Here is a 115,343-nt window from a genome sequence, read left to right on the forward strand (position 1 = left end):
TAACTTATTCCATACGGAGAATACTGTTTTGCACAACCCAATACACTTGTGATACCCGCATCGGCATAAGCTTTTCCGGTAATAGAGTTACTAAATCTTAAATCTGTCATTTTTAAATTGCCATTTACAGAAGTAGGAAGGCTAGAAGAATGGTACAAAAAATGTCGGATTGTATATTACAATATAAATAAGAAAAAACAGCAACAGAAATCCAGGAGGCGGTGAGAAATGAATGAACTTGATGTGGAACACAGATTGACAGAAGTAGAACAGAGGGCACGATCAAACACGCATAGACTGGACAAGCTGGAGCCTATAGTGGATGAAATACATACAATGTCAAATACAATGGTGAAACTTGTAGAAGAAGTTAAGCATACGAATGAGGCTGTTGGGAGCATGAATCAAAAAGTAGATCGTATAGACAGCCGTGTAGATGACATGGAAAGTGCGCCGGGAAAAGAGTGGAGCAGCGCCAAAAAGACCATATTTAACACTATTCTCGGAGCCGTTGCTGGATTTTTGGTAGCTGGTTTGATGTGGGCAGCCGTTCAGGCATTTTAAGAAAGAGAGGATTAACATTATGGATTTATCATTTTTATTGCAACTCGTAGACCCAATTATTTTAGGAATCTGCCTGCTGACAGGCTATGTGCTGAAGGAAGCATTTGACAAATTTCCGAACAAGTTTATTCCGTTGGCATCATTGAGCATGGGAACCATCATTGCGATTATCATCCACCTGCAGGCGGGAATCAATGCAGAGGTTGTGCTTGGCGGTATGATCTCTGGGCTGGCGGCCACTGGTATGTACGAGCTGCTGAGGAATCTGCTGGACTTTGACGGAAAGAAGGAGGAGTAACATGAAACAGGCATTATCAAAAGGACCAGATATCTCCAAACATAACGGGAATGTAAACATTAAAAGAGTGAGAGATGCTGGCTACAAGCGTATCGGTATCCGCGCCGGTTACGGTAAGAATAATGTAGACGAAAAATTTGTGAGCAATGCGCTGGCATGCTTTAATTTGGGAGTGGCAGCTGTCATTTACTGGTTTTCGTATGCCTTATCTGTGATTATGGCAAAAAATGAAGCGGACTATTGCTGTGATCAGGTGGAAAAGTACTGGCAAAAATGTCCGGTCGCGTATGATCTCGAATATGATACCGTAAGATACGCTAGAACGAAGGGTGTGAACATCACAAAAGATTTGGCAACGAATATGGCCATTGCGTTCTTGACGAGAGTAAAAGAAAGAGGACATGTCCCGGTCATTTACACTAACAGGGATTATCTCAAAAATTATTTTGACATGGATAAGATCGTTGCAGCACTGGGAAAAGTATATGTCTGGTATGCAAAATACGGCACCAGTCTGACGGCAGCAGAGCTGAACCTCGCAGACATTTGGCAGTACACTTCTTCCGGATCTGTTCCTGGGATCAGCGGAAAGTGTGATATCAATATCTTTTATACCGACTTTGAAATGGTATCTTCTGTTCCTGCGCAGAGGGAAGAGACCTGTAATATCAACATTCAGAATTTTCAAAAGGCGGCCAACGCAGACGGATACCGGGATGCATACGGTCGTAAGCTCACAGTCGATGGTAAGGACGGAAAGAACACCCAGTATGTCCGCAAGCAGATCTGCTTGCAGGCAAAGCGTTTAGGGATTACATATAAGGTGGGATCTACCGGTGAGGTAGCCAGATGGTGGCAGACACGTTGTAACGAGATCCTTGGCAGTAATCAGGACACCGATGGCAGGTATGGCAAGACTGCCAGAGCGGAGACAATCAAGCTGCAGAAAAAGCTTAATCTCACAGCCGATGGTAAGGCGGGATATAACAGCCTGCAGGCGGCATTCTATAATTGACATAATAGTAAGTTACATGGTAAATTGAAGGGCGGAGAACAAGAAGGGGTGTTCTCCGTCTTTTATAGGGACACTAGCAATTTAACCCAAAAATAAATAAAGAAGTCATGTTGCATTTCGTGTTGCATCGTGTTGCAAAATGCACGTAAATACCGCATTTCTATTGTATATAGTGCATTTCGGATGTCACCGTAAACCTAGTGTTTATCAGCATTTCCCATATTATCAGCATTTCCATTAAAAATGCTTTACGGGTTCGATTCCCATCACCCGCTCTATTTTTTTAGCGGGAAGCCTGATAAATCAAGGCTTCCCGCTGTTTTTGTATTACCTGGTCTGATACCAGGTGATACCAGAATTTTGAGAGGACATATAGTGAATAAAACAGTGAATACCTCCGATATACATGATAGAACAGGTAGACCAGGAAACAGGAACGGAGGGGCTTATGCAGGTCGGTGGAGTAGGAAGCGGACATGACACATATTCTCATCAGGTGACAGGATGTATTCACGAACATGGGGAAAATAAGGACGTAGGCGACGCTGGAGCCAAATTAGGAAGCGTACAGACTATACAGACCGCCGAGGAAGTATTGCAGGAGAATTCTTCGGTGAATCTTATGTCCTGGGTGCAGAATATCAGCAGTAAAGGCAAACAGCTTTTGCAGAAAATCTGGGGAGAGAGCAAGGAAGCTAACGATGTGATCATTTCACAAAATGGCAGCGGAAATCATATTGCAGGGCAGGAGACGCTGGTCACCGGGAATTCTGTAGGAGTAAAGACTACAATGAACAGGGCGGCAGTGGAGACAGCAGCTACCCATACGTATTTCCGGCCTGTGGAAGCAAAGGATACCATGCCGGCAAATCCTTTTCAGAAGGTGCGTTATCAGGTACAGAAGGTAGCGAGAAAGTTGATGGACCGGCTGCCGGGTCGATTTCTGGGATCCCATACAGGCGATTTTTTGCAGACGAAGCAGGAGCAAACGAAAGAAGATCTGCGGAAGAGAAGTCAGTATAAACAGGATGATCAGGAGATCGAGTGCATTCTCACGGATGAAAGCTATCTGACAGATTCCTATAACCGCAAGGGTGAGTACAGCCATCTGACTACGGATAAATAATTATATTACGAATTTTACGAAAAATTTCAATAATTTGCTTGACAGTTTGGCATTCATCATGTAATATAGTCTTTGCTGTGAGACACAGCAGACATTCATAAGATTGCGGATGAATGTCGATACAATTAATTTCATACCTTCAAGATACAGGTTTTGACCTGTACAATATGCGCGAGTGGCTCAGCGGTGGAGCACCTCCTTGCCAAGGAGGGGGTCGCGGGTTCGATCCCCGTCTCGCGCTTATAAATAAAAAGGAGTGATGCATAAAGCATCGCTCCTTTTTATTTTCGAGCCCAATCCTGGGCTCGAAAGTTCGATGTCTACGCTCCGCTCCGGTCCGCGCAGACCGAGGTCCTCCGGACCTCGTGCGCCGTCTCGCGCTTGATCCTCAATGTTAAGATAGTACAAATCCGTCTGAAATGATTAGTAAGTAACAAGGTACCGTATGTGCTCGATGTCTACGCTCCGTATAGGAGTTTTATTTTGTATGCACATGACCGCGGGACCAGACTTTACTGGGCTGTGCCTTATAGGTGGGGCGGCGGAAGAGGAGGCTTTTCAGTGCGGGACCGTTAAAGGGGAAGAGGGGCCAGAAGTAACTGAAGCCTGCAAAGGTTGGTGTGGTAATCATGGAGAGTGACATAAGCGTCAGGCCGATAATAAAGCCGGGCAGACCCCATAATCCGGTGGTGACAACCAGGAGAATTCGATAGATGCGCAGTGCATCGGCGAATTCTATACTGGAGAGAGATAGATTCGCCAACATAGTGACGGCGGCATAGAAGAGGACTTCGGTAGAGGCCCAGTTAAGGCTGACAGCAATGTCACCGATTAATAGTCCGCCGACAATGGACAGAGCACCGGAGATGCGGCTGGAGCTGAGTGCCGCTGAATACTTGAAAAGATCCAGCAGGAACTCTACCGCCAGCACATAGAAGAAGAGTCGGAAAGGGGACAGGTCACTGACGGGGGTAAGCTGTAGCTGTACCGTGACTTCCGGGTAATAAGCAGCGAGAAGCAAAAAGACCGGAAGGAGTAGGAGACTCACCGGAATGCACAGGAAGCGTATCATGCGGAAGTAGGTTCCGGTCAGAGGATTGTTGTAATAGTCCTCCGGACTCTGGGTAAACTGGAAGATCGTACCGGGAAGCAATAAAACGGCGGGAGAATTGTCCACAATGAGCAGAATGTGCCCTTCGCACAGGTAGCTGCATGCCACATCGGGACGCTCTGTCAGCTGGATGCTGGGCAGGGGATTCCACCATCTTTTATGAATCAGAAGCTCTTCTAAGCTTTTGCTGCCCATAGTCAGCGAAGTGATCTGTAACCGGGAGAGCTTTTGCTTCAGAGCCTCTAATAACTCCTCGTTAACCTGGTCTGCCAGATAGGCGATCGCTACATCGGTGCGGCTCTCTGTTCCCAGGGTGCAGATGGAGAAGGTCAGTTTCGCAGAACGCACCCGGCGGCGGATAAGATTTGTATTGAATAAAAGTGTCTCCACGAAGCCGTCCCGGGCACCTCGGGTGCTCCGTTCGGTATCGGGCTCGGAGATACTGCGGACGGGATAGGTACGGACGTCAATGATCACCGCCTGATCGAAGCCATCCACCAGGAGGATGGAAGGCCCACTTAAGAGATTTTGCAGGATATCATCCACAGAGGAGGTCAACGATACCTGTGCATAGCCGAGCCTGCTCTGCACATAGCCGGGGAGATCGCGGATCTCGGAATCCAGTGTATAGTGAGGATCCTGCAGGTCGGAGAAGATCTGCTGGAGGATCTCGGTATTGCAGAAACCATTGATTCCCAGCCAGAATGCCGGAGTTTCCCCCAACCGGAGATCGCGTGTGATCAGGTCAAAGCTTTTACCCAGAGGAAGCAATCGGTGGAGAAGATCAATATTTTGGGAAAGTTCTGTGGATAACGAAATGTTTTGTGCCATAAAAAGGGAATCCTTTCTGAATAATGATATAATGATTGCATAGACTGCCCGGTGGGTATATTGTATTATTCAGATAGATTCCCCATTATTTTGGTAACTATTCAGTTTATCAGTGATATAATTGCCACAGACCTAACAGGATCAATAAGAGCCCGGAGATGGGATCGGCATATTCTCCGACCTGCTGCAGGAGGACGGAACGTCCCAGGCGGCTCCCCAGTGTCAGGAATCCGAAGGAACAGAAAAAGGTGGATATCGAGGCAGGCAGAAAAGGAAGTCCGGTAATGCTGGCGGAGAATCCGATACCGATATTATTCATGGAGAGGGCACAGCCCAGAGCCAGCGTCTGCGGGAGAGTCAGATTCCGATGTCCGGCAAATTTTTTCTTCTCCCGGCATAGACTGCTGTTATCTGAAGAACTGCAGCGCCATCTGGAGACCAGCCATTTTCCGGCATAGTAGAGCCCGAACAGGATCAGGATACTGCTTCCGGTCCGGGTTGCGATCTCACCGGGGATCAGAGGCAGTAAAAGGTTACCGAGGCTTATAGAGATCACAGTACCGATGAGAGTGACTGCGCTGATCAGCAGATTGTGTTTTGCAGGAAGAGGGACCTTCTGCAGTCCGAGTGCGCAGCCTACCAGAAGTGCATCCAGACTGGCGGAGATACCGAAGAGCAATGAGGGAAGAACAGACATAGCATGCTCCGTAGAAAATATTCTTAATTTTACTATATTCCTGTAAAAATTTTTTGTGAGATACGGCGCGGGGGATGCCTGAGGGACAAAACAATGAAAATAAAGAACAAAATCATAGAATTTGTAAAAAAAGAGACGGTGCTGACTGCGGCGATGGTGTTGGCAGTATTGTCGGCGGTAATGATCCCGCCGGACAAAGAATATATCGGATATATTGATTTTCGGACGCTGGCGATTTTATTCTGCCTGATGACTGTGATGGCGGGATTGCAGAAGCTGGGCATATTTCGCAGGGTTGCCAGGATATTATTGCAGCATACCCACAATGTGATTGCGCTGGCAGAAATTCTGGTATTGCTGTGCTTCTTTTTCAGCATGTTGATCACGAATGATGTGGCATTGATCACTTTTGTGCCTTTTACGTTTACGGTACTCTGTCTGTCCGGAGAGGAGGCTGTCCGGAAACTGGCAGTTCCGGTGGTGGTATTACAGACGATCGCAGCGAATTTAGGAAGTATGCTGACACCCATTGGTAATCCACAGAATCTGTATTTATATGGGAAAATACAGATGTCCCCGATTGCATTTATAAAGCTGATGCTGCCGTATTCTGCGGTGTCACTGTTCTTTTTGCTTATCTGTACGGCGGTTGCGGCGAAACACAGTGGCATTGCGGTCAGAGATGTGGCAGGGGCGTTGCAGGCAGAAGATGCCGGGCAGGAAACGGCAGGATGGCGGAGATATCTGCCTGTGTTTTATCTGATACTATTTTTGTTGTGTCTGTTAACGGTGGCGCATATGATTCCCTATCCGGTAACGCTTGGAATTGTGGTACTTGGTGTTGGAATCCTAGACCGCGCGACCATAGGAAAAGTGGATTATTCGCTGCTGCTGACCTTCGTGGGATTTTTTATTTTCATAGGAAATATAGGAAGAATGCCTGCTTTTTGCAGCTTTTTACAAAAAATTATTGAAGGAAGGGAAGTCATGACGGCAGTGGCTGCCAGCCAGGTGATCAGCAATGTACCGACAGCACTGTTGCTGTCCGGTTTTACAGAAAATGTGAAAGCATTGATCGTTGGAACGAATCTGGGCGGTCTGGGCACATTGATCGCTTCTATGGCAAGCCTGATCTCTTATAAGCAGGTGGCAAGTCAGATCCCCGGGGAAAAGAAACGGTATTTTGGATGGTTTACAGTGGCCAATGTGGGCTTTTTGCTTCCATTATTATTTATAAACGGTCTGTTATAGTGTGTTTATTGTTATAGAGTTATTTATTTTATTATGTAAGGAGGCAGCATCATGACAGAAGATATGACAATCATTGCAGAAGAGGCATATTCCGCAGCCAGGGAGATCCTGGAGAAAGCTAAGCCGGAGGTGGGAGAACTGTTTGTAGTAGGGTGTTCCACCAGCGAGGTGGGAGGCGCATCCATCGGTACTTATTCCAGCCCGGAGCTGGCAGAGGTGGTCTTCGGTGGAATCTATCAGGCAACGCAGGAAGCAGGCGTCTATCTGGCAGCCCAGTGCTGTGAACACCTGAACCGCGCACTGATCCTGGAAAAAGAGGCAGCTGTAAAATACGGTTATCCCATGGTCAATGTGGTTCCCCAGCCCAAGGCAGGAGGATCCTTCGCTACGGCAGCGTATAAAGCATTTGAACATCCGGTGGCAGTAGAACATATTCAGGCGGCAGCGGGAATGGATATCGGAGATACGTTGATCGGAATGCATCTGAGAGATGTGGCAGTACCGGTGCGTCTCCGGACCGGACAGATCGGAGACGCCCATGTGGTATGCGCCCGTACCAGACCGAAATTCATCGGTGGTGGCAGGGCAGTCTATGACGAAGAATTAATGTAGTGCAATCGTTCGAATTGTAAGCAGTAAGTTCTAAGGGCAGAATTGGGAACTAATTCCGGGGCATACTGCGGAAATACTCACGGATCCACCGTCCGGATTCATTGAAGTCCTCATCGGTCCAGTCGGAGAGAGTCGTGCTGGCAGCCTTGAAGACACTGCTGCTTTCGTCCTTGTTCGCCAGATTCCAGCAGCAGAAGCTGATCTGATATTTGTTCAGCAGATCCAGCCACTTGGTCGTGGAATCGAAGTCATTGGCACCATTGCCGGAAGCGTCGCACATACCGAATTCGCTGACGAAGACCGGAAGATTGTTCTGTGCGCAGGTCTCTAAGCGGTTACGCAGGTCATCTTTGTGGGTGCCTGCGTAAAAATGCAGGGTATACATTACATTATCAAAGGTAAGCGGGGAAGCTGCGGCTTTGTCGATCTCCTGGCTCCAGGTAGGGGTTCCTACGAGGATGACGGCATCCGGCTTCTGTTCCCGGATCACCGGGATGACTTCCTCGGCATAGGACTTGATGCTGTCCCAGGAGGTACCGCTGTTGGGCTCATTACAGATCTCATAGAGCACATTGTCGTTGTCGGCAAAAGCTTCCGACATTTCCCGGAAAAAGGCGATCGCCTCATCTTTGTTCTGATTCGGGTCGCAATCACTTAAAATATGCCAGTCTACGATCACGTACATTCCAAGCTCTGTGGCGTAGGATACACCGTCTCTTACCAGCTGCTTCAGCTGCTCCTTATCACCGTCGGCACAATAACCGCCGTACTCCGCTGTATACATGGCGAGGCGGATACAGTTGGTATTCCAGTCGTCCCGCAGGGTACGGAAGGAATCATAATTGATATACTGGGGGAACCAGGCAATACCGTGGGTGGACATACCGTAGAGCTGGACAGTGTTCCCGTCTGCATCGGTCAGCTTCCCGTTCTCCACATGGAGGGCACCGTGCTGTCCGAAGGGGGTGGAAGTCACATCCGCAGGCTGTGTGGATTGTGTTCCGGGAGTCGGTGTCTGTTCGGATGCAGCGGTGCTTTCGTTGACGGTTTCCGTGATGGCAGGAGACGCTTCGGGGGAAGCAGATGTTGTGGCTTCATTTGACGTATCCTGCCTGCCACAGCCGGCGAGAGCACAGGTGCCTAAGGCTGCCAGTACGGCACAGCTGAGTGTTTTTCTGAAAATAGACATAATAACCTCTTTTCTTATTCGAGTTCGAGAATCAACGAATGAAAATACAAACAATGGGTTACCTTTTAAAACTAAAAACAAGCACTTACAACAAATATTATAATTGTGTCTGTGAAGCTTGGCAAGAAATGATTGCCCACGGATAGGAGCTGTGATACAGTTAATGGGAACAGAGTTCGGAATAGAGGACAGAGATGGAGGAAATCTATGCTTCCGCAGTCATTTACAGAGAGAATGCAGGGACTTTTGGGATCGGAATATGAAGAGTTCCTGGCAAGCTTTGAGCATGAGAAATATCAGGCATTGCGTCTGAATCCGTTAAAAAGGGACGACATGTCTGTCATAACAGAAAAAGTAAAGCAGACTTTTCAGCTGCAGCCGGTTCCCTGGGCGGAGAACGGATATTACTATACCAAAGAGGATCAGCCGGGAAAGCATCCCTGGCATGAAGCGGGACTTTATTATATCCAGGAACCCAGTGCCATGGCACCTGTGACACTACTGTCACCACAGCCCGGGGAGCGGATCCTCGATCTATGTGCTGCTCCCGGAGGGAAAAGTACCCAGATCGCATCCGCGATGGAGGGAGAGGGACTGCTTGTCACGAATGAGATCCACCCGGCGAGGGCGAAAATACTGTCGGAGAACGTGGAGCGCATGGGCATCCGCAATACCTGTGTATTGAATGAGACGCCGGAGCACCTGGCGGATATTTTCGAGGAATATTTTGACCGGATCCTGGTGGATGCACCCTGCTCCGGAGAGGGAATGTTCCGGAAGAATGAAGTGGCCTGTGAGGAATGGAGCCCGGAAAATGTGCAGTTATGTGCAGACAGACAGGACGGGATCCTGGAGTGCGCGGCACGGATGTTAGTCCCGGGAGGCAGACTGGTATATTCTACCTGCACCTTTGCGCCTGCGGAAAATGAGGGAAGCATCAGCCGTTTCCTGGCAAAGCATGAGGAATTCGAGATTGTCCCCATAGATAAAGCGAAGCTGGGGATCCCGGAAGGCTGCGACGGTATTCCCGGTTGTGTAGAGAACCCGGCACCCGGCATTACGGGGACTTTACGTCTGTGGCCCCATAAGTTACGTGGCGAGGGGCATTATGCCGCAGTATTACAGAAAAAGGGAAAGCTTCCGGAAGGATATCAGCCGGTGAACGCCACCGGATCAGAGAAGGGAATTCCGGCGAAGAATCTGACAAAAGACTGGGCAGAGTATTTTAACTTCGCAAAAGAGACCTTTTCGGAGGAGCAGACGATCAAAGCAGGACTATGCACTGCCGGAGAAGGATTTCTGGCATTTGGCGATAACCTGTACCGCATGCCGGAGAGAATGCCCGGGGTGAAAGGACTGAAGGTATTGCGCCCGGGACTTCATCTGGGCACATTGAAAAAGAACCGTTTTGAACCGGCGCACGCGTTAGCACAGGCACTGCGCCCAGAGGATGTGAAGCATGTGTGGAAGCTGTCTGTGGAGGAAGCCGCGGCTTATCTGAAGGGACAGACTTTTTCCGCGGAAGGCGAGAAGGGCTGGTATCTGATCTGCGTGGATGACTGTAGCCTTGGCTGGGGGAAGCTGGCAGGCGGCATCATGAAAAACCATTATCCCAAGGGGCTTCGGAAGGGATAACGGATCACGACAATAAGGACATTTTATATGAGAACAGAAATATTATACGAAGACAAGAGTATCATGGTTGTCCGCAAACCGGCGGGACTGGCGGTACAGTCCGCCGGGATCGGACAACCGGATGTGGTCAGCGAGTTGAAATCCTATCTGGCAAAGCTTCCCGGCGCGGGGAGACCGGGAAAAGGAGAGCCGTATCTGGGCATAGTCCACAGACTGGATCAGCCGGTGGAAGGACTACTGGTATTTGCCAAAGACAAAAAGGCAGCAGCGGCATTGTCGAAGCAATTAACAGAAGGTGCGCTGAATAAACATTATTATGCAGTACTTTGTGGATATCCTGACTGCCCGGAGGGGGATCTTGTGGATTACCTTCGCAAGGAAGGTAATATGGCGGTGGCAGTGACCGGCAGGGAGCAGGAATTTGCAGATGCGAAGATTGCTGCGCTGCATTATCGTATTTTGGAAGAGATCAACGCTCCCTCTCCGCTTGCGCTTGCAGATGTAACGATCGGGACCGGACGGTTTCATCAGATCCGGGTGCAGTGCGCACATGCGGGATTTCCGCTGTTGGGAGATACGAAGTATGGAATGGCAGCGCTAAAAGAGGCGATGCCTGCGCAGAAATATCGCGGCGTGGCACTATGCGCGTACTCTCTGGAACTTGTCCATCCCATTTCCGGGAAAAAGATGGGATTCCGGGTAGTGCCGAAGAATCCGGCATTTGCAGGTTTTGCGATGGAGGAATTGAAAAAACTCACAGAAAATGAAACCGGAATCTCCAAAAGGGGATAAAAAAAGTCTCTCAGAGCACACTAATCCAAAAAGGGAGTGTGCGGAATGGACTGGGGAGAATTCGGTAAAAATATTATAGGAAAAAAGATGATAGTACTGCTTGCGGTGACGGGAGCAGTCTATTTTTTTCTGCAATATCTGACCCCCCTGCTGGCACCGGTGCTGTTGGCGATGCTGTTCGTCACGATATTCGGACCGATGATGAAACGGATGAACCGCAAACTGCATTTTCCAAGACCCTTAAGCGCCATAGTGCTTCTGATTCTGGCGACACTGCTGTTGGCTGTACTGTTATGGGTACTTAGTTCCTGGGTGCTGGGAAGTCTGCCGGTGTGGATCCGGAGTATGGATGCGAGGGAGCAGGAGTGGCTGGAGGTGGTCCGGAACCTATGCCGCAGCGTGGGAGAGATCATTGGTGTGGACGCTTCCTATCTGGAAAATACGGTCAGCGGCAGACTGCAGGAGGGACTGGATTCGCTGGAGGAAAATATTCTGCCGGGGATGCTGTCGCAATCCATGCAGTATGTGCGGTGGTTTGCGGAGCTGGGAGGATTCCTGGTGACGTTTCTCATTGCATCGGTACTGTTGGCGAAAGACTATGACGGGATCATGAACCATCTGCTGGATCAGGAGTCCTGCCATGTGCTGCTGGAGGTAATCTGCGGAATTGTCCGCTATATCGCTACCTTTGTAAAAGCACAGGGGATCATCATGTCGGCGATCGCACTGACGGCAGCGATTACGTTAGGGATCGCGGGGATAAAGCATGGAGTGCTGTGGGGGATCCTGGCGGGGATTCTGGATGCGCTGCCTTTTATCGGCACGGGGGTGGTGCTGGTGCCACTGGGAATCTGGCAGCTATTGGAGGGAAGCTTCGGTAGAGCACTTATCTGCGGTGTGCTGTATGTGGTATGTATTTTCCTGCGGGAGATACTGGAGCCCCGTCTCATCGGCAGGAAAATAGGAGTGTCTCCCATTGCTGTATTGGTGTCGTTGTATGCCGGGATCCGGCTGTTCGGCGTCTGGGGGATCATCAAGGGACCGCTGGGATTTGTGCTGATCTACGAGACGTATCATAGCCTGTCTAAGATGTCTGACAGGCAGAAAAACGGAGAGGATCGCTCCTGAGAAAAGATTGACGAAAGAAGTCCGGAAAGCTATCATGAAAGGGAATAAATTCCCGGTGGTCGGAGAAGGTTCGGAGAGATGAAGCCTATGGCAAAAAATACAAAACACAAGAAAGCGGAATCCGTAGCAGAGACACTTTGCAGCTTTAGCGGATTTTTATGTGATATCGTGATCAGCGTGTATATGATCGTGATTCTGATGGTACTCCCTCTTTACAATAAAGGATATGCTAGGATAGGAACAGAGAAGGAGACCTTTTTTCTCAAGACTATGACCTATGGTGCGAAAACTTTGCTGCCGGTATTTTTACTGTGGCTGCTTTTCCGGCTGGTTACAGCAGTTCAGAAAAAGGAGTTGCCGAAGTTCACGGAATGGCCGGCGGGATTATGGAAGAATCTGAGTGTGACGGATAGATTTGCCGTATTTTATGGAATTGCGGTTTTAGTATCCTATCTGTTTACGAATTACCGGGAAGAAGCACTGTGGGGGACAGCGTCCTGGCGGATGGGAATGTGGACGCAGCTGGGAGCGGTGATCGTGTATTTTATGATCTCCCGTATGTGGCAGTGGAAGAGCTGGATCCCGGCGCTGGTACTGTCGGTGTCTGCGATTGTTTTTTCTCTGGGATATGTGAATAAGTTTGGTCTGCTACCGGTGGATCCGGAGTACGTGACCCCTTCCTTTATCTCGACGATCGGGAATATCAACTGGTACTGCGGGTATCTGGTGACGATATTGTTCGGGGGAGTCTATCTGCTGTGGCGGATGGAGGAGATGACATGGAAAAAGCTGTTGCTGATGGCATATGTGACGATCGGCTTCGCCTCGTTGGCGACTCAGGGAAGCAGCAGCGGCATTGTAACCTTCGCAGTGGTCATGTTCGTATTATTCGGGATGTCCGTGAGAGACAGCGGGAGGATGGAAGTGTTCTGGCAGGAGATGACGATGTTTTCCGCAGCGTGTCTGATTACCTGTGTTCTCCGCCGATTGAATATATTTTCCCGGGAACTGATCCTGGAAGGAATTACAGATCTGCTGACGTTTTCGATTGCAGGCATATTTATGACGATTCTGTCGGGAATTATTTTGTATTGGATACACAGAACCCGGGTAAGACGAAGTTATCCGGAGAAAATGTTACATAGAATCTATTGTGGGATCGCTATTGCGGTACCGGTTATGATATTGCTTGTTTTGTTACTGACGCTGATCAATACCTTAGCCGGTGGTGCGTTGACTCCCAACATCACAGACCCGAATGTGACAAAATGGCTGACGTTTAATGTCAGTTGGGGGAGTGCCCGGGGCGGTACCTGGGCAGCAGGTGCCAGATGCTTCTGGGAGGCGGATTTTCTGCATAAAATATTCGGCGTGGGACCGGATTGCCTATATGCATTTTTATCCAACGAGGGAAGTGTGGGACTGCAGACGATGGTGAATGACCGTTTTGGCGGGAACCGGCTTACGAATGCACACAATGAATGGCTGACGGTTCTGGTAGATATAGGAGTATTGGGACTGATCAGTTATGCAGGGATGATGATCACGGCGATCAGAGATTTTCTTCGTGCCGGGGAGAGCAAGATGCTGGTCGGAGCCTGCGGGATCTGTGTGCTGGCATATACAGTGAATAATATGTTTAGTTTTCAACAGGTGATGAATATTTCGACGGTGTTTGTGATTATGGGGATTGGGGAGAATTTACGGTCTGCGCCCGAACGATGTGTTCGAGCCAGCTAGAGGACGTAAGTTTGGATATATCATGACAAACAAAAATAGGTTCTCACAAATGTGAGAACCTATTTTTAGTCGTCGCGACAAGATTCGAACTTGCGACCTCTGCGTCCCGAACGCAGCGCTCTACCAAACTGAGCCACGCGACGATTTTGTTAACGCGAATCGCGTCAACATTAAAATAATAAATAAAAACCCATTGATTGTCAAGCAAAAAACGAATATGATAGAAGAAAAAGTTGCAAAAACGATAAAATCACGAAATTAAGAGAGGAAATTCTATGTACAATACAACGGTAACACTGAAAAAAGGAGAAGGCAGAACGCTGAAAGCCGGGGGAATGTGGGTATTTGATAATGAGATCGCATCCATCCTGGGGACGTTTGAGAATGGCGACATTGTAAACATTCATGATTTTGACGGCTATTTCATGGGATACGGTTATATCAATACCAATTCCAAGATCACACTCCGTCTGCTGGCGCGCAGGAAGGATACGGTGATCGATGAGACATTTTTTGAACAGAGGGTACGGGATGCCTGGAATTACCGCAAGGAGACCATCGATACCTCCAGCTGTCGTCTGATCTTCGGAGAGGCGGATTTCCTGCCGGGTATTGTCATTGATAAATTCTCGGATGTACTGGTAGTGGAATCTCTGGCACTGGGAATCGACAAGTGGAAGCTTGTGATCATTGATGCTTTGAAGAAAGTACTGGCAGAGGATGGCATTGTCATCCGCGGTGTCTACGAGCGGAGTGATGCCAAGGTACGCTTACAGGAGGGTATGGAGCGTTACAAGGGCTTCATCGGCGAACCGTTTGACACGAAAGTAGAGATTGTAGAGAACGGCGTGCATTACATGGTGGATGTAGAGGACGGACAGAAGACCGGATTTTTCCTGGATCAGAAGAATAACCGTGCCACCATTCATCGTTTCTGTAAGGATAAAAAGGTGCTGGACTGCTTCACACACACCGGCTCCTTTGCATTGAACGCGGGAATTGCCGGAGCGAAGAGTGTTCTGGGTGTGGATGCTTCCCAGCTGGCTGTGGATCAGGCAACAGAAAATGCGAAGCTGAACGGACTGGAAAATACGGTAAGCTTCCGATGTGCGGATGTCTTCGAGTTATTGCCGGAGCTGGAAGAGCAGGGCGAGAAATATGATGTGGTGATCTTGGATCCGCCTGCTTTTACCAAGTCACGCAATTCCATCAAAAATGCTGTAAAAGGATATCGTGAGATCAATCTTAGGGGCTTAAAGCTGGTGAAAGACGGCGGATTCCTGGTAACTTGTTCCTGCTCCCATTTCATGGATCCGGAGCTTTTTGCCAAAACAATCCGGGAAGCTTCTCATGGTGCGCATAAGCGTCTCCGCCAGGTAGAATTCAAGACACAGGGTCCGGATCATCCCATTCTGTGGGCAGCGGACGAGAGTTATTACCTCAAGTTCTACATCTTCCAGGTCGTTGATGAAAAGTAATGACTGGAAAGTGGCGGGAATGCTTGATTTATAAGGGATTAAAGGCATTTGATGTTTACAGAGAAAACCTCGTAAAGTATCGCAAAATATCACAAAACCGTGATTCAAAGTGGTAAGTCTGAGTGGTAAGCACCTGAAATGTGACGAGTGGTAAGCTTATGGGGAAAACGGTATGTTCTATCCTTTTCTTTTTCAAATAAGAGTTGATATTATTATGGTGGACAGAAAAACAACTTACAAAAAGTTACAAATATATACGGAATGACTACGGTATTGAGACTTTTTTTGAAAAGGAAGTTATGATATTATTATCATGGAAGTAATGAACAGAGAGTGATCGAGATAATTCGGTTGCTCTTTTTTATTGTGAAGGGGGTTACATGTGCTATAATAAAACAAATTAACAAATCGTAATTTGTGGAGGGGAGCCCAATGAAAGAAAAAACTTATCATACTCGATGCGGAACGATTCACTATTGGGCAAGCGTGTCAAACCCGGATACAATTACGCTTGTTCTTCTACCGGGATTGACGGCAGACCATAGATTGTTTGATAAACAGATTCAGTATTTCGAGAACAGGTATAATGTTATCGTCTGGGATGCACCGGCACACGCTTCCTCATGGCCGTTTCGGTTTGATTTTGATTTGTTCGACAAGGCAAAATGGCTGGATGATATCTTAAACCAAGAAGGACTTACAAAGCCTGTTATTGTCGGGCAGTCTATGGGTGGATATGTGGGACAGGCTTATGCGCAGCTTTACCCAGACAAAATGACAGGCTTTGTCTCCATTGACTCTGCACCACTGCAACGAAGCTATGTGACGGCAGTTGAGATCTGGCTTTTGAAACGAATGGAGCCGGTATATGCTCATTATCCGTGGAAATGGCTTCTGAAATCGGGGTCGGAAGGCGTTGCCACGACTGACTATGGTAGAAGCCTCATGCGTGAAATGATGCTGGATTATGACGGAAACCAGAAACGCTATGCACAAATTGCTGGGCATGGTTTTCGTATTTTGGCAGAGGCAATGGAAAAGAATCTGCCATATGAACTGAAGTGCCCATCTCTGTTAATATGTGGAACTCAAGACCATGCCGGTTCATGTATAAGGTATAACAAAGCATGGCACCAAAAGAGCAAAATTCCTTTGAAATGGATTGAAGGAGCTGGACATAATTCTAATACAGATAAACCGGAATTGATAAACAGTTTAATAGAAGAATTTGCCGCAGGTATTTAATAACAGACAACTCCCAGATTATGTAATCGCAAATCGGAAGTTAACGAAGGAGAAAAGAGTGAAAAAGAAACATCAGTTTGTGTTAATTTTAGGCATTATTAATGTGATATTACCTGTAATTCCTGTTCTTTCGCATAGGGGATGGTTTGGGATGGTGGGAAATGGCTGGAAGTTTATTTGGGTTGCAGCTATAATGATTTTATTACCATTTGTTTCATCATTGGCGGGAATTATTATTGGAAGCATACAATTAAAGAAGGCATCTACAAAGCCTGTAAAGATGGGGCTGCTGCTTTCGTGCACGGGGTTAGTGATGCATTTACTCTTTCGATTTGTTTTTAAGCTTTAGAAAGATTTTCAGCATTTTTGAACAGAAAAAATTTATTTACCATAACTACAGAACTTTTTGAATGTAAGCACAAAACCGTTGCGATAAATATTGAAGAAATGCACATAATATGCAATATACAAATTGAAGAAACGTATATTATGTGATATAACATATTTATAATGGTGGAGGTAGTTATGTATTTTAAAAGAAAAGTATACGATAAATTATTGGAATGGAAAAAGCTATATTCAGAAAAATATGCGGTATTGTTGGAAGGCGCAAGGCGAGTTGGCAAGTCGACTATTGCGGAGACCTTTGCAAAAAATGAATATAGGTCTTATATTTTAATTGATTTTTCCAAAACAACAAGTAATATTCTGGAATGTTTCGATGATATAGGAAATTTGAATATCTTTTTTCTGAGGCTGCAGGCAGAAACCGGAATCACATTGTATGAACACGAGTCCCTCATTATTTTTGACGAAGTACAGTTATTTCCAAAAGCCAGACAGGCAATAAAGCATCTTATACATGACGGCAGATACAGTTATTTGGAAACAGGCTCTTTAATCTCGATAAAGAAAAATGTAAAGGACATCCTGATTCCATCCGAGGAAATGAAGATAGAAGTATATCCCATGGATTACGAAGAATTCTGTGATGCCACGGGCAGTAATTATGGGCTGCTGCAACAGATTTATGATAGCGGAGCAGCTATTGGACAGGCAACTAACCGTAAATTAATGAGAGATTTGAGAATTTACATGGCAGTAGGGGGGATGCCACAGGCAGTAGAAGCCTATGTTAATGGAAAAAACTTTTCAGAAATAGATATGGTAAAAAGGCAGATCATATCTCTGTATGAGGAAGACTTTAAGAAAATTGATGCGTCCGGAAGAATATCGGCATTATATCATGCGATTCCGGCACAGTTGGCAAAGGATGCAAGAAAATATCGGATTACCACAGCAATCGGAAAAAGAAATAACACGAAAGCAGAAGAATTATTATACGAGCTGATAGATTCAAAAACGGTTCTGCCATGCTATAATTCTACCAATCCAAGAGTCAGCCTGACGGACACGAAAGATTTTGACAGTTACAAATTATATCTTTCGGATACAGGATTATTTGTTACACTGATGTTTATTGACCGTCCGGTGACGGAAAATGATATTTATGCGAAGTTACTTTCCGATAAATTACCGGCAAATCTGGGATATCTTTATGAGAATCTGGTTGCTCAAATGATTACAGCCTCCGGGAGAGAACTGTACTATCATACCTGGGAGAAAAAAGGGAGTACGCATTATTATGAGGTGGATTTCCTGATTTCGGAAGGAAGTAAAATAAATGCATTTGAAGTTAAGTCCTCAGGATCCGGAAAACATGAATCCATAAGGGAATTTTGCAGAAAATTCTCTCAGAATATTAGCAAGGCGTATTTAATATCACAGAAAGAAGCAGGAAAAGAAGAAAATTTATTGTTGAAACCGTTTTATCTCTTACCGTTTTTGATAAAATGAGCTAAATAAATCGGAATTTGTGGAGGAAAGATTATGGAAATCAGAAAGTATATGGAAAAAGACATTTCTGCAATGGTTTATATCTGGAATAAAGTTGTGGAAGATGGTGAGGCTTTTCCACAAGAAGATTTTTTGAATGATAAAACGGGTGCTGACTTTTTTGCAGCACAGACATATTGTGGTGTTGCAGATGACAACGGAAAAATCGTGGGGCTCTATATCCTGCATCCAAACAATATCGGTCGCTGCGGGCATATTGCAAATGCGAGTTACGCTGTTGCTACAGATTACCGCGGCGAGCATATCGGTGAAAAATTAGTAACTGATTGTCTTACACAAGCAAAGCAGCATGGCTTTGGAATTTTGCAATTCAATGCTGTAGTGGAAAACAATCTTCATGCGCGTCATTTGTACGAACGACTGGGGTTTGTGGAGATTGGAGTGGTACCGAAAGGTTTTCGTATGAAAGATGGAACCTATCAAAATATCTGTCTGTATTATTATGAACTGTAAAGCAGGCCGATAACTTCAAGTTTGTAGAATTAATAAAATCGGGATTCAACAGGACAAATTTTTTTTACAGGATCATCTTTGATGGAAATGTTTCCTGTCTGTGAAATTGCACGAAGTCAGGGTATCGAACGAGTGATATATAATCATGGCGTTTTATCCTGTAAATCTTCACCTGCCATGGCCCGGCAGAGATAAGAACATTTCCGGCTTTTTATTGGATGCCGGAAGTGCGGAAGTGTTCTGCACGATACTGCATTGGTGTTTTCCCAGTCTTTTCCCGAAATACAGATGTGAAATAACTTTGACTGGGAAACGCCAGGGTAGTAGAAATTACAGAGATCGCATAATCGGAATGGCAAAGCATATTCTGAGCGGTCTCTATTTTTTTGTTCTGTATATAGGAACTGACAGAAATTCCCATCTCTTTTGCGAACAGGTGACTTAAATAACCGGGAGATATGCCGGCATGAGCGGCGAGCGTCGGGACAGTGATACGATTATGTAAATGATCATAGATATATTCCAGACACTGGGCAACCGGACGGGAGCAGGCATGATTTCTATGCAATTTTTCCATGCGAGTAGTGTAATCCAGACACATCTGCGGGTGCAGGGCGGAAATTTCTTTTTTGGATTTCATTAGATCCGCCTTATGAATGTAGTAGTCGCTGAGATCATAAGCCTCTGTAACTTCCATACCTCCTTCGATGCAGTATCTTGCCAGCATAGCAGCAGTGATGGTAAAGTGGTATTTCAGATTTTGCAGAGGAGAATCCGAGAGGACACCCAGGCCTTTCTTTTCCTGAAAAGATTCATGGCATAATTCTTTTATTTTTTCAGTATTTCCCTGCCTGACATAGCTATAAAATTCCGCTTCCGGATCATAAGGGGCGCGATAAGTCTCTAATTCTCTGCGAACATATTGTTGATAGAGAAGTTCCTGAGGAATGTTCATATGGACACCTTTCTGAAATTATTAAAGTGCTTTTCAAAACCGCTATGCGATTCTTTCCCTTGTGGAGTGAAGATAGTGGCATGCTATAAATAATATAGCATAAAAACGATAAAAATAATATAGAAACGATATATAAATGATGTTTGAAATTATATGATAGAGAAAAGAAGAACCGCAGGATTATAAAATTTCCGTTGCGAAGGATCAGGAGGGCAAGAGCATGAAATTAGAGAGAGGTATCAATTTAGGTGGCTATTTATCTCAGTGTGTGCATAACACAGAACATTATGATGCATTTATTCAGGAGGAAGACATTCGTAAGATTGCTTCCATGGGATTTGACCATGTACGTCTGGCAATTGATTATGAAGTACTGGAAGATGAATATGGCAGAACCAGAGAAGAGGGCTTTGCCTATGTGACCAGAGTAGTGGAATGGTGTAAACGGCAGGGATTGAATATTGTACTGGATCTGCATAAAGCGTATGGCTACGATTTTAATAATGCCGGAGATAAGGGGAAAAATATTCTGTTTACAAATAAAATGGTGCAGAAGCGTTTTGTAAATCTGTGGATCAAGATTGCAGAGCATTATGCGAACGAGACTCATGTTGCGTTTGAACTGCTGAACGAAGTGGTAGAGCAGGAAAATGCGGAAGCGTGGAATCTGCTCATTGCGGAAACGGTGGACGCTATTCGCCGAATAGCAAGAGACACTATTATTATATACGGCGGAATTCAATGGAACAGTGTGAAGACATTGAAACTGTTAGAGAAGCCCAAGGATGAAAATATATTGTTCACGTTCCATTTCTATGAGCCGTTGCTGTTTACCCATCAGAAAGCACACTGGGTACCGACCATCAGCCAGACCGAAGACATCTATTATCCGGAAGCAATGGACTATTATCGTACAAAGTCGCTGCCCATCGGTTATCAGGGGGAAGTGGTATGTAAGGCACAGTCACAGACTATGGGAACAGAATTTATCACGGAAATGGTAATGGAAGCGGTTACTGCTGCGAAAGATGCCGGAGTAACTTTGTACTGTGGAGAATTCGGTGTTATTGATCAGGCTCCTGTAGAAGATACTCTGCGCTGGTTCACGGATGTGGATACCGTATTCCGACAGTTCGGTATCGGCTGTGCTGTCTGGACTTATAAGGAGATGGATTTCGGACTTATTGGGGAACATTATGCACCTATTCGCGAACAATTGTTGAAGCTTTGGAACCGGAAGTAGGTGGAAAGTTAGCGATGCATTTACTCTTTCGATTTGTTTTTAAGTTTTAGAAAGATTTTTACTCATATTGCTATACAACGGCAAGCATGGTAAACTGAAACAATTCGGAATTGTAAAGGAGTGAAATAGAAATGAAGATTCGCAAGGCAGAGAAAAAGGACATCCCAAGAATTCTTGCACTGTTGGGGCAGGTATTACAGATACATGCGGAGATCCGTCCGGATATTTTTATACCGGGTACTACGAAATACACCCCCTGCGAGCTGACAGAGCTATTACAACAGGAGGATCACCCTATCTATGTAGCCGTAGACGAGGACGATCTGTGCATGGGCTATGCATTCTGTCAACTCAGGGAGCAGCCCTTTTCCACTAATATGGTGCCCTTTAAATCATTGTTTATCGATGACCTTTGCGTTGACAAGCAGACACGGGGTCAGCATATCGGGGAAAGCCTGTTCGAATATGTGAAACAGCAGGCAAAAGAACTGGGCTGCTATGAAGTAACCCTGAACGTCTGGGCAGGCAACACTTCGGCAGAGCACTTTTATGAAAAGATGGGAATGAAGACAAAAGAACGGCAGATGGAATATATCCTGTGAGCCGGACGGAGGTGGCAGGCATGATTACAATATAGGCATTGCTGCCTGCATTTCCCTTACCTTTCCGGCATCTACTGCTTCATATGCATTCTTTTGGCTTATATCATAAGAGAAGTCCACGTCCTGCAGGGAGGCAGTCACATCCGGCTGCCAGCTTCTGCAGGATGTATGAACCTGCTCTATCCTCGTATATTCCATCAGAGCTTTTACATTTTGTGCATTCACGCCGCTTCCCGTTAAAAATGTGATTTCTTTACCGTATTGACTTTGCAGCTTTTGCAATTGCGTTCTGCCCGACCATACATCAGGTGCACCACCGCTGGTGAGGATCCGGTCCGCACCAAGTAAGATCAATGCTTCCACCGCACGTTCCTGTTGTGCAACACAATCAAACGCCCGGTGAAATACAGCTTCTTTTCCGGCACTATGGATAAGGTCGATCATTTCCTGCGTCCGGTTCCTATGGATGGCATGGTCCTCTGTCAGAAAGCCGAAAGCAATACCGTCAGCTCCGTGCTCTAAAAGTATGCGGGCATCTAAGAGCATGGTCTCGTATTCATCCTGGGAATAGCAGAAGCCGCCTCCTCTTGGACGGACCATTGTTACAATAGGGATGCTGCACTGCTCTTTTGCACAGATCAGATTGGCCGTAGAAGGCGTGAGACCACCAAGATACAGTGCACTGTTAAGCTCTACCCGGTCTGCACCATTTTGCCAGGCAGTTTTCACATCTTCGAAGCTGCCGCAGCAGATTTCCAATAATCCTTTCAAAATAATCCCCCTCTATTTATATCTTCGTGGTCCACCGGGAGAGATCCCATACCTGGGTAGCCAGTCCGTCATAGAATTCCGGTTCGTGGCAGACCATGAGGATGCTGCCCTTGTATTCCTGCAGGGCACGTTTCAGCTCGTCCTTGGCATCGACATCCAGGTGGTTCGTCGGCTCATCTAACAGCAATACGTTGGTGGCGCGGTTCATCAGCTTGCAGAGACGTACCTTTGCCTGTTCGCCACCGCTTAATACCTTCACGCGGCTCTCAATATGCTTGGTGGTGAGTCCGCATCTTGCCAGGGCGGAGCGGACCTCATACTGGGTGAAGGCGGGGAACTCCTGCCAGATCTCTTCGATGCAGCTGTTGTCTCCGGAGCCGGACATTTCCTGCTCGAAGTATCCGATTTCCAGATAATCGCCCTGCTCCACTTCACCGGACAGCGGAGGGATCAGACCCAGAATGCTTTTTAACAGAGTGGTCTTACCGATACCGTTGGCACCGATCAGCGCCACCTTCTCGCCGCGTTCCATAGACAGATTCAGCGGCTTGGACAGCGGCTCGTCGTAACCGATGACGAGGTCTCTGGTCTCGAAAATGATGCGTCCGGTAGTACGTCCTTCTTTAAAAGAGAATTCCGGCTTCGGCTTCTCCGCAGCCAGCTCGATGACATCCATTTTGTCCAGCTTCTTCTGACGGGACATCGCCATATTACGGGTGGAGACCCGGGCTTTGTTTCTCGCCACGAAGTCCTTCAGATCGGCGATCTCCTTCTGCTGGCGGTTGTAGGCGGCCTCCAACTGGGACTTTTTCATGGCATAGACTTCCTGGAATTTGTCGTAATCGCCCACGTAACGGGTCAGCTCCTGATTGTCCATATGATAGATGAGGTTGATGACACTGTTCAGGAAGGGAATGTCATGGCTGATCAGAATGAAAGCATTCTCGTATTCGTTCAGATAACGCTTCAACCATTCGATATGCTCCGCATCCAGATAGTTGGTAGGCTCGTCCAAGAGCAGGATATCCGGCTTCTCCAACAGGAGTTTTCCCAGCAGTACCTTGGTACGCTGGCCGCCGGACAATTCGGTGACATCACGATCGAGATCGATCTCCATCAGCCCTAAGGCTCTTGCCACTTCTTCCACCTTGGCATCGATCATATAAAAATCATGCATGGTTAAGAGGTCCTGGATCGTCCCCAGATCTTCCATATACTGTTCCAGCTCTTCGGGAGTGGCATCTCCCATTTTGCCGCAGATCTCATTCATCTGTGCTTCCATATCATATAAAAAGTCAAAGGCGGAAGCCAGCACCTGGCGGATGGTCATGCCGGGAGTCAGCACGGTATGCTGGTCCAGATAGCCGACACGGACATTTTTCGCCCATTCCACTTTTCCCTCATCCGGCATGAGCTTGCCGGTGATAATATTCATAAAAGTAGATTTGCCTTCGCCATTGGCACCGATGAGGCCGATATGTTCGCCCTTTAACAGTCGAAACGATACATCGTTAAAAATAGCACGGTCACCGAAGCCGTGGGTCAGGTGTTCTACATTTAATATACTCATAATTCCTCACATTCTGCTGCGTATGCAGCGGACTCATTTCCGTATTCTCCTGCAAGTATAGCCTACGGCCCGCAGGTTTGTAAAGAAAGAAAAATAGAAAGCAAAATTGATTTTTTTGAAACTTTTCAACATCAGCTGTCGTCTGATAGTATAAGAAGCCCCGTTTGGGGGATATTACAACAATAAATATGGGCATATCCCATAGAAATGAGGAGAGAATTATGAAGAAAAAATTAGCATGTATGTTACTTATGGGTACTTTGGCACTGTCCATGGCGGCCTGCGGAAACGGGCAGGACAAGAATACCGGTGCTGCTACAGAGAACAGTGTGGAAAGTACAGAAGGCGCCGCAGAATCCACCGGGACGAGTGTAGAGAGCACTGAGGCGGGAAATGCCGGCACACAGCAGGAAAATGGAGATGTGGCATCGGCATTACAGAGCGCCAAAAAAGCAGTGACAGATGCGCTGGGTGATGATTACTGGCCGGATTCCGAGATCCCGGAGGAAATGCTGAATGAGACCTATGGTGTCAGTGCAGATCTGTATGATGCTTATCTGGGTGAGTGTCCCATGATCAGTGTCAATGTAGATACTTTATTGATTATTCACGCAAAAGATGGTAAGGTAGAGGATGTAGAAAATGCATTGAACGCCTATCGTGACAGTCTGGTGAATGACACGATGCAGTATCCCATGAATCTTGGCAAGATTCAGGCATCCCGAGTAGAACGGATAGGTGATTATGTATGCTTTGTACAGTTGGGCGCGGACATTTCCTCTGTGGAAGAGCAGGGGGATGAGGCCGTGATCACTTACTGTCAGGAGCAGAATGAACTTGCCCTGGAGTCTATCAGACAGACTCTGGAGTAAATGCGGAGTAGAGTGAATGGTATTCAGCAGTGTGTTGTTTCTTTTTCGGTTTTTACCGATTTTTATGATCTGCTATTTCCTGGTTCCCCGGAACATGAAGAATCTGGTTCTGTTTCTGGGGAGCCTGGTCTTTTATGCCTGGGGAGAGCCGGTCTATATTTTTCTGATGCTTTTTTCCACGATTTCGGATTTCGTATGGGGAAGGCTGATAGAGGAATATAGGGGGGAGGATCGCTCCAGGATCTTTTTGTTATGTTCTGTTGTTATCAATCTGTTTATCCTGGGATTTTTTAAATATGCCGATTTTCTGCTGCAGACGGTGAATACAGTGTTCGGAACATCGATCCCATTGCTGGGGCTTCCGTTACCCATCGGTATCTCTTTTTACACCTTCCAGACCATGTCTTACGTGATCGATGTATACAGAGGAGATACCAAAGCGCAGCGTAATATTTTACAGTTCGGTGTCTACGTGACCATGTTCCCGCAGTTGATCGCGGGACCGATCCTAAAGTATCATCAGATCGAAAAATATCTTCAGGAAAGGCGTTCTGATCTGGATGCCATCAGCTACGGAGCGAAACGCTTTGTGACGGGACTTGCGAAAAAAGTTCTTCTGGCCAACAATCTCGGACTTTTGTGGACACAGATATCTTCCCTGAAAAATGATCAGATGAGTGTGCTGATGGCGTGGATAGGAATTGTGGCATACGCTTTTCAGATCTATTTTGATTTTTCCGGATATTCGGATATGGCGATCGGACTGGGAGCCATTTTGGGATTTCATTTCCCGGAGAATTTTAATTATCCTTATATTGCCACCTCTGTTACGGATTTTTGGCACAGATGGCATATTTCCCTCAGCACCTGGTTCAAGGAATATGTATATATTCCCCTGGGCGGTAACCGCAAGGGACTCGCCAGACAGATCCTCAATATACTGATCGTATGGACATTGACCGGAATCTGGCATGGCGCAGGGTGGAATTTCCTGTTCTGGGGACTTTGGTTTGCCCTGTTTTTAATTCTGGAAAAACTGTTTTTGGGAGAGCTCCTGAAAAATGCTCCGGTGGTGTTTGGCAGAGTCTATACGCTGACAGTGGTATTGATCAGCTGGGTATTTTTCGCACTGGAGAAGCCGGGAGAGATTCTGGCATATCTGCAGGCGATGTTTGGATTAAATGGTGTTGGACTTATGAACACACAGGCAATGTTTTTGGGAAATGAGTATCTGGTGCTTCTGATAATTGCACTGGTGGCATGTCTGCCCGTCGGCAGTCTGCTGATACACAGACTCAAAAGCAGCAAGACAGGGCCAGCAATGGCATTATACCGCGTAGGTGAAAAAGTCATTCCCGCGGCATTGCTGATTTTGTCTGTAGCATATATAGTGGATGCATCTTATAACCCGTTTTTGTATTTCCGATTCTGACAGGGAAGGAGGAACCGTGTGTGGATGATAAGAGAAATGCTCTGCTGACTGTCGGACTGATATGTGCGGTTCTTTTCATTCTGGGAATCGCCGACCTGTGTAACAGTGACAGAATTTATTCTGAGACAGAGAACAGGGTGCTGGCTCCCAGACCGACATTTTCCTGGGAGAGCCTGCTGTCGGGAGAGTATGGCGACGATTACGAAGAATATATGTCTGACCAGTTTGTAGGACGGGATAAATGGGTGGGAATAAAGACCCGCGCGGATATTCTGTTTCAGAAAAAGGAGATCAACGGAGTCTATCTGGGGGCAGACCGTTATCTGATCGGGGTAAATGATCCCCAAGAATACACAGAACAGATGGAAGATTCCCGGATTGCGTCCCTGAAAAAGCTGGTAAACCGGTGGGATGCAAAAGTCATGCTGGTACCTACCGCGGATAATATTCTGACAGATAAGCTGCCCGCTTTTGCACCGCATTATGATGAGATGAGACTGCTTGCGAAGGTGAAGGAGTCTGTCGGTGAGGAGCACTATATCGATGTGTATTCCGCATTGCAGGAGCATGCGGGGGAACCGATCTATTACCGCACGGATCATCACTGGACCAGCCTCGGAGCCTATTACGGATTCCTGGCATGGGCAGACAACATGGGAAAATTCCCCTATCCGTATAATATGGCAGGCATGAAGACAGTGTCGGAGGATTTTCAGGGGACCCTGCAGTCCCGGATCAATGTGGCCTGGACGAAGGACAGGATACAGTATTTTCCTGAGACGGAGAAAAAGCCGGTATCGATCACCTATGATTTCGCAGACAAGGCGGACTCTCTGTATGCGCCGGAATATCTGGAGACCAAGAACCAGTACGGATTTTTCCTGAATGATAATCATGCCTTTATAGAGATTCATACCGGCTATAACCCTGGCAAGACGCTTTTTGTGATCAAGGATTCCTATGCGAACAGCATGATTCCGCTGCTCGCGGCGCACTATGAGACGATCTATGTGGTGGATCTTCGGTATTTTAACGGGAAACTGTTCCAGCTCATGGAGCAGTACGAGCCCGAGCAGGGCATGGATGTGCTGGTACTGTATGATTGCATTCACTTTTTAGAGGATTTTAGATTCTATTAAGGATTCACATTATTAACATAAGTAATTAAGGAGGTTTACCATGGCTTATTTGGGAATTCCCCAGAATACCATCGCGGTACTTCAGAAATACCATTTTAATTTTCAGAAAAAATTCGGACAGAATTTTCTGATAGATACGACGGTCTTAGACCGGATCATATCTTCCGCGGAGATCACGAAGGAGGATTGTGTGCTGGAGATCGGTCCGGGCATCGGCACCATGACACAGTATCTGGCGGAGCGCGCGGGCAGTGTTGTGGCGGTGGAGATCGACAAGGCGTTACTTCCGATCCTGGAGGAGACTCTGCAGGATTATGACAATGTTACGGTGATCAATGATGATATTTTGAAAGTGGATATTAACAGACTGGTGGAGGAGAAAAACGGTGGACGCCCCATTAAAGTGGTGGCGAATCTGCCTTATTACATCACGACACCGATCATTATGGGACTGTTCGAGAGCCGTGTACCGCTGAAAAGCATTACGATCATGGTACAGAAGGAAGTGGCGGATCGTATGCAGGTAGGACCCGGCACGAAAGATTACGGTGCATTATCCCTGGCGGTGCAGTATTATGCGAAGCCGGAGATCGTGGCTAACGTTCCTCCGAACTGTTTTATTCCGAGACCCAATGTCGGCAGTGCGGTGATCCGTCTGACCCGTTATGAAGAGCCACCTGTGAAGGTAAAGGATGAGAAGAAGATGTTTTCCCTGATCCGTGCTTCTTTTAACCAACGCCGGAAGACTCTGGTGAACGGTCTTGGCAATGCGGGACTTCCCGGAATTACAAAAGAATCAGCGTCAGCAGCTCTCGAACAGATGGGATTGTCACCTACCGTTCGCGGAGAGGCACTGACGCTGGAACAATTTGCACAGCTGAGTGATCTTATTTAGATTGTTAAGATGCTAATTCGTCTTTTTATCTGCCGCAGCGTTGATCAGTTCCATGATGGTCTTAACGGCATCCATCTGATGGCTTTTGCTCATGGCGTCTACATAATTCTGGCGGTTAAAGTACAGTTCATGTACTTTATCTACCAGAAGATTCGTCGTAATATCATCCTCATTCAGGACAATGGAATATCCTTGGGCTTCGAAGGAAGCAGCGTTCAACAACTGGTCTCCGCGGCTGCTGGCAGCAGGCAGGGGGATCAGGATGTTGGGCTTTTTCAGTGCCAGAAGCTCGCAGATGGCATTGGCTCCGGCGCGGGAGATCACCACATCAGCCATGGCAAAGATGTCTTTTAATTCCGCTTTGATATATTCAAACTGTTTATACCCGGGGGTATTTAATAACAGATTGTCGATCTTGTCTTTGCCGCAGAGGTGTACGACCTGGAAATCCTCTAACAGCTTCGGCAGGGCATCACGGACTGCCTTATTGACATTGGCAGCACCGAGACTTCCGCCGATGACCATGATCACAGGCTTATTCGCAGTAAATCCGCACATGTTAAGTCCCGCAAGCTTACTGCCTTCGGCCAGTTCTGCGCGGATGGGAGAACCGGTAAGGACGGCTTTGTCTGCCGGAATGTTTTTCATGGTCTCCGGGAAATTGTAGCATACCTTTTCCGCAACGGGAATGCACAGCTTGTTCGCCAGCCCCGGAGTCATGTCGGATTCATGAATGATACAGGGAATATGTAAGGAAGCTGCGGCGCGGACCACAGGAACACTGACAAAGCCTCCCTTGGAAAATACTACATCCGGCTGATAATTTTTCAGATAATTGCGTGCCTCCACGAATCCCTTCATGACACGGAAAGGATCCGAGAAGTTCTTCGGATCTAAGTATCTGCGGAATTTGCCGGTGGAGATTCCCGTGTAAGGAATATTGAAGTCAGCGATCAGCTTCTTCTCGATGCCTTCGTAGGAACCGACGTAGGCAATCTCATAGCCGGCTGCCTGCAGCGCCGGTAACAATGCAATATTCGGTGTAACGTGTCCGGCAGTTCCGCCGCCGGTCAGTACTATTTTTTTCATAAAATCTCAATGCCTTTCGGTAACCTGTTTATTATTTTGCGATCATTTCTTCCAGAGCGTGAGCCAGCTGATCGGGACAGGAGGTGGGTTTGAAACCACAACGGATCCCCTTGAGACGGCTGATGGCCTCTTCCGGCTTCATGCCCTTTACCAGAGCACTGATGCCCTGCAGGTTGCCGTTGCAGCCGCCGGTAAATTTAACGGAATCGATGACACCATCCTTTAATTCTACGTCGATCATAGTAGAGCAAGTACCCTTTGTCTTGTATATCATAAGTAAATCAACCTCTTTTCTAACAGAATCACTAAAAATTAATTATAGCAGATTTTTATGGTTTATACAATAATGTCAGAATGCTTTTCTTGTTATAAAAAATGTAGAAAGCTCATAATTTTTGTCTGACGCAGTAGAAGAATGACGATGAAAAACCGTACAAAACAGGACATATATACGTTATACTTGAGGAAACGACGGAAAGGAGTTTTGAGGATGTTTACGATATTTAAAGAAGAAAAAGTGATCACGGCGGGGATCCTGGTATTTTTATGTCTCAGCGTTCTGGTGCGTCTGATGCTGGCGTGGATGTATCATACAATGATCCGGGAGACAGACAATATGGCAACTACGGGGAACCGGCTTTTGAAACAGTGCAAGGTCAAATTCGCGAATTGTTACCAGCTAAACGGAGGCGTGTCCAATATTCCGGTGTTTGTGGACAAGTTCTTAAACCGTTTGTCTTTCGGACATTTATCCTTTGATGCATGGTATCATCTGTCCGGGCAGTGCATGCTGTTCTCGGTGATATTTGCCGGAATGGGGATCTGTAAGGGGATTTTGGACGGAAGGATGTTAGGTGAGATACTGCCTTTTTATATTGCGAGCTTCCTGGGGCTGTATCTGTATTTTTCCCTGTCGGCACTGGTGGATATCAAGGGGAAGCGGCGGGTACTGAAGACGAATCTGATCGATTATCTGGAAAATCACCTGTCCGGCAGGATCCCGGTGACGGAGCAGGACTACGTGAGACTGTATGGAGCACCGAAGCTCCCCGGCAGGCGGACTGTAGAGCTGATGCCGATCCGGGGCAGGGCAGCGCAGCCGCAGGAGATGGTTCGGGAGACAGGAAGAGAGGTGTTTTCCGCGGAACATGCGATACCCGGGAAAACGGAAGACAGAGGCATGTCTCAGCAGGATGAATCTTCAAGCGTCACGGAGGAAGAATTACAGGCACTTTTGCAGGAACTGCTTACTGTATAATAAATGGAAACGATTTCGATATACATCTTGAAAATGGAATGTAACTTTGTTAAAATAAAAACTATCTGAGGCATATTTGCAATAAAGAAAGCTTCACAAAAAGTTATGCAAATATGGATCAGAATAGTTTTGTTAAGTATGTGATATATCTGAAAGATATAAGGAGGAGCATTATGAGCAGACAAGTTACATTTGATTATTCCAAGGCTGGCTCTTTTATTTCTGAGGAAGAGATCGGTTACATGAAGAAGCTTACCCTGGATGCTAAGGAGACCCTGGTATCCAAGACCGGTGCAGGCAATGATTTCCTGGGATGGATCGATCTTCCCGTAGATTACGATAAGGAAGAGTTCGCCCGCATCAAGGCAGCAGCGAAGAAAATCCAGAGCGATTCCGACGTTCTGTTGGTTATCGGTATCGGTGGTTCTTATCTGGGAGCCAGAGCGGCTATCGAGTTCTTAAGCCACAGCTTCTACAATGTGCTGGATAAGAGTGTACGTAAGACTCCGGAGATCTACTTCTGTGGTAACTCCATCAGCTCCACCTATCTGAAGCACCTGATGGATGTAGTAGGCGACAGAGATTTCTCCATCAACATGATCTCCAAGTCCGGTACCACCACAGAGCCCGCTATTGCTTTCCGTGTATTCAAGGAGAAGCTGGAAGCTAAATACGGCAAGAAGGGTGCGGCAGAGAGAATCTATGCTACCACCGATAAGGCTAAGGGAAGTTTAAAGCATCTGTCCGATGAGGAAGGTTACGAGACCTTCGTAGTACCCGATGATGTAGGAGGACGTTTCTCCGTACTGACCGCAGTAGGCCTGTTACCTATCGCTGTCAGCGGTGCTGATATCGACAAGCTGATGGAAGGTGCAGCCAGCGGAAGAAAGCGTGCACTGGAGAATGATTTCGAAGAGAACGATGCGCTGCAGTATGCGGCTCTGCGTAACATCTTACTGCGCAAGGGCAAGAGTGTTGAGATTCTGGCGAACTACGAGCCCGCTGTTCACTATGTAAGTGAGTGGTGGAAGCAGCTGTTCGGTGAGAGCGAGGGTAAGGACAACAAGGGTCTGTTCCCCGCAAGTGTGGATCTGACCACCGATCTGCATTCCATGGGTCAGTTCATTCAGGACGGTTCCCGTGTAATGTTCGAGACCGTGATCAACATCGACACTCCGAGAGAGGAGCTTACTATTGGCGAGGAGCCTGTAGATCTGGATGGTCTGAACTATCTGGCAGGCAAGACCGTTGATTTTGTCAATAAGAGTGCTATGAACGGAACCATTCTGGCACATACCGATGGTCAGGTTCCCAACTTCATGGTAACCGTTCCCGAGGTAAATGAGTTCTATCTTGGCGAGCTGTTCTACTTCTTCGAGTTCGCATGTGGTGTCAGCGGATACCTGCTGGGTGTAAATCCTTTCAACCAACCCGGTGTAGAGAGCTACAAGAAGAACATGTTCGCTCTGCTTGGCAAGCCCGGTTACGAGGCACAGAGAGAAGAACTGCTGAAGAGACTGTAATTATTTCAAACTATTCTGAAAACCTCTGAAAGAGCGGTTTTGCGAATGGGTTCCATAGTTACGACAGATGGGAAAGGTACTTAAAATGAAGATTGTTTTACTGGAGAGAAACAGCGCCGGCACGGATGTGCCGGTGGACTGTTTTCATGAGCTGGGAGAAGTGATCAGCTACCCGAATACGGTTACCGCACAGGAAGTGGCAGAACGTGTGGGCGATGCGGATGTCATTGTCTGCAACAAGGCTCCTATGAGAGAGGAATCCCTGAAGGATTGTCCCAATGTGAAGCTGATCTGCGAACTTGCCACCGGATACGACAATTGTGATCTGGTATATTGTAAGTCCAGAGGCATCAAGGTGGCAAATGTGGTGGACTATTCCACAGCCATGGTGGCACAGCATACTTTTACGCTGGCGCTGGCATTAAGTCAGAAGCTGCCCTACTATGATGAATATGTAAAATCCGGCGCTTACAGTGCACAGGACCGTTTCTCTAATTTTGACCAGCCTTTTTATGAATTGGAAGGTAAGACCTGGGGCATCGTAGGAATGGGGAATATCGGCAGGAGAGCAGCAGCGATCGCAACGGCGTTCGGCTGTAAGGTGATCTTCTATTCCATCACCGGTAAGAGCACATGCACGGAGTATCCTCAGGTGGACAAGGATACTTTATTAAAAGAGAGTGATTTTCTGTCCCTGCATTGTCCGTTGAGTGACCTGTCCCGCAATTTCATCGACAAAGAAGCTCTCCGTAAGATGAAGAAGACGGCTATTCTCATCAATGTGGCGAGAGGTCCGGTAGTGAACAACTCCGATCTCTACGAGGCGCTGGTGGCAGGAGAGATCCAGGCAGCAGGTCTGGATGTACTTGAGAAGGAGCCTCTGGAGCTGTCCAATCCGTTAAGCAGACTGAAGGACAGCAACAAGCTGATCATTACCCCTCATCTGGCATGGGCAAGCGTGGAAGCGAGAACCCGCTGTGTGCAGGGGGTCTATGAGAATATCAAGGCATTTATGCGCGGTGAGAACCGGAATGTAGTAAATTTATAACAGAACGGAGAACAACATGATAGAAAAGATAAAAGCACTGTGGATCAAGTATGAGGAGATCATTGCATACCTGATCGTAGGTGGACTGACCACGGTCGTATCCTGGGCAGCAAAATTCCTGGCAAACTTCCTGTTATTTGACAACACAATGTATCCCACACCTTTCCAGAACATTGTATTAAGTATTATCAACTGGACGGCAGGTGTTATTTTTGCATATTTTACCAATCGGAAATATGTATTCAAGAGTCATGCACCGATGCTGTCCGAAGCACCGAAGTTCGTACTGTCCAGAGTATCCACACTGATCCTGGATATGGTAGTGATGCAGGTGCTGACCGCAGTGGGTGTAAATCTGTTGATTGCAACTGTAATCTCCGCAGTACTGGTCATCATCGGCAATTATGTCTTCAGTAAGCTGTTCGTATTCAACAAGAAAAAAGACGACGGAGCAGAAGAAGCAAAATAAGTATATTGCTTGCGAGAGTATTATAAAAGCAGTCCGGAGTTGGCAGAAGATAGAAAATCTGCCGGTCTCCGGACTGCTTTTTATGTGCATTTTATATTTGGAGTTATGCCAGATAAGCCTTTAATAATTCCAGTGTTGCGGCAACGGCATCCTTGTGGGAGCGTTCATAGCCGTGGGAAGCATAGACGCCCGGGCCGATAAGTCCGTGTCTGGCGTCGATGCCGGCGCTTAATGCGGCATCGGCATCGGAACCGTAGTAGGGATAGACATCTGCAGCGTAGTCGATATGATTGTCCTTCGCTGCCTGGATCAGGGCTTTGACTACATCATAATGATAAGGCCCGTGGCCGTCCTTGACACAGATGGATACCTGACGATCCGTGCATTCCAGACCCTCTCCGACACAGCCCATATCTACGGACAACAGCTCTTCCACATCCTCGGGAACAGAACCACAGGCACCATGGCCGACTTCCTCGAAGACGGTGATATGCTGGTAGACTTTGCGGGACAGCTTCAGATCCTCGTCCTTTACATATTTAGCAAATCCCAGCAAAATAGCGGTGCTGAGCTTGTCATCCAGGAAACGGCTCTTGATGTAGCCAGACTCAGTGATACGGGTACGGGGATCCATGCAGACGAAGGAACCGTTTCCGATCCCAAGTGCTTTTACGTCCTCTTTGGAAGATACCTTTTCATCCAGCAGGACTTCCACGGAGTCAAAAGTTCTCTCGGACTTCTGATAATCGTCGTTGACATGGATGGAAGCGTCGGTCAGCTGTACGGTACCGTCGTATACTTTACCGTCCAGCGTGTAGATACGGCAGTTTTCAGTCTCGATGTTGTTCGCGTTCAAGCCGCCTACCCTGGTCAGGCGGAGACGGCCGTTGCTCTTGATCTCAGCGACCATGCCGCCCAGCGTATCTACATGGGCCATGGTCAGAATGGCGTTGCCTTTGCCGCCGATCTCTACGAGGACACCGCCTTTTTTGGTCTTGACCGGCTTGTAGCCGAGGCGTTTGTACTCCTCGCAGAGATAATCCGTTACTTTTTCCGTGAAACCGGAAGGACTGTCGATAGCCAGCAGGGCTTCCGCCTGTTTTAAGATATATTCGATGTATTTCTTCTCTTTTTTCATAATGATATCCTTTCTAGATCCGGGGCATCATAGCCTCTACCAGTTTGGCGGAGTGGAGCGCTGCGGCCTTTTCAAACGAAGGATAATCCATCTCGGCGCTGTCATCTGCTTTATCGGAGATGGCACGGATGATGACAAAAGGAATGTCGTTTAAGTAAGCACCGTGGGCAATGGAAGCCCCCTCCATCTCGGCACAATCTCCCTGAAATTCCTGAATCAGACGAGTCTTGACCTCTTTGCTGGAAATGAACTGGTCACCGCTGACCACGCGTCCGGTATGAACGTGAATGTCAGGATTGACTTCTTTACAAGTGGAGACAGCGACTTGTGCGAGATGTTCATCTGCGATAAATTCCCGACAGCCTAACTGAGGAACCTCACCGGGCTTGTAACCGAAAATAGTGGCATCCACATCATGATGCAGCGCATCTCTGGAGATCAGGATATCTCCGATGTCCAGGGCAGCATTCAGGGAACCTGCCACGCCGGTATTGATGATAGCAGTAACTCCGAAGAGGTCTGCCAGGATCTGTACACAGAGAGCGGCATTGACTTTGCCGACACCGCTGCGGACGATGACAACGGGAGTACCGTTTAATGTGCCTTCGTGAAATTCCATGTGGGCTTTGGTAGTGATCTTGGTGGTGGTCATGTGAGCTTTGAGGGTCTCTACCTCCAGCTCCATGGCACCGATGATTCCGATTTTTTTCATGAGTGTTTTCCTGTTCTTTCTTACAATAATATAATCTATGATGCCTACGGATTGTTCCGTGCTACGCACTCCCACAATCCTACCCGGTATTCGCATATCGTGAGATTATCATCTCACTTTTATGCTCATATCGGGGCGGGTTCCAAGGTCTTTCACCCACTTATGAGCGAGCTCATGCGGGCTTAGACCTTTTAACCCTGGCATCATCTTATTCTGGATATACCAGGCGGCTGTCGTCAATGTTGTACAGCACATTATCCAGATAGCGTTTTGCCAGGTAATTTGCCATGCCCAGATTCATATCCAGGTAGTTGCCGCAGTCCTTGGGAGATGCACCGGGTACCTCGCCCTTGTAATCGCGGATAAACTCGAACATTTCCACCATCAGGGGAACGATATCCTTAGAGGAAAGGTCACCGGCTAACAGCAGGTAGAAACCGGTACGACATCCCATGGGTCCAAAGTAGACGGTCTTGTCTTTGTATTCCGGATGATTACGCAGGAAGGTCGCACCCAGATGCTCGATGGTGTGAACTTCTGCGGTATTCATCACCGGCTCCTCGTTGGGACTGGTCATGCGCAGATCGAAGGTGGTGATGACTTCTGCTCCGATGTGATCCTTGCGGGATACATAGACACCGGGCTGCAGCTTGATATGGTCAATGGTGAAGCTGGCTATTTTTTCCATAATATTCTCCATTCCGCGCCATGCAGTACTTTTGCAATTGCGCTTTTTCTCTGCATAGTATACACTAATTTCATGGAAAAAGAAATAGTCGGAGAGAGGAAAGCATTTATGAAACATTCAGCGGAATATTATATTGAACATCTGGAAATGGAACCCCATGTGGAGGGTGGCTATTTTAAGGAATGTCTGTTGGAAAAGGAAGACAGAGATCTGTGGAGCAGCATTTATTTCATGCTGGCAAAAGGAGAGGTGTCCCACTTTCATCGCCTGAAATCGGACGAGGTATGGTATTACCATGACGGTAATGCACTGACCATTTATATGATCGATGAAGAAGGAAAGCTGACAGCGGCAAAGCTGGGACTGGATCTGGAGAAGGGAGAAGTACCCCAGGTACTGGTCCCGAAGGGAAGGATCTTCGGTTCCGCCATGGAAGAGGAGGGCTTCAGTCTGGTAGGATGTATGGTGTCACCCTGTTTTAAATATGAAGAGTTTGAACTGTTTGATCGGAAAGAACTGCTGGAAAAATACCCGGAACACCGGGAAGTGATCCTGAGGCTGACCCGTGAGTAAGTGCTTACGTTCGCAGAGTAGCGCAATAAAGCGTTGCATTCTGTCGATTTGTGTGTTATACTGGCTTCGTATGTGAATAGCCGCATGCAATTAGGATTTATGAGAGGGAGAAAAGAAAAATGAAGAAATTTGCAGGAATTATGGTAGCAACTGTACTGGCTTTCAGCCTGGTAGCATGTGGTCCTGTGGACAGCGCTGTTCAGAACCTGGCAGGAGTAGTATCCAACAAGGACAGTGGTGTGGTAACCGCAGATGACGACGGATATGCAGAGGGACGTATCGGAGATGTAATGAGAACTTATTTCTTCGACTACACAGTAAACAGCGCGTATACCTGCAAGGAATTTGAAGGATATACACCTGCAGAGGGAAATAAGCTTCTGGTGGCAGAAATAACGGTTAAGAACACAGATCGTTCTACTGTTACCATGTATGATACCGATTTCCAGATCCAGTGGGGCGATGATGACGATGATGATGCTTTTGATGCACCGATTACCTATTATAATGATGCCGTAAGCGATGAACAGCTACCGGAAGAGTACGATCTGGGTGTTAACGAAGAGAGAACCGGTCTGTTGGTATTTGAAGTACCTGAGGATTCCAAGGATTACTCTATTTCTTATCTGGAGCAGTTCTCCAATGATACCGAGGGAGACGTGTTCTTCGTATATTTCACAGCAAAGGATAAGTAAGATCAATCATATTATTTATGAGAGTAAGGACCGAAGTACTGTGGATCACAGTGCTCCGGTCTTTTTTTGCTGTTTATTTTTAATTTATAATTATATAATTTTTCCTTAATTGACATACTGATATATAGGTGTTATAGTACAAATAGAACAAGGGAGAGGAAGGAAGATCAAGAGATTGAAAGAAGATCGAGATCAGAAATCCGGGACTGGTTCGGAAGTCCGATGGTGGTTACCGGAGGATGGAAAAGGTAAGAGGTATCGAAAGACACCGACATATGTTTAATAGAAAAGGAGAGATGACTTATGTTATTACCTAGCATTTTTGGAGAGAACTTATTTGATGACTTTTTTGATGATGTACCTTTCTTTGACAACAGAGCAGAGAATCAGATAGAGAAGAAACTGTATGGTAGACATGCTCACAACGTAATGAAGACCGATATCAAGGAGACCGATGATGGCTATGAGCTGATCGTTGATCTGCCCGGCTTCAAGAAGGATGAGATCAAGGTATCTCTGGAGGATGGTTATCTGACCATCGAGGCTGCCAAGGGTCTGGATGAGGATGAGCAGGAGAAGAAATCCGGCAAGTACATCCGCAAGGAACGTTATGCAGGTTCCTGCCAGCGTAGCTTCTATGTTGGTGACAATCTGACCCAGGAGGATATTAAGGGTGAGTTCAAACATGGTATTCTGACCCTGAATGTTCCTAAGAAGGAAGCAAAACCTGCAGTGGAGACCAATAAATACATCGCCATTGAGGGATAATCTCTGAATACAAAAACCGTTGCCCGTAAGGGCAGCGGTTTTTTGCGTTAGAGAGAAGTTCAGGTTAATTGCCGTTTTCGTAAGGCAGCCCGTTCTTTTTTTACGATATATTGTTCCAGCCCGGGAACCGGATTGCTGAGCCGGCAGCCGTAGAGAAACAGCCCGTTCTCTAATTCCTGCACACGTGCAACCAGTCCATACAGATGGAAATTAAAGTTCTCCGCAGTCTCCTCCAGATGATCATTCAGGACAGCGTGCACGGTCTGGTTGACACCCAGTTCCAGATCTTCCTTGCTGACTACAGCGAATCCGTTGCAGCTGATATCCTTGATAATAACATCGTGGGCAGCATGGTTTAGTCCACATTGAATGGCTGTTTCAATTCCCACATAACAGCGGTAACTTTGTCTGCGGTTGTAGGTTTTGCTTCCGGCGATGCTGAAGACAGTGTAACAGAGAGTTCCGTCGGCGCGTTTCACCACGTTGGTGGTGACATTTTTGAACAGCTGAGGCTTATCGTCCGGGAGAGTGACCAGCAGATCGACGAGCAGTCCTTTTCCCCGGAAAGAGATGATTTTATCATCAGTAAACACACCCTCAGCCAACAGTGTATGTCTGCGGGAATAGACTTCCAAAATGCGGGATTCAAATTGAAGCTCTTCGTTATTCAGATGAATGATAAAGCTAAGGGATAACCCTGAGGTCAAGTCATCAATCTGCATGGTTCGGTCAGTCTCCCATCGTTAATAAATCCAAATTAATCCACCATTTTCGCATTCGGATAGATGCGTTCCATTCGTGCGTCGGGATAATGGTCGTCCAGAAAACGCTGCAATCCGTTAAGCTCTGTGGTTTCCACAGAATAGGAGGCATCGTTACGTTCGGTGTATCTGGCAAGTGCCAGTGCGGAGATCAGCATGTTGACAATCATAAATACAACTAAAATATTACACATGATCGTCCCCATTTTTTTCGGAATCTTCTCAATCCAGTCGGACAGCTTCGGATAGATGAACTTCAGCCATACCACAGCGGCAATTCCCCAGAAGAAGCAGTACAACAGGTTGATACGACCGCCTAAGTTAAAGGCGAATCCACTGTAATCCCAGAAAATCGTGCCAAAGACCATTTCCGTGAAGACACTGCAGATATATTCATAGGCACCACCAAGCAATGTTCCTGCCAGGAAAATGGAACCGTCACTTTTATTCCGGTAGCGATAGAGCAGCAGAGTCAGAAAGGCACAACCCAGTCCCCATACGATACTGAAGGGCCCGTAGATCACACTGCTGCGGCTCATCCAGACCCCGGCTGTGATACGGCAGAAGATCGTCTCTGTGATATCACCTAAAAAGGCACCGATGAAAAAGAGGGAAAACAATTTATAAAAGCAACAACCCTCGGCGAAACCAGTGGCTTTTTTATGTTCAGCTCTGGCTTTTACCAGGGCATCCAGACTGATGGAAGGATAAGACTTCTGCAGACGCTTTTGCATATGCCTGGTCAGAGCATTTTCCAGGAAACGGGAAGTCTGTCCTAATCCTTCGGTGATCTGATCCAGCCGGGCGGTCTGCTTTTCTAATGCATAGTCCGCCCGGTGCTTCGCCTGTAGCTGTAAGCTTATCGTTGACAGGGCGGAACCGATGGTGTCTAACAGGAGCAGCCCTCCGAGGACTAACAGAAGTATTACGGAGAGAAGATGCGGAATGCGGTCAAACAGCCCGCACAGCAGCGGATCCGCAAACATCACGGTCACAACGCTTAATGCGCCCCACAGCAGGGAAAACGGCAGGCAGATATAACCGCCCACATTATAGCGGAAGCGGGAGTAATCCCACAGCTTTTTCTTATAGACTTTTTCAAAAAACATTCCCGTGGAATATTCCAAAAGAGAGGACAGTACAAAGCCGCCCAGGAACAGGAAGAACGGATATTCCGTCAGCTCCGGCAGGAAGATCTCGAACAGCATGGCACCGAAACCGTAGATCGGGCATAGGGGACCCGCTACGAATCCTCGGTTGACAAATTTCCGATGCTGCACCGCGGCAGAACATACCTCGATACACCATCCTATAAAAGAATAGAAGAAAAACAGCCAGAACAGGGATAACCAGGATATTGTCATAAGGGCACCTCTTTCGTGGAAAAATGTCGAACATTGTCTTGTTCCATCATATCACAACGGCATGATAGAAACCATGACAAAATTACAATGTTGGAAAAATGTACAAAATGGTGATAAAAACCGTTGGAAAAGTGTACGAAGCCATCGACATATTCTTCGGTAGGCTCTACACGGTAATTTCCCTGCCCTATCTGAACTAAGATCTCGGAAATCTCGGCGATATGATTTAACTCCTCCCATTCATTGCCTGTCAGACCGTTCTGCTGCAGACTTTCCCAGGCAATGTCACAATTCTTGTCCTCGTGTAATTCCTCCATATTGTTGTAATAGGTCTTATCTCCGGTGACGGCATAAGGCTGTACGGCAGCGGTCAGCGTTTTGGAACCCAGACGGTATTGGTTCATATACATGGTAGCTTCCAGCTGTTGAGAATTGATCCGGCTCAGATATAGATTGGATCCCACGAACAGGATCTCATGACGATACTGATGATCAGTATCCGATAGGTAGACCTTGTTAAAAAATATAATAAAAAAGCGTAAAATTATTATGAGAACCACCGGTGATGGCTTGCATCCTATACAGGATGATGGTACTATAAAATGTAAGAGGCATGATTCGGAAAAGAGAAAATAACGGTAAAAATAACGATAAATATAGAACCAGGGGCGATTACATGAAAAAAAGAATAGTTGCCGTGACTTGTGTGCTGATGTTTTGTCTGGGGTTGATCGGATGTGGGACTGAACGAGCCGACAAAACGCAGCAACTGATCCGGGGTGCGGCACCAGGGTATAATGACGGTCTCATCCGGGTGGGGATGATCCAGACGGGAAAAGAGTCTGACTGGAGAGATGCCAATACCAATGATTATCTGAATACTTTCACCAAAGAAAGAGGCTACGATCTGATCTATATCGACGGCAATTCCAGTTCGGAGCGCCAGGTAAAAGCCATGTACGATCTGATCCAGCAGAAAGTAGATTATATTATCCTGCAGCCCATCGTGGAGACCGGATGGGAGGATGCCATACATGCCGCAAAGGAAGCTGGGATACCGGTCATCGTAGCGGATCGTAAAATCGCTGTGGATGAAACGGAATACGTGTCCTGGATCGGTTCGGATTTTGAAGAGGAAGGCCGGAAAGCTGTAACGTGGCTGGATCAGTATTTAACAGAGCAGGGACGGGAAAACGAGACAATCCACATTGTCCTGCTGGAAGGAACTGAAGGAGCTACCGCTGCCATCGGAAGAACGAACGGTATTTTACATGGAGTGGAGGAACATCCGAACTGGACTATCGTAGACAGGGGATGTGCCAATTTCACTCAGGGAGAAGGCCAGACCTATATGGAAAATCTGCTCAGCAAAGGAACGGTAAAGGATATTGATGTTATCATTTCGGAAAATGATAACATGATCTTTGGCGCCATGAAAGCACTGGACCGGAACGGCAAGAGCTATGGGCCTGAGGGAGACATCATTATGATCTCCTTTGACGCTTTGCACGAAAGCTTTGAAAATATGATTGCGGGGAAATTACATGCCACCGTGGAGTGTAATCCACTGTTGGCATCCACGGTGGAGACGGTCATAGAAGAACTGGAAGCCGGCAGAGAGGTGGACAAGATCTATAACACTGAGGAAAACATCTATACCTATGAAAATGCAGCCGACTATATAGATCAGAGAAAGTACTGATTTCCGAGGATTAAGAATGAAAAAATCATTAAAGTATAAAATCGTTCTGGCTATTGTTATCATCGTATGCATTATGGACATGAGCTTCATATTTGTAAACTACGTCAATTATATGAATGTCAATCGGAATTACACAGATTCTCTGGCGCAGACTGTGGCGAATACCTGCAGACTGGTGGTAGACGGAGACAGCGTAACGGACTATCTGGACAACAGACGGAGAAATACGGCTTATTACGAGGTATGGAATAAACTCATTGACTATCGCAACACCAGTGAAAATGTATTGCAGATCAGCGTGGTCAATTTCAGGGATGGTGGAGGCTGTTATGTGTATGACACAGATCTGACAGAAAACGGAGCATTTTTAGGAGATATCCGCCCCTATGATGAGGTACAGAATGCTATAAAAGACGAGTTGATCGCATGTGAGAAAATAGAACCGTTAGAGTATAACGGAAGAAGCGATTACTACATTCCGCTGAATTCCTCATACAATATTCCGGTGGCTTATATTATCGTAGGAATTTCCACAGAAAATGTCAGAAGGGAGCAATTGACTTATTTAGGGTATATTACCAGCATTGTTACATCGATTACGGTGCTTTTCGGAGTCTTTATGATCTGGTTTATGCAGCACAATGTGCTGGGACCGTTAAATGCCATGTCCAAGGCGGCTTCCAGCTATTCTATTGCCATTTTGCGGGATGGTAAGGAATCTCCCATCAGCCGGATGAACATCAGAACCGGAGATGAACTGGAACGGCTGTGTGAATCCATGAAGAAAATGGAGCATGATATCATTGCGTCCAGTTCCCAGCTGGCTATTGCCGATTGGAACAGCAATCATGACAGCATGACGCAGCTCTACAACAAGAGACACTACAAAGAACAGTTAAAAGAACTGCAGAATGACTGTACCATCGGTGTAATTTATTTCGACATTGACAATTTGAAACGCATGAATGATACCTTCGGACATGAAAAAGGCGATGCTGTGATCCTGAAAGCAGCGGAATTTATCCGGAGGTATCTCACGGAGCAAGCAAGAGGATTCCGTATCGGCGGAGATGAATTTGTAATGCTGATCAGAGATTGTACGGAAGAAAAAGTACAGGAACTGGTAAGTACCATGCGTGGAGATGAGAAAGGAAATTTATCGGATGTAACAGCAGAGTTTTACTGCCGTCTTGCAATCGGCGGAGCCTTTCGCAAGACAGCAGAAACTCTGGAAGAAACCATAAAACGGGCAGATGATGAAATGTACAAGAATAAACATTCCGTGAGAAAAGCCTGAAATTTTAGGCTTTATTGAATAGTCAGCCGGAAGCCAGCATCGTTGCCCTTCAGCCGAATCCGGTACAGATCATGATCCCATGCCGTTTTCAAACGTGCGTCCGTGATCGGCAGCGTTTCTATGGCGAGCAGATCAGCCTCTTCGAAGGAGGCAGATGCTTCTCCGATGGAGAGTTTACCGTCAGAAAGAAAAACAGGTTTTTCATAAGTAATAAAATTAAGAATAACATCTTGCGCATTTGTGTGGTCTTCCAATACGACAGTGTTGGAAGGCTTTTTTAATGTCACCTTGCGGCTATAGGTTAGACCCGGTACAATGGCTCCTGCATCGGGATAGGCAGCGGCCAGTTCCATGGAGATAGAAGGTTCTGTCCCGGTCAACTCTGTGACGACATTTCCTGCACGATACTCTTCACCATCTTTCTGATCTGTACCGCAGATCGCAGGCAGATTATGGTAGCCGGACTGCATGGTCCAGATCTCGTAACGTCTGGGGGAGAAGGTCTTCTGCGTGTAGGTCTCCACACCGATATCTACGAGGATAGGGTGCCCGTTTTTGTATAACGTGACGCTTCCTGTGTCGTTGTGATTGTGGCTATCAGCGTTGTCACCGGCTTTTACCGCCAGATGCATTGTAGCGGAATGAACGAGGAACAGTCCGACACTGGGGTAATAGACATCCCGGTGAGGAAGGGTAGCGGAAGTATCCCGGTGCATCAGCTCTTCATAATAGAATACGGTCTGCATCCGATAGAACAGATTCTCACCATTTACTTCATCGGTAATAAGTTGCCCCTGACCTGCTTGGAAATCCTTCGCGGCGAATAGGCACAGATCCTCCTGTCCGGTAGCTCTGCCGAAGAGATATTCCCGTACTCCGGCGCGACCGGCGATGGGAGAGCAGTCGGCAAAGTTAAAATAGTATTTATCATCTACGTGAACATTTAAAATATATGCCGCAATATTTTTTACTTTATCCCACTGAAACAGTGAGGCAAAATGTCCGCCCGTAACGGTGTTAGGCACTGTCATGGCACCGTAGAGGCACAGCCCTGCATGGCGGTAATACTGGGCACCCTCCTCACAGCAACCGTCGTTGCCGTAATCCTTGAGAAAATAATCACAGCTTTCAGCAGTTTTATGTAGAATCGCCTGTAATGCGACAACTGTGTCGGACGTATTTTCCGGCAGGAACAGCGGAGCATCCCCGGTAAAGGCATGCACCGGAGCGGCCAGCTTGGAGGACATCTCTTCACTCCAGGGCATCAGGAACGTGGTCAGCAGCACATTCTGCGTGCACCATACGGTCCAGTTGCACATAGGCTCATCGTCATGTCCCATCCACCAGAAATGTGCGGTCAGATACGGCAACAGAATTCTGCGTTTCAGGTTATCCTCAATGCAGGTCAGCACAAAGGGGCTGACAGCATTGAATTCCTCCTCCAGTAGATAGGAGTCCCTATCCGGGTATCACGGTAGAGACCACGATCACTCCGGATGCAGAGGGACATACCAGAGTACATAAAATTACCAGTGAGATCGACTGTGTGGCATATGACTGCGGATTTGCAGTCAGCAGAGGGGATTTCAGAGAGATCGGCTTCGCGGAAAAAGTGGATGGTGTATCCGCTCTGGCAAGCAATGAATTCTGCAGCTGCATGGTTAGTGCGATAGTAGACGAAAATGTGCAGGTCAACGAGCTGGCAGACAAGCCGCCTGTGGGTCACATGATCACCGTTGACCCCAACACGAACCTGCTCTACACCAAGACCAAAATCCCTGCGGTGAAATACCACATCCACAAGGGGACACAGGAAATCGTCACTAGAGTGGATGCGGAAGTCATTTAAAGTTTTAAATGAGTTTTAAAAATTTTGTGCATAGTGTAACCTTCTGGTTCATAAGCTTCACAAAAGCTAGTTGTCAGAATGACTTTATAGTGTTTTCATAATTCGTACAGTGGAAATCACAACATTTTTATGCTATCATACATATATCAGTAAGAGGTGATAGCTATGAAAATAGAAAGAATTGATGACAAGACCGTAAAGTGCTTCCTGTCCAACGAAGAGCTGGAAGAGTACGATATTGATTATAAAGATTTTGTGACCCGCAGTGACAAAGCCAAAGAAGTAGTACAGGAGATCATCGAGCAGGCAGAGGAAGAGGTGGGCTACAAGCCGCCGAAGTATGCATTTGACCTGCAGATCATGATGCTGCCGGATGAGGGACTGGTACTGGTACTTTCCGAGAAAGAGCCGCTGGAGAATAAGAGCGGTGCACAGCTGTTGCAGGCTTTGCAGGAGATGAAGCGAGTCTTCGAGGAGAAAAAGGCAGAGATCGGTGCGGCGGAGAAAAAAGCGCAGGCAGGAGAAAACGCCGGAGAATCCGGCAAAAAGAATAAAAAGGCAGCGGAGGCACAGAAACCTCAGTTTGCAATTTTTGCGTTCCGCAATATCGGCAGAGTCATTGAATATGCAGCAGTATTGCCTACAAACTTACGCATCGACAGTACTCTGTATCGAATGGAAGATGGTACCTGTTATGCTTATGTACGAAAAGGCGGCGCTTCCTATGAACGTTACAGCAGAGCATGTATCCAGGCCATGGAGTTCGCAGCCTTATATGCCGCGGATGAGCAGAAGCTACGATACTTGGAAGAGCACGGTGAATGCCTGATCCGGGAAAAAGCGTTGAAAAAACTACGGGTATAATACCGCTGCCATATCCTCCGGCAGAGGTGCTGTGAACTGCATTTTCTCCCCGGTGATGGGATGGACAAAGGACAGCTTCCAGGCATGCAGCGCCTGTCGCTGTATCTGTTCCATATCCGCGTTGTACAGATAATCTCCGATCAAGGGATAGCCCAGGTATTTCATATGAATCCGTATCTGATGGGTACGGCCGGTCTCTAAGATGAGAGAGACCAGGCTGTGCCCATTTTTTTCGTCCAGTACCCTGTAATGCGTAACCGCAGATTCCCCGTTTTCAAAATCCACCGTCCGTTCAATGATAGAGCCTTCCTTGCGCCCTAAGGGTGCGGTGATGGTTCCCTCTAAGGGACATACCGAGCCTTTTGTAATGGCAAGATATTCCCTCGTGATTCCGGAAGTCGCTTTATTGGCAATCATGGCAGACAGCATCCCGGCGCTGACATAATGCTTCGCCACGATGGTCAGTCCGGAAGTATCCCGGTCCAGGCGGTTGATGCAGCGGAAGACGAAAGGACAGTTCTGCTGTTCAAAATAGTACGCGAGGGCATTCGCCAGGGAATTGTAATAATTGTTCATGGAAGGGTGGATCGGCATTCCCGCAGGCTTGTTGATCACCATAAGGTCCGCATCCTCGTAGACAATATTTAACGGCAGATTTACCGGGGGAATCTTCTCAGAAGAATGATTTTCCCGGATATGCAGTGTCAGGGTATCGCCGGGCTGCAGTATATGATTCATAAAGCAGGGAATCCCGTTTGCCAGTACAGCGGAGGGGTCTTTTTTTAACTGCACCAGATTCTGTGAGGAGAAGCCCTTCTGCTTCAGAAAATAGCTGACCGGCAGAGGTGTTATGAGATTTTCTGTTGTATAAATAAGCGTTCGTTCCATAGAAAATTCACTATTGGGCAAAGAATCCCAGTGTGAGTCGCTCGAAAGAGTTTCTTCACAAAATAAAAGTTAGTCAGCTTTTTGTGTTTCATGATATCCATTTTCGGTATTTACAGCCCAAATATTATCTTTATTAAGGATTCCTGATTTGATATTTTTGACAGCTTCAAAAGAAGTACACATCGAATGATCAATGTTATTATATCGATGTTGTCCATTTCGACCGACACAATATAAATTGGGAATTGTTTTTAAATAATTTACAAGAGTGTCAATTTCGTCGTAGGTATCAAAGTATGCAGGATAAGCTTTTTTGACTCTTTCTACATGGGAGTCAATGACATCATCAAAAGAAGTGATCAATCCTAAAGAAATCATTTCTTTAATAGCAAATGCTGAAAAATCAGCATCCTGCATTGTCCAAAATTCATCACCTTCCTGAACAAAGTATTCCAACCCTAACCAAACAGTATGATTCAGATCTTTTACCATATAAGGGGACCAGTTATTGTAAATCTGGAACCTTCCCATTTTGACTTTCCTATCCTGTACATATACCCAGCAATCGGGGACGATATCTCCGATCGTTTTGATATTTGTCTTGTTTTTAAGATTCAATTTTTTAACAAGGACACCCAAAGTCATGTAATCGCGATATGGAAGTCCTTTTGCAATGTGCAATTCCTTTTCGGGAACATCGTTCATACCGGTAACAAGATCTTTCAAGGGCATGGAAGAAATGACAATATCGCTGCTCAGGTCATATGCAACACCATTTTTTATGTAGGTGACACCTGTGATTTTGTTGTTCTCATCTTTATGGATTTTGGTTACCTGAGAATTTAAAAAGAGTTGTCCACCTCTTTTTTTAATTTCTTCGGCAGTTACTTCCCAAAGCTGTCCAGGACCGAGTTTCGGATAACTGAATTCTTCAATAAGTGAAGTCTCGACTTTACGTTTCTTTTTCTTAAAGATTTTACCGAAAATATCGCGAATGACAGCTGAAATAGATAGTCCTTTTACACGTTGACTTCCCCAGGAAGCATCAATCTCACTGGGATGTCTTCCCCAAAGATTCTCCGTGTAGTATTCAAAAAACATACTGTACAATTTGCGACCGAACCGGTTGATATAGAAGTTCTCCAAATTGTTTTCCGGAAGTTTGTGGAGCATGGCAGCTAAATAACTGAAGCCGCATTTTAAAGTATTTGAAATACCCATATTTGTGAAAGTTTCCTTTTTCATGGATATGGGATAATCGTAGAATTTATCCATAAACAATATTCTGGATACTCGGTGGCGCCGTAGCATAACCCGGTCATTTTTTTCCGGATTGGGACCGTTCGGTTCTACGTAAATATCTCTGCCGAGAAGCAGATCATCCATGGGTTTTGCTCCTTGTGTGGGAAGCATCTTTTCCCACCAGGAATTGACTTCCGGCACTTTGGAGAAAAATCTGTGCCCGCCCATATCCATTCGGTTGCCTTTATATTCTACGGTTTTAGAAATTCCTCCAACACAGTTGTTTTCTTCTAAAATAATGACTTCATATTGCCCTTGGTCGCAGAGCAATTCATAGGCAGCAGTGAGACCTGCTGGCCCGGCACCTATAATAATTACTTTTTTAGACATATTTCTATTCTTCCTTTTTATGCATTGTAACTGTGATGATTAACGGGGCAACTAAAAATGTAACATAAAAGAATCTGGAATCGGGTCCGGTCAGCAAAAGCATTGTACCAAAATCATATAAAAAAATGGGAAGAACAAAAAATGTTTTTTTCCAGGAAATCCATGATTTAAAATGCATTCTGCTCAGCGTTATAAAAAGCATTACCAGTAAGGTGATTCCGTAAGTTCTAAGGTATTTAAATACCGTCGTATCAATAAATCTTGTATAGGCATAAATAAAATCCAGCAGACTCTGATTGTGGGTAGGTGGGTAGTGGATCTCATAAAGGCTACTATCCGCAATATAGGGTTGTACATCACCCTTCAACCCGGTTTCAAATCCATATACAATATCTGTCAAAGCAAATGCTGCCTGTAGAGAAGCATTGGGGGAAAGATGAAAGCATTTAAACATAAGTTTTAACATTCCTAAAAGGCCTTCCTCTTCAACAATAGAAGTATTTATGCCGGACCACTTTATGGAATTAAAATTTCCGCAATTATAATTATTGGCCCATTGTTCGGGAGAGGCCATTGTGTAGACAAAATCAGATAACTTATCATCCATTAAATAAGGGGTTTCTTTTGCAACGTTACCAATTACTGTAAGCGGCAGGCCGGTTGTTTCAATGACACGTTGATCCGGTTTTTCTACATTCAAGATGTGATAAATCGGAATCTTAATAATAAACAGTGAAACACAGGAAAAAAGAAGGATTTTAATCCAGCTTTTTTTGTCAATCCAAAAGAAAAGAGCAACCAACAGCGTTGCTGTGAATAAAATCGCGTTGTGTCGAAAAACGGTAGTGCTGGAAATAAATACTCCGAGTAAAAGCAATTTCCAGTTCTTTGAAGGGACTTTTTCTTTTAATGCCAGTTGTACAGAAAGAATTGTACACAGCAAAGCACCCATACCAAAAGCAACATCTTTCCATGGAAACAGTAAAATAACACAGGTATAAGGATTCATAACAATATAAACCACTGAAAAAAAGGCTGCCTTGATATTCCACAGTTCACAGATGGTCAATGCCATATATCCTATCAAAAGCGAAAAATAGAGGATTTGCAATAAAATGATTGCAGAAGGTTTTCCAAACAATTTTAGTGGTAGAGTAAAAAACAGCAAAGTATGCCATACAGGATGCCAATCATTATAATTACCGGTGATTGCCTGTGTATATTGGTTAATGGAATCCTCTGAAAAAGCCCCGGGATAATAAGCAATAAACCAAATCATTAAAAACAAAAAAGTCAGGACAGAAACAAGAGCAAAAGTCAGGATTTTTTTATTCCGGGATAGGACTTGTCCATGAAAGCCTTCCATTTGGTTTAATTTTTTTGATATAGGCAGAAATAAAAAATAGAAAAAACACAGCACAAAAAAAAAGAATAAAACGTTAAGTGAAGCCTTCTGCGTGATATATAAATAGAAATAAAACAGGCAGACAATACCGGTATATATAGCAGTTAAAAATGATGCTACATCTAACTTTTTCCACAAATATTTCACAAAACATCCCCCCAATAAAGTTATCTTATTACTATAAAGTATTCTGCCATAAAAGCGTTTTTTTTTCAAGCATTGTGTTCTAAATATGTATGCCCAAAGTCATATGTGGGCAGTAAAAATTACAACATTTTATGCTATCATGCATATAACTGTAACTAGTGGTACAAGAGATCATTGAACAGGTAGAGAAGATCCGGAAACCTTCGCCATATCTTCCGATAACAGCGCAGTGAACTGCATTTTCTCCCTGGTGATGGGATGATAAAATGACAGTTCCCACGCATGCAGCGTCTGACCAGCAGGGGGTATGAGATTTTTCGTTGTATAAGTAAGTGTTCGTTCCATGGAAACCATTATACCTTATTCGGGCAAAATCGGACAGTGCCCGGAGCAAATAATGTCATTTCGGAACCGGAATCCACAGGCTACAATAAATACAGAATCAGCGGAAATGGGCGGTCTGTCCATCTGCGCATAGGAAACGCTTGAAATACGAAGAAAGGTAAGGTGGCGACTATGGAAAAATACGCATGGCGGGGAAAAATTGTACCGGGAATGCAGGAGGAATATAAGAAAAGACATGACAATATCTGGCCGGAGATGAAGGAAGTCCTGGCAGATGCGGGAATCGTGAATTACTCCATCTGGATGCAGGGCGAGGAACTGTTCGGATACTATGAATGTGAAAAAGGCGTAGAGTACGCTGCAAAAGTACAGGCGGAGAGCAGCGTGGTGAAAAAATGGGATGAATATATGAAGGACATTCTGATCATGGAGAAGGATCCTGTCACAGGAGCACAGCCACTTTTAACCCAGGTATTCAGTTTCAGATAAGGGAGGCTGTGGATAGCTTATGGGAAAATATTATCTGGCTGTGGATATCGGTGCTTCCAGCGGACGACATATCCTGGGGCATTTAGAAAACGGAAAAATAAAGTTAGAAGAGATCTACCGTTTCGAGAACGGCATGGATCATAAGGACGGAAAGCTTCTGTGGAATGTGGACCGGCTGTTCGGTGAGATCGTCGCCGGAATGAGAAAATGTAAAGAGCTGGGAAAGATCCCGGTGAGCATGGCAATCGACACCTGGGCAGTGGATTATGTGTTGTTGGATGAGCAGGATCGCATCCTGGGAGATACTTACGGTTACCGCGATCACCGCACGGACGGCATGGACGCAGAAGTGGCAAAGATTTTGCCGGAGACAGAGCTGTATGCAAAAACAGGCATTCAGAAGCAGATTTTTAATACGATTTATCAGCTGATGGCGGTAAAGGAGAAAGAACCGGAGCTTTTACAACGGGCGAAGACACTGCTCATGCTGCCGGATTATTTCGGATTCCGTCTGACGGGAAACAAATTATCGGAGTATACCAACGGTTCCACCACACAGCTGGTGAATCCCAACACTTTCCAGTGGGATACGGATCTGATCCGGAAGCTTGGCTACCCGGAGGATATTTTCCTGCCACTTAAGATGCCCGGAACAAAAGTAGGGCAGTTGCTTCCGGAGATCCAGAAGGAAGTTGGTTTCAATCTGGAAGTGGTATTGTGCGGAAGCCATGACACGGCATCGGCGGTAATGGCAGTACCTCAGACAGAAGGGGACGGCATCTACATCAGTTCGGGAACCTGGTCTCTCATGGGAATTGAGTCATTAAAACCCATTATCAACGAAGAGGCGGCAGCAGCCAACTTTACCAATGAGGGTGGTTATGACCATCGGTTCCGTTTTCTGAAAAATATCATGGGATTGTGGATGATCCAGTCCGTAAGACATGAGTATAAGGACGCTTACTCTTTTGCGCAGCTGTGCGATATGGCAGAGGAAAGCAAGAATTTTCTTTCCAGAGTGGATGTGAACGATCCAAGCTTCCTCTCTCCGGACAGTATGGTGGAAGCCATAAAGCAGTACTGTCAGAAGACGGGACAGCCGGTACCGGAGTCTGTAGGAGAACTGGCATCTGTGGTATACCGCAGCCTGGCGCAGTCTTACGGAGAAACGGTAAGCAGTCTGGAGAAGATCGCAGGCAGAACCTACGACAGCATCCACATCATCGGCGGCGGTTCTAATGCCGCATATCTGAATCAACTGACCGCGGATGCCACGGGCAAAACCGTATATGCAGGTCCCGGTGAGGCAACCGCTATCGGTAACCTCTTGGCACAGATGATCCATGCGGAAGAACTGGCGGACCTGAAGAGTGCCAGAAAATGTGTCCGGGAATCTTTTGAGATTAGGACATTCGATCCGGAAAAATAAAAATATAACCTTAGAAAAAGGAGGAAATCATAAATGTTAGTAAACACAAAGGCAAAGATCGGTGTATTTTCCATCGCTTTGGGAGCATATCTGCCCCAGTTTCCCCAGCTGGTGCCCAATTTCGAGGCACAGTATGAGGATTTTAAGAAGACAATTCCCAATACCGTAGAGATCATTGACGGCGGCATGGTGACCACCAAGGAACAGGCCATGGCAGCCGGTGATAAGTTCCGTGCAGCGGATGTGGATCTGGTATTTTTACAGCTGCTGACCTATGCGACTTCCTATAATGTACTTCCTGCCATCCGTGATCTGGATGTTCCCGTGGTATGTATCAATGTGCAGAAGAAGCTGGCTCCGGACTATGCGAACACCGACATTCCCATCTGGCTGGGTGATCTGTATGCCTGCGGTGCCGTAGGTGAGGCTGTGGCAGACTTGGAGCGTGCCGGTAAGAGACATGCCGTGATCACCGGTGTTGTAGAAGGCGGTGATCCTGAGGTGGCAGCACAGATCGCCGACTGGTGTAAGGCAGCACAGGTGCGCAGACGTTTCCGTCAGACCAACATTGCCCAGATCGGACGCCCCTATCCCGGTATGATGGATCTCTATATCGATGAGACCAACCTTTACAACAGGATGGGACTGTATACCAAACAGTTCGACTGGGAAGACATGTGGGCTATCGCGGATGATATTACCGATACCGAAGCTATCAAGGCAAAGGCACAGGATATCATCGATACCTTCGAAGTAGAAGGCGGCGCTACCGCAGAGGATGAAGATATTATGGATATGGCAAAGCATGTGCTTGCATTCGAGCAATGGGCAAAGGATGAGGATCTGAGCATGATCGCTTCCCACTATGCAGGTAAGGCACAGGGTGTAGCCGGCAAACTGGATTCCATGCTGATCCCCGCATTTTCCATGCTGATCAAGCAGGGTACTGCATGTGCGGTAGAAGGTGACATGAAGGTCGCCATGGCAATGTCCATTCTGAAGACCATTTCCGGCATGGGACAGTTGTCCGAGATGTATTCCATTGATTTTAACGAAGACATCTGTATCATTGGCCATTCCGGATCCGGCGATGCGGACATCTCGCTGGCACATAAGCCTACCATGAAGATCGTAAAGGTATTTCACGGCAAAGTAGGCGGCGGCTATCTGACACAGTTCTATCCTCCGGTAGGCCCTGTAACGTACCTGGCTATCACACAGGATAAGGATGGCAACTTCAAGTTCGTAGTGGCAGAGGGCGAGAACCAGCCCGGACCGATTTTCACCTTTGGCGACACCAACATGCGTACCAAGTTCTCGATCCCCTGCAGAGAGTTCGTGAACCGCTGGAGCGAGGCAGGCCCTACCCATCATATGGCAGCGGCAGCCGGAAGGCATATTGATACGATTTTAAAGGTTGCTAAAATATTGAACGTACCGGTAGATGTGATCACACGGTAAGGGCACTTGTGTAAATATGACGCAGTAACCACAGGAGCGAAAAGCGAGCTCTGAAAGAGCAATTTTGTGAATGGGTTTCGGAATAGTTACGAATGTTTATGATTTAAAAACAATATGCCTGTGGGCGGGAGTCCGCAGGCAACGGAAAGGTTAGGTATTAATATGAAATTTTTAGATGCAGAATTTGTACAGGGATTTATCAGAATGGCAGATGACGGATGGCAGCAGGGATGGCACGAGCGTAACGGAGGTAACCTGTCCTACCGTGTGAAGCCGGAAGAGGTAGAGCTGGTAAAGGAGAACTTCGAGCCGAAGGAGTTCCAGCCCATCGGCACCACCGTACCCGCACTGGCAGGAGAGTACTTCCTGGTGACCGGCAGCGGCAAATATTTCCGCAATGTCAGCATCAAGCCGGAAGATTCCATCTGTATGATCGAGCTGGATGACAAGGGTGAGAATTACCGTATCGTATGGGGACTGGTAAACGGCGGCAGACCTACCTCTGAGCTTCCCAGCCACCTGATGAATCTGGAAGTGAAGAAGTTACAGGATCCGGATTATCGTGTGGTATATCATGCACATACCACTAATATCATCGCACTGACCTTCGTCCTGCCGCTGGAGGATAAGGTATTCACCAGAGAACTGTGGGAGATGGCAACCGAGTGTCCCGTAGTATTCCCGGATGGCGTGGGCGTAGTGCCCTGGATGGTACCGGGCGGCAGAGAGATCGCTGTGGCTACCTCCGAGCTGATGAAGAAATACGATCTGGCGATCTGGGCACATCACGGAACCTTCGCAGCAGGAAAAGATTTCGACCTGACTTTCGGTCTGATGCATACCGTAGAAAAATCTGCAGAGATCCTGGTGAAGATGCTGTCCATGCAGCAGGGCAAGAGACAGACCATTACTCCCGATGATTTCCGTCATCTGGCAAAGGATTTCGGTGTGACCCTTCCTGAAGAGTTCTTATATGAAAAATAACGATCCGAGGGAGACTCGAACCGTTATATTAGAAATGCCTGATGCTACCGGCGTGATTTTAACCGTGCCTCGTTTGGCGTCATGTCATACATTTTTTTGAACTGTTTGTAGAAAAAATTCTGATTCTCATAGCCCACGGACAGGGCAATCTCAGACACAGGCAGCGCCGTGTGGGAGAGCTGATTCATAGCGACCCGCATGCGCTGCTTTGTCTGTATTTCCTTGAAGGTGGTACTGGAATATTTTTTGATCATACGGCTCAGGGAGGATGGAGTATATCCAATCTGTGCCGCCAGCTCATGAAGCGTTCCGGTGTCGTAATGCTCTGCCAGGTACCTGCGTACTACCACCATCAGGACATTGCTCTGCTCATCCTTTTGGTCTAATAAAATATTTTCTGCATTGCTTAATATGTGCATGAACAGAAGAGCGAAAGTATGCTCCGAGAGCTTATGCCAGTTCTGAGGCTGCTGCAATAATAGAAATACGGCATTATGGATCAGATTCTGGATACAGGGATTGTCGGAGACCGTAAAGTACAGATACTGTCCGACACAGCTGTCACTTTCCAAAGCGTTGATGATAAAGTCAGCCAGAATGTTGTCCTTGTTGATCAATGTGAGGATATTCTGAAAATACGCCGGACGGATGATGATATTAATACCCAGATCTTCCTGCCCACACGCTATAACAGCGTGTTCGATATGTTGGTTCATGAATAACAGTTCTCCGGGGCGGAGGCGGATCTCTTCCTCATTTATGACATGCGTGACGGAACCGGAGAGACAATAGAAAATCTCCACATAGTCATGCTTATGCTTTGGAAAATCCACAAATCTGGTATGGCGCCGCAGCGTAATATCATCCTCGGAATGCTCTAAAAATTTATCGCTCTCCACCACAAAATCCTGTTTGCTGGTGTAGAGATTCTTCTGAACGGCAATGTCGCCGTCTAAGATCTGTTGTTCTTCCGGCGTGATATAGGCCGGATCCAGAAAACTGTTCTCGTACATATCAAAATACATTCCTTTCAGCAGCCTGCTGATGACGAACTGCAGGCAGGTCCTTCAACTGAGTTTATTTTACAGGAAAGCGACAAAAACCTCAAGATATGCAAATATGTAAAAAAGCGATTCCCGGATTGCGAGATTCTTTTTAGTGTTGTATGATGAATATAAATTCACCGGTTGCGGGGAAGGAATCAACATGAGTAAGTAGGGCGGGCAGCCCGGATCAAGGAGAGAATCCTATCATGGCAGATACGGAAGTAAAAAAGATCATTTGTAGTTCCTGCGGAGCGGAATTCGAGGATACCCTTCCAAAGTGTCCCTATTGCGGAAGCTTGAATTACAAGGGCGCCGAAGCGGAATATCTAGGGAAGCTGGAAAGCATGCGGCAGGATATGCAGCAGTTAGAGCAGGTACCGGAGAAGGAACTGAAGAAAAAACTGAAAAAGAAACAGAAATTTGTGATTAAGCTTCTGATCTTACTGGCGGCATTGGCAGCGATTCTTGCGGTAATTGTGTTCCGGGCGCAGTATATAGAACCCAGGGATGCCAGAGCGGATTATCTGTGGGAAAAAGAAAACTTCCCGGTTCTGGACCGGTTATACCGGGAGCAGGACTTCGAAGGACTGACAGATTTTTATGAACAGGCTGTCATAGAGGACAGAACGATCGACAGATGGGAGCATAGCGGTATTTTCACGAGGCTCATGAGTTGCAGGAATGCGAGAGAATATCTGGCGCTGGAACAGAGTGGAGAGACACTTCGCGACTATCAGGAGACACAGCTTTTAGATGATTACTGGATCCTGCGGGGACTGGAATACAGTAGAGGAATGTCGGAGGAAGACAAAGAGTATATCCGTCCCTATGTGGAAGCAACCCTGAATAGTCTGGCAGACCGCTATACGTTTACCGCGGAAGAAGAGAAAAAATTCGAGGATAGTCTGCGAAATAATTACGGTTATCCCAGATATGAGGATTGCAAAGAATACATTACGAAGTATAACGAATAGGAAAGGATCATAAAAGCAATGATGAAATGTAAATATTGTGGGGGTAACCTGACACTGGAGCAGGCATATTGTCCGCATTGCGGAAGACCGAATGAAGAAGCCGCACAGCATGTCAAGGACATGGAGCATTACAAGAGCAACTTTGAGGATACCAAAAGCGATGTCTATGAAGTGGCGGAGAAAAATACGGAGATCATGTCACATATGATAATCATCACAGTGCTGGTGATCCTGTGTGTGGTGGTGTTTGTAGTATCTGCCCGTAGCTGGAGCATTCACAGAGGCTTGCTGCAGTTCGATGCAGGGATCCGGCAGGGCAGCTATATGAAACAGATGGAACAATATCTGGAAGATGAGGATTACATAGGCTTATCAGCTTTTTGCGACAGGCATTACATCCGGCCTTATAGCAGTAATAATAGTTATGAAAAATATCAGCTGCTCATGGAAGCCAGCGGAGCGTATCGTTACTTTTATGAAAGTCTGATGAAGGCAGTTACTATCAACTCCGGCAATGTATCCATACTTCCCGGCCTGTATGAAGATATTTCGGATTATTACGAGCAGCTGGAAAGGATTCTGCATCCTGTAGATAATGATTATAGGGCAAAACAATATCGGGAACTGCCGGAGGAGCAGAAGGAAGCCATTCTCCGGATGGAAGAGAATGTGAAGGCACTGCTGCAGACCTATTTTGACATGACACCGGAAGAGGCAGAGAATTTTGGTACGATGTCAAATGCACAAAAAATCTTATTTTTGGAAGAAAAAGGTGAGGTGATGGGTTATGGTAAATCTGAAGAGTAAGCTGAAACAGGCACAGAAGCAGAGAGGCGCGCTGCTTGTGATGAATCTGGTGATCATAGCCCTGTGTCTGGTACTGTTTTTGGGAACCATTCATATGTTCCGGCAATTAAACGACGCCTTTTCCCGTCCTGCGAAGACCAACTGGATGGAGAATAATGTGCACAATGAAAATTATGCCTACTTAGTAGTAAATTATCATGAGGACATGGTGTACGGCGGCTTGCTGTCCGGAACGAAAAAGGAATGCTATGGTGTGGCAAGATATTTTGAGGCGGCGTCCATGTATAAGGCATTTCTTCAGACTGGAGATACCGAACGTGCTGCCAGAGAAAAAGAAAAAATGGATGCGGCATACGAAGAAATGGGCGACTGGAATATCGCAACCGACAGCATCCGGAAAAAATTAGGACTGGAATAGGGAAAGAACCTTGACAAATCCCGGAAGCATGCACTACAATTACTTGCATACGACAATGACGATGAAAAGGATCAGTACGATCGGAAAGCATCCCAGAGAGAGGGGAAGGACACGGTGACGTGCGGCTGGGAACCCCTTATGACAGAGGATCGGAAACCTCCCTTGGAGTCCTGTGCGAGACGCAATGTACCTGGAAGCGGCGAAGCATAGCGTAGAACCGGCGTTAACGGTGACAGAGCAGGATACGTATTTGTATCAATCAGGGTGGTACCGCCGAGTGATCGGTCCCTTTTTCGGGAGCGATGACCCGGCGTTTTTCGTTTCCGTAGATCGTATTAGCAGTTTATTTTCAGAAAAAGAAAAGGAGAGAGAAAATGGCAGACAAGAAAATGGTAGAAGCGATCACTTCCATGGAAGAAGATTTCGCCCAGTGGTATACCGATGTAGTGAAGAAAGCAGAGCTGTGTGATTACACCAGTGTCAAGGGATGTATGGTGATCAAGCCCGCGGGCTATGCGATCTGGGAGCTGATCCAGAAGGAACTGGATGCAAGATTCAAAGCAGTCGGAGTACAGAATGTATATCTTCCCATGTTCATTCCTGAGTCCCTGTTGGACAAGGAGAAGGATCATGTAGAAGGTTTCGCACCCGAAGTAGCATGGGTTACCCAGGGAGGATTAAACGAGCTTCCCGAGAGACTCTGTGTCAGACCTACTTCAGAGACCCTGTTCTGTGATTTCTATAAGAATGACATCCATTCCTACAGAGACCTGCCTAAGGTATACAATCAGTGGTGTTCCGTGGTACGTTGGGAGAAGGAGACCAGACCTTTCCTGCGTTCCAGAGAGTTCCTGTGGCAGGAAGGACATACCGCACATGCTACCGCAGAAGAATCTCAGGAGAGAACTCTACAGATGCTGAATGTATATGCGAAGTTCCTGGAGGAGGTTCTGGCTATCCCCGCGATCAAGGGACAGAAGACCGAGAAGGAGAAATTCGCAGGTGCAATTGCAACCTATACGGTAGAAGCACTGATGCATGACGGCAAGGCACTGCAGTCCGGTACCAGCCATAACTTCGGTGACGGTTTCGCCAAGGCTTTCGGCATCCAGTTCGCAGACAAGGACAATACTTTAAAATATGTACATCAGACCTCCTGGGGTATGACCACCCGTCTGATCGGTGCACTGATCATGGTACATGGTGATAACGAAGGCTTGGTAATCCCTCCCCGTGTGGCACCCATCCAGATCTGCATTGTACCCGTTATGCAGAAAAAGGAAGGCGTTCTCGACAAGGCGTATGAGTTGAGAGATCGCCTGGCGAAAGATTTCCGTGTCAAGGTAGATGACAGCGACAAGACCCCCGGCTTCAAGTTCGCAGAGGCTGAGATGAGAGGTTATCCGATCCGTGTGGAGATCGGTCCTAAGGATATCGAAGCAGGCAAGTGTGTGATCTGCCGCCGTGATACCAGAGAGAAGACCGAGGTGGCTCTGGAGGAGCTGGAGACCAAGGCAGCCGAGATCCTGGAGACCATGCAGAAGGAAATGCTGGAGAGAGCAAGAGCACATCGCGACAGCCATACCTATGTAGCACACAACATGGAAGAGTTCGAGCAGATCTTCAATGAGAAGTCCGGATTCGTCAAGGCTATGTGGTGCGGATGTCGGGAATGTGAAGATCAGATCAAGGAAAAGCTTGCTGTTACCAGCCGCTGCATGCCTTTTGAACAGGAACAGATCGCAGATACCTGCGTATGTTGTGGAAAACCTGCGAAAAAGATGGTATACTGGGGAAGAGCATACTAAGATAATATATAACTATTCAGGGCGAATGGGGTTCTGAATAGTTATGATAATATTAATAAGGCAGATGAAGACGCAGGCCGGTAGTATTGCTACAGGGTCTGCGCCTTATTTTTCAATGATAATGCTCGGAAATGAGGAAAAATATGATCTATAATACATTTGAAATGCATCAGGAGGGATCCCTTCCGGGAGCACATTTAGTTACCTATATTCAGGAGTATTCGGATGCAATGGCAATTAACGACAGACCTCTGATCCTGTTGTGCCCGGGAGGCGGCTATACCAGAACCTCCGACAGAGAGGCAGAACCCATGGCACTGAAATTCCTGGCGATGGGATATCATGCGGCAGTGTTGCGTTATTCCTGCACCCCTGCGGAATATCCTACTTCCTTAAAGGAACTGGCTTACAGCATCAAGTTCCTGCGGGAGCACGCGAAAGAGTGGCACATTGATCCCCACAAGATCGTAGTGGAAGGATGTTCTGCGGGAGGACACCTGGCAGCCAGCCTTGGTGTGTTCTGGGATGAAGACTTCCTGGCAGAGAGCCAGGGACTTTCCGCTTCCGAGCATGAGCTGCTGCGTCCGGACGGACTGCTGTTATGCTATCCGGTCATCACTTCCGGAGAGTTTGCTCACAGAGGATCTTTTGAGAATCTGTTAGGCAGCAGACAGGAAGAACTGGGAGAGAAGCTGTCCCTGGAGAAACAGGTAACAAGTAAAGTGCCGAAGACTTTCATCTGGCATACCTTTGCGGATCAGTCGGTACCGGTGGAAAATTCCCTGCTGTTTGTCAGCGCTCTCCGCAGAGCGGGAGTGCCCACAGAATTCCATATGTATGAAAAGGGTGCCCACGGACTGGCACTGGCGGATAAGCTGACAGAGACCAACGACGGCAGAGCGGTACAGGAGGAATGCACCTCATGGATCCGGCTGGCACACACCTGGCTGGAGAGCCTTTTTGCAGGAGATGTGGAAGACGGACTGCACGCACAGGGCAGAGAATGGTAAGAATAGCAATAAGAGAAAATGAAAACGCAAGGAGCAGTCATGGAACAGGCAGATACGATCATTCAGATCCCACATTTCTACGGAAGTCTGAAGGGAATGCAGGACAAATTTGATAAATATGCAAGGCAGGATGCGTTCACCGGATCCACCAGAGAGGAATGGGAAGCCTGGAAGGAGACTTCCAGAGAGACATTAAAAGATCTCCTGGGGTGGAAATACATGGAGTCCTGTGATCTGGACCCACGCGTGGAAGAAGTCGTGGAGCTGGAGAACGGCATTCGTCAGGAAAAAGTGATCATTCAGGTAGAGCCGGAAGTGTATATGCCTATGTATATACTGATCCCGCCGAAGCAGAGCGAAGAGAAGCAGAAATGTTTTCTTGCCCTTCCGGGGCATCAGGGAGCAGGTAAATTCAGCGTGGCAGGACGCGATGATATTCCCGCGGTAAAACGGATGATTGAATTCTACCATTATGATTACGGCATGCAGCTGGCGAAGCGTGGTTATGTGGCAATCTGCCCGGATTGCAGAGGCTTCGGAGAACGCAGGGATGAGGCATTGCAGAAAGGAACCGATGAGAAATCCTTCCTGACCAGTACCTGTTTTCATTTGGCACACATGGCGGAGCCCTTGGGAGAGACCGTGGCAGGTATGTGCACCTGGGACGCTTCCCGGCTGATCGATTATGTATATGAACGGGGCGAATGGGATACTGATGATTTAGGCGTAGTGGGATTTTCCGGCGGTGGTATGCAGACGCTGTGGATCTCTGCTTTGGATGACCGTGTGAAAAAATGTATCATCAGCGGATATCTTTATGGATATCGTGACGCGTTGTTATTACTCAACGGAAATTGCAGCTGTAATTATGTTCCCCATCTGTGGGAACACTTTGATATGGGAGATATTGCATCGCTCATTGCGCCGAGACCGCTTGCGGTCCAGTCCTGCCGGGATGACCATCTGAACGGTCCCAGAGGATTGGTGAATGTGACGGAGCAGCTAGATATTGTACGGAAGGCTTATAGCCTGTACGGAAAAGAGGAATATCCGATCCACGATGTCAGAGAGGGAGACCACTGCTGGCATGAAGAGGTATTGGATATCGCACTGCCAAGACTGTAAGACATTTATAACCCCTGTTAATAGTTACAAAATATGGAGGAACGTATGGAATATATCGTTCTGGATCTGGAATGGAATCAGAGTAACACCGGCAAAGAGGATGCTGTGGAGAAGCTGCCTTTTGAAATCATAGAGATCGGTGCCATCAAACTGAATAAAGAACGTGTCATGGTCAGCGAATTCAATGAACTGATCAAGCCACAGGTCTACCATGAGATGCACAAGATCACCAGCAAACTGATCCATATTCAGATGCAGGAGCTGGAGCGTGGGAGACCATTCCCGGAGGTCGGAGGAGATTTTGTCAGATGGTGCGGACAGGAGGAGCATCTGTTCTGTACCTGGGGGACGTTAGACCTTACGGAGTTACAGCGGAACATGGCATATTATGAGATGCCGCTTCTGGCACCGGGACCGCTGCCCTATCTGGATGTGCAGAAGCTGTTCGCCATTGCCTATGAGGAGCGCAAGATCCGCAGAAATCTGGAATATGCCATCGATTTTCTGCATATTGAGAAGGACATTCCCTTCCACCGGGCGTTCAGTGATGCCTACTATACGGCAAAGATCCTGATCCGGATCCTGGAGGAGCACCCGGAGGTAGTGGTGAACCTGTCCTACGATACCTTCTGTCCTCCGAAGGAGCGTAGGGACGAGGTTAAAGCGCAGTTTGATACCTATGTAAAATATATTTCCAGGGAATTCAAGGACAAGACAGAAGCCTTCGCAGATAAGGAAGTGGTGTCCAGCAAATGTTATCTCTGCCATCGTAACCTGCGCAAGAAGATCAAATGGTTCAGCGCTAACGGCAGGCATTATTACTGCGTGGCTTATTGCGAGAAGCACGGCTACCTCAAGGGCAAGATCCGGGTACGCAAGGCATATGACGGTGGTGTATATATTGTCAAGACCACGAAGCTGATACCTAAGGAAGAGGCAGAAGCTATCGCCGCCCGCAGAGATCACGCCAGAGAAGTGCGCAAGAGACACAAGCACAGCAAGGCGGGGAATGCCGGGGAATAAGCATAGAATGGGGGAGCCGTTTTTAGTTTGCTCCCCCGTTTTTTTCTCTCTTTTTAAAAACAGGTACACACAGATACCGGCAAAAGCAATCGTTGCAGCGATCAGTATCGGCAATACCGGTATGGAACGGATATTTGTACTGATGAGTTTCAGTCCCTGATACAGTGTGAAGACGCCGAATACAGAGAAGATGGCGAAGGCGAGAGTATTGAGCAGCCCTTCCGGTGTCTTGCTTTTTAACAGATAGCCTAAAAGCATTCCCAGGATGTCTGCTAAAAACAGTCCCAGAGAACAGCCGAGCCATACGATCAGTGCGGAACTCATACCTTCATTGGCACCAAAGGTGATGGCGGTAAGCTGTGTCTTGTCTCCGAGTTCAGCTACGAAAAAGGTACAGAAAACCGCAAGCGGTACGAACCGGATCCTGGATCTGCCGTTGCCCTCCTCTTCCTCGCCATCATCGCCCGCAAGTGTTGATGCGGCAAAATAAAGAAATGCAAGTGCAGCAATGATCTTGATAAGCCAGCCGGGAATGAATTCGCTGACGAGCCCGCCGGCGAGGACAGCCAGACCGTTCAGTACCAGGATTGCGGCAGCGGTTCCCAATATAATATCTCTTAATTTGTATTTCGAAGTAAGGGCGATCAGCATAAGCTGTGTCTTGTCGCCCATCTCTGCGATGAATTCCGTGAGAAATACCTTAAAAAACAATATCATTTGTACGGCCCTCATTTATCTGATTATGATATAAACCGCATATGCTGCGTAAAGAGCCACCATACAGAAGCCTTCGACTCTTCCGATTTTCTTTTTGCTTCCTGCGAAGATCCATACACACACAGTAAATGCGATCAGTACACACAGATCAATGATGTTTTCCGTAATGATGCTGATGGGACTGATGGCGGAAGCGATACCCAGAACCATCAGGATGTTAAATACGTTGGAACCGATGGCATTACCCAGTGCCATATCGACTTCATTTTTTCTGGCTGCAACGATGGAAGTCACAAGCTCCGGAAGAGATGTACCGATGGAAACGATGGTAAGTCCGATCAGCGTCTGCGTCATTCCCAGGTCGCTTGCAATTCTGGATGCAGCATCGACGGTGAGATCTCCGCCGAAGGCGATCGCAGCAGCACCGCCGATAATGAAAATAATGCTAAGCGGCACGGAGATCAGCTTGATCTCTTCATCGGAACCGCCCTCAATTTCTACTTTTTTCCCCTCTTTATTTGCTTTTAAGGCAATTCTGATCATGTAAAAGATATATCCGGCAAACAGACCTATGAATATCACACCATCGAAATGTCCCAGTGTCATTTTGGTCTGATCACCAAGTCCGATAATTCCCAAAAGCAGTAAGAAACCGGCGCAGATCAGGGAAAGGGGGATGTCTCTCCTGATAGTTTCCCGCGCAACCTCTACGGTGGCGATCATTGCACATACGCCGATCACGACCATCAGATTAAAGATATTGGAACCGACGACATTGCTGACCGCAAGTTCATTATTGCCTGCGAGGGAAGCCGATACACTGACCGCTGTCTCAGGAAGAGAGGTTCCCATAGCTACGATTGTAAGTCCGATAATGATAGACGGAACATGCAGTCTCTTCGCTACACTGGAGCTTCCTTCTACGAAAAAGTCCGCACCCTTAATAAGCAGTATAAAACCGATTACAAGGAATACAAGAACAAGGGCAAATGGGGCGTTGTTAATAAGTTTCTCCATGTTTTTCTCCTTTGCGTGATCCATTACAGTGTTGTCAGCCGAAAGCTGTGCGATGATAAGTATCGCCAGAGATAAAAAAGACTCATGTATATCAATTATCAGCCAGTGTGTATTATACACAGACCATTAATAGATATACATGAGTCTCATTATTTAAGATTTGCCAGATTATACTCTATAATTATAATCAGAATGTTGACAAATCACACCTTCGTGCTAACTACTCCCTCATGGAATATTCAATTCTTGATAAATAATATCAAAAAGAATTGTCGGTGTCAACAGGTGAATGAAGAAATCTCGACCCCCAAGGATCGGATCCCCTACGATATTTCCATTTCTATCGACAAGTATGGTTGTAGGAAATGCCATAATATCAGAGGCATATTTACCTGCATCGGAAGCAGAGTCAATGGAAATATTGCGGTACTTTGCACCCTGGCTTTCAAGAACGGCGGCAGCTTCTTTCATGGCAGATTCGGAATTGTTTTCCGGAGCAGCATGATCGGCTGTGGTAGTTCCCTGTTCCAGTTCTGCGATCTGTTCTTCGATTTTCCGTATGGTTTCCATATCGTCCATAAGTGTTTTCAATTCATCATCTGTAAAGGAGTCCTTGTTTGCTTCGACGGTATCAGCCAGATAATCAGCATAATTTGCGCTGGGATCAACACCACTTTTGCTCATCATGCCGAATACCTTGTTCCATACAGCCTCATGATCTGCAAAAATCTGGTTCTCCTGCTGATACAGATCATTTAGTGCAGTGTTGGAGCTGTCTGTGGATACTGTGCCGGTTTCCGTCAGAGACTCATTGGTTTTGTCCGTGCCGGCAGCATCTGTTGTGCCGCAGGCTGTAAGCAATAAAGCTATGCAGAGTGTTAAAATAGTAAGGAATTTTTTGTTTGTTTTCATGATTAAATTCTCCTTTGAGTAATCGTAATAAGATTATTTTCCCATAAACCGGTAGTGGATCGCATCCTTGGGACAAGCCTTTATGCAGGCTCCGCACCGTATGCATTCCGGATGGTCTGGATGCTTGCACACATCCACATCCATTTTACATACCCTTGAACATTTAAATCGGGAGGATCCGATCACCGCCTGGAATGCGCCAATGGGGCACGCTCCCGTGGCAGCAGCCTGTATCCATCCGCGTATCCCGGCTGTCTGCCTTGACAGTGACTTTTTTCTCTTATCCAATTCCGACACACTCCAGACATAATTTTATTGCTTTACCAAGCACGACAGCAGCTTCGCCTCTGACTGCACCGTAGCCGATCATAGTGATCCCGGTGACGAGCAGAACGATCTGAGATATTTTTCTGCACTTCAAGTTATTGTTACTCCTTTCGATCGTGGTATTTATTGACCAGTTGACTTCGCTATTATACAATAATTGTTGTAAAATCTTTGTTAAGGGCGGGGAAGTTGAGATTATTCATTGTTGAGGATGAAAAAGAAATATGTGATACAGTTGCGAAAAGTCTGTATGATGCAGGGGCAAATGATTATATGGAAAAACCATTCCATTTACAGGAGCTTGAGGCACGTGTCAGAAGTCTGACCAGAAGGAAGTTTGTACAGAAGGATGTATGTCTGGAAAGCGGTGAGATAAAGTTTGATACCGTAAGGCGTGAGGCTTATGCAAAAGGAGAAATGGTATCTCTGACAAGAAAAGAAAATGGTATTCTGGAATATCTGCTTCTGAACATGGGCAGACCGGTAAGCCAGAAGGAATTGATGGAGCATGTCTGGGATGCATCTGTGGATAGCTTTAGCGGAGCGATCAGAGTACACATGTCTTCCCTTAGAAAAAAGCTTAAGGCTGTGCTGTGATATGATCCGATTCTGAACAAGGTGGGAGAAGGGTATAAAATACGAGAGGAGTCCGATAGATGAAAAAATGTCGCTGCAGTGGAGACTTACCTGCATCATTACATTATATATAGCGGTGATATGTGGATGCGTGACAATGCTTGTCTATAGAAACGGTGTGTATTATATGGATTCCCTGCAAGAGGCTGTGGATACACGGGGAGATGATCAGCCGGACGACGCGGAGGAAATATATATCAGCATTCCGGAGGACAAGTGGGATGAGTTCGCCAATGACTTTTCTGTCCAGGTCTATAATAAGAAGGCGGATTACAGGAAAAACAGCTTGATCATTTCAGCAGTATTGGCTCTTCTGGGTGGAGTGGCTACCTATTTTATAAGTGGGCATGCACTCAGACCGATCAGAGAGTTTTCTGACAAGATCGAAAAGGTGCAGGCGCAAAATCTGGCAGATTCACGGATAGAAGAAAACCAGGTGAAGGAACTGAACCAGCTTAGCGTTTCGTATAACCGGATGCTGGAACGGCTCTCGGATGCATTTGAGATACAGAGACAATTTACTGCAAATGCAGCCCATGAGCTTCGTACTCCATTAGCCCTGATGCAGGTACAGCTTGATCTGTATCATTCCAACAGACATCCGGACAATGATGCAGACACGGTACAGATGATAAAGATGGTTACCGAACAGAACGACAGACTCAACAAAATGGTAAAGACACTTCTCGACATGAGTGAGCTTCAGACGGTAGGAAGGGATGATGAAATTATCTTAGACGCTCTGGTGGATGAGGTGTTGGAGGATCTGGAACCTCTCGCAGAGGGAAAAAATATAAGACTGATCGGAAAGTGTAAGGATATAACGATGGTCGGAAGTGACATCCTTATTTACCGGCTGGTATACAATCTTGTTGAGAATGCCATAAAATATAATCATTCGTGCGGGCAGGTCACAGTAACCGCAGACCGGAAGGAAAAACATGTATATCTGTCAGTGGAGGATACGGGAGCCGGAATCCCTGAGGAACTTAAGGAGCGCATGTTTGAACCGTTTTTCCGGGTGGATAAATCCAGAAGCCGGGAGCTTGGTGGAGTAGGACTGGGACTTGCACTCGTTCGCGAAATTGTAAGAGTGCATGATGGCAGTATTACGGTGAAGTCCAATCCATCCGGAGGGACGATCTTCGAGGTGGTTTTGTGATAGCGTAATACATAGTCAACAGGAGAAGAGAAGCAATGAAAATCTACATAGATTTTGACGATGTACTATGTGAAACCGCAGAATATTTTACGAAAATTGCAAAAGAATTGTTCGGCATTGATGTCCCTTACCGGCAGGTTCAATTTTTCAATTTGCAGAAATCCTTTGACCTGAATGATGCACAGTATGAAGTCTTAATGAAGGCGGGGCATTTACCGGAAAATTTGTTGCATTATGAGGAGACACCGGGGGCTTCCGAGGTAATCAATAAGTGGGTGGATCAGGGGCATGAGGTTTTTATCATTACCGGAAGGCCGTTCAATTCCTACGAACCATCAAGGCAATGGCTTGATGAACATCATTTGGAAAGAGTTCCCCTGTTCTGCGTAGACAAATACGGGCGCGAAACAGCGAAACAGGATTATAGATATAATATGACATTGGCGGAACTTTACAACATGACCTTTAATTTTGCGGTAGAGGATTCTCCGGCAGCATTTGAGCATGTAATGCATTTTGACAACTGCAGGATAGCCGTGTTCGACCGGCCATGGAACAGCCGGGCAGAGCTTCCCAATGACAGATTTGTGAGATGTAAGGACTGGCAGGAGATTGACTGGTTGCTTGAAATTGGAAAAAACGGAGAATGAGCTATGATAAAATTTTTAAAGGCAGCGCCTGTCGTGTTCCTGATCGGAACCATGGTCACGGGTATTTTATATCAAAAAACGCTTTTAGGAATCTGGCTGACGATTGCCATTACCTGTGGAACCACGGCTTATCATTTTATCATGCGATGGGTGGTTGCATTTATCTACAATTCCATCATGCATAACAGGGCAGATTACAGAAAACACTGGTATCAGGTAAGTAAATCTGAAATGAAATTATATGAAAAGCTGCATGTGAAAAAATGGAAGAATCGCATGCCTACATATAATCCCAGCTTGTTTGATCCGAGACAACACACCTGGGAGGAAATATCGCAGGCGACATGTTAGACGGAACTGGGGCATGAGACGATTGTAGTGCTCAGCTTTGTACCGATTCTGGCAGGCCATTGGCTGGGAGAATATCCGGCATTTATCATTACATCGATCCTTGCGGCCGTGTTTGATATGATGTTTGTGATCATGCAGCGATATAACAGGCAAAGGATTCTGAAACTGATAAAATAGAATGGATACTTGATAGAAAGGATATTTGATAGAGAAAGAGGACGGCATGACTAAATATAAATATGGGAATCCGGAGGCTCCCATTGTTTTGATCCAGCCCGTGGGAGATCATGATCTGCCGGAAATAGAGGGCGAAGTGGCACAGATCCGGAAACTGACAGCATTGGATTTTCAAATGATTGCGGTGAAGGTGGATGACTGGAACCTCGATCTGTCTCCGTGGAAAGCACCAGCGGTATTCGGAAATGAGGACTTTGGCGGGGGCGCAGCCTCGTTGTTAGAAGAAATTTTGCGTTTATGCTCGGATGAAAGTAAAACCTATTATCTTGGAGGATATTCTCTTGCAGGGCTGTTTTCTCTGTGGGCATCTTATCAGACGGATCGATTTGCAGGGATAGCGGCGGCATCGCCCTCGGTGTGGTTCCCCGGGTTTCTGCCCTATATGAAAGAGCAGGAGAATCAGAGCCGGGCAGTTTACTTAAGCCTGGGGGACAAAGAGGAAAAGACCAGAAATCTTGTTATGGCTACTGTGGGTGACTGCATCCGGGAGGCACATGCGTGGCTGCAGCAGTGTGGGATCGGCAGTACGCTGGAATGGAATCCGGGGAATCATTTCAGAGATCCGGGCCTGCGGACCGCGAAGGCATTTGCGTGGGTAATGAAAAATTCATAAATTTTGCTTATTGGTTCGGAGGAGAGGGATATGGTAATGGAAGCTCTGGTATACATATTGACATTATTGTTTGGAGTATCTACCGTTATCATTATAAAAAATAAGAGATATAAGGTTGTACCTTTTATATGTCTGGACATCATCCTGACATTTGCTGGTTTTGCCATCACATCATTTGTTATTTTGTTTGTAGGGAATGAAGCTCTCGAAGCGCTGCTGATTATGAGCGTGTTTGGATTGTTTCTGTTTTTACTGGGTGTGAATGATATCTATGCTGTATTTTGCTGCAATCAGAAGATAGAAGCTATCTATTGCGGATATAACAGCTACCCCGGACGCTATGGGATTACCACTTATGCACCGGTGTTTGAATACGTCTGTAACGGCACGGCTTACCATGAGCAGACCACATTGACAGTACCCTATCGCCTGCTGCGGAGGATGACGGAAGGGAACACTTATCCCATCTATATTCATTCAAAACATCCGGGAGTATGTGTTTTGAAGAGAAGAATCAGGTTCACGACAGTGATTGAATTTGGTTTTGCAATTCTGTTTTTGGTAGTAGCAATTTTGTGGCAGCAATCCTGAAAATGGTACATAGGAACACTCGGAATATGTGGACAATGCCGAATACCGGAGAAACCGGTAAATCAGTAGAAACTCTGAGGTTTGCGGAAATGTTAAGTTCCTTTGCGCAAATTCCCGTAGCCCGCATGGGGCTACTGGTTTCCTTTAAAACAGCCTTAAACTAATGAAAATGGTGGAAAATGAATAGAAAAAAGTTCTATAAAAGAAGCAATTCCTCTGTTTTAGATCTTTTCTGCAATTATGTAGGAAATTATTTACTCCTAAAACAATAATTCCGCTATTTCCTGTTATTCGATGGATTTTAGCGGAATCAGTAAACAGAACGCCCACGGTGGACGGAATGTCATGCCGCGATGTTCCGTTCGCCGCGGGCGTTCGTGGGGGTTACGGCAGCCCTACGTTACGAGCCATTTACTTCCGGTGTTTATTTTCCAGAGCCGCTTCCACGAATCCCTTGAACAACGGATGGGGTCTGTTGGGTCTGGACTTGAGCTCGGGGTGTCCCTGGGTGGCTACGAAGAAGGGATGCTCGGTAAGCTCGCACATCTCCACGATACGTCCGTCAGGGGACAGACCGGACAGACGAAGACCGTGTTCGGTGAGGACGGCACGATAATCGTTGTTAACCTCGTAACGATGACGATGTCTCTCGGAGATGTTCTCCTGTCCGTAGAGCTGATAAGCACGGGAATCCTTATCCAGTACACAAGGGTATGCACCCAGTCTTAAGGTACCGCCGATATCCTCGACACCGTTCTGATCCGGCATCAGAGCGATCACAGGATGTGTGGTGTTAGGATCCAGTTCCACACTGTGTGCATCCGTATACCCAATGACATTTCTTGCATATTCTACGATCGTCAGCTGCATTCCCAGACACAGTCCCAGGAAGGGAACCCCGTGGGTTCTTGCATACTGAATCGCCAGGATCTTGCCTTCGATACCCCGGGAACCGAAGCCGCCGGGTACCAGGACACCGTTGCAGTCACCTAACAGTTCATCCACATTTTCAGGCGTTACCGTCTCGGAGTCGATCCATTTGATATGTACCGTAGCATGATTGGTGATACCGCCATGCTTCAGAGCCTCTACGACACTGATATAGGCATCATGCAGAGAGACATATTTTCCGACCAGAGCGATCTGCACTTCATCGGTGGGATGACGCAGATCCTCTACCATCTTCTTCCAGTCTGCCAGATCCGGTTCCGGACAATCCAGATGCAGACATTCACAGGCCACCTGTGCCAGATGCTCTTTTTCCATAGCTAACGGAGCCTCATACAGATATTCCACATCCAGATTCTGCAATACATGACTCTGAGGTACGTTACAGAACAGAGCAATCTTATCCTTGATGGACTGATCCAGAGGATGCTCACTTCTGCAGACGATGATATCCGGCTGGATGCCCATGCCCTGCAGATCCTTAACACTGGCCTGGGTAGGCTTGGTCTTCAGCTCCTGAGAAGCACTCAGATAAGGAATCAGCGTTACATGGATCAGAATGGCATTGTCATGCCCCACCTCATGCTGGAACTGACGGATGGACTCCAGGAAAGGCTGGCTCTCGATGTCACCTACGGTACCGCCTACCTCGATGATGGCGATACGGGTTTCATCATCTGTAAAGTTGCGGTAAAAGCGGCTCTTGATCTCATTGGTGATATGGGGGATGACCTGTACAGTACCTCCGCCGTAATCACCACGACGCTCCTTCTGCAATACGGACCAGTATACCTTACCGGTGGTAACGTTGGAATTTTTATCCAGATTCTCATCAATAAAACGCTCATAATGTCCCAGATCCAGATCGGTCTCCGTGCCATCCTCCGTGACGAATACTTCGCCGTGCTGTATCGGGTTCATGGTGCCGGGATCAATATTAATATATGGATCGAATTTCTGCATGGTTACTTTGTAACCTCTTGCTTTTAACAGTCTTCCCAGGGAAGCTGCGGTAATTCCTTTTCCCAGACCGGATACGACTCCTCCGGTCACAAACACGTACTTTACAGCCATAATTTTCTCCTCCTTTTGATATACAAAAAACAATTTATAAAATAAAAAGAGCGAGAAACTCCCCTTGGGGAGCGCCTTCGCTCAATAACTGCCATAATTTATAGTAGAATGACAAAATGTTTAGTTGTGATACAGCTTTTGGTTCTGATAATGAGGTTCGCATGTCAGATTCACGCCTAACTTGCGGAAGGTATTCATGTCGATCTGGGACAGGATCACGCTGGAGTGCACTTCGGAACCTTTCAGGTTCTTCAACTGCTCCACAGCAGCCTTCGCGGTATCATCCGTAGCTGCACAGATGGAAAGAGCGATCAGCGTCTCATCTGTATGAAGCCTGGGATTGCGGTTCCCCAGGTAGTTCGTCTTCAGATCCTGGATGGGACCGATGGCGGTAGGTGAGATCAGCTGTACTTCGTCCGGAATGCCTGCCAAAGCTTTCAGGGCATTTAATAATAATGCGGAAGAAGCACCCAGCAGAGTACTGGTCCGCCCGGTGAGGACTCTGCCGTCCGGAAGCTGGATCGCAGCGGCCGGTTCCCCGGTGGTCTCTGCTTTGATATTGGCTGCACTGACTACTGCGCGATCGTCGATGGTGACACCTGCCTGCTTCATCAGAAGCTCAAGCTTTAAGATCTGGTCGTCACCGGCGGTACCCTGGCGCTTCTGGCACAGAGTGTGGTAGTAGCGGCGGATGATTTCCTGTTTGGCGGCGTCGCGGACAGCTTCGTCATCGACAATACCGAAGCCTGCCATATTGACACCCATGTCAGTAGGAGACTTGTAAGGGCAGCTGCCCATGATCTTCTCGAACATAGCGCTGACTACGGGGAAGATCTCCACGTCGCGATTGTAATTGATCGTGGTCTCACCGTAAGCTTCCAGATGGAACGGATCGATCATATTAACATCGTTCAAGTCTGCGGTAGCGGCTTCATAAGCCAGATTCACCGGATGCTTTAACGGAATATTCCAGATCGGGAAAGTCTCATACTTGGCATAACCGGCCTTGATGCCTCTCTTGTATTCGTGATACAGCTGGGAGAGACAGGTAGCCATTTTGCCGCTTCCGGGTCCGGGAGCAGTAACGACTACCAGAGAACGGGATGTTTCAATATAATCATTTTTACCGTAACCCTCATCGCTTACGATGAACGGAATATTGGAAGGATATCCGGGAATGGAATAATGGCGGTATACCTTCATTCCCAGAGACTCCAGTTTTTTCTGATAAGCAATGGCACTGGGCTGCCCGGCAAAGCGGGTCAGACATACACTGCCGACATACAGACCATAGCCGCGGAAAGCATCAATCAGACGTAACACATCCAGATCATAGGTAATGCCAAGATCGGAACGGACTTTATTCTTCTCGATATCTGCTGCATTAATGACGATGACGATTTCGGCCTCGTCCTTTAACTGTGCCAGCATATTAATCTTGCTGTCCGGATGGAAACCGGGCAGAACACGGGAAGCGTGATAATCATCGAACAGCTTGCCGCCGAATTCCAGATACAGCTTGCCGCCGAATTTCGCGATACGCTCCTTGATCTTCTCAGACTGCAGACTGAGGTATTTGTCATTGTCAAAACCTATCTTGTACATTGCTGACACCTTTCTCTATGGATCTTTGCAACTAAAATCCCATGATGTTCTATTATAGTTTAGTGTCTCCCAAAAATCTACTGAAAAGTAAAATTTTTTTTGGAAATCATTATTATATCTAACAATTTTGGGCAAATAATCACATAATGAGCAATTTTAAACAAAGAGCTAACATAGATTGATTATTGTTTTACATGAATGGGAGAAATTCTTTTACAGAATTTTACAAAAATTTACACCTACATGGTATTTACAAAAATTTTTTTGGCTATGATAAAGCACAGATAAAACGTGAGGCGAAAAAGAATGACAGCACAGACAGTAACGACAAAAAACAACAGCAGCATAGCGCAGAACAACAGAAGCCCAATCCTGGGGAAAAGCTCCTTCTGGCAGGTGATCTGGATCACGGTGAAGATGGCGGCAATCAATCTAGTATTCACTTATCTGATTGCTTTATTGTTCGCATTGCCTATGGCAATCGCTTCTTCCCCGGCGGCAGCCATTTTTCTGTTTATCTACCAGCAGAAAAACGGACTTCTGAATGAACTGTTAGGCGGAGCAGAGATCGGGTGGACCACGCAGATGCCCTACGCGCTGTGGGCGGACCTGCCAATGGAACGAAGAATCTGCTTTACTATATTTATGAAAATGCCATTATCAACGGGAGGTTTGAGACAGCATGTGTACAGGCGATGTTTCTGTTTCTGTTAATACTGATTTTAACGGGGGTACAGTTTGCACTGGAGAAAAAGACCGTATTCCATCAATAATAAAAAGAACCGTGCCGGAGATCATCAAGATGCTCTTAGGACTTTTGTTTATTGCCCCACTGCTCATAGGCATCCTATTTTCCTTCCAGAGTGAGCAGGAGCTTGGAACCTATCCGCTGCATTTGCTATCGAATGCTCCGACATTGCAAAATTACCTGGAAGTGATCAAAGCAGTACCGCTTTTCAGTTATCTGCTGAATTCCGGAATTGTATGTCTGGTTTCCGTTACAACACAAATCGTGATAGTCTGTCTGGCAGCCTACGGATTCGTATTTTTTGAATTTCCTCTGAAAAAGCTGCTGTTCAGTCTGGTACTGATGACGACCATGATCCCGGGAGAGGTAGTCGTGATCACGAATTACACAACAATTCAGAGCCTGCATCTGACGAATACTTACGCAGGACTGGTGGTTACTTCACTGATTTCGGGAACGTCTATTTTCCTGATGCGTGAAGGCTCTCATCTGCGGACACCTGCATACAGACCACAAAGATATGCTGTCGGAGAGAATTCCACAGTATGTGTCAAACGAATCCTATTTCGGAGAAGTGACGGTATTTCGGATTCATGGATAAATAGTGTGATATAGCCTGCTTTTCATGCTTTTTTCACATTTGTGCTATTGATTTATCCGCAGGTTATCTCTATAATAAAATAGATTGTAACTATTCAGAGCCATGTAAAACTGCGTTCTGCAAATGGGGCTAAATAGTTACAATAAATTTATTGTCTCGGAATATGAGAATATTAAATATAGAAAAAATAGAGACAATAAAATAAAGTAGAAAATGGAGATGACATGAGAATATTATCTGAATCATATAATAACGGCTATGGTTCCGGTAACGGCGGCAATGGCAACGGTGCTCCCGGCAGCGGCAACAATGGCGGGAACGGCAATAACGGTAACGGAGGCAACGGAAATCGTCCGCCAAGGCGTCCCAGTATCCTGATGATGATCCTGTCCGGTCTGATGACAGTGATCGCCATATTGATGTTGTATAATGCATTTTTCGGAACCGGCAACGGTACGGAGGTGTCTTATACGGATTTCCTGAAGGATCTGGAAGCGGATAAGGTGGAAGCAGTAGAGGTAAATAAGGAAAGCGGTGTGATCACGGTACAACTGAAAAAGGAAGCGGCAGCTACGCCGGCACCTGACAGTTATGTGACCTTTTATGGTATTACTCAGAAGGCAACGCAGTCTAAGACGGTATATTATACGATGCTGATGGAGGATCTGGATACTTTGACGGGCAGATTACAGGAGCATGGTGTGACGGGTACCCGTATCAGCAGTAATACCTCCAGCTTTTTGATGGAGATTCTGGTAACGGTAGTATTACCTGTAGTGCTGATCTGGGTCGTAGCCGGATTCCTGTTCCGTAAAATGGGCGGCAGTGGAGGCCCCATGGGCGTCGGCAAGAGTAATGCCAAAGTATATGTACAGAAGGAAACCGGTGTTACTTTTAAGGACGTAGCCGGCGAAGACGAAGCAAAGGAATCTCTGGTGGAGGTCGTGGATTTCCTGCACAATCCCCAGAAATATTCCAAGATCGGCGCAAAGCTTCCCAAGGGAGCCCTGTTAGTGGGACCTCCCGGAACCGGTAAGACTTTGCTTGCAAAAGCAGTGGCAGGTGAGGCACATGTGCCGTTCTTTTCCCTGACAGGTTCCGACTTTATTGAGTTGTATGTAGGTGTGGGCGCCAGCCGTGTCCGCGACCTGTTCAAGGAAGCAACCAAGAATGCTCCCTGTATCGTATTTATTGACGAAATCGATGCCATCGGCCGCAGCCGTGATTCTAAGTACGGCGGAGGCAACGAGGAGCGGGAACAGACCCTGAACCAGCTGCTGTCCGAGATGGATGGTTTCGACAGTTCTAAGGGTATCCTGATCCTGGGTGCGACGAACCGCCCGGAGATCCTGGACAAAGCTCTGTTACGTCCCGGACGTTTTGACCGCCGGATCATCGTAGACAAGCCGGATCTCAAGGGACGTGTGGAGATCCTGAAAGTACATGCCAAGGATGTGAAGATGGATGAGACCGTAGATCTGGATGCTATTGCACTGGCGACCAGCGGTGCGGTAGGTTCCGATCTCGCCAATATGATCAACGAGGCTGCCATCAATGCCGTCAAGGAAGGCAGAGAATTCGTCAGCCAGAAGGATCTGTTCGCAGCAGTAGAACAGGTACTGGTAGGTAAGGAGAAAAAGGACCGCATCATGAGCAAGGAGGAGCGTCGTATCGTATCCTATCATGAGGTCGGTCATGCACTGATCAGTGCCCTGCAGAAAAATTCCGAGCCGGTGCAGAAGATTACCATTGTGCCCCGTACCATGGGTGCGCTGGGGTATGTCATGCAGGTACCGGAGGAGGAAAAATACCTCAACACCGAGGCAGAACTTCGGGATATGTTGGTAGGACTGGTGGGCGGACGTGCCGCTGAGGAAGTAGTATTTGATACCGTGACCACAGGTGCAGCCAATGATATTGAAAAAGCTACTTCTATTGCCCGTAATATGATCACCCGTTACGGTATGAGCAAGCGCTTTGGCCTCGTGGGACTGGCAACTGTAGAGAGCCAGTATCTGGAGGGAAGAACTGCGCTGAACTGTAGTGATGAAACGGCAGCAGCCATTGACGAAGAAGTCGTTGCCATGATCAAGGAAAGTTATGATCAGGCATTACAGATGCTTCGCGAGAACAGAGAACTGATGGATAAGCTGGCAGCGTTCCTGATCGAGCGTGAGACCATTACCGGTAAGGAATTCATGGAGATCTTCCGCAGAGAAAAGGGATTGCCCGAGCCCGAAGAAGAGAAAAAGGGTACAGATCCGGCTTTCCAGCCCCTGACTTTCGAAGACAGCCTGCAGGAAGCAAAAGAGCAGACTGCACCGGTGCAGGATATCGCAAAGGAACCCGAAGAATCCGCAAAAGAAGAGACTTCCGTGCAGGAGAAGCCTGAATCCCCCCAAGATCCTAAGGATCCTCCTCAGGGACCGGTAGGACTGTTTTCACACGGAACTTTATAAATGTCGAGGACTTTTGAACCCGACATCCATAAAATAGAGTAATTAGCAAAGAGCATTAGTCAAATGCGAACTCCGGATTGATTATTTTGTAATAATGCTTTATCATAATAAAGTGTCGGAAGTTTTCGACAGACTGCATAACAGTCAGACTGTAATGAGGAGGTAATATCGAAATGTTAAAACAATTATCCATTTACGCTGAAAATAAAAAAGGAGCCCTGCAGACTATGACCAATGCGTTGTATGAAGCAGGTATCAATATCTGGGGTTCCGTTACCAACGATGGTGCGGAGTACGGAATCAATCGTATGGTTGTCTCCGATCCCGACAAGGCAAAAGAAGTCCTTACAGAGAGGGGCTACCTCTGCCGTTTCGTGGATGTCCTGGCTGTAGAGATCGAGGATAAGCCCGGTGCACTGAATACCCTGCTGACAGCTCTCTTAGACAGCAATGTCAATGTGGACTATACCTACCTGTCCTTCAACCGTGATTCTTCTACCCCGGTCATGATCCTGCATACCGCAGATCCTGAGGAAGTGGAGATCTGCCTGAAGGCGAAAGGATTCAAGATGGTATAGCACCAGAGTCCTTTGCAAAATTGAGAGTTAGTTGAATACATTGGCAAAATCCACGAACTCCCGGAGCATGCGATACACATGTCTCGATGTAAGGTCTCCGGATGTGAATTTTCTACGAAAAGTGATGAGTAGTTCTCGTCATGACGGGGCCGCCTACAGTCGACATCCATGTCGACAATCGGCTGACGCGGACATCGTGTCCGCTTTCCCCCTGTCTTTCAGCACTTTTCTAGAAAATATCAACATCCTCCGACAAACATCTTCGACATGGCACCGCATACTCCGGGAGTTCTGTGTTTTGGAAAGCTTTCAAAAACCAGTAGCCCTGCCAAGGACTATTAGTTTCATAAAAAGATACTTATTTTACTATATTTATGAAAAAATTCTTAAAATACATTCCATTTTTTCATAAATTCTATAATATCTCGAATTTTATGAAATTTATTAGTTTTGAAACATAAAAGATGGGGATATTTTTCATAAAAACAACATTTATAACAGTTTTTATGAAAATGCAGAACTTGTTATTAACTTCTGCGCATGTATTCTAAAATGCTCTGCCTAAATAATTGGGATGCTTTTCATAACCCAGCAGAAAAGGACTGCTCCCCCGGGCGTAGATGCGGCGGAGACTGTGAGATTTTCTTGGAAAGTGGTTGAGCCGCAGGGGCAACGCGAACACGATGTTCGCGTTAGCCGATAAGTGCCATGGATGGCAACGTAAAGGCGGCCCCGTCATGACGAGAAACACTTGGCCACTTTCCTTTAGAAAATCCACAGTTGTAGCTAGCATCCGAGTCCGGGGCGGGCAGTCCTTTCTGCGTGGATTTTAAAGCAACTATTCATTTAACTCTCAATTTAAAATAATGTTTGCTGCACGTATCTCTCGGGGAATTCATGCAGGTAAGTGAAGCATTCCTTCGGGGAACACAGCATACCATTCGCTACGCAGGTATTTTGAATCAGTGCCATAAGCTCTTTTGCATAAGGACTGGGAATATCGTAGGCATTTCCGTAGGTGCTGATATATTTTTGCCGGATGCTGGGGAAATCACGATCCAGCGCCTGATAGAAATATTCCCGGTCGCCTTCCCGCAGCGTGACACCAACATCGAACACCAGAATCCCCTGAACTCCTGCCAGCAGGCAATAATCAAGCAAGCCTTCTATATTCTCCCTGGTATCGTTAATAAAAGGAAGAATCGGTGTCATCCACACAAGAGTCGGTATTCCCAACTCTTTACATCTCATCAACACTTCAAAACGCTCTCTCGTAGTAGACACATGCGGTTCAATCTTACGGCACAGCTCCTCATCATAAGTAGTGAGCGTCATCTGCACGACTGCTTTGGCCTTCTTATTGATAGATTGCAGCAGATCTAGATCCCGAAGCACCAGATTGGATTTTGTGAGTACCGTAACGCCATATTCATACCGATCGATCAGTTCCAGACATTTTCTGGTCAATTGAAGCTCTTTTTCAGCGGGAAGATACGGATCGCACATGGCACCTGTACCGATCATGCATTTGTGCCGTTTTGAACGTAATGCCTGCTCCAGCAGTTCAGGAGCATTTTTCTTGACCTCGATATCTTCAAAGGCGTGTGTAAAACCGTAACATCTGCTGCGGCTGTCACAATAAATGCAGCCGTGGGAGCATCCGCGGTAAATATTCATTCCGTTATTCTGAGATAAAATCCCCTTCGCCTGGACAAAATGCATGGCAATATTCTCCCTCATTTGATTGTATAACTTTGTTTTTATATTAACATAGGAAAAGTGAGAAAACAAAAATAATTTTAACTAAAATTAAGCTAAAATAGCTAGCTAAATAAAGATAATAATGATACAATACAAGAACGGAGATTGGAAAAGCTTTACGATAAAACAATTATGGAAAGGAAAACTATTGATGCAGAAATTTGGTACAGAAAAATTTCATGGGGTGAATTTTGCGGTATTTCCGAACAAAGGCGTACTGGGATCTGGAGAAGCCAGAAAAAGTATGGAGGAAATGGCGCATAAGACCCACGCGAACTGGGTGATACTCACTCCCTCGGGGATGCAGGAAACCCCTTATAGCGAAGAAATTCGTTTCGATAGGGAGAAAAGCTGCACGGATGAAGAACTGTGTGATATGATTCGCTTTGCGCAGAGTCTGGGATTAAAGGTGGCATTAAAGCCTACCGTGAATTGTGACAATGGTGTCTGGAGAGCAAGGATAAGCTTTTTTGATCATGATGTTCCCTGTGAACCGAAGTGGGGCAACTGGTTTGAAAGCCATATTGCTTTTCAGAAGCATTATGCACAGATCGCACAGCGGACAGGGTGTGAATTATTTCTTACAGGCTGCGAGATGACGATGACAGAGCACCGGGAGACGGATTGGAGAAAGCTGATCGCAGAGGTCCGCACAGTATATGACGGGCCTGTCGGTTATAATTGTGACAAATACGGGGAAGATCATATTACATGGTGGGATGCAGTGGATGTGATCGCTTCCAGCGGATACTATCCCATCGATGATTGGGAGAATCAGTTGGATCGCATTGAAGAAGTAGTAAAAAAATACCAGAAGCCTTTTATTTTCTCGGAGGCTGGATGCATGAATATCCATGGTTCCGCGCTGGTGCCGAATAACTGGGAACTGCAGGGCAAAGAGGATGATGCGGAACAGGCAGACTGGTATCTGGCAATGTTTTCTGCCTGCGAAAAACGGGATTGGGTGAAAGGCTTCGGAATCTGGGACTGGCCGGGAAGTATGGAAAGGAAGAGTCCTTATGCAGTCTGCGATCGCCCTGCGGAGGCTGTGATCGCCGAAGAATATAGCCGTTGTGCCAAGAATCGGTGATAAGAGAGCGAGACATCGAAAATCAGAACGACAGATAAAACAATGCACAGGGAGGTATGGAAGAAAAATGGATCAGCCAACAAAGATAGTCAGTGTAGCAGCATTGCCGCAGGTACGGGTGTTGGGACGCACCACGGGAACGGATGTGGTGAACTTATTCTGGACCGGCAGCGGAATAGAATTTATCTATACCGGCAGTGAAATTCAGGTGGAGGTAAATGCCGATTACGACACTTATGAACCGTGGCTTGCGGTGGAACTGAACGGTGTGCAGATCAGTAGAGTTCCGTTAAATAAAGGGAAAAATGAAGTGTGCCTGTTCCGGGGGATGACGGTAGGAAAACCGAAGCATGTACGGATTCTGAAAGAAGTACAGGCAATGCATCAGGATCCCGGGCATCTGTTACAGATTGTGGGATTGCAATATGCAGACGGTGAATTCCAGCAGCTGCCGGAGCCGAAGTACCGGCTGGAATTTGTGGGAGACAGCATTACCAGCGGGGAAGGGACGGTGGGAGCCGTCTATGAGGAAGATTGGATCAGTGCCTTTTTCTCTGCAATGAATACTTATCCCCGTATGGTGGCAGATGCATTATCCGCAGAGTATCGTGTGGTATCTCAGAGCGGCTGGGGAATTGTCACCGGATGGGATGGAAATGTGGAGAATAAGATTCCTCCGTTTTACACACAGGTCTGTGGCTTACTCACCGGGGAGAGGAATGCTTCTTTGGGAGCGTTGCAAGACTATGATTTCGAGGCATGGCAGCCGGATGCGGTCATTATCAATCTGGGAACCAATGATGCCACAGCGATTCAGTCCGCAGTGGAACTAGGGCAGGAATGGGCAGGAACACGGGACGTAGAAGAAGTTAAAGAGATCCTGACTACAGCCATCTGCGATTTCCTGAAAGTAGTGCGGAACAGCAACCCCACAGCACAGATCATCTGGGGTTACGGCATGCTGGGAGACAACTTTCTGTCCGCCATCCGGGAAGCTGTGGAAGGCTATGCGAAGCAGACTGCCGATTCCCGGATACACTTTTTGCAACTTCCCGACACTACACCGGATACCGTAGGCAGCCGCCTGCATCCCGGTGTGAAAGCCCATCAAATTACCGCGAAAGAGATCGAAACATATCTGCAAGAACTGTTATAGGAGAAATTTATAATTTCTTAAGAAAAATGTGACGTAAAATGTGACAATTCCGCGCTATATTGAAACCCATAGAAAGTAATTCATTTGGAGGGGCTGGCAATATGACGCAGGAAAATCGTTCGGGCAGACAGGCAGAGATTCATATAACGCAGATGCGGAGAAACCCGTACCTTGCAGATTACAGTACAGGAAACAGAAATGCTGATAAAAACATAAATAGAAACACTCCGCGCAGACAGCGTCGCCGCAGACACGCAAGAATCCGCAGTTATATCCGGATGACTCTGCTTTGTTCAGGAATTCTGGTAGGAATCGTTGCGTTGACAAAGCTTTTGAAGGTGCCTGCCGGTACTGCGGAAGCCAGCACACCGATGGAAGCAATAGATATGGCGCAGCAGGTGGGAAAAGGGACTGAGAATACCACGGGGACTAGGATCCAGGGACTGTCGGCGGAGACTTATGCAGCGCACCCTGACTGGACGGAGGATTTCCTCACGGTAAATGAATATTCCAGACCGGGAGATCCTTTGACGGAGGTGAATAATATTTTCGTGCATTATACTGCCAACCCCGGCACCAGTGCGGCACAGAACCGCAGTTATTTCGAACAGCTTAAGGACAATCATGAGCGCAGTGCCAGCGCGCATTTCATCATCGGTTATAATGGGGAGATCCTCCAGTGCGTTCCTCTGGATGAGATCGCTTACGCAGTGCAGACCCGTAACGAGGATTCTATTTCTATCGAATGCTGCTATAAGGCGGACAACGGACAGTTCACTCGGGAGACCTACGATTCCCTGATCAGGCTGCTGAGATGGCTGATCGACGCCTATGAACTGGAACCGGAGGATATTCTCCGCCATTATGACTGCGGTGGGAAAAAATGTCCCATATACTATATGGAGCATGAAGATGCCTGGGAGCGGTTAAAAGAGGATGTCGAAAATCTATAAAGAATTTCGTAAACACAAGATACGAAGAGAGGAACTTTTCCCGAAAGGAAAGGTTCCTTTTAGTTTGTCTTGTTTTAAGAATACAAGTTTGTTAGAATAGACGCATATGGAATACGATTCCCTATTCATTGAGAAAAGAACTACAGACAAGGCCCTATGGGCAGAAATGAGGAGCAAAATGAATTATTTATCACCTTCAATTCTTTCGGCGGATTTTTGGAAACTGGGAGAAGATATCAAAGCTGTGGAAGGAGCCGGAGTGCCCTGGCTGCATGTGGATGTGATGGATGGGCTGTTCGTTCCGTCGATCTCTTACGGAATGCCTGTCTTGAAGGCAGTGAGACCCCACACAGACATGTTCCTGGATGTACATCTGATGATCGAGAAGCCGGAGCGTTATGTGGAAGAGTTCGCTGCCTTCGGCGCGGATCTGGTGAATTTCCATCTGGAAGCCACAGAGGATGTGAAGGGATGCATTGATAAAATACGTGCCACCGGCAAAAAGGTCGGCATCACCATCAAACCCGCCACCCCGGCAGAAGCAGTGGATCCTTATCTGGAACTGGTGGATATGGTACTGGTGATGACTGTAGAACCCGGTTTCGGTGGACAGAAGCTGATCCCGGAATGCCTGGACAAGGTAGCGGTGATCCGCAAAATGATCACGGACAGAGGACTTACTACCGATCTGGAAGTAGACGGCGGCATTCATCTGGACAACGTAGCGCTGGCACTTGATGCGGGAGCCAATGTTATCGTGGCAGGCTCTGCTGTGTTCAAGGATGACATCGCAGCCAATGCGAAGGCTTTTCTTGCGAAGATGCAGTAACATCGCCATAGGCGGGAATGAGGTAGGGAACGTCTTACGGAAGGCGCAGACTGCCGACAGACGGTGACGTAAGGACAGACAGCCGTCTGGGGAATGGAGAGCAATATGGAGTTACAGATATTACATGCAATTCAGGGGATCCATCAGGAATGGCTGACAGAGATCCTGCGTTTTTTTACTACGATGGGAGAAAGCGGTTTGGTATGGATCGTTATTGCGATTGTGCTGACCTGTATACCTAAGACCCGGAAATGCGGTCTGACGATGATGATCGCCATGGCCGTTACATACCTTGTGGGAAATTTGTTCTTGAAAAATGTGATTGCCAGACCCCGGCCCTGCGCTGTGGACACCGGTGTGACGCTGAAAATTCCGTTCCCTTCGGAATATTCCTTCCCTTCGGGACACACTTCCAACGGTTTTGCCGGAGCGGTGACCATTTTCAGTTATTATCGTAAGGCAGGTATTTTAAGTCTGCTGGTGGCAGCAATCATTGCTTTTTCCAGACTCTATTTCTTCGTGCACTATCCCACGGACATTCTGGGTGGCATGGTACTGGGAACATTGGATGCAGTACTGGCAGTTTACATAGTAAAACGTTTGGAAGACCGAGTGAATGTGAAGACCATATCAGACAACGATAAGACGGGACACAAGTAGGAAAAGCAGCACTATAGAAGCAGGAACCTGACAGGAAACGATATGGACAGAAAGGGCAGAAATTTCGATGAACAGCAGAACGTTATGGAATGATAATTGGTATTTTGCCAAAACAGCATTAGGTGTGAACTGGGAAGACAGGCAGATCTGGGAAGCCAAAATGCAGCCGGTGGATCTGCCCCATGACTGGTTGATCTATGATACGAAGAATCTCTATGAAGACAGCATTGGCTGGTACCGGAAGAGATTTGCGTATTCCACATGTGACGAACATGTCATTTTACGTTTTGAGGGTGTTTATATGGATTCTACAATCTATGTAAACGGCACAAGGCTGGGCGACTGGAAATATGGCTATTCTACCTTTGACTGGGATATTACGGATGCTTTACATGAGGGAGACAATGAAATCGTTCTGCGTGTTGTATTTCAGGCGCCCAACAGCAGATGGTATAGCGGTGCAGGAATCTACCGGAATGTGTGGATGATCCGGCTGCCGGAGACACATATTCCTCTGGACGGCATCTACACATCTTCTGTTGAGACGAACAAGGGTTATGACCTGACTATCGACACGGAACTGGAATGGGGAACAGATAGTGGAAATTATGAACTGGAATACTGTCTGCGAGATACTGATAAAAGCAAAAGTCCCATAGGAAAAGAAACCTCGGAGCTCTTCCGGGTAAAACAGCCTCTCACCTGTGGACAGAACAAGATATCCATGACGCTCCCTGTGGATAATCCGAGGAAATGGGACATTTCGGATCCTTACTTGTATGATCTGCAGGTATGCCTGTGGAGAGAGCAGGAGACCAACAGCCGGGAACTATGTCAGCAGGAATATTTCCGTATCGGCTTCCGCACCATACAATTTGATCCCGACAGGGGTTTTTTATTAAATGGCAGGAAGATTCGCCTGAACGGTACCTGTGACCATCATGACCTCGGAGCGTTGGGAGCGGCTTTCCACAAGGAAGCCATGCGCCGTAAGTTCAAACTCTTGCGTTCCATGGGTGTCAATGCCCTGCGGACTTCTCACAACATGCCGGCAGTGGAAGTGATGGAACTGGCGGACGAGATGGGATTTCTGGTATTGTCCGAAGCCTTTGACATGTGGGAGATGGCCAAGAATCCATATGATTACGCCAGATTTTTCAAGGACTGGATGGAAAAGGATGTCCGCAGTTGGATCCGTAGGGATCGCAATCACCCTTGCATTATTATGTGGAGCATCGGTAACGAGATCCCAGACACCCATGCGGATGCCCACGGACAGGAGATCACCGGAAACCTCATTGCTGCGGTCAGAAAATGGGACTACCGAAATGTGGCACCTGTGACCATCGGCTCGAACTATATGCCCTGGGAAAACGCACAGAAATGTGCAGATATCGTGAAGCTGGCGGGATATAATTACGCGGAAAAATATTATGAAGAGCACCATAAAAAGTATCCGGACTGGATCATCTACGGAAGCGAGACTTCTTCTGTTGTACAGAGCCGCGGCATCTATCATTTTCCACTGGATCGGGCGACTCTGATCGAAGCAGACGAACAGTGCTCTGCTCTGGGCAACAGTACTACCAGCTGGGCAGCCAAAAATACGGAATACTGTATCATTATGGACAGAGATACCCCCTATTCCTGTGGACAGTTCATCTGGACAGCTATTGACTACATCGGTGAGCCGACACCTTATCAGACGAAAAACAGCTATTTCGGGCAGATGGATACAGCGGGATTTCCGAAGGATTCCTACTATCTCTTCCGCGCAGAGTGGACAGATGTGAAAAAAGATCCCATGATTCATGTCTACCCTTATTGGGACTTCAATCCGGGACAGCAGGTGGATGTGCGGATCACCAGCAATGCTCCGGAGGTGGAACTGTTCGTAAACGGCGTATCACAAGGAAGGCGGCAGATCGATCATCAAAAGGGGATGGTATTGCAGCCTTCCTGGAAAGTACCTTATGTGCCAGGTAGTATCTGTGCTGTGGCTTACGATGAGACCGGCAGAGAGATTGCCAGACAGGAGAGACATTCCTTTGGCAACACCGATCATTATGTATTAAAAGCAAACAAAACCACTCTGCGTGCCGATGGCGAAGATATGATCTTCCTGGAGATCGCGGCAGAAGATAAGGACGGTTATCCCGTGGAAAATGCCTCCGATTATGTGAGAGTGACCGTGGAAGGCGCCGGACGTCTCGTAGGTTTGGACAATGGTGACAGTACCGATTACGATGCCTACAAGGGAACTGTCCGTAAGCTGTTCCAGGGGAAGCTTCTGGCGATGATCGCTGCGAAAACGATTCCCGGAGAGATTCGTGTGACCGTGGAGGACGCATGGACAGCCACGGCGAGCATGACCGATGAAACCGTCATCGGAACGGCCGCAGCAGTAGTCGAGACTCCGGATAATACGGCAGCTGCCGGGCACCGCACGGCGACAGTGACGCTTCATGCTATCGAAGCACCGATCCGTCCCGGTATCTGTGCAACGGAAGAAAACAGAGAATATCCGCCTGCCTTTGTGGAACCCGGATTCGTGCCGGTACGCAAGCTGGAACTGAGCGCAGCCGCAACGACACTGACACCGGAAAACCCTTCTGTACTGCTGCATACCTGTATTTATCCTATGGAAGCCACTGACCGTAAGCTTCTGTGGAGCATTACGGATGCTACAGGTATTCCCAGCTCGATCGCAAAGCTGAAAGAGCTTCCGGACGGTGAAAGCATCCGTATCACAGGCATCAGTGACGGAAGCTTCCAGGTGAGATGTATGTCCCGCAACGGTACCCCTTCTGTGAAAATGATCTCACAGCTGGAGTTTCAGGTGGAGGGAATGGGACAGACGTTTCGGTCACCTTATGAACCGGTTACTGCTATTTCCTATGACATAAGCTTTGGCGGGGATGTGAGCCGCGGTGTGGAGAACAGTGCCGGAACGGATAAAGCACAGCCTACCGGTCTGGTCTATAGATCCATGGATTTTGGCGAATTCGGAAGTGACGAGATCACGCTGGCTATTTTTGCGAATGATAATGACCCTCACAGAATTCAAATCTGGGAGGGAGAACCCGGGGAGAATGCATCCGGATTCGGAGAGACGGGAGAACTTGTCGGAGAAGTCACCTATCAGAAGCCCAGCATCTGGGAGGTCTTCCAACCGGAGACATTTACACTGTCCCGGAGACTGAAAGGCGTGGTAAATCTGACAATTGTGTCGGAAAATAAATTTTTCCTGAAGGAGTTTCATTTTACTAAACAGGAGAAAGCTTATGCGAGACTGTCTGCCCTCACAGACGGCGTTACTTATGGAGACAGCTTTGTGAGAGCCGAAGATGCCATTGAACAGATCGGTAACAATGTTTCCCTTGAGTTCAGTGATATGGACTTTGGAACAGATGCTTCTGACAGTATCGTCATATGCGGAAGGACACCTCTGCAGCACAATACGATACAGTTGCGATTCAGTAATGGGGAGACGCAGGTACTACCCTTCCCGCATAGCGGGGAATATCGTGAGATGCGATTCCCAATACAGAAAGTGACGGGAGAACAGAAGGTGACATTTGTCTTCCTGCCGGGCTGTAATTTTGATTTCAAATGGTTCCGGTTTGAAAAAAGTGGATCGGAGGAGTAAGAGAAAATGATAAGCAGATGGAATAGAAAATTATGGGCATTGATACTTGCAGCAGGGATGACGGTATCTCTGGCTGCCTGCGGAGAAACCGACCAGGCAGCAGGCGGCGCATCCGCGGGTACACAGGATGGGACTGCCACCCAACAGAACCAGAGCACGGGCAGCAACACCGAAAGTACTGTAACGTTAGCGCAGGATGCCCGGGCACTGCAGATCATAGACGACAACTACCGCACCTACTACGAGCTTTTTGTTTATTCCTTCTATGACAGTGACGGTGATGGCATCGGAGATTTGCAGGGTGTCCTGGAAAAACTGGACTACCTGAACGACGGCGACGATACGACAGATACGGACTTGGGGATTAATGGCATCTGGCTGATGCCTGTGATGCCATCCACCACGTATCATAAATACGACACGACAGATTATGAGAACATTGATCCGCAGTACGGAACCCTGGAAGATTTTGATGCTTTGCTGGCAGCCTGCCATGAGCGGGGGATCCGCGTAATCCTGGATCTGGCGATGAACCATTCTTCCAGCAGGCATCCCTGGTTTTTACAGGCGACGGAATATCTGAAGAGTCTGCCGGAGGGAGAGGAACCGGACCCGGCAGAGTGCCCCTATGTGGATTATTATCATTTTTCTAAAGAAGCTCAGAGTGGGTACGCACAGGTAAACGGAACAGATTGGTATTATGAAGCCAGATTCTGGGACGGTATGCCGGACCTGAATCTGCAGAACGAAGCCGTGCGCCGGGAATTTGAACAGATTGCGGATTTCTGGCTGGACCGTGGGGTAGACGGCTTCCGGTTGGATGCGGTGAAAGAATACGTCACCGGTTCCACCGAAGATAACGTGGAGATCTTAAGCTGGTTTGCAGACTATGTTCATGGCAAAGCTCCGGAGAATTATCTGGTGTGTGAATGCTGGACCGATCAGAATACTTATGCAAAATATTACGAAAGCGGTGTGGACAGCATGTTTGATTTTGCCTTTGCCGATAAATCGGGTATTATCGCCAACGTGGTAAACGGCAAGGCATCGGCGGCTTCCTATGCAAAAAATCTGGAAGCGGAGCAGACGATGTACGCACAGTACAATCCAAATTATATCAATGCTCCTTTTTACACCAATCATGATATGGGACGCAGTGCAGGCTATTATGCCGGAGAGAACAGTGCGGCGCAGACGAAGATGGGTAATGCGCTGAACCTGTTAATGAATGGAAATGTATTCCTCTATTATGGGGAAGAGTTGGGAATGAAAGGCTCCGGCAAAGATGAGAATAAGCGAGCTCCCATGTACTGGAGTAAGGACAGCAGTGCGGAAGGCATGTGCAAAGGCCCTGCGGACATGGAAAATTTTCAGATGAAGTTTGACAGCCTGGAGGAGCAGCAGAAGGATCCGGGATCCATTTATAATTATGTAAAACAGGTGATTCGCATCCGTAATCAGAATCCTGCCATCGCCAGAGGCACGACGGCTTTTTTGGAGCAGTATTCCGGAGAACAATGCTTTGCGCTGACCAGAAGCTATGAGGACAGCACTTTATTACTGTTGGGAAATACCTCTGCGGAGACCGTAAACGTGGATCTGAAAGATCTCACGGTGGGACAGACCGCAGCGGAGAAGCTGGTATTGCTGGGAGAACTCTATACCGGAGAGGAATGCGCGGAACGCGCAGGGACTGTAGTTACACTTCCGGCATATTCCATCCTGATCCTGGGGAAAAAATAGAATAGAAAACGACAATAAAACAGGTCTGTGGGCGAACCCTACAGACCTGTATGTTTTCTGGCAAAAGCTTCAAATTCCATTAACGGCAGCGGCTTAGAGAAGAAGTATCCCTGGATATCATCACAGTGGAGATTCTTCAGAAATTCCACCTGAGCCGATGTCTCCACACCTTCTGCGGTAATGGTCATACCAAAACTCTGCAGCAATTGCGTGATGTGCAGCAGCAACTTTTCACCATTTTCGTCACCGATATAATCAATCAGACTCTTGTCCAGTTTGATGGTGTCAAAATGCATGACATTTAACGAAGACAGGGAAGAATAACCGCTTCCGAAATCATCTAACAGCAGGGTAAATCCCGCTTCGTGGAACTGCTCGATCAGAGAGGAAATATCACTGTTGTCGATGGTGGCACTCTCCGTGATCTCCAGCGGGACATATTTGGGATCCAGCCGGAAAGAACCCAGAATCTCCTTATATTTGTCCACTACGTTACTGTAATACAAACTGACTCTGGAAATATTCACAGAAATAGGATACAGAGTGGCACCGTTTTGCAGCCATTTCTGCTGTTGTTCACAGACGGTACGGAATACATATTCATCCAGTGTCGTGATATTACCGTTTTTCTCAAACAGAGGAATGAATTTGCCGGGGGAGAGCATGGTACCGTCGGGACGCTTCCAGCGGATCAGGGCTTCCGCTCCCAGAATGTTTCCTTTTACGGGATCGACCTTCGGTTGATACCATAACTGAAATTCACCGTTTTTCAGTGCGTCGTCAAAAGCATCTTCCATGAGACGATCCTCGGATAATTGTTGAATATCCAGCTCATCATAGAAAGCATAATGAGCGGTGCGCTTTCCCTTCACGAGGTATTTTGCCTGTACTGCTTTACCGTAATTCTGCTCCACCTCTCTGTGATCTGTCGTCTCATAGACACCGCACAACGGGAATACCCGGGGAATATTGAGCTTCGTGGACAGATTGCAGAGATCCTGACAGAGACATTGCAGCCTGGGTCCCAGGGTACGACAGTCCTTATCCCGCAGGAATAAAATAAAACGGTCCGCATTGATATGAGCGGAAAATTCTCCCAGGTGAATATTGGACTGGATTATTTTCCATACTTCTATCAGAGTCTCATCACCTTTGGCGACACCGCAGGTATTGTTGATAATCTTAAAATCCTGGAGATCCAGTGCCACATAGAAACCACGGTCTCCGTTGTGACGCATCATTTTTTCCTTGAAACAGGCAAAATTATCGCCCCCCGTAAGAGGGTCTACGTAAGCCAGACGGAACAACTGCCTGCGCTGTATCTGGATACTGTGGACATAAGCCAGGGTACCGCCGGCTGCAATCAATATGATCAGCAGAATCAGAAGTCTTACCTGAAGCAGGACAGGTGTGGAACGGGTGGAAAGTACCTGATCCGGGACAATGGTCAGCACGAACCACTGTCTGTCATTGCGCAGATTGTCCAAAGCTACGGCATGGTAATAATATTTCTGCCCGTCGCCGTAGAAGGAACCGGAAGCGGGAGACGAACCGGACAACACCTTCGAAAGATCCCGCAGAGGCCTGTCGTTCCGGGAGTCGGCATCTTCGATATAACGATAGACGGAAGACGCTTCCAGCAGTGAGGAAGGAGCATTGGAGGAACAGGAGATGATCTCACCGTCCTGATTCACCAGGCAGCTGAATCCCTGATTGTTAAAGGACTGCACGCTGAGAATTTCCTGAAAATGCTGGTTCCGAAACGTGGCAAAAAGAACACCCAGAATATTGTTGTCCGTGTCATAGACCGGAATGCTGAAAACGTTGATCGGCTCCGGAGTACCGATGCGGTCCTGCAAAGTATTGGAGATGCCGGGCAGTCCCTGCATTCCTTCTATAAAAAACTCCCGGGAAGACAGATCCTGAATGTATCCGTCTGTTGTAACGACTTCTCCCTCCGGAGAGACGAAGCCGATTCTTTTGAACTCATAGGTAATTACGAAAGATTGCAGCTGACCGGTGATGGCGGTGATATTTTCCGCATTGCCGGCCTGGCCGATTTCATCCGCCAGGCTGTACAGCAGATTAAAATTCTCCCGAATCTCCTGCCGCAGGATCAGGGCATTCTGCGTACCCACATCCCGAAGTGTGGATTGCACCTCTTCCGTAACATCCTGTGTGATCCTGGACGAACTCCACAGCACGGTAGATATGATAAGGACCAGGGCGATACCGAGGATGACCAGCGCCTGCTTTGGTAACTTGTTGTATTGTCTCATAAAGTGATGTACCTTCTTTGTTTTATCAATACTTTTTATTACTATATTATACACTATTATGGAGGTATCGCAATAAAAACTGCATTGACAGTCCGGATTTCCTGTGCTACTGTTAGATTACGCAAATGCAATGAGGAAGAGAGTATCTATGGCAGAAGTTTTACAGAGAACATTCCGCAGGCTGAGAGGAATGGAACGGACGAATAGAGAAGATGGCTTCTGAGCGGCGCACCGAACCGGATCCGGCAGAGACCGGAGGCAAGGCTGCGACAGGATCCGCCTGTTACAGCGGATAGGGTTACGGACCCGAAGAGGTCTGTGCTGTGAGGTACAGACGAAGAGAAGTGGTAACACGAGATAACGCTCGTCTTCTTGAAGAACTTCATGTTCTTTCAGGAGACGGGCTTTTATTTTTAAGAAAAGGAGAATCAGATTTATGGAAAGCAAAGGAAAATATTATCTTACAACGGCCATTGCCTATACGTCCGCCAAGCCCCATATCGGTAATAACTACGAGATCGTACTGGCTGACAGCATTGCACGTTTCAAGAGAAAAGAAGGTTATGATGTTTTCTTCCAGACCGGTACCGATGAGCACGGACAGAAGATCGAACTGAAGGCGGAGGCAGCCGGCATCACTCCCAAGGAGCATGTAGACAAAATTGCCGGAGTGATTCGCGGACTTTGCGATCTGCTGAACATTTCTTATGATAAATTCATTCGTACTACCGATGAGGATCATGAGAAGCAGGTACAGAAGATTTTTAAGCGTCTCTACGATCAGGGAGATATTTACAAGGGAGCTTATGAAGGAATGTACTGTACTCCCTGTGAATCTTTCTGGACCGAATCCCAGCTGGTGGACGGCAAGTGTCCGGACTGCGGAGGCGTAGTAAAACCTGCCAAGGAAGAAGCTTATTTCTTCCGTATGAGCAAATATGCCGACAGACTGATCAAGCATATCAATGAGCATCCGGAATTTATCCAGCCGGTATCCCGTAAGAACGAGATGATGAACAACTTCCTGCTTCCCGGCTTACAGGATCTGTGCGTATCCCGTACTTCCTTCACCTGGGGTATCCCTGTGACTTTCGATCCCAAGCATGTTATCTATGTATGGCTCGATGCGCTGACCAACTACATCACCGGTATCGGCTACGATGCAGACGGCAACAGCACCGAGCAGTACAAGAAACTGTGGCCCGCAGACCTGCACCTGATCGGTAAGGATATCATCCGGTTCCATACCATCTACTGGCCTATTTTCCTGATGGCACTGGGCGAGCCTCTGCCGAAGCAGGTATTCGGACATCCCTGGCTTCTCATGGGCGGCGGCAAGATGAGCAAATCCAAAGGAAATGTGGTCTATGCGGATGACCTCGTAGATTATTTCGGCGTGGATGCGGTACGCTACTATGTACTGCACGAAATGCCTTTTGAAAACGATGGCAACCTGACCTGGGAGCTGGTGGCAGAGCGCACCAATTCCGATCTGGCCAACACCCTGGGCAACTTGGTGAACCGAACCATCTCCATGAGCAACAAATACTTTGGCGGTGTGGTAGAGAATAAAAACGCTCAGCTGACCGAGAATGACGCGGCAGTGGATGCGGATCTGAAACAGACCGTGACCGGTACCTATGCAAAAGTTGTGGCAAAGATGGAAGAACTGCGTGTGGCAGATGCTCTGACCGAGATCTTCGGTATCTTCAAGCGCTGCAACAAATACATCGACGAGACAGAGCCCTGGGTACTGGCGAAGGACGAAGCCAAGGCAGACCGCCTGGCAACCGTACTGTATAATCTGGTGGAAGGCATCATCATCGGAGCTTCCCTGTTAGAGCCCTATATGCCCGAGACAGCAGAGAGAATTGCAAAACAGCTGAACACCTCTCTGCGAGATTTTGACCAGCTGGAGCAGTTCGGTCTGTATGAGAGCGGCAGCAAAGTAACCGACCAGCCCGAAATCCTCTTTGCACGTCTGGATATGAAGGATGTAGCGAAAAAAGAGGCAGAGCTGGAAGAAGCCATGATCAAGGCAGCAGCGGAGCATGAAGCGGAAGAAGCAAATGCAGAAGCTGAAAAAGCAGAGCAGGAAGCCATTGATATCGAGCCCAAGGCAGAGATCGAATATGACGATTTCGCGAAAATGCAGTTCCAGGTAGGTGAGATCATCTCCTGTGAGGCAGTGCCTAAGTCCAAGAAGCTTCTGTGCAGCCAGGTAAAGATCGGCAGTCAGGTACGTCAGATCGTCTCCGGCATTAAGGCGCATTACAGCCCCGAGGAAATGGTAGGCAAAAAGGTTATGGTACTGGTGAACCTGAAGCCCGCGAAACTGGCAGGAGTATTGTCCGAGGGCATGATCCTGTGTGCAGAAGATGCTGAAGGCAACCTCGCGTTGGTAACACCTGAGAAAAATATGCCGGCAGGAGCAGAGATCTGCTAAAACAGTTCAGCCATGAACAGTGCGGATGTAATGGTTACTATTTTACAAAAAAAGAAATATAGGACTTAAAATTTTATATAAAATGATATATAATGAATAGGACGCAGAAGCATATGGCTGTAAATTGACATTTGCTTTATGCGTCCTATGATTTTCTGCAACCAAGGAGGTCTTATGATCAAGGAAGAATTCTACTTTGACTCCCGGGACGGTGAGAACCGTATCCATGCAGTGCGATATACACCCGATGACGGTAACGTAAGAGGCATCGTGCAAATCGTGCACGGAATGGCAGAATACGTGGAACGCTATGAAAATCTGGCAGAATTTCTGACGAAGAGAGGAATCCTTGTCACCGGTGAAGATCATCTGGGACATGGAAAATCTGTTTCAGAGGGTGGATCTTTCGGTTACTTTTGCGAGCAGGATCCTGCGACGGTAGTAGTCCGGGATGTACATCGTCTGAAGAAGATCACGGAAGAACAATATCCGCAGGTGCCTTATATTATTCTGGGACACAGCATGGGATCTTTTATTGCCAGGAATTATCTGTGCCGTTACGGCAGCGGAATAGGCGGTGCGGTCATCGTAGGTACGGGAATGCAGTCGGCGGGGCTGATCTTTGCCTCAAAAGCCATGGCGGGAATACAGAAGCTGTTCTGCGGTTCGAAGCATGTCAGCCATTTTATTGATAAGGCTGCCTTCGGAGGCTATAACAAACGAATTGATTCTCCCAGAACTTCCAGTGACTGGCTCAGCCGGAATACGGAGAATGTGGACCGCTATATCGAAGACGAACTGTGCGGATTTACCTTTACCGTGAACGGTTTTCAGACTCTGTTTGAACTGATCCGCAGATTGCAGAAGCAGGAGAATCTGGAAAAGGTTCCCCAGAACCTGCCGATTCTTATGGTATCCGGAGCGGAAGACCCTGTGGGAGATTACGGTAAGGGTGTTCATAAGGCATGTGACTCTCTGAAGAGAGCCGGAGTGAAGAACATTACCGTGAAGCTATACGAGAATGACAGACATGAACTCCTGAATGAAGACGACGCTGAGGTGGCAATGGAGGACATCTGGCAGTGGATCTGCAAGGAGATTCCGGGGATCGCCTGAGAACAGAGGCTTCCCTGATCCTGAATCGGAGAGACGGTGCAGTATGGCAGATATGGTGAATGGCTATGAGATCAGATGGGCAGAGGACAAAGACTGGATCCCTGCCATGCATATGATCTGGAAGACTTTTTTGAAATATGAGGCGGTGGATTATACAGAGGAGGGAATCCGTAATTTTCATGAATTCATTACGGATGAACACCTCTATAAGTCGTTCCGGCAGGGAAGATATCAGATGATGGTGGCTTTGGATGGCGCCAGGATCATCGGAGCGGCTTCTGTGCGGAACTACAATCATTTGTCGCTTCTTTTCGTGGACGAAGAATATCATCACAGAGGTGTTGGCCGGAGTCTGATGGGAAGAATGTGCGAATATCTGAAAAAAGAGGCGGGGGAACGGTATATGTCGCTGAAGGCAGCTCCGTATGCCGTGGATTTCTATCGGAAACTGGGATTTCATGCAGTGCATGAGGAGGAAGCTTTTTCGGGGATCCGCGTAACACCGATGGAAAAGTTTTTATAAATTAAGCAAACGAAAAGGATATGACGTAAATGAAGATTTTTGACTTGGACAGTCCGTTAATGAATGTACTCAATAAAATGGCAGACCTGATGTGGCTGAACATTCTGACTCTGATCTGCTGTATTCCCATTATTACTGCAGGAGCGGCATTTACCTCCATGCATTATGTGGCACTAAAGATCGTGCGCAATGAGGAAAGTTATATTACCAGAAGCTTTTTCAAATCATTTAAGACAAATTTCCGCCAGGCTACTCTGATCTGGCTGCTGATCCTGCTGATAGCAGCAGTACTGGGTGGAGATTATTACATTATTACCAAATCCGGAATACAGTTCAGCAGCGTGCTGGTGGTTCTGATCATGGCTGCTGCAGTGCTTGTGATCTGCACGACATTGTATGTATTCCCGGTACTTGCCAAATTCGACAATACGATCATGGGAACCATCAGAAATGCCTTTATTATGAGCATCCTGCAGCTTCCTAAGACATTGGTAATGCTCGTAATGGCATTTTTCCCGCTGATCATATACCTGGTATCTTTACGACTGATACCGATCATCTTTCTGTTTGGTTTTTCTCTGCCGGCATATGCATCCGCAATGTTATATAATAAGTTTTTCCAAAAACTGGAAGACCAGCTTCTGTCAGAACAGGAGCCGGCACCGGAAGTATCACCGGAAGAGGATGAAAGAGTATTTCATGATGAGATTGATGAAAGTATTAAGATAGAAGACAAGTAGCTAAGATACCTGCAGGGTCAGGGCTGATGGACGAATGTTCTACAGGCAACAGATAAGGGGTGTTCAGAATATGCGGAAGAGAAAAATATGGGAAAATTTCCTCCAATGGATCCTACCAGGTGTATTGTTAGTCATCGCACTGGTCCTGAGCATATATGACTTTAATAATAAGATGGAAATAGCAATACAGACAGTTGTGGATGATCAGGCGGAACAGATCGGACTTTATTATGCTGCCGGGGTAGAGGATAAACTGAAAGCGTTGGGAAATATCACGGATGCGGTTGCGTCGATCATGGCCGGCCGCCTGGACAGAGGTGAGGCGTTCCTGAATGAGAAGCTGGATACACTGATGAAGGCAAGTGATGCATATATGGTTGTATACTGTGCAACCAACGGCACGGGCTTTCTGAATGACAGACGGCAGATCGATATGACAGAACTGAATTACTATGATAGTATCCTTGGTGAAACACCGCATTATCTGTTTGCCAGAACGGACGGGATCAACGGACAGACGGCTTTCATCTATGTATGTCCTATTACAAATTCCGGAAATGTAAACGGATACCTGCTCAGTTATATGGAGCCGGCAGAGATGTCTGATTTATTTGAGAATTCCGTATACGGAGATAGGACATTTTTTTCTTTGGTCGATCGCAACGGAACCATTATGGCATGCTATGGAGCGACACAAGGAACGAAAATTTTACAAAACGATTTCTGGAATTCCTTAAAAGAGGTAGCAGAGAGTCTTGGAAGCTGGACACTGTTTGACAGACAACAGCAGAAGGGCGACAATGGGATACTGCATGTCAATGAGAACGGTGTAGGTAAGATCCTCTGTCATTTTCCCATTGCGGACACAGCCTGGAATCTGGTGGTAGGCATCGATGAATCCTATCTGTCCGGTATTCAGCAGTCCTTCCGTGGCCCTATTGTGGATCTGATCGTCAAGATCAGCATATCGATCGCAGCAGCCCTTATTGTGATCACAGTGATCAATGTGCTGGTACGCATAAAGGTCTCGGAACACAGCAAAGTCCTGGAAGACAAGGCAGACACCGATCTGCTGACTGATCTGAACAACAAGATGGCCACAGAGCGTAAGATCCGTGAATATATGGAACAATATCCGGAAAAGCAGGGGGTATTGTTCGTTCTGGATGTAGATAATTTCAAGAAGATCAATGACACCATGGGACATACCTTTGGAGATGAAGTGCTCCGGAACCTGGCAGTGCGCCTGCAGTCCATGTTCCGTGCAACGGACATTGTGGGTCGTACCGGTGGCGATGAGTTTATGGTATTTCTCAAGGACATCCGTGATATTACCATGATCGAACGGGAAGGGAAGAAGATCGAACAGTTTTTCCACCAGTTTGAAGTCGGAGAATATGTGAAGTATTCTGTTACGGCCAGCGTGGGAGCAGCTGTGTTCCCCGGAGACGGCAATACCTTTGAAAATCTGTACAAATCCGCGGATAATGCGTTATATGTGTCAAAAAGACATGGAAAAAATCAGCTTACGTTCTACAAAAAGCCGGAAAAAGAGACAAAGTAGAGACCTCCTTGTGGAAAATGCCCAAGAAATAGAAACAGATTTGTTCAATCTGACAAGCATCTTTAAAAAAAGAAAAGTTTATAAGCAATTCATACAATATGATTCAAAATCTTTGTGAAATAGTGGTATGGCACATTTTCGTGAATTTCGTTATACTGATTTCAGATTCAAACGAGACATATCGTTTCACAATGAGAGAAAGTAACATTGTAAATATGAAAGGAGTATTTTCAAATGGCAAGTTTATCTTTAAAGAATGTCTGCAAAGTATATCCTAACGGTTTTGAAGCTGTTAAGGATTTCAACCTTGAGATCGCAGATCAGGAGTTCATCATTTTCGTAGGTCCTTCCGGATGTGGTAAGTCCACCACTCTTCGTATGATCGCAGGTCTGGAAGATATCTCTTCCGGTGAACTGAAGATCGGTGACAGAGTAGTTAACGATGTAGAGCCTAAGGACAGAGATATCGCAATGGTATTCCAGAACTACGCTCTGTATCCTCATATGTCCGTATATGACAACATGGCATTTGGTCTGAAGCTGAGAAAAGTTCCCAAGGATCAGATTGACAAGATGGTTAAGGAAGCAGCTAAGATCCTGGATCTGACTCCACTGCTTGATCGTAAGCCCAAGGCTCTGTCCGGTGGTCAGAGACAGCGTGTTGCTATGGGACGTGCAATCGTTCGTAACCCTAAGGTATTCCTGATGGATGAGCCTCTGTCCAACCTGGATGCTAAGCTGCGTGTACAGATGCGTATCGAGATCGCTAAGCTGCATCAGAGACTGGGCACCACCATCATCTACGTTACACATGACCAGACCGAGGCTATGACCCTTGGTACCAGAATCGTTGTTATGAAGGACGGCGTTATCCAGCAGGTAGATACTCCTCAGAACCTGTATGAGAAGCCTTGCAACCTGTTCGTAGCAGGATTCATGGGATCTCCGCAGATGAACTTCTTAGATGCTACTGTTAAGGTAGAAGGCGACATCGCTAACCTGGTAATCGCAGGTCACAGCATTCCTCTTCCTCCCGCTAAGTCCAAGAAGCTGATCGATGGCGGTTACGATGGAAAGGTTGTTACCTTCGGTATCCGTCCTGAGGATGTATATGATTCCGAGATGTACATCGAGACCTCTCCTCAGAGCGTATTTACCTCTACCATTAAGGTTTACGAGTTACTTGGTGCAGAAGTATATCTGTACTTCGATCTTGACGAGTTCCCTATGACCGCAAGAGTAGATTCTCGTACCACTGCAAGACCTGGCGATACCGTTAAGTTCGCTCTGGATGTTGAGAAGATCCATGTATTCGACAAAGAGACCGAGCAGGTTATTACCAACTAGTCTTAATCAGAAATTTCAAGACCCTGTCTGTAATTACAGACAGGGTCTTTTTTCAGCATTTTGCTTGCACCAAATGCACAAATCCTTTATACTAAACATATATAGTGATGCCAATCCCACGATATGTGAATAGAGGGGAAGGATTGTGGGACATAGATAAAAGGCGAGACTGCTTGCAGAGGGGCTTTTTGGTTATGAGTAGAGCAAGCGGATATGAAATATTACAGAAAGGCGTGGATAATATGATTACAGGCCAGATTATACAGACAAGCATTGATGAATTGAAAGCAATCACAAAAGTTGACCTCGGAGTCTATGACCTGAACGGATCCGAAGTGGCATCTACCATGGAGAGAGATGACATTACGACCGATCTGATCACAGGCTTTGCAGAATCCCCTGCAGACAGTCAGGTGATCGGAGTGCATCATCTTCTGAAGATCCGTGATGAAGGTGAACTTTTATATGTGCTGGTTGCCCGCGGAATGACGGACGATGTGTATATGGTAGGCAAGATTGCCGTCAGCCAGATTCAGAATCTCGTCATTGCCTATAAAGAGCGTTTTGACCGGAACAACTTCTTCCAGAATCTGTTACTGGACAATTTGTTGTTGGTAGATATCTACAACAGAGCGAAGAAGCTTCATGTGGAAGTCAGCTGTCCGAGAGCGGTGTATCTGATCGAGACGAAGGATGAGAAGGACGGTATTGTATCGGAAGTGCTTAAGAGCATGTTCTCACCCCAGGCGGGCGATTATGTGACTGCTGTAGATGAATCCAGTCTGATCCTGATCAAGTCCGTAGAAAACACCACAACACCGGAGACACTGCATGAACTGGCAGAGACTATTGTGGCCATGATGAATGCGGAAGCATTGTTGGATGTAAAAGTTGCATACGGTACTGTGGTACAGGAACTGAAGGATGTCTCCAAGTCCTACAAGGAAGCTAAGATGGCACTGGATGTAGGCAAGATCTTCTATGCAGAGAAAAAAGTCATTGCCTATAGCACTTTGGGAATCGGACGACTGATCTATCAGCTGCCGGTGAATCTGTGCAAGATCTTCATCGAAGAGATCTTCGGAGACAATGTACCCTACGATCTGGACGAAGAGACATTGAATACATTGAACAAGTTCTTTGAGAACAATCTGAATGTGTCGGAGACTTCCAGACAGCTGTTCGTACACCGCAATACGCTGGTGTATCGTATTGAGAAGATCCAGAAGAGCACCGGACTGGACCTGCGCAGCTTCGATGATGCATTGACCTTCAAGATCGCAATGATGGTCGTTAATTATATGAAATATCTGGACAACCAGGAATATTAAGGACAACCCCCTGCATAAAGATAGTTAGAATACTTTATGCGGGGGGATTTTTATGTCATATCGGAAACAGATCAGTTATCTGGAATTACAGGAAAACGGGCAGCGAATCCGAAGTGCGGGATATGCGAGGTTGGAAAGCCTGGATAAAGAAGAAATTTTGACAGTGCAGCTGAATGGACAGGAAATCGTGTCCGGTAAGGGGATACTGCTGTATTTGCAATGGGAAAGCGGGGAACAGCAGCTGTGCGAAATGACAATAGATCAAGGAAGAGCTTCTTGTGAGAAAAGGATTCCATTGGAAAAAGAGTGGGAGCAGATACTTGGGATACGCATTCCGTTGGAACGAAATTTGGAAATCATAGGACGGTTTGTGAGAGGCGGTGACGCGAAAAAAAAACCTGCACAGGAGGCGGATAAACAACCACGAGAACAGCCCCCCGAAGCGGCAGAAACCGTAGTGACAAGTCTTGTTCCATCGCAGGGGGACCGGATCTCAAAACGATCCGCCGCAGAAAACACCCTGCACATGAAAGATACCAAATGGGAGCAGTTAAGCAGCATTTACCCACACATTCATCCCTTCCGGGATGCCAGGGAATTTCTCTCTGTGGGACCGGAGGATTTCGTGGTCCTGCGGGAACGCTGTTATCAGATGACCCATAACAGCTTTTTACTGCATGGATATTACAATTACAGACATTTGCTGTTGTTGCGGCAGGAAACAGCCGGGCAGGCAAAGTATTACATAGGAGTTCCGGGAAACTTTTACGAACGGGAGAAACAGGTCGCGAGAATGTTTGGCTTTGAGAGCTTTGAAGGAGCCAGAGAACCGGCATGGGAAGGAGACTTTGGATATTATCTGATCTCGGTGGAACTGTGAGAGGATCACAGTCCACTTTCATCGAATTCCGGAATAAAGCTTTCACTGGCGGTCGTTCCTTCCTGACGAAAACCTCGTTCGATGCCGATCCGCTCTGCAAATCGCAATACCCGGTCGTATTCTTCCGGCGTTACGGTACGATTCAGCGCCTCAATGTCCGCTACCTGTGGCAGAGGTGTATACTGATTCATAATGCTGATATAAATATGATCTCCATAGGTCTCATGGAGATAGCGCAGGATTTTTTTGGAATCCTTTGTCTGCCCGGGCAGAAGCAGATGGCGGACAATCATCCCGTGCTGCATTAATCCGGTATCTTCATCGATGACAGGATCCCCCACCTGGCGATACATTTCCGAAATGGCTGCACAGGCAGTTTCAAAATAATCCGGAGTATGGGAATACGCAGTGGAAAGTTCCGGGGAAAAATATTTCAGATCCGGAAGATAAATATCCACCAGCCCTTCCAGATGGCGCAGTGCCTCCGGAGATTCATAGCTGCCGGTATTGTATACAATGGGAAGATGCAGCCCCTTCTGTTTTGCCTGCTCCAGTGCAATAACGATCTGCGGCAGAAAATGAGTCGGGGTGACGAGGTTGATATTATTGGCCCCCTGTTCCTGCAATTGCAAAAATATTTCCGCCAGATGCTCCGGAGCAATGACTCGTCCGGCCTTACCCAAAGCAATATTATGATTCTGACAAAAGACACATCTGAGATTACAGCCGGAGAAAAAGACGGTTCCGGAGCCGGAAGTACCGGAAATACAGGGCTCTTCCCAATAATGCAGGGAAGCTCTCGCTGCCATGAGTTCAGCGGTCTGCCCGCAGTACCCGGTCTGACCGGCGAGACGGTTCACATGGCAGGCACGTGGGCAAAGCACACAGTCGGACATGATGTCACGGAACCAGGTGTCGGCGCAATTATTTGAAAAAGTGGTAGTCTCTACAGCCATATCTGTACTTCCTTCTTATTCATAGCTACAAATGTCAAAACCGCATACGCCGGACCATGACAGCAGCTCCACCCAGTTTCCTTACGGCACATGGAAGGTTCTACTTAGTGCTGCTTTGTTCCCAACCTGACACGGTTCGTAGATCTCCATTGCGTAAGACCGAGTTTCATCACCACTGCATGGCAACCCGACATATACGGCTTTTTTAGTGTATCTGTTTCCGGCGGCTTTGTCAAGCCTCTTTGACTTGAAGAATATGTCTGCGCGTGCTATAATTGACGTAACGATGTGCAATTATCGGAAAATTACAATAATAACAAGATAAAATTATAATACTCTGGGAGAAAAGGATATCGAAAGAAAATGAATACCAGGCAGTTACAGACAGATAAAAACCAAAAACTATATCATGCACTGCTCGGAATCTTATTGGTGTGCGCTCTGGCAATGATGATGCTTCTCAGCTACTGGGCCTGCAAATATTCCTATTACGGTGCGGTGGATGGCAGAACCAGAGGAGTGCTGGTCGGGGACAAGACCTGGGCTCATATCGCGGTTTTTTTTGCTGTATCGCTTTGTACCATGGGAATTGACAAAGTGTTGATGAAAAAAGATAAGTCCCAGCAGGAAAAGATCTGCCTGTGTACGTTAATTGTGACGAGCGTCATTGCGTTTATTCTGGGGGTATTCTATGTATGCAAGAATCCCTATTATCCCGTAGGAGACCAGATTAATACTACAGCGTTTGCTGCATATTGCAGAGATGGCAATTTCAGCATGCTGAGCATTGGCGGGTATGTGGGAATGTACCAGCAGCAGAAGGGATTGGCAATCCTCTATGAGATCCTGTTTACCTTGTTCGGCGACTTTAACTACAGACCGGCCAAGATCCTTCATGTCGTATGGTGGATACTTACGATACTGGCGGGCTATGGGTTTCTGAAGCTGAACACGGACAGACCGGTATTCCGGATGCTGTATTGTGTGATGATGCTGGGTTGTTTTCCTCTTTTATTTTATCTTCCTTATATCTATGGTGATGTGCTCAGCATCAGCTTCGGAATCATATTGTTTTATGGTGTGGCAGCCTATGAACATTCCGGGCAGAAGAGATATATTGCATTGGCATCCTTCGCAGCGGGTCTGGCGGTACTTGCCCGGAAAAATACATGGATCGTTCTCGTTGCCGTGGCAGTCTATGTTCTGCTGGTAAGTCTCAGAAAAAAGAAAGTACGATATCTTATGGCGGGAACAGCGATCCTTCTGACGGCGGCATTGTCTGTGAAGGCAGTAGATGTAATCTATGAAGTCCGGTCGGGATATCCCAGTGGAGTCGGTATTCCCAGTATCTTGTGGGTTGCTATGGGATTACAGGAGACGGAAGGCAGAGCGGGGGTCTATAACCGATATCAGCAGGCAACATTTACAGATTATGATTGCCAACAGGAACTTGCCGCACAGCAGGGAAAAGAATATATCCGGGAACGGTTGGAAGAATTTTCACAGGATCCGGGAATGGCATTCAACTTTTTCAAAAATAAGGTGGAGGGCCAGTGGATAGAGCCGATGTATGCAGCGTTGGAAAGTACGGAAAGTTTTGAAGAAGGAGCGGAATTGTCTTCTGTTCTGGAGAGTCTGTATTACGGTGAACTGGGAAGAACTATATGGAAGCTTACAAATTATTACCAGAGTATCCTATATTTGGCTGGACTTATGGCATTGGTCATGCTGGGAATCTTGTGGTGGAAGAAAAAGGAGGTTCCGATATCACTGTGGCTGCCCTGGATTGCTGTGTTCGGCGGATTTCTGTTCAGTATCCTGTGGGAAGCCAAGAGCAGATATGTATTCCCATATTGCGTATTTATGATCCTGTATGCACCAGAGGGATTGTATCAGACGGGACTTCTGCTCTGCAAACTGCCGAAACTCAGAAAATTCAGAAAGAGCGGACATACACAGGATAAAGGAGAAGAAGCATCGCTACGAGAGACTGCTTAAGGACTTCCTGGCTTCCTTTTCCTGCTTGTTGCGGATGCGGAGTTCTTCGAAAAAGGTTTTCAGCATCTGACTGCATTCCACTTCCAAAATGCCCCGGGTAACCTTCACTTGATGGTTAAACTGGGGCATTTCCAGTATATTCAGGATGGATCCGGCGCATCCGGCCTTGGGATTCATACAGCCCATGACGACTTCGGGGATCCGGGCCTGCACGATGGCACCGGCGCACATCTGGCAGGGCTCCAGTGTCACATAGAGGGTACACTCTTCCAAACGCCAGTCACCGATGACCTTGCTGGCTTTGTTGATCGCTGTGATCTCCGCATGCGCCAGCGTATTTTTATCTGTATTGCGGCGGTTGTAACCCCGGCCGATGATCTTTCCCTCGTGTACGATGACACAACCGATGGGAACTTCTCCCAGAGCGTAGGCTTTTTTTGCCTGTTTCAAGGCTTCTTTCATATATTTTTCTTCCACACTTTTGATAACTGCCATGATATGTGTTGCCTTTCCGGCGCTTTCGCTGTCCTATTTTAATCTGTTTTGGAAAACCTTTTCCAAAAATTCACGCCATATTTCGTAAATGCTGTACATTGACGAAACTGCCATTAACTTATAGTATAGAGAATATATGAGCAAACGTCAAATGGAACAAGACCGCATTCTGTCGTGGTAACGGAGAAAAACGGGCGCAGGGATCTGCGGCCGGAATGGGGGATTTATGGTATCAATCAAGGAAGTGGCAAAACATGCCGGAGTGGCAATTTCAACAGTATCCAAGGTCTTAAACGGCTACCCGAATGTCAGTGAAGAGACGAAGAAAAAGGTACAGGACGCCATCAAGGAACTGAATTATATTCCGAATTCCATTGCTGCGGCGCTTTCCTCCAAGCAGTTTGGAAGAATCGCGCTGGTGCTGGATCCCAATAGACAGACCCAGGCTATCGACCAGATCTTCATGCAGTACCTGGTAGGGGCATTGGATAAGGCGAAAGAACTGAATGTGGAAGTCGTGACGATCTTTCCTTCTATGATCGCGGGAATGACAGCGGAAGAGATCACCAGATCTTTTCTGTCACAAAGTATCTCGGGCGTTGTGATCTATGGCATGTCCAAAGAAGATAAAGTGCTGCAGAAACTCATCCGGGAAAAGCAGTTCGCCTGTGTGGTAGTGGATGCACCGATTGTGAATGCCAGGACCACATACATCAGTATCGATCAGGAACAGGCTCAGTACGATGTGGCGAAAAAGACGGTGCTGGACGATAATTGCAAGCGTGTGTTGTACATCGCAGGCAGAAGAGACGGTTATGTCACGGAACAGAGATTAAAAGGCATGAAGCGTCTGGTGAAAGACTTGGATCTGACCATGATGGTGAGACAGGGAGATTTCAGTGAGCTGACAGCGAGAAACGTGGCACTGAAATACGCGAAAAATAAGGACGTGGTAGTCTGTGCCTCCGACCTGATGGCAATCGGCGCCATGAACGCCCTGATCGATATGGACATTTTCCGTCCGGTGTGCGGTTTTGATGGCATCACCCTGATGGGATATGTCGGTAAGCAGATGAATACTATCAGACAGGATTTCTACAGCATCTCCAGCAGAGCCGTGGAAGAAGTACATCATCTGATGAACGGCGGCGAGGGACATCAGGTAGTCATGCCCCACAGTATCGTGAAAATGTACTATAAGGATATTATCTGTTAAGCTATTTTGCACAAAAATCCAGGAAAATAAAAGAAAGGGTTGCGGAAAACGTTTTCCTATGGTATCCTGTGTATTGTAAGAGAGCAACAAAACTATTTTTCCTGAAAAACGGAGGAAATGGCATTCGCTGATTCGGGGAAAACCGCAACAGAGAGAATAGAAAAATAGTGCGCTTCCCTGGGGAAACGTGCGGAAATGGGGTTAAAGATGAATTTAGAGCAGACATTAAACGAGATCACCGGCAAAATGTATGGAAAAAATATCGGTGCCTGCACCGATGCACAGCTGTACAACGGAGTACTGCAGCTGACCAAAGAGAAGATGGCAGAGACTCCTGCAATCACCGGAGACAAGAAAGTATATTACATTTCCATGGAGTTCCTGATCGGTAAGCTGTTATCCAACAACCTGATCAACTTAGGTGTCTATGAGGAGCTGAGCGATATCCTGAAGAAAAACGGCAAGAATCTGGCAGACATCGAAGAGGCAGAGCCGGAACCTTCTCTTGGTAACGGTGGACTTGGAAGACTGGCAGCATGTTTTCTGGATTCCATCGCTACTCTGGGACTTCCCGGAGACGGTATCGGTCTGAACTACCACTTCGGTCTGTTCAAGCAGGTATTCAAGGATCATTTGCAGAATGCTGAGAAGAACGACTGGATCCAGAAGGATTCTTGGCTGAACAACACCGGTACAAAATTTGAAGTGGCTTTCGGTGACCGCAAGGTGACTTCCGTATTGTATGATATTGACGTGGTAGGTTATGAGAACGGACTGAACAAGCTGCACTTATTTGATATTGAGACCGTGGATGAGAGCCTGGTAAAGAAAGGCATCACTTTCGATAAGGAAGCCATTGAGAAGAACCTGACTCTGTTCCTGTATCCGGATGATTCCGATGAGGCCGGTAACCTGTTACGTATCTACCAGGAGTACTTCATGGTATGCAACGGTGCCCAGCTGATCCTGAAGGAAGTAAAGGAAAAAGGCTATGATCTGCATACTCTGCCTGAACATGTGGCAATCCAGATCAACGATACCCATCCTACTATGGTTATCCCTGAGCTGATCCGTATCCTCACCACTGAGGAAGGCTTCACCATGGATGAAGCCATTGACGTCGTAAGTCGCACCTGCGCGTATACCAACCACACCATCCTGGCAGAAGCTCTGGAAAAGTGGCCTCTGGCTTATATTGAAAAAGTAGTTCCTCAGCTGGTTCCCATCATCAAGGAGCTGAGTGACCGTGTGGCAAAGAAATATAAGGACGAAAAAGTTCAGATCATCGATAAGGATAAGAGAGTGCACATGGCACACATCGACATCCATTACGGTTACAGCGTTAACGGTGTGGCAGCAATTCATACCGAGATTCTGAAGCAGAGCGAACTGAATCATTTTTACAAGATTTACCCTGAAAAGTTCAACAACAAGACCAATGGTATCACCTTCCGCAGATGGCTGCTGTCCTGTAACCATGAGCTGGCTGCGTTCCTGACCCAGACCATCGGCGACGGTTACAAGAAGGATGCCGAAGAATTACAGAAGCTGTTAGAGCATAAGGACGATCAGGCGGTACTGGATGCTATCTATGATATCAAGAAGACCAAGAAGATCGAGCTGGTATCCTATATCAAGGATAAGGAAGGCGTGGAGCTGAATCCCGATTCCATCTTCGATATTCAGGTAAAGCGTCTGCACGAGTATAAGCGTCAGCAGATGAACGCACTGTATATCATTCACAAATATCTGGAGATTAAGGGCGGCAAGAAGCCTTCTACACCGCTGACCTTCATCTTTGGTGCAAAGGCTGCACCTGCGTATGTGATCGCTCAGGATATCATTCATCTCCTGCTGGTAATGTCCGACATTATCAATAACGATCCGGAAGTCAGCCCTTACATGAAGCTTGTTATGGTAGAGAACTACAACGTAAGCTATGCCGAGAAGCTGATCCCTGCCTGCGATATCTCCGAGCAGATCTCTCTGGCATCCAAGGAGGCATCCGGAACCGGTAACATGAAGTTCATGTTAAACGGTGCTGTAACACTGGGTACAAGTGACGGTGCGAACGTAGAGATCCACGAGCTGGTAGGTGATGACAATATCTACATCTTCGGTCAGGACAGTGATACTGTCATCAAGCATTACGAGAAGGCAGATTATGTCTCCAAGGATTACTATAAGAAGAGTCCCGTGATCAAAGAGGCCGTAGACTTCATCGTCAGCAAGGAAGCACTCAAGGTGGGCAAAAAGGAGAACCTGGAGCGCCTCTACAACGAATTGCTGAACAAAGACTGGTTCATGACTCTGCTTGACCTGGAAGACTACATCAAGGTGAAAGATCAGGCATTCGCCGATTATGAGGATCAGCAGAAGTGGAAGAAGATGATGCTGGTGAACATCGCCAAGGCAGGCTTCTTCTCCTCCGACAGAACCATCGCAGAGTACAACAGAGACATCTGGAAATTGAAATAATAGATACAAACCCCCGGTGTGAATGCACCGGGGGTTTTTGAAAGCTTTCCAAAACGCAGAACTCCCGGAGTATGCGGTGCCATGTCGAAGATGTTTGTCGGAGGATGTTGATATTTTCTAGAAAAGTGCTGAATGACAGGGGGAAAGCGGACACGATGTCCGCGTCAGCCGATTGTCGACATGGATGTCGACTGTAGGCGGCCCCGTCATGACGAGAACTACTCATCACTTTTCGTAGAAAATTCACATCCGGAGACCTTACATCGAGACATGTGTATCGCGTGCTCCGGGAGTTCGTGGATTTTGCCAATGTATTCAACTAACTCTCAAGTTACAGAAAATAAAATTATCCATAATCATCTTGCACACTTCATTCCATGGTGAAAATGCACAAAAACAATGTCGCAGATTTGATGACAATATACAAACTTCCGATAAATTGCAGGAAATCTCTTGCAACCGATTCGTGAATATGCTATCTTCTAATTACAGCAACGGAAACGTTACCGGGAACAATACCGATACCGATTCCGAAACAGTAACGGGGACATACAAAAATTATGAAGTGACCCGTACAAACATAAAGGAGAGGTAAGATTATGAAGAAGAAATTGGCAAGCGTATTACTTTGTGCAGTAATGGCAGCCTCTATGCTGACCGGTTGTGGAAACTCCGGTGATGCAGCAGCTACCACCCCTGCTACCGACAGCAAGACAGATGCAGCAACCACCGAAGCTGTTGAAACGACAGCAGCCGCAGACGGATCTGTATACTACCTGAACTTCAAACCTGAAGTTGACGAAGTATGGCAGAAGCTGGCTAAGGAATATACCGAGGAGACCGGTGTCCCTGTAAAGGTTGTAACCGCAGCAAGTGGTACTTATGAGCAGACCCTGATGTCTGAGATCGCTAACACAGAAGCACCTACCCTGTTCCAGATCAACGGACCGATCGGCTACAAGAACTGGAAAGACTACTGCGCAGATCTGAAGGATACCGACCTGTACAGCTGGTTAATGGATAAGAGCCTGGCAATCACCGGCGAAGACGGTGGTGTATACGGAATCCCTTACGTAGTAGAGGGTTACGGCATCATCTACAACGACGCTATCATGCAGAAGTACTTCGCACTGGACGGTGCTAAGGCAGCAAGCATGGATGAGATCAACAACTTTGCCAAGTTAAAAGAAGTTGTAGAAGATATGCAGGCAAGAAAAGATGAGCTCGGTATTGAAGGCGTATTCGCTTCCACATCCCTGACTCCCGGTGAAGACTGGAGATGGCAGACTCATCTGGCTAACATCCCTGTATACTACGAGTACAAGGACAAGGGTATCACCGATACCGACAACCTGGAGTTCACTTACTCCGATAACTTCAAGAACATTTTCGATCTGTACATCAACAACTCCTGCACAGCACCCGGTCTGCTGGGAAGCAAGTCTGTAGACGATTCCATGGCTGAGTTCGCTCTGGGTCAGGTAGCAATGGTACAGAACGGTAACTGGGCATGGGGCCAGATCTCCGGCGTAGACGGCAACACTGTTAAGGCTGAAGACGTTAAGTTCCTTCCTATCTACACCGGCGTTGAAGGTGAAGAGAATCAGGGACTGTGCACCGGTACTGAGAACTTCTTCTGCATCAACAAGGAAGCTTCTGCTGAGGATCAGGCAGCATCCATCGCATTCGTTGAATGGCTGTTCTCCTCTGAGACCGGTAAGGCAGCTGTAACCAATGACCTTGGATTCATTGCTCCTTTCGATACCTTTACCGATGCTGAAAAGCCCACCGATCCTTTGGCTCAGGAAGTTCTTCGTTACATGGCAGATTCTTCCAAGACATCTGTATCCTGGAACTTCACTTCCTTCCCCAGCCAGCAGTTCAAGGATGACTTCGGTGCAGCTCTTCTGGAGTATGCTTCCGGTTCCATCGATTGGGATAGTGTAAAGCAGACCGTAGTAGACAGATGGGCAGCTGAGAAGGCAGCAATCGCAGCTAACTAAGCTCCATCTACAAAACAAGACGATAACTTAATCCATCTTATAGAAATCTCAAACATAGGGGGCGGTGGTGGTACCACGGCCCCCGTGTTTGTAAAAAGGAGAAGGCTTATGCAAAAGACATTAAAAAGATATTTTCCCATTTTTGTATTGCCTACATTGATCGCATTTTCCTTTGCATTTATCATACCGTTTGTTATGGGCGTATATCTGTCCTTTTGCAAATTCAAGACGATCACAAATGCACAATTTGTAGGCCTGGAAAATTATATCAAGATTTTCGCTGACAAAGATTTTGTCAACGCATTCGGATTTACCTTAAAATTCTCCGTCGTGTCCATCATCACCATTAATGTGTTTGCCTTCATTTTGGCACTGGCATTGACGAGAAAGATCAAAGGAACCAACCTGTTCCGTACCGTATTTTTCATGCCGAACCTGATCGGCGGTATCATTTTGGGATATATCTGGCAGCAGATGATTAACGCAGTATTGTTAAAATACGAGACAACACTGGTGGCGAATCCGACCTATGGATTCTGGGGCCTGATCATTCTGATGAACTGGCAGATGATTGGTTATATGATGATCATTTATGTAGCCGGACTGCAGAATGTACCTACGGATCTGATCGAAGCAGCAGAGATTGATGGAGCTACTTCGTTACAGACATTATTCAAAGTGAAAATTCCGATGGTTATGCCATCTATTACCATATGTTTGTTCCTCACTGTGTCCAACAGCTTTAAGCTGTTCGACCAGAACCTTGCATTGACGGCTGGAGCACCCAGCAAAAAGACAGCTATGCTGGCTCTGGATATCTACAATACCTTCTATGGCAGAAGCGGATTTGAAGGTGTTGGTCAGGCCAAAGCAGTACTGTTCTTCATTGTAGTGGCAGTCATTGCCCTGGGACAGCTGGTACTTACCAGACGTAAGGAGGTAGAGCAATAATGACTAAGAAAAAAACTTCCAATGTAATCATTTTTTGTATCCTGTGTGTGCTGGTAGTTGCATTTTTGACACCTATTTTCTTCGTGCTGATCAACTCCTTTAAAGGAAAACTGTTCATCAGTAACAATCCTTTCGCACTGCCTACCGCAGAGACTTTTGCAGGGCTTACCAACTATGTGAATGGTATTGAAAAAACAGGTTTCTTCACAGCCTTCGGATGGTCTGCTTTTATCACGGTATTTTCTGTGGCAGCGATCATTCTGTTTACTTCCATGACCGCTTATTACCTGACCAGAGTAAAAACCGGTGTGACCAACGTATTGTATTATATGTTTGTATTTTCCATGATCGTACCTTTCCAGATGGTTATGTTCACGATGTCTAAGCTGGCGAATATGACTCACTTAAATAACCCTCCCGGAATGGTGCTTCTGTATCTGGGCTTCGGATCTGGTCTGTCCGTATTTATGTTCTGCGGATTTATCAAATCTATTCCGTTAGACATCGAAGAGGCAGCCATGATCGACGGCTGTAATCCGCTGCAGACTTTCTTCGGCGTCGTAATGCCGATCCTGAAGCCGACTGCTATCACAGTAGCGATTCTGAACGCTATGTGGATCTGGAACGACTATTTGCTGCCCTATCTGGTAATTGGTCTGAGTACTAATTACAAAACCATCCCGGTTGTGGTACAATATCTGGTAGGCTCTTACGGTGCAAAGGATCTGGGTGCCATGATGGCACTGTTGGTATTGTCTGTTATCCCTATCATCGTCTTCTATCTGACCTGTCAGAAGTACATCATCGAAGGCGTGGTAGCCGGAGCAGTTAAGGGTTAAACGAAAAAGTTACAACGGGAGATTTATGTTATGAGAAAAAGTGGAATCCTGCTGCCGGTGAGCAGTCTGCCTTCCAAATACGGAATCGGCTGCTTTTCCAAAGAAGCATACAAATTTATTGACAGATTAAAAGAAGCTGGTCAGGCATACTGGCAGATCCTGCCGTTAGGTCCGACCAGCTATGGAGATTCTCCTTACCAGTCCTTCTCCACCTTTGCAGGGAATCCTTATTTCATCGATCCTGAGGATCTGGTGGCGAGAGGCTATGTGACCGCTGAGCAGTGCAATGCTTATGATTTCGGTACCGACATTCATTCCGTGGACTACGGTAAAATCTACAAGAGTCGCTTCCGCCTGCTAAAAGAAGCGTTTGATAATAGTCATATTGAAGAAGATGCAAGATTTCAGGAGTTTGTACAGAAGAATGCATACTGGCTGGAGGATTATGCGTTATATATGGCAGTCAAGGATGGCTTCCGTGGTATCTGTTGGGCAGCCTGGGAGGATGATATCAAACTGAGAACTCCTGCGGCTATGGACAAATATCGCAGAAAATATGCGAAAGAGATCGCGTTTTACCAGTTCCAGCAGTATCTGTTCCAGGTACAGTGGGAGAAACTAAAGACCTATGCCAACGATAACGGCATCAAGATTATCGGGGATATTCCAATTTATGTGGCATTTGACAGCTCAGATGCCTGGGCGAATCCGGAGCTGTTCCAGTTTGACGAGAATTGTGAGCCGGTAGCAGTAGCGGGATGCCCTCCCGATGCATTTTCTGCCACCGGACAGCTGTGGGGTAATCCTCTGTATAACTGGGAACATCACAAAGAGACCGGTTATGCCTGGTGGATGCAGCGGCTGGCAGCCTGTTTTGAGCGCTATGATGTGGTACGTATCGATCATTTCCGTGGATTCGATGCTTATTATGCGATTCCCTATGGGGAACCCACTGCGGAGCACGGTCACTGGGAACAGGGTCCGGGATACGATATTTTCCGTGCCATGAAGGAAAAATTGGGAGAAAAAGAAGTTATTGCGGAAGACCTTGGCTTTTTGACACCATCTGTGATAGAATTAGTAAAGAAATCCGGTTATCCAGGTATGAAAATACTGCAATTCGCATTTGATTCCCGGGAAGAGAGTGATTATCTGCCGCATAATTATACACATAATTGTGTGGTATACACGGGAACACATGACAATGACACTGTAATGGGCTGGTACGATACTCTGAAGGGAGCGGATAAAAAGCTCTGTGACGATTATCTGCGTCTGAAGAATGCGGACGGAGAAGCAATCCCCAGAGAGCAGATTCCCTGGGAATTCGTACGTGCGGCAATGGCCAGCGTGGCGGATATGGCGATTATTCCCATGCAGGATTATCTCGGATTGGGATCGGAGGCCCGCATCAACATTCCTTCCACACTGGGGATCAACTGGAAGTGGAGAATGGGGAACGGAGATTTTACAAAGGAGCTTGCAGGACGGATCCGCAGCATGACGAAGCTGTACGGAAGGTAAGTCTGCAGGCTTGGAAAGGTTTGCGCTCCATGGAGGAAATCACAATCAGAGACATTGCAAGAATCTGCGGTGTCGGTGTCAGCACGGTATCCCGTGCCATAAATAACCACCCGGACATCAATCCCGAGACCAAGGAAATGATCATGAGGGTGATCAAAGAGAATAATTACGTACCCAATAACAGTGCCAGAAATCTGAAGCGACAGGATGCGAAAGCAATCGCTGTGCTGGTAAAAGGTA

At 46.8% G+C, this 115,343-nt stretch carries 105 protein-coding genes, 2 tRNA genes, 1 other RNA gene and 2 pseudogenes (1 of these 110 running past the window's edge); 78 read left to right on the forward strand and 32 right to left on the reverse strand.

Annotated features, from left to right (window positions below; translation table 11 throughout):
- Window positions 1-228: 228 nt before the first annotated feature.
- From FYJ59_RS07255 to FYJ59_RS07275, 5 genes are all read left to right on the forward strand, one after another.
- Window positions 229-564 (forward strand): hypothetical protein, encoded by a 336-nt coding sequence (locus FYJ59_RS07255; protein ID WP_154496146.1) that lies wholly within the window; start codon window positions 229-231, stop codon window positions 562-564.
- A gap of 19 nt (window positions 565-583) precedes the next feature.
- Window positions 584-862, forward strand: coding sequence for a phage holin family protein (locus tag FYJ59_RS07260; RefSeq protein ID WP_154495851.1), 279 nt, complete (start codon window positions 584-586; stop codon window positions 860-862).
- A gap of 1 nt (window position 863) precedes the next feature.
- Window positions 864-1,877 (forward strand): GH25 family lysozyme, encoded by a 1,014-nt coding sequence (locus tag FYJ59_RS07265; protein ID WP_154496147.1) that lies wholly within the window; start codon window positions 864-866, stop codon window positions 1,875-1,877.
- Between the two features lie 448 nt (window positions 1,878-2,325).
- Entirely contained in the window at window positions 2,326-3,003 is a 678-nt protein-coding gene (locus tag FYJ59_RS07270) for a hypothetical protein (RefSeq protein ID WP_154496148.1), read from the forward strand.
- 169 nt (window positions 3,004-3,172) lie between these two features.
- Window positions 3,173-3,244 (forward strand) — tRNA-Gly (locus tag FYJ59_RS07275).
- Window positions 3,245-3,481: 237 nt separating this feature from the next.
- On the opposite strand, the gene FYJ59_RS07280 is transcribed toward FYJ59_RS07275, so the two are convergent.
- Both FYJ59_RS07280 and FYJ59_RS07285 read right to left on the reverse strand, forming a co-directional pair.
- Window positions 3,482-4,945 (reverse strand): spore germination protein, encoded by a 1,464-nt coding sequence (locus tag FYJ59_RS07280; protein ID WP_154496149.1) that lies wholly within the window; start codon window positions 4,943-4,945, stop codon window positions 3,482-3,484.
- 109 nt (window positions 4,946-5,054) lie between these two features.
- Window positions 5,055-5,642: a manganese efflux pump gene (locus FYJ59_RS07285; RefSeq protein ID WP_154496150.1), complete on the reverse strand. Its 588-nt coding sequence runs from the start codon at window positions 5,640-5,642 to the stop codon at window positions 5,055-5,057.
- Between the two features lie 93 nt (window positions 5,643-5,735).
- Between FYJ59_RS07285 and FYJ59_RS07290 the strand changes: the two genes are divergently transcribed.
- The gene (locus FYJ59_RS07290; RefSeq protein ID WP_154496151.1) at window positions 5,736-6,893 is read left to right on the forward strand and encodes an SLC13 family permease; all 1,158 of its coding nucleotides are present in this window, start codon (window positions 5,736-5,738) and stop codon (window positions 6,891-6,893) included.
- A gap of 51 nt (window positions 6,894-6,944) precedes the next feature.
- Window positions 6,945-7,505, forward strand: coding sequence for a TIGR01440 family protein (locus FYJ59_RS07295; protein WP_154496152.1), 561 nt, complete (start codon window positions 6,945-6,947; stop codon window positions 7,503-7,505).
- A gap of 49 nt (window positions 7,506-7,554) precedes the next feature.
- Here FYJ59_RS07295 and FYJ59_RS07300 read toward each other — a convergent pair whose 3' ends face one another.
- Window positions 7,555-8,694, reverse strand: a complete 1,140-nt coding sequence (locus FYJ59_RS07300; protein ID WP_154496153.1) for a glycoside hydrolase family 5 protein — start codon at window positions 8,692-8,694, stop codon at window positions 7,555-7,557.
- 207 nt (window positions 8,695-8,901) lie between these two features.
- Between FYJ59_RS07300 and FYJ59_RS07305 the strand changes: the two genes are divergently transcribed.
- The 4 genes from FYJ59_RS07305 to FYJ59_RS07320 all read left to right on the forward strand — a co-directional run bounded on the left by FYJ59_RS07305 (window position 8,902) and on the right by FYJ59_RS07320 (window position 13,989).
- Window positions 8,902-10,329 (forward strand): RsmB/NOP family class I SAM-dependent RNA methyltransferase, encoded by a 1,428-nt coding sequence (locus tag FYJ59_RS07305; RefSeq protein WP_154496154.1) that lies wholly within the window; start codon window positions 8,902-8,904, stop codon window positions 10,327-10,329.
- Between the two features lie 27 nt (window positions 10,330-10,356).
- Entirely contained in the window at window positions 10,357-11,121 is a 765-nt protein-coding gene (locus tag FYJ59_RS07310) for an RluA family pseudouridine synthase (RefSeq protein WP_154496155.1), read from the forward strand.
- A gap of 45 nt (window positions 11,122-11,166) precedes the next feature.
- Window positions 11,167-12,249, forward strand: a complete 1,083-nt coding sequence (locus tag FYJ59_RS07315; protein ID WP_154496156.1) for an AI-2E family transporter — start codon at window positions 11,167-11,169, stop codon at window positions 12,247-12,249.
- 87 nt (window positions 12,250-12,336) lie between these two features.
- A complete protein-coding gene (locus FYJ59_RS07320) occupies window positions 12,337-13,989 on the forward strand; it encodes an O-antigen ligase family protein (protein WP_205839484.1) in 1,653 nt (550 codons plus the stop codon).
- A gap of 69 nt (window positions 13,990-14,058) precedes the next feature.
- Here the strand turns inward: FYJ59_RS07320 and FYJ59_RS07325 are convergent.
- Window positions 14,059-14,132: transfer RNA gene (locus FYJ59_RS07325), tRNA-Pro, on the reverse strand.
- Between the two features lie 132 nt (window positions 14,133-14,264).
- Between FYJ59_RS07325 and FYJ59_RS07330 the strand changes: the two genes are divergently transcribed.
- From FYJ59_RS07330 to FYJ59_RS07350, 5 genes are all read left to right on the forward strand, one after another.
- Window positions 14,265-15,467 carry a class I SAM-dependent rRNA methyltransferase gene (locus FYJ59_RS07330; protein ID WP_154496158.1) on the forward strand — a complete coding sequence of 401 codons (1,203 nt, stop codon included), beginning with the start codon at window positions 14,265-14,267 and terminating at the stop codon, window positions 15,465-15,467.
- Between the two features lie 432 nt (window positions 15,468-15,899).
- Window positions 15,900-16,712 (forward strand): alpha/beta fold hydrolase, encoded by an 813-nt coding sequence (locus tag FYJ59_RS07335; RefSeq protein ID WP_154496159.1) that lies wholly within the window; start codon window positions 15,900-15,902, stop codon window positions 16,710-16,712.
- 58 nt (window positions 16,713-16,770) lie between these two features.
- Window positions 16,771-17,061 (forward strand): hypothetical protein, encoded by a 291-nt coding sequence (locus FYJ59_RS07340; RefSeq protein ID WP_154496160.1) that lies wholly within the window; start codon window positions 16,771-16,773, stop codon window positions 17,059-17,061.
- A gap of 176 nt (window positions 17,062-17,237) precedes the next feature.
- On the forward strand, window positions 17,238-18,569 hold the full coding sequence (locus tag FYJ59_RS07345; RefSeq protein WP_154496161.1) for an ATP-binding protein: 1,332 nt from the start codon (window positions 17,238-17,240) through the stop codon (window positions 18,567-18,569).
- 33 nt (window positions 18,570-18,602) lie between these two features.
- Complete coding sequence (locus FYJ59_RS07350; protein ID WP_154496163.1) at window positions 18,603-19,082, forward strand: GNAT family N-acetyltransferase; 480 nt, start codon at window positions 18,603-18,605, stop codon at window positions 19,080-19,082.
- Window positions 19,083-19,293: 211 nt separating this feature from the next.
- On the opposite strand, the gene FYJ59_RS07355 is transcribed toward FYJ59_RS07350, so the two are convergent.
- Window positions 19,294-20,037 carry a helix-turn-helix transcriptional regulator gene (locus FYJ59_RS07355; RefSeq protein ID WP_154496165.1) on the reverse strand — a complete coding sequence of 248 codons (744 nt, stop codon included), beginning with the start codon at window positions 20,035-20,037 and terminating at the stop codon, window positions 19,294-19,296.
- Window positions 20,038-20,257: 220 nt separating this feature from the next.
- On the opposite strand from FYJ59_RS07355, the gene FYJ59_RS07360 reads away from it, so the two are divergent.
- Both FYJ59_RS07360 and FYJ59_RS07365 read left to right on the forward strand, forming a co-directional pair.
- Window positions 20,258-21,280 carry a glycoside hydrolase family 5 protein gene (locus FYJ59_RS07360; protein ID WP_154496167.1) on the forward strand — a complete coding sequence of 341 codons (1,023 nt, stop codon included), beginning with the start codon at window positions 20,258-20,260 and terminating at the stop codon, window positions 21,278-21,280.
- A gap of 131 nt (window positions 21,281-21,411) precedes the next feature.
- Window positions 21,412-21,882, forward strand: a complete 471-nt coding sequence (locus FYJ59_RS07365; protein WP_022153335.1) for a GNAT family N-acetyltransferase — start codon at window positions 21,412-21,414, stop codon at window positions 21,880-21,882.
- Window positions 21,883-21,906: 24 nt separating this feature from the next.
- Here the strand turns inward: FYJ59_RS07365 and FYJ59_RS07370 are convergent, their stop codons facing one another.
- On the reverse strand, window positions 21,907-22,653 hold the full coding sequence (locus tag FYJ59_RS07370; RefSeq protein ID WP_154496169.1) for a copper homeostasis protein CutC: 747 nt from the start codon (window positions 22,651-22,653) through the stop codon (window positions 21,907-21,909).
- A 16-nt stretch (window positions 22,654-22,669) separates the two neighbouring features.
- Complete coding sequence (locus FYJ59_RS07375) at window positions 22,670-24,223, reverse strand: ABC-F family ATP-binding cassette domain-containing protein (protein WP_154496171.1); 1,554 nt, start codon at window positions 24,221-24,223, stop codon at window positions 22,670-22,672.
- A 221-nt stretch (window positions 24,224-24,444) separates the two neighbouring features.
- On the opposite strand from FYJ59_RS07375, the gene FYJ59_RS07380 reads away from it, so the two are divergent.
- The 4 genes from FYJ59_RS07380 to rsmA are packed head-to-tail and all read left to right on the forward strand — an operon-like array spanning window position 24,445 to window position 28,561.
- A complete protein-coding gene (locus FYJ59_RS07380) occupies window positions 24,445-25,095 on the forward strand; it encodes a DUF4358 domain-containing protein (protein ID WP_205839485.1) in 651 nt (216 codons plus the stop codon).
- Window positions 25,096-25,111: 16 nt separating this feature from the next.
- Entirely contained in the window at window positions 25,112-26,527 is a 1,416-nt protein-coding gene (locus FYJ59_RS07385; protein WP_154496175.1) for an MBOAT family O-acyltransferase, read from the forward strand.
- A gap of 20 nt (window positions 26,528-26,547) precedes the next feature.
- Window positions 26,548-27,666 carry a DHHW family protein gene (locus FYJ59_RS14280; protein WP_154496177.1) on the forward strand — a complete coding sequence of 373 codons (1,119 nt, stop codon included), beginning with the start codon at window positions 26,548-26,550 and terminating at the stop codon, window positions 27,664-27,666.
- Between the two features lie 40 nt (window positions 27,667-27,706).
- Window positions 27,707-28,561: a 16S rRNA (adenine(1518)-N(6)/adenine(1519)-N(6))-dimethyltransferase RsmA gene (rsmA, locus tag FYJ59_RS07395; protein WP_118692793.1), complete on the forward strand. Its 855-nt coding sequence runs from the start codon at window positions 27,707-27,709 to the stop codon at window positions 28,559-28,561.
- A gap of 12 nt (window positions 28,562-28,573) precedes the next feature.
- Here rsmA and FYJ59_RS07400 read toward each other — a convergent pair whose 3' ends face one another.
- Window positions 28,574-29,650 (reverse strand): undecaprenyldiphospho-muramoylpentapeptide beta-N-acetylglucosaminyltransferase, encoded by a 1,077-nt coding sequence (locus FYJ59_RS07400; protein ID WP_154496179.1) that lies wholly within the window; start codon window positions 29,648-29,650, stop codon window positions 28,574-28,576.
- Window positions 29,651-29,681: 31 nt separating this feature from the next.
- Window positions 29,682-29,924, reverse strand: a complete 243-nt coding sequence (locus FYJ59_RS07405) for a TIGR03905 family TSCPD domain-containing protein (RefSeq protein WP_022153086.1) — start codon at window positions 29,922-29,924, stop codon at window positions 29,682-29,684.
- A 216-nt stretch (window positions 29,925-30,140) separates the two neighbouring features.
- Between FYJ59_RS07405 and FYJ59_RS07410 the strand changes: the two genes are divergently transcribed.
- The 4 genes from FYJ59_RS07410 to FYJ59_RS07425 all read left to right on the forward strand — a co-directional run bounded on the left by FYJ59_RS07410 (window position 30,141) and on the right by FYJ59_RS07425 (window position 33,948).
- Window positions 30,141-30,908, forward strand: a complete 768-nt coding sequence (locus FYJ59_RS07410) for a hypothetical protein (RefSeq protein WP_154496181.1) — start codon at window positions 30,141-30,143, stop codon at window positions 30,906-30,908.
- Between the two features lie 173 nt (window positions 30,909-31,081).
- Complete coding sequence (locus FYJ59_RS07415) at window positions 31,082-32,431, forward strand: glucose-6-phosphate isomerase (RefSeq protein WP_022153088.1); 1,350 nt, start codon at window positions 31,082-31,084, stop codon at window positions 32,429-32,431.
- A gap of 85 nt (window positions 32,432-32,516) precedes the next feature.
- The gene (locus FYJ59_RS07420; protein ID WP_154496182.1) at window positions 32,517-33,479 is read left to right on the forward strand and encodes a D-2-hydroxyacid dehydrogenase; all 963 of its coding nucleotides are present in this window, start codon (window positions 32,517-32,519) and stop codon (window positions 33,477-33,479) included.
- 16 nt (window positions 33,480-33,495) lie between these two features.
- Window positions 33,496-33,948 carry a GtrA family protein gene (locus FYJ59_RS07425; RefSeq protein ID WP_154496184.1) on the forward strand — a complete coding sequence of 151 codons (453 nt, stop codon included), beginning with the start codon at window positions 33,496-33,498 and terminating at the stop codon, window positions 33,946-33,948.
- A gap of 103 nt (window positions 33,949-34,051) precedes the next feature.
- Here FYJ59_RS07425 and FYJ59_RS07430 read toward each other — a convergent pair whose 3' ends face one another.
- From FYJ59_RS07430 to FYJ59_RS07440, 3 genes are all read right to left on the reverse strand, one after another.
- Complete coding sequence (locus FYJ59_RS07430) at window positions 34,052-35,086, reverse strand: M42 family metallopeptidase (protein ID WP_154496185.1); 1,035 nt, start codon at window positions 35,084-35,086, stop codon at window positions 34,052-34,054.
- Window positions 35,087-35,099: 13 nt separating this feature from the next.
- Window positions 35,100-35,798 (reverse strand): 5'-methylthioadenosine/adenosylhomocysteine nucleosidase, encoded by a 699-nt coding sequence (locus FYJ59_RS07435; RefSeq protein ID WP_154496186.1) that lies wholly within the window; start codon window positions 35,796-35,798, stop codon window positions 35,100-35,102.
- A 208-nt stretch (window positions 35,799-36,006) separates the two neighbouring features.
- Complete coding sequence (locus FYJ59_RS07440) at window positions 36,007-36,486, reverse strand: S-ribosylhomocysteine lyase (protein WP_022153093.1); 480 nt, start codon at window positions 36,484-36,486, stop codon at window positions 36,007-36,009.
- A 108-nt stretch (window positions 36,487-36,594) separates the two neighbouring features.
- Between FYJ59_RS07440 and FYJ59_RS07445 the strand changes: the two genes are divergently transcribed.
- The 3 genes from FYJ59_RS07445 to FYJ59_RS07455 all read left to right on the forward strand — a co-directional run bounded on the left by FYJ59_RS07445 (window position 36,595) and on the right by FYJ59_RS07455 (window position 38,522).
- A complete protein-coding gene (locus tag FYJ59_RS07445) occupies window positions 36,595-37,059 on the forward strand; it encodes a cupin domain-containing protein (RefSeq protein ID WP_154496187.1) in 465 nt (154 codons plus the stop codon).
- A gap of 119 nt (window positions 37,060-37,178) precedes the next feature.
- The gene (locus tag FYJ59_RS07450) at window positions 37,179-37,754 is read left to right on the forward strand and encodes a DUF4352 domain-containing protein (RefSeq protein WP_154496188.1); all 576 of its coding nucleotides are present in this window, start codon (window positions 37,179-37,181) and stop codon (window positions 37,752-37,754) included.
- 303 nt (window positions 37,755-38,057) lie between these two features.
- Window positions 38,058-38,522 (forward strand): Hsp20/alpha crystallin family protein, encoded by a 465-nt coding sequence (locus FYJ59_RS07455; protein WP_022153096.1) that lies wholly within the window; start codon window positions 38,058-38,060, stop codon window positions 38,520-38,522.
- Between the two features lie 59 nt (window positions 38,523-38,581).
- On the opposite strand, the gene FYJ59_RS07460 is transcribed toward FYJ59_RS07455, so the two are convergent.
- The 3 genes from FYJ59_RS07460 to FYJ59_RS07470 are packed head-to-tail and all read right to left on the reverse strand — an operon-like array spanning window position 38,582 to window position 41,111.
- Complete coding sequence (locus tag FYJ59_RS07460) at window positions 38,582-39,244, reverse strand: PilZ domain-containing protein (protein WP_154496189.1); 663 nt, start codon at window positions 39,242-39,244, stop codon at window positions 38,582-38,584.
- A gap of 35 nt (window positions 39,245-39,279) precedes the next feature.
- Window positions 39,280-40,647, reverse strand: a complete 1,368-nt coding sequence (locus FYJ59_RS07465) for a putative ABC transporter permease (protein ID WP_154496190.1) — start codon at window positions 40,645-40,647, stop codon at window positions 39,280-39,282.
- Entirely contained in the window at window positions 40,644-41,111 is a 468-nt protein-coding gene (locus tag FYJ59_RS07470) for a hypothetical protein (RefSeq protein WP_154496192.1), read from the reverse strand. The genes FYJ59_RS07465 and FYJ59_RS07470 overlap by 4 nt, the downstream gene beginning before the upstream one ends.
- Window positions 41,112-41,323: 212 nt before the next feature.
- Between FYJ59_RS07470 and FYJ59_RS07475 the strand changes: the two genes are divergently transcribed.
- Together FYJ59_RS07475 and FYJ59_RS07480 are read left to right on the forward strand one after the other, a co-directional pair.
- Entirely contained in the window at window positions 41,324-42,349 is a 1,026-nt protein-coding gene (locus FYJ59_RS07475) for an ABC transporter substrate-binding protein (RefSeq protein ID WP_205839486.1), read from the forward strand.
- Between the two features lie 16 nt (window positions 42,350-42,365).
- Complete coding sequence (locus FYJ59_RS07480) at window positions 42,366-43,646, forward strand: GGDEF domain-containing protein (protein ID WP_154496196.1); 1,281 nt, start codon at window positions 42,366-42,368, stop codon at window positions 43,644-43,646.
- Window positions 43,647-43,657: 11 nt separating this feature from the next.
- Here the strand turns inward: FYJ59_RS07480 and FYJ59_RS07485 are convergent, their stop codons facing one another.
- Window positions 43,658-45,058: a heparinase II/III domain-containing protein gene (locus FYJ59_RS07485; RefSeq protein WP_154496198.1), complete on the reverse strand. Its 1,401-nt coding sequence runs from the start codon at window positions 45,056-45,058 to the stop codon at window positions 43,658-43,660.
- Between the two features lie 20 nt (window positions 45,059-45,078).
- On the opposite strand from FYJ59_RS07485, the gene FYJ59_RS07490 reads away from it, so the two are divergent.
- Together FYJ59_RS07490 and FYJ59_RS07495 are read left to right on the forward strand one after the other, a co-directional pair.
- Entirely contained in the window at window positions 45,079-45,495 is a 417-nt protein-coding gene (locus tag FYJ59_RS07490; protein WP_328597218.1) for a DUF2264 C-terminal domain-containing protein, read from the forward strand.
- Window positions 45,496-45,660: 165 nt separating this feature from the next.
- Window positions 45,661-46,359 carry an adaptor protein MecA gene (locus tag FYJ59_RS07495; RefSeq protein WP_118545408.1) on the forward strand — a complete coding sequence of 233 codons (699 nt, stop codon included), beginning with the start codon at window positions 45,661-45,663 and terminating at the stop codon, window positions 46,357-46,359.
- On the opposite strand, the gene FYJ59_RS07500 is transcribed toward FYJ59_RS07495, so the two are convergent.
- From FYJ59_RS07500 to FYJ59_RS07510, 3 genes are all read right to left on the reverse strand, one after another.
- Window positions 46,348-47,247 carry an RluA family pseudouridine synthase gene (locus FYJ59_RS07500; RefSeq protein ID WP_154496202.1) on the reverse strand — a complete coding sequence of 300 codons (900 nt, stop codon included), beginning with the start codon at window positions 47,245-47,247 and terminating at the stop codon, window positions 46,348-46,350. The genes FYJ59_RS07495 and FYJ59_RS07500 overlap by 12 nt on opposite strands.
- Window positions 47,248-47,316: 69 nt before the next feature.
- The gene (locus tag FYJ59_RS07505) at window positions 47,317-48,879 is read right to left on the reverse strand and encodes an NAD(P)/FAD-dependent oxidoreductase (protein WP_154496204.1); all 1,563 of its coding nucleotides are present in this window, start codon (window positions 48,877-48,879) and stop codon (window positions 47,317-47,319) included.
- Between the two features lie 4 nt (window positions 48,880-48,883).
- Entirely contained in the window at window positions 48,884-50,431 is a 1,548-nt protein-coding gene (locus FYJ59_RS07510) for a hypothetical protein (RefSeq protein ID WP_154496206.1), read from the reverse strand.
- A 516-nt stretch (window positions 50,432-50,947) separates the two neighbouring features.
- Here FYJ59_RS07510 and FYJ59_RS07515 point away from each other — a divergent pair.
- From FYJ59_RS07515 to rhaD, 4 genes are all read left to right on the forward strand, one after another.
- Window positions 50,948-51,265: an L-rhamnose mutarotase gene (locus FYJ59_RS07515; RefSeq protein WP_118545412.1), complete on the forward strand. Its 318-nt coding sequence runs from the start codon at window positions 50,948-50,950 to the stop codon at window positions 51,263-51,265.
- A gap of 19 nt (window positions 51,266-51,284) precedes the next feature.
- The gene (gene rhaB / locus FYJ59_RS07520) at window positions 51,285-52,694 is read left to right on the forward strand and encodes a rhamnulokinase (protein WP_154496208.1); all 1,410 of its coding nucleotides are present in this window, start codon (window positions 51,285-51,287) and stop codon (window positions 52,692-52,694) included.
- A 33-nt stretch (window positions 52,695-52,727) separates the two neighbouring features.
- Complete coding sequence (locus tag FYJ59_RS07525; protein ID WP_154496210.1) at window positions 52,728-54,155, forward strand: arabinose isomerase; 1,428 nt, start codon at window positions 52,728-52,730, stop codon at window positions 54,153-54,155.
- A gap of 162 nt (window positions 54,156-54,317) precedes the next feature.
- Window positions 54,318-55,139 carry a rhamnulose-1-phosphate aldolase gene (gene rhaD, locus FYJ59_RS07530; RefSeq protein WP_154496212.1) on the forward strand — a complete coding sequence of 274 codons (822 nt, stop codon included), beginning with the start codon at window positions 54,318-54,320 and terminating at the stop codon, window positions 55,137-55,139.
- A gap of 44 nt (window positions 55,140-55,183) precedes the next feature.
- Here rhaD and FYJ59_RS07535 read toward each other — a convergent pair whose 3' ends face one another.
- Entirely contained in the window at window positions 55,184-56,164 is a 981-nt protein-coding gene (locus tag FYJ59_RS07535; protein ID WP_154496214.1) for an AraC family transcriptional regulator, read from the reverse strand.
- 227 nt (window positions 56,165-56,391) lie between these two features.
- Here FYJ59_RS07535 and FYJ59_RS07540 point away from each other — a divergent pair, with 227 nt between their 5' ends.
- From FYJ59_RS07540 to FYJ59_RS07570, 7 genes are all read left to right on the forward strand, one after another.
- Window positions 56,392-57,159: a hypothetical protein gene (locus tag FYJ59_RS07540; protein WP_154496216.1), complete on the forward strand. Its 768-nt coding sequence runs from the start codon at window positions 56,392-56,394 to the stop codon at window positions 57,157-57,159.
- Between the two features lie 18 nt (window positions 57,160-57,177).
- Window positions 57,178-57,966: a hypothetical protein gene (locus FYJ59_RS07545; protein WP_148448263.1), complete on the forward strand. Its 789-nt coding sequence runs from the start codon at window positions 57,178-57,180 to the stop codon at window positions 57,964-57,966.
- Window positions 57,947-58,384: a hypothetical protein gene (locus tag FYJ59_RS07550; protein ID WP_154496218.1), complete on the forward strand. Its 438-nt coding sequence runs from the start codon at window positions 57,947-57,949 to the stop codon at window positions 58,382-58,384. The genes FYJ59_RS07545 and FYJ59_RS07550 overlap by 20 nt, the downstream gene beginning before the upstream one ends.
- A gap of 374 nt (window positions 58,385-58,758) precedes the next feature.
- Window positions 58,759-60,192 carry a proline--tRNA ligase gene (proS, locus tag FYJ59_RS07555; protein WP_022154547.1) on the forward strand — a complete coding sequence of 478 codons (1,434 nt, stop codon included), beginning with the start codon at window positions 58,759-58,761 and terminating at the stop codon, window positions 60,190-60,192.
- A 143-nt stretch (window positions 60,193-60,335) separates the two neighbouring features.
- Window positions 60,336-61,202, forward strand: coding sequence for an alpha/beta hydrolase (locus FYJ59_RS07560; protein ID WP_235897947.1), 867 nt, complete (start codon window positions 60,336-60,338; stop codon window positions 61,200-61,202).
- Window positions 61,203-61,220: 18 nt separating this feature from the next.
- Window positions 61,221-62,327: an alpha/beta hydrolase family protein gene (locus FYJ59_RS07565; protein ID WP_235897948.1), complete on the forward strand. Its 1,107-nt coding sequence runs from the start codon at window positions 61,221-61,223 to the stop codon at window positions 62,325-62,327.
- A gap of 45 nt (window positions 62,328-62,372) precedes the next feature.
- Window positions 62,373-63,350 (forward strand): 3'-5' exonuclease, encoded by a 978-nt coding sequence (locus FYJ59_RS07570; RefSeq protein ID WP_154496222.1) that lies wholly within the window; start codon window positions 62,373-62,375, stop codon window positions 63,348-63,350.
- A gap of 234 nt (window positions 63,351-63,584) precedes the next feature.
- On the opposite strand, the pseudogene FYJ59_RS14435 reads toward FYJ59_RS07570, so the two are convergent.
- The 5 genes and pseudogenes from FYJ59_RS14435 to FYJ59_RS07595 all read right to left on the reverse strand — a co-directional run.
- Window positions 63,585-64,082 (reverse strand): annotated as a pseudogene (locus tag FYJ59_RS14435) (TMEM165/GDT1 family protein); the annotation flags it as partial.
- Window positions 64,083-65,084 carry a calcium/sodium antiporter gene (locus tag FYJ59_RS07580; RefSeq protein ID WP_154496224.1) on the reverse strand — a complete coding sequence of 334 codons (1,002 nt, stop codon included), beginning with the start codon at window positions 65,082-65,084 and terminating at the stop codon, window positions 64,083-64,085.
- A 228-nt stretch (window positions 65,085-65,312) separates the two neighbouring features.
- Entirely contained in the window at window positions 65,313-65,996 is a 684-nt protein-coding gene (locus FYJ59_RS07585; RefSeq protein ID WP_205839487.1) for a hypothetical protein, read from the reverse strand.
- 33 nt (window positions 65,997-66,029) lie between these two features.
- Window positions 66,030-66,206 (reverse strand): annotated as a pseudogene (locus FYJ59_RS14440) (4Fe-4S binding protein); the annotation flags it as partial.
- Between the two features lie 70 nt (window positions 66,207-66,276).
- Complete coding sequence (locus FYJ59_RS07595; RefSeq protein WP_117465104.1) at window positions 66,277-66,417, reverse strand: CD1871A family CXXC motif-containing protein; 141 nt, start codon at window positions 66,415-66,417, stop codon at window positions 66,277-66,279.
- Between the two features lie 95 nt (window positions 66,418-66,512).
- Here FYJ59_RS07595 and FYJ59_RS07600 point away from each other — a divergent pair, with 95 nt between their 5' ends.
- The 7 genes from FYJ59_RS07600 (at window position 66,513) to FYJ59_RS07625 (ending at window position 70,563) form a co-directional block, all read left to right on the forward strand.
- The gene (locus FYJ59_RS07600) at window positions 66,513-66,920 is read left to right on the forward strand and encodes a response regulator transcription factor (RefSeq protein ID WP_154496226.1); all 408 of its coding nucleotides are present in this window, start codon (window positions 66,513-66,515) and stop codon (window positions 66,918-66,920) included.
- Window positions 66,921-66,987: 67 nt separating this feature from the next.
- Window positions 66,988-68,121, forward strand: coding sequence for a sensor histidine kinase (locus FYJ59_RS07605; RefSeq protein ID WP_154496228.1), 1,134 nt, complete (start codon window positions 66,988-66,990; stop codon window positions 68,119-68,121).
- 35 nt (window positions 68,122-68,156) lie between these two features.
- A complete protein-coding gene (locus FYJ59_RS07610) occupies window positions 68,157-68,771 on the forward strand; it encodes a 5' nucleotidase, NT5C type (protein WP_154496230.1) in 615 nt (204 codons plus the stop codon).
- Between the two features lie 3 nt (window positions 68,772-68,774).
- Window positions 68,775-69,122 carry a hypothetical protein gene (locus FYJ59_RS07615; RefSeq protein WP_235897950.1) on the forward strand — a complete coding sequence of 116 codons (348 nt, stop codon included), beginning with the start codon at window positions 68,775-68,777 and terminating at the stop codon, window positions 69,120-69,122.
- A gap of 6 nt (window positions 69,123-69,128) precedes the next feature.
- Entirely contained in the window at window positions 69,129-69,299 is a 171-nt protein-coding gene (locus FYJ59_RS14080) for a glycosyl-4,4'-diaponeurosporenoate acyltransferase CrtO family protein (protein ID WP_268878532.1), read from the forward strand.
- A gap of 46 nt (window positions 69,300-69,345) precedes the next feature.
- Window positions 69,346-69,972, forward strand: a complete 627-nt coding sequence (locus FYJ59_RS07620) for an esterase (protein WP_154496232.1) — start codon at window positions 69,346-69,348, stop codon at window positions 69,970-69,972.
- 30 nt (window positions 69,973-70,002) lie between these two features.
- A complete protein-coding gene (locus FYJ59_RS07625) occupies window positions 70,003-70,563 on the forward strand; it encodes a hypothetical protein (protein ID WP_154496233.1) in 561 nt (186 codons plus the stop codon).
- 411 nt (window positions 70,564-70,974) lie between these two features.
- On the opposite strand, the gene FYJ59_RS07630 is transcribed toward FYJ59_RS07625, so the two are convergent.
- The gene (locus FYJ59_RS07630; RefSeq protein WP_118692835.1) at window positions 70,975-72,585 is read right to left on the reverse strand and encodes a CTP synthase; all 1,611 of its coding nucleotides are present in this window, start codon (window positions 72,583-72,585) and stop codon (window positions 70,975-70,977) included.
- A gap of 120 nt (window positions 72,586-72,705) precedes the next feature.
- Window positions 72,706-74,190 carry a DUF1846 domain-containing protein gene (locus FYJ59_RS07635; RefSeq protein WP_118692836.1) on the reverse strand — a complete coding sequence of 495 codons (1,485 nt, stop codon included), beginning with the start codon at window positions 74,188-74,190 and terminating at the stop codon, window positions 72,706-72,708.
- Window positions 74,191-74,496: 306 nt separating this feature from the next.
- Between FYJ59_RS07635 and FYJ59_RS07640 the strand changes: the two genes are divergently transcribed.
- The 4 genes from FYJ59_RS07640 to FYJ59_RS07655 all read left to right on the forward strand — a co-directional run bounded on the left by FYJ59_RS07640 (window position 74,497) and on the right by FYJ59_RS07655 (window position 78,576).
- Entirely contained in the window at window positions 74,497-74,904 is a 408-nt protein-coding gene (locus FYJ59_RS07640) for a hypothetical protein (protein WP_154496235.1), read from the forward strand.
- An 88-nt stretch (window positions 74,905-74,992) separates the two neighbouring features.
- On the forward strand, window positions 74,993-75,553 hold the full coding sequence (locus FYJ59_RS07645) for a carbohydrate ABC transporter permease (RefSeq protein WP_154496236.1): 561 nt from the start codon (window positions 74,993-74,995) through the stop codon (window positions 75,551-75,553).
- Between the two features lie 210 nt (window positions 75,554-75,763).
- Complete coding sequence (ftsH, locus tag FYJ59_RS07650; RefSeq protein ID WP_154496237.1) at window positions 75,764-77,998, forward strand: ATP-dependent zinc metalloprotease FtsH; 2,235 nt, start codon at window positions 75,764-75,766, stop codon at window positions 77,996-77,998.
- 173 nt (window positions 77,999-78,171) lie between these two features.
- Window positions 78,172-78,576 (forward strand): amino acid-binding protein, encoded by a 405-nt coding sequence (locus FYJ59_RS07655; protein ID WP_148448315.1) that lies wholly within the window; start codon window positions 78,172-78,174, stop codon window positions 78,574-78,576.
- Between the two features lie 858 nt (window positions 78,577-79,434).
- On the opposite strand, the gene FYJ59_RS07660 is transcribed toward FYJ59_RS07655, so the two are convergent.
- Complete coding sequence (locus FYJ59_RS07660; protein WP_154496238.1) at window positions 79,435-80,298, reverse strand: SPL family radical SAM protein; 864 nt, start codon at window positions 80,296-80,298, stop codon at window positions 79,435-79,437.
- A 190-nt stretch (window positions 80,299-80,488) separates the two neighbouring features.
- Between FYJ59_RS07660 and FYJ59_RS07665 the strand changes: the two genes are divergently transcribed.
- The 7 genes from FYJ59_RS07665 (at window position 80,489) to FYJ59_RS07695 (ending at window position 90,417) form a co-directional block, all read left to right on the forward strand.
- Window positions 80,489-81,427, forward strand: a complete 939-nt coding sequence (locus FYJ59_RS07665) for a glycoside hydrolase family 113 (protein ID WP_154496240.1) — start codon at window positions 80,489-80,491, stop codon at window positions 81,425-81,427.
- 67 nt (window positions 81,428-81,494) lie between these two features.
- Window positions 81,495-82,583, forward strand: a complete 1,089-nt coding sequence (locus FYJ59_RS07670) for an SGNH/GDSL hydrolase family protein (protein ID WP_154496242.1) — start codon at window positions 81,495-81,497, stop codon at window positions 82,581-82,583.
- A 101-nt stretch (window positions 82,584-82,684) separates the two neighbouring features.
- Window positions 82,685-83,536: a peptidoglycan recognition protein family protein gene (locus tag FYJ59_RS07675; protein ID WP_154496244.1), complete on the forward strand. Its 852-nt coding sequence runs from the start codon at window positions 82,685-82,687 to the stop codon at window positions 83,534-83,536.
- A 178-nt stretch (window positions 83,537-83,714) separates the two neighbouring features.
- Window positions 83,715-84,365: a ribulose-phosphate 3-epimerase gene (gene rpe, locus FYJ59_RS07680; protein WP_154496246.1), complete on the forward strand. Its 651-nt coding sequence runs from the start codon at window positions 83,715-83,717 to the stop codon at window positions 84,363-84,365.
- 105 nt (window positions 84,366-84,470) lie between these two features.
- On the forward strand, window positions 84,471-85,025 hold the full coding sequence (locus tag FYJ59_RS07685) for a phosphatase PAP2 family protein (RefSeq protein ID WP_205839488.1): 555 nt from the start codon (window positions 84,471-84,473) through the stop codon (window positions 85,023-85,025).
- Window positions 85,026-85,092: 67 nt separating this feature from the next.
- Window positions 85,093-88,674, forward strand: coding sequence for a glycoside hydrolase family 2 TIM barrel-domain containing protein (locus FYJ59_RS07690; RefSeq protein WP_154496250.1), 3,582 nt, complete (start codon window positions 85,093-85,095; stop codon window positions 88,672-88,674).
- 6 nt (window positions 88,675-88,680) lie between these two features.
- A complete protein-coding gene (locus FYJ59_RS07695; protein WP_154496252.1) occupies window positions 88,681-90,417 on the forward strand; it encodes an alpha-amylase family glycosyl hydrolase in 1,737 nt (578 codons plus the stop codon).
- Between the two features lie 38 nt (window positions 90,418-90,455).
- Here FYJ59_RS07695 and FYJ59_RS07700 read toward each other — a convergent pair whose 3' ends face one another.
- On the reverse strand, window positions 90,456-92,696 hold the full coding sequence (locus FYJ59_RS07700) for an EAL domain-containing protein (protein WP_154496254.1): 2,241 nt from the start codon (window positions 92,694-92,696) through the stop codon (window positions 90,456-90,458).
- Window positions 92,697-93,132: 436 nt separating this feature from the next.
- Between FYJ59_RS07700 and metG the strand changes: the two genes are divergently transcribed.
- The 8 genes from metG to FYJ59_RS07740 all read left to right on the forward strand — a co-directional run bounded on the left by metG (window position 93,133) and on the right by FYJ59_RS07740 (window position 102,643).
- A complete protein-coding gene (gene metG / locus FYJ59_RS07705) occupies window positions 93,133-95,142 on the forward strand; it encodes a methionine--tRNA ligase (protein ID WP_154496256.1) in 2,010 nt (669 codons plus the stop codon).
- A 174-nt stretch (window positions 95,143-95,316) separates the two neighbouring features.
- Window positions 95,317-96,258, forward strand: a complete 942-nt coding sequence (locus FYJ59_RS07710; protein WP_148448068.1) for an alpha/beta fold hydrolase — start codon at window positions 95,317-95,319, stop codon at window positions 96,256-96,258.
- Window positions 96,259-96,301: 43 nt separating this feature from the next.
- The gene (locus FYJ59_RS07715; RefSeq protein ID WP_022153945.1) at window positions 96,302-96,781 is read left to right on the forward strand and encodes a GNAT family N-acetyltransferase; all 480 of its coding nucleotides are present in this window, start codon (window positions 96,302-96,304) and stop codon (window positions 96,779-96,781) included.
- Window positions 96,782-96,810: 29 nt separating this feature from the next.
- Window positions 96,811-97,521 carry a YesL family protein gene (locus tag FYJ59_RS07720; protein WP_154496258.1) on the forward strand — a complete coding sequence of 237 codons (711 nt, stop codon included), beginning with the start codon at window positions 96,811-96,813 and terminating at the stop codon, window positions 97,519-97,521.
- A gap of 70 nt (window positions 97,522-97,591) precedes the next feature.
- Complete coding sequence (locus FYJ59_RS07725) at window positions 97,592-99,085, forward strand: sensor domain-containing diguanylate cyclase (RefSeq protein WP_205839489.1); 1,494 nt, start codon at window positions 97,592-97,594, stop codon at window positions 99,083-99,085.
- A 234-nt stretch (window positions 99,086-99,319) separates the two neighbouring features.
- A complete protein-coding gene (locus tag FYJ59_RS07730; protein WP_022153948.1) occupies window positions 99,320-100,432 on the forward strand; it encodes an ABC transporter ATP-binding protein in 1,113 nt (370 codons plus the stop codon).
- Window positions 100,433-100,674: 242 nt separating this feature from the next.
- A complete protein-coding gene (locus FYJ59_RS07735) occupies window positions 100,675-101,763 on the forward strand; it encodes a PucR family transcriptional regulator (protein WP_154496310.1) in 1,089 nt (362 codons plus the stop codon).
- A gap of 52 nt (window positions 101,764-101,815) precedes the next feature.
- Window positions 101,816-102,643 (forward strand): DUF6128 domain-containing protein, encoded by an 828-nt coding sequence (locus tag FYJ59_RS07740; RefSeq protein ID WP_154496262.1) that lies wholly within the window; start codon window positions 101,816-101,818, stop codon window positions 102,641-102,643.
- A 5-nt stretch (window positions 102,644-102,648) separates the two neighbouring features.
- On the opposite strand, the gene FYJ59_RS07745 is transcribed toward FYJ59_RS07740, so the two are convergent.
- The gene (locus tag FYJ59_RS07745; protein ID WP_235897951.1) at window positions 102,649-103,599 is read right to left on the reverse strand and encodes a radical SAM protein; all 951 of its coding nucleotides are present in this window, start codon (window positions 103,597-103,599) and stop codon (window positions 102,649-102,651) included.
- Between the two features lie 36 nt (window positions 103,600-103,635).
- Window positions 103,636-103,804, reverse strand: an RNA gene (gene ffs / locus FYJ59_RS07750) — signal recognition particle sRNA large type.
- A gap of 158 nt (window positions 103,805-103,962) precedes the next feature.
- Here ffs and FYJ59_RS07755 point away from each other — a divergent pair.
- Window positions 103,963-105,597 carry a glycosyltransferase family protein gene (locus FYJ59_RS07755; protein ID WP_154496264.1) on the forward strand — a complete coding sequence of 545 codons (1,635 nt, stop codon included), beginning with the start codon at window positions 103,963-103,965 and terminating at the stop codon, window positions 105,595-105,597.
- On the opposite strand, the gene tadA is transcribed toward FYJ59_RS07755, so the two are convergent.
- Entirely contained in the window at window positions 105,580-106,092 is a 513-nt protein-coding gene (gene tadA / locus FYJ59_RS07760) for a tRNA adenosine(34) deaminase TadA (protein WP_118547806.1), read from the reverse strand. The two genes, FYJ59_RS07755 and tadA, sit on opposite strands and share 18 nt — an antisense overlap.
- A gap of 226 nt (window positions 106,093-106,318) precedes the next feature.
- On the opposite strand from tadA, the gene FYJ59_RS07765 reads away from it, so the two are divergent.
- From FYJ59_RS07765 to FYJ59_RS07795, 7 genes are all read left to right on the forward strand, one after another.
- Window positions 106,319-107,308 (forward strand): LacI family DNA-binding transcriptional regulator, encoded by a 990-nt coding sequence (locus FYJ59_RS07765; RefSeq protein ID WP_154496266.1) that lies wholly within the window; start codon window positions 106,319-106,321, stop codon window positions 107,306-107,308.
- A gap of 207 nt (window positions 107,309-107,515) precedes the next feature.
- Window positions 107,516-109,786, forward strand: coding sequence for a glycogen/starch/alpha-glucan phosphorylase (locus tag FYJ59_RS07770; RefSeq protein ID WP_154496268.1), 2,271 nt, complete (start codon window positions 107,516-107,518; stop codon window positions 109,784-109,786).
- Between the two features lie 599 nt (window positions 109,787-110,385).
- Entirely contained in the window at window positions 110,386-111,789 is a 1,404-nt protein-coding gene (locus FYJ59_RS07775; RefSeq protein WP_154496269.1) for an ABC transporter substrate-binding protein, read from the forward strand.
- A gap of 108 nt (window positions 111,790-111,897) precedes the next feature.
- Window positions 111,898-112,740, forward strand: coding sequence for a carbohydrate ABC transporter permease (locus tag FYJ59_RS07780; RefSeq protein ID WP_154496270.1), 843 nt, complete (start codon window positions 111,898-111,900; stop codon window positions 112,738-112,740).
- On the forward strand, window positions 112,740-113,579 hold the full coding sequence (locus FYJ59_RS07785) for a carbohydrate ABC transporter permease (protein ID WP_118546499.1): 840 nt from the start codon (window positions 112,740-112,742) through the stop codon (window positions 113,577-113,579). Before FYJ59_RS07780 ends, FYJ59_RS07785 begins: the two co-directional genes overlap by 1 nt.
- Window positions 113,580-113,609: 30 nt before the next feature.
- The gene (gene malQ / locus FYJ59_RS07790; protein WP_154496272.1) at window positions 113,610-115,103 is read left to right on the forward strand and encodes a 4-alpha-glucanotransferase; all 1,494 of its coding nucleotides are present in this window, start codon (window positions 113,610-113,612) and stop codon (window positions 115,101-115,103) included.
- A 29-nt stretch (window positions 115,104-115,132) separates the two neighbouring features.
- Window positions 115,133-115,343 carry the 5' end (the start) of a LacI family DNA-binding transcriptional regulator gene (locus tag FYJ59_RS07795; protein ID WP_154496273.1) on the forward strand. 824 nt of this gene lie beyond the right edge of the window, so the window shows 211 of its 1,035 coding nt (coding positions 1-211); the start codon lies at window positions 115,133-115,135; its stop codon lies beyond the right edge, outside the window.

The organism is Waltera intestinalis (assembly GCF_009695995.1).
GTDB lineage: Bacteria > Bacillota > Clostridia > Lachnospirales > Lachnospiraceae > Acetatifactor > Acetatifactor intestinalis.

What these genes read in the sequence shown, in the direction of transcription:
- FYJ59_RS07565 (WP_235897948.1), top strand. Translation starts at nt 61,221, where the DNA reads ATGAAAACGCAAGGAGCAGTCATGGAACAGGCAGATACGATCATTCAG.
- FYJ59_RS07300 (WP_154496153.1), bottom strand. Translation starts at nt 8,694, where the DNA reads ATGTCTATTTTCAGAAAAACACTCAGCTGTGCCGTACTGGCAGCCTTA.
- FYJ59_RS07785 (WP_118546499.1), top strand. Translation starts at nt 112,740, where the DNA reads ATGACTAAGAAAAAAACTTCCAATGTAATCATTTTTTGTATCCTGTGT.
- FYJ59_RS07725 (WP_205839489.1), top strand. Translation starts at nt 97,592, where the DNA reads ATGCGGAAGAGAAAAATATGGGAAAATTTCCTCCAATGGATCCTACCA.
- FYJ59_RS07685 (WP_205839488.1), top strand. Translation starts at nt 84,471, where the DNA reads ATGGAGTTACAGATATTACATGCAATTCAGGGGATCCATCAGGAATGG.
- FYJ59_RS07730 (WP_022153948.1), top strand. Translation starts at nt 99,320, where the DNA reads ATGGCAAGTTTATCTTTAAAGAATGTCTGCAAAGTATATCCTAACGGT.
- FYJ59_RS07385 (WP_154496175.1), top strand. Translation starts at nt 25,112, where the DNA reads ATGGTATTCAGCAGTGTGTTGTTTCTTTTTCGGTTTTTACCGATTTTT.
- FYJ59_RS07265 (WP_154496147.1), top strand. Translation starts at nt 864, where the DNA reads ATGAAACAGGCATTATCAAAAGGACCAGATATCTCCAAACATAACGGG.
- FYJ59_RS07345 (WP_154496161.1), top strand. Translation starts at nt 17,238, where the DNA reads ATGTATTTTAAAAGAAAAGTATACGATAAATTATTGGAATGGAAAAAG.
- FYJ59_RS07525 (WP_154496210.1), top strand. Translation starts at nt 52,728, where the DNA reads ATGTTAGTAAACACAAAGGCAAAGATCGGTGTATTTTCCATCGCTTTG.
- FYJ59_RS07255 (WP_154496146.1), top strand. Translation starts at nt 229, where the DNA reads ATGAATGAACTTGATGTGGAACACAGATTGACAGAAGTAGAACAGAGG.
- FYJ59_RS07580 (WP_154496224.1), bottom strand. Translation starts at nt 65,084, where the DNA reads ATGGAGAAACTTATTAACAACGCCCCATTTGCCCTTGTTCTTGTATTC.
- FYJ59_RS07770 (WP_154496268.1), top strand. Translation starts at nt 107,516, where the DNA reads ATGAATTTAGAGCAGACATTAAACGAGATCACCGGCAAAATGTATGGA.
- FYJ59_RS07625 (WP_154496233.1), top strand. Translation starts at nt 70,003, where the DNA reads ATGGTAATGGAAGCTCTGGTATACATATTGACATTATTGTTTGGAGTA.
- FYJ59_RS07440 (WP_022153093.1), bottom strand. Translation starts at nt 36,486, where the DNA reads ATGGAAAAAATAGCCAGCTTCACCATTGACCATATCAAGCTGCAGCCC.
- FYJ59_RS07655 (WP_148448315.1), top strand. Translation starts at nt 78,172, where the DNA reads ATGTTAAAACAATTATCCATTTACGCTGAAAATAAAAAAGGAGCCCTG.
- FYJ59_RS07460 (WP_154496189.1), bottom strand. Translation starts at nt 39,244, where the DNA reads ATGCAGATTGATGACTTGACCTCAGGGTTATCCCTTAGCTTTATCATT.
- FYJ59_RS07400 (WP_154496179.1), bottom strand. Translation starts at nt 29,650, where the DNA reads ATGAAAAAAATAGTACTGACCGGCGGCGGAACTGCCGGACACGTTACA.
- malQ (WP_154496272.1), top strand. Translation starts at nt 113,610, where the DNA reads ATGAGAAAAAGTGGAATCCTGCTGCCGGTGAGCAGTCTGCCTTCCAAA.
- tadA (WP_118547806.1), bottom strand. Translation starts at nt 106,092, where the DNA reads ATGGCAGTTATCAAAAGTGTGGAAGAAAAATATATGAAAGAAGCCTTG.
- FYJ59_RS07355 (WP_154496165.1), bottom strand. Translation starts at nt 20,037, where the DNA reads ATGAACATTCCTCAGGAACTTCTCTATCAACAATATGTTCGCAGAGAA.
- FYJ59_RS07735 (WP_154496310.1), top strand. Translation starts at nt 100,675, where the DNA reads ATGATTACAGGCCAGATTATACAGACAAGCATTGATGAATTGAAAGCA.
- FYJ59_RS07320 (WP_205839484.1), top strand. Translation starts at nt 12,337, where the DNA reads ATGGCAAAAAATACAAAACACAAGAAAGCGGAATCCGTAGCAGAGACA.
- FYJ59_RS07765 (WP_154496266.1), top strand. Translation starts at nt 106,319, where the DNA reads ATGGTATCAATCAAGGAAGTGGCAAAACATGCCGGAGTGGCAATTTCA.
- FYJ59_RS07435 (WP_154496186.1), bottom strand. Translation starts at nt 35,798, where the DNA reads ATGAAAAAAATCGGAATCATCGGTGCCATGGAGCTGGAGGTAGAGACC.
- FYJ59_RS07500 (WP_154496202.1), bottom strand. Translation starts at nt 47,247, where the DNA reads ATGGAACGAACGCTTATTTATACAACAGAAAATCTCATAACACCTCTG.
- FYJ59_RS07775 (WP_154496269.1), top strand. Translation starts at nt 110,386, where the DNA reads ATGAAGAAGAAATTGGCAAGCGTATTACTTTGTGCAGTAATGGCAGCC.
- rpe (WP_154496246.1), top strand. Translation starts at nt 83,715, where the DNA reads ATGAATTATTTATCACCTTCAATTCTTTCGGCGGATTTTTGGAAACTG.
- FYJ59_RS07585 (WP_205839487.1), bottom strand. Translation starts at nt 65,996, where the DNA reads ATGAAAACAAACAAAAAATTCCTTACTATTTTAACACTCTGCATAGCT.
- FYJ59_RS07780 (WP_154496270.1), top strand. Translation starts at nt 111,898, where the DNA reads ATGCAAAAGACATTAAAAAGATATTTTCCCATTTTTGTATTGCCTACA.
- FYJ59_RS07290 (WP_154496151.1), top strand. Translation starts at nt 5,736, where the DNA reads ATGAAAATAAAGAACAAAATCATAGAATTTGTAAAAAAAGAGACGGTG.
- FYJ59_RS07315 (WP_154496156.1), top strand. Translation starts at nt 11,167, where the DNA reads ATGGACTGGGGAGAATTCGGTAAAAATATTATAGGAAAAAAGATGATA.
- rsmA (WP_118692793.1), top strand. Translation starts at nt 27,707, where the DNA reads ATGGCTTATTTGGGAATTCCCCAGAATACCATCGCGGTACTTCAGAAA.
- FYJ59_RS07365 (WP_022153335.1), top strand. Translation starts at nt 21,412, where the DNA reads ATGAAGATTCGCAAGGCAGAGAAAAAGGACATCCCAAGAATTCTTGCA.
- FYJ59_RS07540 (WP_154496216.1), top strand. Translation starts at nt 56,392, where the DNA reads ATGGCAGATACGGAAGTAAAAAAGATCATTTGTAGTTCCTGCGGAGCG.
- FYJ59_RS07260 (WP_154495851.1), top strand. Translation starts at nt 584, where the DNA reads ATGGATTTATCATTTTTATTGCAACTCGTAGACCCAATTATTTTAGGA.
- FYJ59_RS07695 (WP_154496252.1), top strand. Translation starts at nt 88,681, where the DNA reads ATGATAAGCAGATGGAATAGAAAATTATGGGCATTGATACTTGCAGCA.
- FYJ59_RS07670 (WP_154496242.1), top strand. Translation starts at nt 81,495, where the DNA reads ATGGATCAGCCAACAAAGATAGTCAGTGTAGCAGCATTGCCGCAGGTA.
- FYJ59_RS07405 (WP_022153086.1), bottom strand. Translation starts at nt 29,924, where the DNA reads ATGATATACAAGACAAAGGGTACTTGCTCTACTATGATCGACGTAGAA.
- FYJ59_RS07550 (WP_154496218.1), top strand. Translation starts at nt 57,947, where the DNA reads ATGGTAAATCTGAAGAGTAAGCTGAAACAGGCACAGAAGCAGAGAGGC.
- FYJ59_RS07675 (WP_154496244.1), top strand. Translation starts at nt 82,685, where the DNA reads ATGACGCAGGAAAATCGTTCGGGCAGACAGGCAGAGATTCATATAACG.
- FYJ59_RS07450 (WP_154496188.1), top strand. Translation starts at nt 37,179, where the DNA reads ATGAAGAAATTTGCAGGAATTATGGTAGCAACTGTACTGGCTTTCAGC.
- FYJ59_RS07475 (WP_205839486.1), top strand. Translation starts at nt 41,324, where the DNA reads ATGAAAAAAAGAATAGTTGCCGTGACTTGTGTGCTGATGTTTTGTCTG.
- FYJ59_RS07640 (WP_154496235.1), top strand. Translation starts at nt 74,497, where the DNA reads ATGACAGCACAGACAGTAACGACAAAAAACAACAGCAGCATAGCGCAG.
- FYJ59_RS07445 (WP_154496187.1), top strand. Translation starts at nt 36,595, where the DNA reads ATGAAACATTCAGCGGAATATTATATTGAACATCTGGAAATGGAACCC.
- FYJ59_RS07635 (WP_118692836.1), bottom strand. Translation starts at nt 74,190, where the DNA reads ATGTACAAGATAGGTTTTGACAATGACAAATACCTCAGTCTGCAGTCT.
- FYJ59_RS07375 (WP_154496171.1), bottom strand. Translation starts at nt 24,223, where the DNA reads ATGAGTATATTAAATGTAGAACACCTGACCCACGGCTTCGGTGACCGT.
- FYJ59_RS07360 (WP_154496167.1), top strand. Translation starts at nt 20,258, where the DNA reads ATGAAATTAGAGAGAGGTATCAATTTAGGTGGCTATTTATCTCAGTGT.
- FYJ59_RS07285 (WP_154496150.1), bottom strand. Translation starts at nt 5,642, where the DNA reads ATGTCTGTTCTTCCCTCATTGCTCTTCGGTATCTCCGCCAGTCTGGAT.
- FYJ59_RS07535 (WP_154496214.1), bottom strand. Translation starts at nt 56,164, where the DNA reads ATGTATTTTGATATGTACGAGAACAGTTTTCTGGATCCGGCCTATATC.
- FYJ59_RS07745 (WP_235897951.1), bottom strand. Translation starts at nt 103,599, where the DNA reads ATGGCTGTAGAGACTACCACTTTTTCAAATAATTGCGCCGACACCTGG.
- FYJ59_RS07710 (WP_148448068.1), top strand. Translation starts at nt 95,317, where the DNA reads ATGATCAAGGAAGAATTCTACTTTGACTCCCGGGACGGTGAGAACCGT.
- FYJ59_RS07495 (WP_118545408.1), top strand. Translation starts at nt 45,661, where the DNA reads ATGAAAATAGAAAGAATTGATGACAAGACCGTAAAGTGCTTCCTGTCC.
- FYJ59_RS07455 (WP_022153096.1), top strand. Translation starts at nt 38,058, where the DNA reads ATGTTATTACCTAGCATTTTTGGAGAGAACTTATTTGATGACTTTTTT.
- FYJ59_RS07700 (WP_154496254.1), bottom strand. Translation starts at nt 92,696, where the DNA reads ATGAGACAATACAACAAGTTACCAAAGCAGGCGCTGGTCATCCTCGGT.
- FYJ59_RS07280 (WP_154496149.1), bottom strand. Translation starts at nt 4,945, where the DNA reads ATGGCACAAAACATTTCGTTATCCACAGAACTTTCCCAAAATATTGAT.
- FYJ59_RS07560 (WP_235897947.1), top strand. Translation starts at nt 60,336, where the DNA reads ATGATCTATAATACATTTGAAATGCATCAGGAGGGATCCCTTCCGGGA.
- rhaB (WP_154496208.1), top strand. Translation starts at nt 51,285, where the DNA reads ATGGGAAAATATTATCTGGCTGTGGATATCGGTGCTTCCAGCGGACGA.
- FYJ59_RS07570 (WP_154496222.1), top strand. Translation starts at nt 62,373, where the DNA reads ATGGAATATATCGTTCTGGATCTGGAATGGAATCAGAGTAACACCGGC.
- FYJ59_RS07615 (WP_235897950.1), top strand. Translation starts at nt 68,775, where the DNA reads ATGATAAAATTTTTAAAGGCAGCGCCTGTCGTGTTCCTGATCGGAACC.
- FYJ59_RS07755 (WP_154496264.1), top strand. Translation starts at nt 103,963, where the DNA reads ATGAATACCAGGCAGTTACAGACAGATAAAAACCAAAAACTATATCAT.
- FYJ59_RS07425 (WP_154496184.1), top strand. Translation starts at nt 33,496, where the DNA reads ATGATAGAAAAGATAAAAGCACTGTGGATCAAGTATGAGGAGATCATT.
- FYJ59_RS07420 (WP_154496182.1), top strand. Translation starts at nt 32,517, where the DNA reads ATGAAGATTGTTTTACTGGAGAGAAACAGCGCCGGCACGGATGTGCCG.
- metG (WP_154496256.1), top strand. Translation starts at nt 93,133, where the DNA reads ATGGAAAGCAAAGGAAAATATTATCTTACAACGGCCATTGCCTATACG.
- FYJ59_RS07415 (WP_022153088.1), top strand. Translation starts at nt 31,082, where the DNA reads ATGAGCAGACAAGTTACATTTGATTATTCCAAGGCTGGCTCTTTTATT.
- FYJ59_RS07715 (WP_022153945.1), top strand. Translation starts at nt 96,302, where the DNA reads ATGGCAGATATGGTGAATGGCTATGAGATCAGATGGGCAGAGGACAAA.
- FYJ59_RS07305 (WP_154496154.1), top strand. Translation starts at nt 8,902, where the DNA reads ATGCTTCCGCAGTCATTTACAGAGAGAATGCAGGGACTTTTGGGATCG.
- FYJ59_RS07545 (WP_148448263.1), top strand. Translation starts at nt 57,178, where the DNA reads ATGATGAAATGTAAATATTGTGGGGGTAACCTGACACTGGAGCAGGCA.
- FYJ59_RS07350 (WP_154496163.1), top strand. Translation starts at nt 18,603, where the DNA reads ATGGAAATCAGAAAGTATATGGAAAAAGACATTTCTGCAATGGTTTAT.
- FYJ59_RS07270 (WP_154496148.1), top strand. Translation starts at nt 2,326, where the DNA reads ATGCAGGTCGGTGGAGTAGGAAGCGGACATGACACATATTCTCATCAG.
- FYJ59_RS07740 (WP_154496262.1), top strand. Translation starts at nt 101,816, where the DNA reads ATGTCATATCGGAAACAGATCAGTTATCTGGAATTACAGGAAAACGGG.
- FYJ59_RS07660 (WP_154496238.1), bottom strand. Translation starts at nt 80,298, where the DNA reads ATGCATTTTGTCCAGGCGAAGGGGATTTTATCTCAGAATAACGGAATG.
- FYJ59_RS07645 (WP_154496236.1), top strand. Translation starts at nt 74,993, where the DNA reads ATGCTCTTAGGACTTTTGTTTATTGCCCCACTGCTCATAGGCATCCTA.
- FYJ59_RS07620 (WP_154496232.1), top strand. Translation starts at nt 69,346, where the DNA reads ATGACTAAATATAAATATGGGAATCCGGAGGCTCCCATTGTTTTGATC.
- FYJ59_RS07515 (WP_118545412.1), top strand. Translation starts at nt 50,948, where the DNA reads ATGGAAAAATACGCATGGCGGGGAAAAATTGTACCGGGAATGCAGGAG.
- FYJ59_RS07690 (WP_154496250.1), top strand. Translation starts at nt 85,093, where the DNA reads ATGAACAGCAGAACGTTATGGAATGATAATTGGTATTTTGCCAAAACA.
- FYJ59_RS07720 (WP_154496258.1), top strand. Translation starts at nt 96,811, where the DNA reads ATGAAGATTTTTGACTTGGACAGTCCGTTAATGAATGTACTCAATAAA.
- rhaD (WP_154496212.1), top strand. Translation starts at nt 54,318, where the DNA reads ATGAAATTTTTAGATGCAGAATTTGTACAGGGATTTATCAGAATGGCA.
- FYJ59_RS07480 (WP_154496196.1), top strand. Translation starts at nt 42,366, where the DNA reads ATGAAAAAATCATTAAAGTATAAAATCGTTCTGGCTATTGTTATCATC.
- FYJ59_RS07380 (WP_205839485.1), top strand. Translation starts at nt 24,445, where the DNA reads ATGAAGAAAAAATTAGCATGTATGTTACTTATGGGTACTTTGGCACTG.
- FYJ59_RS07505 (WP_154496204.1), bottom strand. Translation starts at nt 48,879, where the DNA reads ATGTCTAAAAAAGTAATTATTATAGGTGCCGGGCCAGCAGGTCTCACT.
- FYJ59_RS07310 (WP_154496155.1), top strand. Translation starts at nt 10,357, where the DNA reads ATGAGAACAGAAATATTATACGAAGACAAGAGTATCATGGTTGTCCGC.
- FYJ59_RS07605 (WP_154496228.1), top strand. Translation starts at nt 66,988, where the DNA reads ATGTCGCTGCAGTGGAGACTTACCTGCATCATTACATTATATATAGCG.
- FYJ59_RS07335 (WP_154496159.1), top strand. Translation starts at nt 15,900, where the DNA reads ATGAAAGAAAAAACTTATCATACTCGATGCGGAACGATTCACTATTGG.
- FYJ59_RS07430 (WP_154496185.1), bottom strand. Translation starts at nt 35,086, where the DNA reads ATGAAAAAAGAGAAGAAATACATCGAATATATCTTAAAACAGGCGGAA.
- FYJ59_RS07610 (WP_154496230.1), top strand. Translation starts at nt 68,157, where the DNA reads ATGAAAATCTACATAGATTTTGACGATGTACTATGTGAAACCGCAGAA.
- FYJ59_RS07665 (WP_154496240.1), top strand. Translation starts at nt 80,489, where the DNA reads ATGCAGAAATTTGGTACAGAAAAATTTCATGGGGTGAATTTTGCGGTA.
- FYJ59_RS07295 (WP_154496152.1), top strand. Translation starts at nt 6,945, where the DNA reads ATGACAGAAGATATGACAATCATTGCAGAAGAGGCATATTCCGCAGCC.
- FYJ59_RS07410 (WP_154496181.1), top strand. Translation starts at nt 30,141, where the DNA reads ATGTTTACGATATTTAAAGAAGAAAAAGTGATCACGGCGGGGATCCTG.
- ftsH (WP_154496237.1), top strand. Translation starts at nt 75,764, where the DNA reads ATGAGAATATTATCTGAATCATATAATAACGGCTATGGTTCCGGTAAC.
- FYJ59_RS07465 (WP_154496190.1), bottom strand. Translation starts at nt 40,647, where the DNA reads ATGACAATATCCTGGTTATCCCTGTTCTGGCTGTTTTTCTTCTATTCT.
- FYJ59_RS07630 (WP_118692835.1), bottom strand. Translation starts at nt 72,585, where the DNA reads ATGGCTGTAAAGTACGTGTTTGTGACCGGAGGAGTCGTATCCGGTCTG.
- proS (WP_022154547.1), top strand. Translation starts at nt 58,759, where the DNA reads ATGGCAGACAAGAAAATGGTAGAAGCGATCACTTCCATGGAAGAAGAT.
- FYJ59_RS07330 (WP_154496158.1), top strand. Translation starts at nt 14,265, where the DNA reads ATGTACAATACAACGGTAACACTGAAAAAAGGAGAAGGCAGAACGCTG.